Origin of the sequence: Sedimentibacter hydroxybenzoicus DSM 7310, assembly GCF_013403245.1 — a bacterium.
Taxonomy (GTDB): domain Bacteria; phylum Bacillota; class Clostridia; order Tissierellales; family Sedimentibacteraceae; genus Sedimentibacter; species Sedimentibacter hydroxybenzoicus.
Genome location: NZ_JACBNQ010000001.1, coordinates 115,343 through 230,685, shown reverse-complemented (window position 1 = coordinate 230,685; position 115,343 = coordinate 115,343). Strand labels below are relative to the sequence as shown.

The following is a 115,343-nucleotide window of genomic DNA, read 5'->3' as shown; positions in this document are numbered from 1 at the left end:
ATCGCAACGCTTACTGACATATTGGAATGCTTAGGCACCGATTTAGGAAGCTTCTTCAATGAGGCTGTTGACATCAAGATAGTGTTTAAGGAAGAAGATGTGTTTGTAAAGGAATCTGACGACAATTATAAGATAAATTGGATTGTCCCCAATGCACAGAAAAACAAGATGGAGCCCATATTGGTTGAGCTTGGAGCCAACAGCAAAACGAAAGAAGATGAGCCCCACGAGGGTGAGGAATTTGGCTATGTGCTTTCAGGAACCATCATGTTAAATTACGGCAATCAGATTTACAAAGTAAAAAAAGGAGAATCCTTTTATATTAAAGCAAACAAAACTCATTTTATAGAAAATACGAGTAAAAACCCTGCGCGTGTAATATGGGTCTCTACTCCGCCAAATTTTTAAAGAGGAGTAAAAAATGGACAATGCAATAATCCAGTTAAATAATATAACTAAAAAATTTGATGGTGAAATAGTTCTTGATGACATTAATTTATCTGTAAAAAAGAACGAATTTGTCACGCTTTTAGGTCCCAGCGGCTGTGGTAAAACAACGACACTGAGAATAATAGGCGGATTTGAAACTCCCGACGAGGGTGAAGTATATTTTGACGGAAATTTAATCAACGATGTGCCTCCTTTCAAAAGACAATTAAATACTGTGTTTCAAAAATATGCTCTTTTTCCTCATATGAACGTTTTTGAAAACATTGCTTTCGGGCTGAGAATAAATAAAATGGATGAAAAGCTTATAACAAATAAGGTTGAAAAAATGCTTGAGCTTTTTAATCTGAAAAATTACGGTAAGAGAAGAATCGATCAGCTTTCGGGCGGTCAGCAGCAGCGTATTGCAATCGCAAGGGCATTGGTAAATGAGCCGAAGGTTCTTTTGCTGGATGAACCTTTGGGAGCGCTTGATTTAAAGCTGAGAAAAGAAATGCAGCATGAGCTGAAGGCAATGCAGAAGCAAATAGGAATCACATTCATATACGTTACTCACGACCAGGAAGAGGCTTTGACAATGTCGGACACAATCGTCGTTATGAATGACGGAATCATACAACAGATGGGAACACCCATAGATATCTACAATGAGCCTGAAAATGCATTTGTTGCTGACTTCATAGGAGAAAGCAACATATTGAATGGTGTTATGCACGATGATTACCTTGTAGAGTTTTTGGGCAAAAAATTTGACTGCGTTGACATAGGCTTTGGCAGAGGCGAAGAGGTTGATGTTGTAATACGACCTGAGGATCTGGACCTGACTCCAAAAGGAGAGGGTAAGCTTGAGGGAGTTGTAAAATCTGTTACATTCAAGGGTGTTCATTACGAAATGGACATAATGGTGAATGATTATGAGTTTCTGGTTCATTCGACGGATATGGCTCCTGTAGGTGAAACCGTGGGCCTGACTCTTACTCCCGACGATATACACATAATGGAAAAGGGGGATTAACTTGAAAGACAGAACAAAGTATTTTGCTTATCCCTATGTATTGTGGATAATAATATTTATTGTTTTTCCGTCATTCTTAGTTCTTTTATACAGTATGACAACAAAGGAATCCAACGGACTTACAACAATACAATTTACGTTGGAAAATTTTAAAAAATTTTTTAACCCCCTGTATATAAACATATTGTGGGATTCAATATATTTGGCAGCAATTTCGACCGTTATATGTCTTTTATTAGGATATCCTGCGGCTTACATTATATCAAAGGCTCATTTGTCTAAAAGGAATACATTATTGTTTTTATGTATACTGCCTATGTGGATGAACATGCTTTTAAGAACCTATGCGTGGATGACAATACTTGGAAATAACGGTATTATAAATAATCTGTTAAGCTTTCTGGGTCTTCCCACATTTAATATGCTTTACACCAGAGGAGCTACGGTAATGGGTATGGTTTATAACTTTTTACCGTTCATGATACTTCCTGTTTATACTGCCTTAAGCAAAATGGATATCGGCATATTGGAGGCGGCAGATGATTTAGGTGCAAATAAATATGTTAAATTCAGAAAAATAATATTACCTCTCAGCATGCCCGGAGTTATATCCGGAATAATTATGGTTTTCATGCCTGCCGTAAGCACATTTATTATACCGCAGCTTTTAGGTGGCAATAAAAATATGATGATTGGTAATTTAATAGAAAAGCTGTTTATATTGAACGGTGATTGGAACTTTGGCTCTTCTATTTCAATAATAATGATGATTATTATTTTGATTGCGATGTCAATAATGAACAAGTTTGACGTCGACAAGGAAGGAGGAGCAAGATTATGGTAAAGAAGTATCTTACTAAAATTTATATGGGATTAATCTTTATTTTCCTGTATGCTCCCATAATAGTCCTTGCTGTTTTTTCCTTTAACGAATCAAAGTCAAGAGGAAACTGGACAGGATTTTCATTGAAATGGTATATCGAACTGTTTCAAGATGTGGATATAAGAAATGCATTTTATTATACGATAACTATAGCGATAGTATCAGCCATAATTGCAACTATTCTGGGAACTGTTGCCGCAATCGGTATAAACAGCATGAAGGGAAAAATTAAATCAATTATATTGAATATAAATTATCTTCCTGTCGTTAATCCTGATATAGTAACAGGTATTTCATTAATGATATTGTATATATCATTTAGCATCAGCTTTGGTTTTAACACTATGCTTATTTCCCACATAGTGTTTAATACTCCTTATGTAATACTTTCAATACTGCCGAAACTGAGACAGCTTGATGTCCACATGACGGAGGCGGCTATGGACTTGGGTGCAACACCCATGTATGCTTTGAGAAAGGTTATAATTCCTGAGATTAAGCCGGGAATCATCACCGGATTTTTAATGGCATTCACATTATCTATAGACGATTTTATCATAAGCTATTTCACTAAGGGCGAAGGCGTTACAAATCTTTCCATAGTTATTTACTCAATGGCAAGAAGAGGTGTGCGTCCGACAATCAATGCGTTATCAACAATAATGCTTGTAGTAGTTTTATTGTTAATGATATTAATAAATAAAAGATCTAACGGGGTCGAAAGCCGAAAGAAAATTAACAAGAGCGAGGTATTTAAATGAAAAGAAAATTAATATTGATTGCAGCCGTGCTTTGCATTGTATTAATTGCATTAACCGGATGCAGCAAGGATCAAACTCAGACATTAAGCATTTTAAATTATGACATTTATATGGACAAAAGCTTGCTTAACGAATTTGAATTAAAATATGGTGTTAAAATTAAGTACGACACATATTCAACACCTGAAGAAATGTATATCAAAGCAAAAGCGGGAGCTTCAAATTATGATTTGATAATTTCAAGCGAGTATATGATTGAACGTATGATTAACGAAGGAATGATCAATAAATTAAACTTTGATAACATACCTAATTATAAATATATTGATGAAACCTTTAAGAATCAACCTTATGATCCGAATAACGAATATGCGGTGCCATATTTCTGGGGAACATTAGGAATTTTATACAACAAGAACAATGTTGATGCATCATCTGACAGTTGGGCAATGCTTTGGGATGAAAATCACAGCCAAAGGATTATAATGATGGATTCCCAAAGAGATTCATTCGGAGCGGCTCTTAAATTATTAGGTTATTCTATGAATACGGTGGATGAAAAAGAATTAGATGAAGCTAAAGAATTATTAATTAAACAAAGACCCCTGATTATGACTTATATCACTGATGGAGCACCGGATATCATGGTAAACGAAGAAGCTGACATGGCATTGGTATGGTCCGGTGAAGCAGTTTCTGCAATGGCTGAAAACGAAAATTTAGATTTTGTTATCCCTAAGGAAGGAAGCAATATCTGGATTGATGCAATGTTTATTCCGGCTACAACCAAAAATCAGGAATTAGCTGAAAAATTCATTGATTTCCTTTGCACAACAGAAGCAACCCTGAGAAATATCGATGAAGTATGGTACTCAACAGTCCATACAGAAGCAATCAACGAGGTTGATGAAGAGCTTCTGAACAATCCTGCTTTTAACATTCCTGAAGAAGATATCGAAAAGATGGAAATGTTCAGAGATCCAAAAGAATTTATAGATTTATACACTGAAAGATGGACTGAAATGACAGCAGAATAAGTAAATAAGACAGTATCCGAAAACAAATTCCGGATACTGTTTATTTATTTATGCAGCTAATAATTGCAATAATATCATTAATACTGCAATGTTCAAATCCTTTATATAAAATCTTATTTAATATTCCTTCGCATGGCGCCAAAATATCTGTAGTTATTTTAAAGGTTTCTATCTGTACCAAGGGTTCATCCTTTTTGACATAGTCTCCTTCTTTTTTATACCATTCAACCACTATGGCATTTTCCGCTCTCTGACCTTTTAAAAGTTGTAAATCTACCTTCATATTCATTATTATACCAACCTTTCTCTAACCTTCATTTATCATTTTTGCTTTAATCTGCCTATATATCATGCACGTAACTGCACCTATCAGGAAAATAAGTCCAATGAATGCAAAGGTTATTCTCTTATCAAAAGCATAGATGAAGCCTATAATCATTGAGCCTACGAACATACCTAAGGATCTGATTGCATTGAATGTTCCGCTGATGGTTCCCGTATTTGATTTATCATTGCTTTCAGTTGCCATAACCTGTAAAATAGGAAGATATATAGCATTAACAGTAAAATGAATTAAAGTAACGGCTATAAATATAGGTATATCTTGTATAAAACACAAAGCTCCTGCTGATATTCCGCATAAAACCAATATATATACGATAGATGTACGTATGTTGGTTTTTTCAGCAATAAATACATTTATTGTTATATTTGATACTAATCCGATAATTCCGACTGCAGCCTTTATATATCCGTTGTAAGAAGAAGGAAAATTAAATTCATCCTTTATGAAATAATTCAATACGTTATCAAATGAAATAGTTGCAAAGGTTGTCAGGAATACAGCTATAAGAAACACTATAAAGGTTTTAGTGGCCACCTCTCTTATACCTATGAGAGCAACGAAGGGATTTATGGATTTGACAGTATTTACATGACTGCATTTAGTTTCAGGCTCTCCCACAAAGAAATAAAGATACAGGCAGCACAGAATCAATACAACGATCTGGAAAGCAAACACAAGTGCAATTGAATAGCTGCCCATAACTCCTCCTATGAAGTATCCCAAAGAGTTGGACAGAGACAGAATTGCGGCATAATAGGACATATGCTTCGTTCTCAAAGTCCCTCCTGCACTTGAATTAGTTACATATGCTAAAAATGCAACCATTATTCCTCCGGCAAAGGATCCTCCTAAAAATCTTGCCACCAGTGTTGTAAATGTACCTCTTGCGTAAAAAAGCATCAACTGGGCTGCAGCATAACCTAAGGAAGTAATGATTAGAGTGTTTGTATGTCCCAGCTTGTCTCCGACTCTTCCCCAAAATGGAGAAAACAAAAACATTCCTGCCGCCACAAATCCAAATGCAATACCGAACATATAGTCCGGAAGATTTAAATTTTTATAAATGGTTGGCAGTATGGGCAGTATAACGCAGTTCATTGCATTTATCAGCAATATCATAATATAAAATCTTAAAACGGATACCTTTTTCATAATAACCTTTCTTGTCACGTTGACAATCCTTTAATTATTCTATTGTTGCAATATCAGCATGTATATTTACGTGTGAATACTCTTCACATAAAATGCATAATATCCCCTCGCAAGGGGCCTTTACATCTGTAAAAACCTTACTTGTTTCTACCGTTGCTATAGGTTCACCCTTTTTTACATATTCGCCTTCCCGTTTCAGCCATTTTACCATGTACGCTTCTTCTACTACGGGAGCTGACAGATGCTTTAGTTTTACATTCATTTTTACCTCCAAAAGCTGAAAGCACCGCCTGTTTAAACGATGCTTTCAGCTTATATGAGAATTTACTTCTAAGCTAAGCTCTCTGCCTCTTTTTGTCCCAAAGCTTCCAATTTTTCGACATACTCTGCCGGGAAATTAAACTCTTTAGCACCTTCCACCATGTGTGATAAATATTCTTTACTTGGCAGAGAAATACCCGTAGGATTTTTTATAGAATGTGATACTGTGGCATATGCCACACCATCATTGCCCTTAACCGCTCTATATTCTCTGGTATATTTTCCTTCATTAATTTTAACTAATTTATCAAGGCTTAAAAGTGCCTCTTCCGATACCTCCCAAACAACTCCATATAAAGTTTCTCCCTGAGCATCTGTTAAGCAGCAGCCTCCTTCAAATTCTTCACCTTTATCATCCTTATATGAAACGAAGCTGACTTTATGATCAGGACATACAGCTGTTGTAACAAGCTTCGCATCAGGAATCCATTTTTTTACTAATGATGAATCCAACCATTCACAATAAATGTATAAATAATTTAACCTAGCCATTCTAATACCTCCTCTTATCTTTCCGCAGCAGATTTACCGGGTCTTCCCGGATTTGGATTAGGACGATCCACCCTTGGACAATCACCGGCAACATTGTAAACACCCATAACCTGTTTAATATATTCGAACGGAAATCCTTGTATATTTAATCCCGTAACAACGTTGTCCCAATAGAAATAAGGGGCTTTCATTGAATTACCAGGGTCAGACAAAGTATATGTCCAGCAATTATAAATATTGCCATCATCTCCATGAGCAGTGAACGACATTCTGACAAAATCATCGAAATCTTCATCATATAGTTCTGCAGGAATTTCAACTATTATACCTAAGCATCTTTTCCCCCATGAGTTTGAAGTGTTATCTAAATGACACCATCCTCTATCCCCTCTTTTACTCGCATCTCTCCATTCCATAGCGAAGTTGTCCACATAACCGGTAGTAATTATTTTTGCTTCAGGCCAATAACGATGTAATTCATCCGGATTCATCCAGGTACACCAACCGAAGTAATAAACCTTAGACATATTGTCTACCTCCTATTATTATATTTAAGCTAAGCTTACTATATCATTTGCATGTGACCATCCAAAATCTAACATTTGTCCAATCTGTGAAAGTTTTATGAATTTACTGTCAAAAGTAAATTTAAACTTTATATTCAAAATATATGTCTCCGGATAGAGTAAATCGTATCCGAAGACATTGGAGGGATATAATGATTTTGTAAAATAATTAATACCGTGTATCAAATTTTATTTATATAAGATGCACGAAACAAAATGATTTGCATTTACTTCTTTCAAGCTTCTATCAGGTGATACGCATTCCGATTTTGCATATTTACACCTTGATGCAAATCTGCAGCCTGGTTTGGGATTTATAGGACTTGTAACCTCACCCTTAATAACTGTCCTCTTTTTATTCCTGTATTTTAAGCTGGGAATGGGGATGGCATCCAATAGGGCTTGCGTATACGGATGTAACGGGTTACTGAACAATTCTTTTGTCGATGCCACTTCTACACACTGTCCTAAGTACATAACAGCAATTTCTGTACTAATATGCTTCACCACGCTAAGGTCATGTGTAATGAACATGTAAGAAAATCCATGTTCATCCTGAAGATCCATCATAAGGTTTAAGATTTGTGCTTGTATCGACACATCCAGAGCCGAAACAGGTTCATCACATACAATAAACTCCGGCTCAAGCGCTAACGCTCTGGCTACGCCTATACGCTGCCTTCTGCCTCCGTCAAGTTCGTGGGGATACGTGTTTACAAATCTATTGGCCAATCCTACTGTATTCATTAATTCATTTACTTTGTCATCCAGCTCTTTCTTATCAGTAATCGTCTTACATACCCTCATAGGCTCGGCAATAATTTCACTTACAGTCATTCTCGGATTTAAAGATGCATAAGGATCCTGGAATATTATCTGCATATTCTTTCTCATTTCATGCATTTTAAGCTTATCATACTTCAATATATCTTCACCTTTATATAATACTTGACCACTTGTAGGTTCCAGAAGTCTTAATATAGACCTTCCCAATGTTGACTTACCGCAGCCTGACTCTCCTACAACGCCTAATGTTTTACCTCTCTCCACCGTAAGATTTACATCATCAACTGCATGGAGGTCTCCTTTTGGCGTTTTGAAATATTTTTTTAAACCGACTGTCTGAATTAATGGTGTGCTCACAATATTCCTCCTTAACTCATTGTCTTTGATTCATTTTTTCTATCAAATAAATGACATTTAATCATGTGTGTGTCTAAATAAGCTTCTTCGGGATTTTCTGCTTTACATATTTCCATGCAGCTTGCGCACCTTTCCTTAAACGAACATCCTACGGGAAGCTCTGAAGGATCAGGCATCATACCTGCAATAGGCTTTAGTCTTTTTGATTCTTCATTCATGTTTGGTATGGAGCCAAAAAGTCCGATTGTATAAGGATGGTGATGTTCTCCCTCAAATATATCTTCTATATTGCCTATTTCGATAATCTGGCCTGCGTACATGATTGCTACTCTGTCGCATATCTGAGCAACTACACCTAGGTCATGTGTTATTAAAATCATGGATGTATTCAATTTATCTTTAAGCTCCTGCATCATTTCCAAAACCTGTGCCTGAATTGTAACATCAAGTGCCGTTGTAGGCTCATCAGCTAACAACAAATCCGGCTCACATGCCAAACCAATTGCTATGATAACTCTTTGCTTCATACCGCCTGAAAACTGATGAGGATAATCATTCTTTCTATCTTTACTGATACCAACTAAATTTAATATTTCGTCCACACGTTCTTCTATTTGTTGTTTTGACATATCTTTTTTGTGTATCTGAAGAACTTCCGCAATCTGCTCACCTATCCTGAGAATCGGATTAAGGCTTGTCATAGGGTCCTGAAAAATCATGGAAACCATATCTCCTCTGATGAGTCTCATATCTGCGTCCGTTGCGTTTATAATATCTATATCTCCTAATTTAACAGAACCTTCCGTTATAAAACCAATTTTTTTAGGCAACAGTTTCAAAATACTTAATGCCGCAGTAGTTTTTCCTGCGCCTGTTTCTCCGACAAGTCCCAGGGTTTCGCCTTTATTTAAACATAGATTTAATCCGTTAACTGCATATATATCTGATTCATCTGTTTTATACTTAACATGCAGATTTTCAATTTCTAGTATTTTTTCACCCATGTTGATTCCTCCCTAATTTTTCAACTTTGGATCTAACGCATCCCTAAGTCCGTCTCCAATTAGATTCATAGCTATAACAGATATTAGAATCGCAATACCGGGGATAGTTGTCAAATAAGGGTAGTATCTCATCTGAGCCTTGTTATCCGAAAGAATTGTGCCCCATTCCGGTTGTGGAGTAGGTACTCCAAGACCTATAAAGCTTAGTGATGAAATTGTTAAAACTGTTAATGCCATAGTAATGGTCGCCTGAACAATAATCGGTCCGATTACATTTGGAAGTACATGCTTGTATATTATCCTGAAATCACCTGTACCGCACGCTCTGGCAGCTTCTATATATTCTTCACCTTTGAGAGAAATTACTGACGAACGAACTATTCTTACAAACTTGGGTACCGTTGAAGCACTCATTGCAACAAGCAGATTGAAAACACCCTGTCCAAGTGCAGCCACTATACAAATAGCCATCAATGTTTGCGGTATCGCAAGCAAGACATCCATAAGACGCATTATTGTACTATCTATCCTTCCGCCGTAATAACCTGAGACAGCTCCTACAAGAGCACCAAAAATCAGTGATATTATAATTGAACCTACTCCCAATGAAAGAGAATATCTTGCTCCCCAGATAATTCTTGCAAACATGTCTCTTCCATATTCGTCTGTCCCGAACCAATACTCTGAACTTGGTTTTATAAATCTATGTTTCATGCTTTGCTCCACAACCTTTTCATAAGGAACTATGAGAGGTGCGGAAACCGCAATTATAAACAGGATAATTAATAGTATTAATCCAGCTACCGCCATTTTATTTTTTTTATATCGAAACCAAACTGATTTTAATTGACTTCTCTTTTTAATTTCCACTTTGTTAACTTTGCTGTTTGCAATATCAGTCATTAATTTGATTCCTCCCTCTTCCTGTCAGATCTGTAGCTTTTTAGAACTTTTAATCTTTATTTTTACATATTCCGACCTCAATCTCGGGTCAATATATACGTATAGAACATCTACAAAAAGATTAACTACACCAATACATGTGGCAACAAACAATATAGAACCCATAACAAGGGGGACATCCCTGCTTGTAACAGCATTAACCAATAAATATCCTACTCCGTAAATACCGAATACCTTCTCGGTAACAAGAGCACCTCCCATTAATAATCCAAAGTTAAGACCAACTAATGTAACTACAGGTAACAAGGCATTTCTAAGCGCATGTCTCGTAATAACGCTTCTTTCTGTGGCTCCTTTTGCTTGTGCCGTCCTGATATAATCCGAACGAATAACTTCTAACATAGTGGAACGTGTTGTTCTGACCAGTGCTGCCATCATACTTGCCATACATGTTACTGTAGGCAGAATCCAATGCTTTATTGTACCCAATCCTTCCGTCGGAAAGGCAGCAGGAAACCATTTAATATTAACGGCAAATTGCAGCATGAGCATAAGTCCCAGCCAGAATAAAGGCATTGATGTTAACACAAGCATAGCTGCCATACTTAAATTATCCCATATGCTGTACTGCTTAACCGCAGAAATTATACCTATAGGCATTCCAATAAGAAGCATTAATCCTACAGATGTGATTGCCAATATTAACGTCTTTGGAATAGTCCTTCCGAGCTCACCCGAAACCTTTGTATCATAGTTCCATGATTTACCCAGATCACCTTTAAATACATTCTTCATGTAATTAATGTATCGTACTAAGAACGGATCATTCAAGCCCAATTCTTCTCTTTTGGCCTCGTATGTTGCCTCATCCGCTCCGTTTCCTACGATGTTCATAACCGGATCTCCCGGTGTAAAAGATAAAATTGCAAATACTATGAATGATATTCCAATTACTATCGGTATAAGAATTAACAGCCTTCGAACTATATAACGTAACATTCTTACCTCCTGTGTTTCTTAACTAAGGGGCTATACCATGACAGCCCCGGGTAATTCTGCTTTTGAACCGGTTAATTTATTACTCCCAAGTCCAGTCCTTGATATCCCAAGCAAATACAGGGCTTGCTACTACATTCTTAACATTCTTGTTAGCTGCTATAATAGAAACATAATTACATAACGGAATCATAAATAAATCATCATGGAAAATCTGTTGTGCCTGTGCATACAGTTCAGTTCTGACAGCTACGTCTGTTTCTCCTCGCGCTTCATCAAGCATCCTGTCCAATTCAGGATTTCTGACATTTACGTAATTTCTTTTCTGCCCTGAATAATACAGAGGATACAATGCTTGGTCAGCATCAGGAACATAAATACAAAGATTCATAACTCCCAGATTGAAATCATGTGCTGCAACGTCTGACCAAAAGGTATCAACGATTACTACCTTAATATCAATACCTATTTTAGCCAATTGAGCCTGGATAATTTCACTTGGTTTTTTGTATGTGTTAGAATTATATGTTTTCATTTCAATAGTAAATCCGTTAGGATAACCTGCTTCAGCAAGCAGTTGCTTTGCTTTTTCTAAATCTTGCTCATAATCCGAAACTGCGTCTGAATAGCCTGTAGCTGCAGTCGGTATCGGAGAGTGTAACACACCGCCAACTCCGTCAGTTGTACCTATAGCTATTTCTTCCTTATCAAGTGCATATGCTATAGCCTGACGAACCTTATCATTTTTAAGGTATTCGTTGTCTTTGTTAAGCATCAGCCAGATCAGCATAGGAGTATCTGAATTCTGATACCATACAAGATCCGGATTTGATTCTATAGCCATTTTATCGCTTGCAGGTGCATGTGATAAAGCATCTATTTCGCCTGATTCAAGGGCCATTAATGCCGCGTTTGCATCAGTCATGATTTTAACTGTAACCTTTTTAAATGCAGGTGCGCCTTCAAAATATTGTTCATTTGCTTCCATTGTGTAGCTTTCACCGCTGACCTTGCTCGCAAATTTGTATGGACCTGTTCCCATAGGATCGATTTCGCCGTATACGCCTCTGCTCTGTGCATTTTCGGATGAATCCCAGTTGGTTCCCATTTTTTCCAAAGTATATTCCTTGTTCATAATTCCAACCAAATTCATCGAAAGACCTTCCAATGCTGCAGCATATATTTTGTCATAATGCAATGCTACGGTGTATTCGTCTATTACCTCTGCATTGTTGAAGAAAACCAAGTAGTCTTTAGTGTATGTTTCATACTTATGCCATTCATTCAGTGACCACGCAACGTCTTCGGCAGTCATCTTCACACCGTTGTGGAAATATACATCGTCTCTTAATTCAAATGTATATGTCAGGTTATCTTCTGAAATATTCCAGCTTTTTGCAAGCTCAGGTTCAATTTCGCCTGTTTCAAAATTCTTTCTTACAAGATTATTCCAGAACTGGTTGTTCATGATTACTGTACCCTGATCATTTTCTCCACCGGGCCATATACTTGATATACCTCTTGTCAATCCCATGATTATTTCAGTTTTTGCAGAAGCAGAAGGTGCCTTTTCATCACCTGCAGATCTTTCATCCTGTTTTTCCGGTTGTTCAGGGCCTGAAGACTGACTTGCAGGCGCACAAGCTGTTAACACTATCATTGAGCAAGCCATAATAAGTGAAAATATTGATAATAATTTCTTTTTCATTTTAACTCTCCTCTCTTTTGCATAATTATATATTTATTTGCCATAAGCAAATTATGCATAAAGCTAAACTTTGTATAACTTAAACAGATAAAATATTAACAAAAACAATTCAATAAAAAAATAATAATATTCTGTTATCAGACCAAAATATTCATATATCCCTATAATTAACAATGACGATACAACCTGTAAAACTGCGTATTGACCGACTATTACAGCATATATGCGTCTTGCTTTTTTGTAGGGATACTTACTATGCTGAAGCAAATAATACATAGACACCAAATAAATAATCACAAAAGAAACAAACGTAAATATATAAGTAATTATGAAATATTTATTTGTAACATCAAAAATATAAAATGCTGTCAGGCTTAAAACAGAAATATAGCAAAAGAAAATTAAACTGACAATTTTCATGTTCCTGTTAAATAACATACAATTTCTCCATACATAAAACTTTTGTACATAAGTAAAAATGCTTATAAATATCTTTAACGTTTTCATTTATTATAAATATAATAAAACATTAAATTAAAATAATCGTATTCCTGTCAAATACACAAAACACATGACACATAATGACTTGGAGCCACCTCTTTTAAAGGAATCAGACTGCCTAAGCATTCCTTTTTAGATAAAGGGCATCTTGCATAAAATCTGCATCCTTGTATCGGATTTATAGGGCTCGTAACTTCACCTTCTATTAACTTCTTTTCCTTTCCCAACAGGCTTAAATTTGGAACGGGAATTGCATCTAATAATGCCTGAGTATAAGGATGAAGAGGATTCATAAACAGTTCATCCGCCTTTGCTATTTCTACGCATTGACCCAAGTACATTACGGCTATTTGATCGCTGATATGCTTAACAACACTTAAGTCATGTGTAATAAACATATATGTAAACCCTTCCTTTTCTTGTAAATCCATCAATAGGTTAAGAATTTGCGCCTGTATAGAAACATCTAGAGCAGATACAGGTTCGTCACATACGATAAATTCAGGTCCTAAAGCTAAAGCTCTGGCTATACCTATACGCTGTCTTCTGCCTCCGTCCAGCTCATGGGGATACGTATTGACAAATCGTTCAGCTAATCCGACAATCTCCATTAATTCGCTAACCTTATCACTTATGCTTTTTTTATCGCTTAAAGTTTTATTTACTCTTATTGGGTCTGTTATAATTTCACTCACTGTCATGCGAGGATTTAAGGATGCATAAGGATCCTGAAAAATTATCTGCATTCTTTTTCTTATTTCAAATAATCTGTTCTTATCGTATTTCAAAATATTCTCGCCATTATATAGAACCTCCCCTGAGGTCGCCTCTATCAGCCGTAATATTGTTCTTCCCAAGGTAGATTTACCGCAGCCTGACTCTCCTACTACGCCGAGAGTCTCTCCTTTATTTATTGAAATATTTACATCATCAACCGCATGGAGCATCCCTATGGGTGTTTGGAAGTATTTTTTAAGATTATTTGTCTGAATTAAAGTTTTGCTCATTTACTATTCATCCTTTCCTACAATATAATCTTTTCCTCTTTCATTGTATAAATCCTTATATAAATGGCATTTTATCATATGTGTATCCTTATAACACGGATTCGGTTCACACATTTTACATACATCCATGCGATCTGTACAACGTGGCCAGAAATGACATCCGTCAGGAAGGTTCGTAGGATCCGGCATCATTCCGTCTATAGGTGCCAACCTTCTTGTTTTTTTAGACATATCCGGGATTGAGCCAAACAGTCCCAGAGTATAGGGATGATGATGCTTTGCGGTAAATATATCCCTTATATTCCCTTCTTCTATTATCTGACCTGCATACATAATAGCTACTCTATCACAATTGTTCGCGACCACACCGAGGTCATGAGTAATCAATATCATTGATGTATCAAGTTTTTCCTTTAACTTGTGCATCATGCTCAGAACCTGAGCCTGAATCGTTACATCGAGTGCGGTCGTAGGCTCATCTGCCAGCAATAGTTTTGGTTCACACGCAAGTGCTAACGCAATAACAACTCTTTGCTTCATACCACCTGACAGCTGATGCGGAAAATCATTCTTCTTTTCCTTAGTCAGCCCTACAAGCCTTAAAATTTCATCAACGCGATCGGATATTTGTTTTTTTGTCATGTCTTTTTTATGCAGCAATAAATTTTCCGCTATTTGCTCTCCGACTCTGATGGTAGGATTTAGGCTTGTCATAGGGTCCTGAAATATCATTGAAATTTGTTCTCCCCTTACACGACGCATTTCTTTTTCTGAAGTTTTTGTTATATCAACACTTTCAAACCAAATTCTACCGTTCGAAATAAAGCCTATTTTTTCAGGCAATAACTTTAAAATACTCAATGCTACCGTCGTCTTACCTGAACCGGTCTCCCCGACCAAACCCAGTGTTTCACCCTTTCGAACGGATAGGTTCAATCCGTTTACGGCATATACCACATCATCTGCAGTTTTATAGTTAACGTGCAGATTATTTATTTCAAGTAATTTATCATACATTTGTCTGCCTCCCTGTCTAATTTTTAAGTTTGGGATCCAAGGCATCACGCAGCCCGTCACCGATTAGGTTCATTGCTATAACAGAAAGTAATATAGCAAAACCGGGTATTGTGCAAAGATACGAATAATCACGCATATTTACTTTGTTCTCAGAAAGAATGGTTCCCCATTCTGGTGTGGGTGCCGGAACACCTAACCCTATAAAGCTCAACGAAGAAATCGTAAGAACAGCCTGTGCCATTGAGAGACTTGCTTGGACTATCAACGGTCCCAATGAATTAGGCCAGATATGTCTCATAATAATCGTTCTGTCCTTACATCCATAAGAGCGGGCTGCCTCTATATATTCCTCCTCCCTTATGCTTAGTATAATTGAACGCACAACACGGGAAAAAGTAGGAATCAGCGATATACTCATAGCTATTAAAAGCTTGACTGTTCCTGCACCTAAGGCTGCTACTATTGTAATTGCCATTAATGTACCCGGTATGGCCATAATAACGTCTATGATACGCATAATTAACGAGTCTATCCTGCCTCCGTAATATCCTGCAACAGACCCTATAACTGCTCCTATTGACATAGATATGAATACCGCACCTATACCAAGAGATAACGAATATCTTGCTCCCCAAATAATTCTGGCAAACATATCTCTTCCTAGCGCATCAGTACCGAACCAATAATCCCTTCCGGGAGGTAAAAATCTGATTTTTAAATTTTGCTTTATTACATGTTCGTATTTAACAATAAGCGGTGCACATATTGCAACAGTTAATAAAATACTTAACAGTATTAACCCTGCCACAGCCATTTTATTTCTTTTGAATCGAAGCCATATCGAATATATCTGGCTTCTTTTTTTATATTTCTTTTTTATTTGATTTGATTTTTCGATTATCACGACTCCTCCTTTGCCGCATTATTCCTTACGTACATTGATTTTAATCTTGGGTTTATAAATACGTACAAAAGATCAACGAGTAAATTTACAATACCTATAACGGTTGCGATAAAAATAATACATCCCATTGCCATCGGAGCGTCTTTAGTTCTGACCGAGCTAATAAGCAGATTACCTACTCCGCTTATGTTAAATACTTGTTCAGTAATTACAGCTCCACCCATAAGTACATTAAAATTAATTCCTACAATTGTTACAACCGGCATTAACGCATTTCTTAAGGCATGATACATTATTACTCTGAATTGTCCGGCACCTTTTGATTTTGCTGTTCTTATATAATCAGATCTGATAACCTCCAACATATTTGATCGGGTTGTACGAACCGTTGAAGCCGTAAGGTTTGCAGAACACATAAAGGTAGGCAGTACCCAGTGCTTCCAGGTTATTGCAGCACTTGTAGGCATTGTAGCAGGTAAAATACCCAATTCAAGAGAAAACTTAAGCATCATCATAAGAGCTAACCAAAATGTAGGTATTGAGGTCATAAGTAAAGCGATAAATAATGTTGTATGATCCAAGAGGCTGTATTGACGTACCGCAGATATAATACCCATAGGAATACCTAAAATGAGCATTACCGTAACTGCATATGCTGCCAGTCCCAATGTATTCGGTATTCTGTTCATTAACTCTGCAGCTACAGGTGTATTGTGACGCCAACTAATTCCAAGGTCTCCCTTCAGTAAGCCCACAAGATATCTCACATAGCGTACCATAAATGGATCGTCCAGCTTCAGCTTTGCCCTTAGTGCGTCGAGGGATGCTTCGGTTGCATCAAAACCTAAGATCAGGGTCGCGGCGTCACCGGGCGTATAGTTTAAAATAGCGAATACTATTAAGGTAATGCCAACGATAATAGGAATCATAATTATTAGTCTTTTTAAAATATATCGTACCAAATTTAACCCTCCCTAAGAAGATAACCCAAATTCTTAATTTGGAGCCAGTCTTTTATACTGTAAGTGAAATAATCGAGTTATTCCTAAAAATCAGGAATAACTCTTTGAAATTTTACATTTCATTTTGTAGTTATGTATATTCCAATTTACCATGACCAGTCGCTTATTTTCCAGTCAACGTATGGTGATGCATTTACATTTTGCAAATTGGCATTTCCGGCTCCGGTTACAACAAATTGGTATAAAGGAACTACCAAGCAATTGTCCTTAAGTATTACTTCTACAGCTTTTGCATAAGCTTCCTCTCTCTTTGATTTGTCAAGCTCGCTGCGTGCTTTGTCAAGTAAATCATCCAGTTCTTTAATGCTATGATTTGTATATCTTAAGGTTGCATCTGTATAATAATGCTGCATAAGCGGAATATCCGCGTCAGGAGTTGTTGCCGTATAGTTTCCGATTGCTATATCATAATCATAATTTGTCATAATTGATGTCCAGTATGCTCCGCTTTCCAGGACCTCTAATGTTGCGTTTATACCTATTTCCGCTAACTGACCTATCAAAGTTTCGGCCGGTTTATAGTATGTAGGTGTTGTTATACATCTCAAATTAACCGAAAAACCATTCGGATAACCTGCATCTATCAGCAACTCCTCCGCTTTATTCAAATCTCTCGTATAATAGTCCGGCACATCCGTATAGCCGGCAAAAGTATTGGGTATGGGAGAATTTATTATCTTTCCGTAGCCATCTGTTGATGCAATATTTATATCTTCTTTATCTACAGCATATGCCACAGCTTGACGCAAACGTACATCTGAAAAGTATTTGCTGCCTACCTTGTCCGTATTAATTCCGGTATTAAATATAACCCACCCCTGACCGGGAGAGTCTGTCATAAACCATTTCAAGTTGCTGTCACTGTCAATAGTATTCTTGTAGCTTGTAGCAATATTTGTAACAAAGTCTAGTTCACCTGTTTGAAGAGCTATAACGGCAGCATCTGTATCAAGCCTGATGCTGAATGTTAAATCCTTTATACTCGGTATTCCGTCAAAATAATCTTCGTTTGCCTGCATTTTGATAGTTTCACCCGGCACCTTGCTGATAAATTTATAAGGTCCCGTTCCTATGGGATGCTTTTCAAATTCGTCTTGTCCTGTTGATAAAAAAGCGTCTTCAGGCAATATTCCCAAAATAATATCCGAAAGGCATGACAGCGTAGGACCATAGACTTTTGAATAATGAATTTTAACAGTGTACTCATCAATTATCTCAGTTTCTTCATAGAAGTTTAAAAAGGATCTGGCCTGTGTTCCACTTGGATAATCCGCAAGCTTTCCTGCGTGATAATCAAATGAAAATGCAACATCCTTCGATGTCATTTTACTTCCATCATGGAACAAAACATCATCTCTGAGATAAAATGTATATGTCAGGTTATCATCCGATACCTCCCAGTTTTTTGCTAACTCAGGAGAATAAGATCCATCCGGATTCGTGCGTAGAAGATTGTTATAAAGCTGAGTTTGCATAATGTTAGGTATCTGCCCGTTTGATCTTCCTGCAGTTAAAAATTGCGGGTCCTGTGGTATTCCGAATACCAAATCAGTTCTTTTCACAGTTTCTTCCTTACTGTCATTATTATTTGTTTCCTGTCCTTGCTCATTGCTGCTGCCATCCTGCGGCGGCGCAGCGGTTTGATTGCTTGAACAAGCCGTAACAAACATCATCAATATAATCAAAGATAATGAAATAATGCTTAACGTTTTCCTGCTCATTAAACTTCCTCCTTAAATTATTTATTTTTTTCATTATATATTACAGTAGTAACAATCCGATGATATTTTTGTGTCCGAAATGTGAAATTTGTACAATGCATTGTACACTGATGTATTTGAGTGAAACACATTGTCAGCACACCTGATATGGAATTGAAAATGTTTTTTGGAGATATTGATTCTTTTTTATATTTATGCTAAAATAACATTAGAATTGTTAACATCTTATTAAAAGAGGTAATCCCATGATAACGATTTTAGTAGTTGATGATGATAAAGAAATACAAAAAGAGATAAAAGATCATGCAGATCTTGAAGGGTATCATACAATACAAGTAACCAACGGTATCGATGCAATTAAAACCTGCAAAGATAAAAAAGTTGATATTATTGTTATGGACGCAGTTCTTCCCGGTATGGACGGATTCTCAACATGTAAAGAAATTTGTAAAATGAAAAATATTCCGGTTATAATAACCTCTACTAACGGTGATAAAATTTATAAGCTTTTGGCTTTTGAACTCGGAATTAATGATTATCTTGTTAAGCCGTTTTTTATAGAAGAACTCTTTGCAAAAATAAAGGTGATTTTACGAAGGGAATATAATATTCAAAATGTAGGTTATGTGAATTATTTGGATAACAATAAATTTAAATATAAAGGAATTGAAGTTTATATGTCCAGCCGAACCGTTTATGTAGATAAGGTTAAGGTAAGCCTTACGCCTAAGGAATATGACTTACTTTTATATTTCATCAGAAACAAAAATATCGCTTTGTCAAGGGAGCAAATATTAACCGATGTATGGGGCTTTGACTTTTATGGAAATAACAGGACTGTTGATACACATATAAAAAGACTCAGAAACAACTTAGGTGAGTATAAGAATTTAATTGTTACAATACAAAGAGTCGGATACAAATTGGAAGTTGAGTAGAAATAATTAAAATGGGTGTTTAAGCGATTTTAAGTTTAGACACCCATAATTGTAAGCGAGCTTAATTATCATATATCATATAGTGTTATGTTTAAATTTATTGAAATTTACACCTTTATCTTTATTATAATTTTTTATGCAAATTTATTTATGAATCAAATTTAAAAATATTATTGTTGCAGAACTCAAAATATATGTTATAATAATTTAAACTATATTTCGATATACTTAAACGCATCAAAATATTAGCGGAGGCAGCACAGTGTTAAAAAAAATTCCCGGTTCATATGTTTTATTGTTTTACATAATAGTTGTTTTAGGAATTGCTTCATATTTTATTCCTGCCGGAACCTATGACAGAGAAATTGATACCACTAAAGGAATAAGCTATGTGGTACCCCACAGTTACAAATCAGTAGAAAATACACCGGTCTCTATTTTTGATATTTTTAAATCCATCCCTGAGGGAATGATGGAAGCGAGCGATATAATTATTTTTGTGCTTATTATAGGAGGCGCATTCGGTGTAATTCAAGCAACCGGAACAACTGACGCATTAATTGGAAACTTAGTACGAAAATCCTCAGGCAATGAGAAAACGATTGTAGCAATAATTATGACTCTTTTCTCACTGTCAGGAGCTTTATTCGGGACAGCGGAAGAAGCACTTCCTTTTTATCCTTTAATAATTTGCTTTTCTTTAGCGATGGGTTATGATAAAATTACAGGTGTAGCCATGGTGCTGTTGGGAACCGGGACCGGTTTTGCCGCAGGATTTCTTAATCCTTTTACAACGGGAATAGCCCAGAATGTTTCGGAACTCCCTCTGTACTCGGGAATTGTTTTAAGAGTAATAACCAATGTTATATTTTTAGGAACATCAATAGTATTTGTAATAAGGCATGTTAATAATATAAAAAATGACCTTACTCCAAGCAGCAAAGCTTTTGAGGATTTCCAAGCTATGAAGACGGAGCACTACCGGGTTATGACAGTACTTGTGCTGTCATTTATATTCATGATTGCAGGAATTTTGAAATTCAGTTTTTATATTTTGGAAATATCCACAGTATTTTTCATAATGGCCATAGCGAGCGGACTCGCAGGAGGGTTAACTCCAGGCAGAATATCAGCAGAATTTGTTAAGGGTGCATCCGCCATGACTTACGGAGCACTTATTATCGGAATTGCAAAAGCTGTGTCCGTAATTATGATATATGGAAATATTATGGATTCGATTATTCATGCCCTTGCAGAACTTATTGAAGGCTTCAGCCCTGTCGCGAGCGCCGTGGGAATGTCATTTGTGCATGGTGTACTGAATATATTTATTTCTTCCGGAAGCGGACAAGCAGCCGCATCCATGCCCATAATGAAAACATTGGCTGATATGTCGGGTATCACAAGGCAAACCGCCGTTTTGGCCTTCCAGTTCGGGGACGGTCTTACAAACCTAATAAGTCCTACCTCAGGCTATTTCATAGCTGCTTTGGCTCTTGGAGATATCGAGTGGAAGGATTGGTTAAAATGGTTTATGCCTTTGTTTATTGCATTATGTGCAGAAGCCCTTATTATTCTTATAATATCAACTGTTATCAACTATGGTCCGTTTTAAATAGCAAAAGATGGTGGGTGGGAGTATGTCCGGAATTAATCAAAATGATATGGATATAGAAATAATAAAAGCATTAGGTGATGAAGCCAGAATAGATATTCTTAATATCATCGGGAAAAAGGAACTGAACGCAAGTGATATTGCTGCAAAGTGCACCTTATCCCGTCCTACGGTATCACATCATCTGCAAATCCTGAAAAGAGCAAGAATCCTTGAAGCAAGAAAAGAAGGAAAAGAAATATATTATTCTGTGAATATGCACACGCTGAAAAGTTTATCGCAAACTTTGCTTAAATTTATCGGCATGGGCTTTTTCTAAATTTTTTTGAGTTATATGTCGATATGTTTAAACATATAATTATTATTGAAGGGAGGTTTAGTTTAAGCAACATCTATTTTTTTAATTCTTTATGTTGAAATGTTTAAACATATTAACTCAATAACTTAAAGCCGAATTTTTTGGCTATCTATTGAATAGGAAGGAGATATTTTTTTGGAGATTACAAGATTCATAAGCGAAAATGAAATTATTGACATTGTTACAAAGCTGGTATCAATTGAAAGCCACAAAAATGTTGATCAAAAAGAATCGGAGGTCGCAGCCTGCATAAGTAATATCTTTAAGAATAATGACATTTATGTAGAATGTGCAGAGATTGAAAAAAACAGACCTAATGTTACGGGAAAAATATTCGGCAAAAATGAATCCGTGCATTTAATGTTTAACGGCCACATCGATACAGTTCCCGGATTTACGATGAAGTACAAGCCATTTGTGCCGTTTATAAGGGACGGCATCATATACGGAAGAGGCACTGCGGATATGAAGGGTGGTTTAACTGCCATGATAGCCGCAATGATTGCCATAAAAAGACAGGGGCTCGATTTGGAGAAAACAGTTGCATTTACTGGAGTAATTGATGAGGAGGAAAGGTCAAAGGGTACTGAATATCTCATCAAAAAAAATATTGTCTCTGATTATGTTGTAATCGGCGAACCTACCAACCTCAGAGTGTGCACCGCACACAAGGGCATGGAATGGATTGAGGTTACGTTCAGAGGTGAAGCAACTCATGGAAGCCGTCCAAAAGAAGGAAAAAACGCGATTTATATGGCTTCGGAATTTTGCAGAATGATTTACAGTGAGCTGGAGCTCATAATTGAAAAACGTAAACACGAACTTCTTGGATGCGGGAGCATTAATGTGGGACGTATCGAGGGAGGAGATGACCCTAATATTGTTCCTGACACTTGCAGCGTTCAAATTGACCGGAGATGGCTGCCCGGAGAAACCTTGGAGTTCATTCATAATGAAATTGAAAGCTACGCTGCAAAAGCAGCCGAAAAATTCAAAGGACAATATGAGCTTAAAGCAATGCGTGAATTTACCGCATCAATGATAAATGCACCCTACAGTATTGACCCAAATCATGAGCTTGTAAAAAAAGCACTTAATATTACATCGGATGTTACAGGTCAAAACCTTCCTGCAAAAGACTTTCCTGCATGGAGTGATGCCGGATTACTGTCCAATCACACAAATGCTAAATGCATAATACTCGGTCCCGGCAGCATAACTCAAGCTCATGCAAATGATGAATTTTGTTCAATAGATGAAATATTGAAAGCTTCAGAAATTTATTACAAATTAATAAAAATTTTATGTTTATAAGGAGATTATTATGGAAAAAAGTATTGAAAAAAAGAAAAGGTTTAGAATTCCACACACATATGCACTACTATTCTTTGTAATAGTACTAGTCGCTGTCCTTACATACGTAATTCCGGCCGGTGAATTTGACCGTGCAGTAGATCCTGAAACAGACAGGATATTTGTAGTTCCTGACACTTATCATAGTGTTGAAAGCAATCCTCTGTCATTCTTTGATGTCTTTAAAGCTATCCCAAAAGGCATGGAAAACTCCGGATATATAATTTTCTTTGTTCTCATGATAGGAGGATCCTTCGGAATACTCCAGTCCACCGGCGCCATAGATTCCGGAATTGTAGAAGTGGTAAAACGAATGAAGGGTAAGGAAAAAGCGGTTATCCCTATCGTAATGTTTATTTTTTCTTTGGCAGGAGCAATTCTTGGTTCAGCAGAAGAAATGCTTCCGTTCTATCCAATAGTTATTTCTTTAGCCTTGGCTTTAGGATTTGACACTCTCACAGGTACAGCAATGGTATTACTGGGAGCAGGTGCCGGTTTTGCAGGCGCCTTCCTTAATCCATTCACTGTGGGCATAGCTCAGGGAATTGCCGGTCTTCCGATGTTTTCCGGTATTGGCTTCCGCCTTATAGCATACGTATTAATCTTAAGTATAACTATTATATATGTATATAGATACGCAAGCAAAATTCAGAAAAACCCAGAATTAAGCGTTACATATGAAGAGGATAAGATAAGACATAAAGAATTTGAATTCAATGATAATATTGAATTTACAACAAGACACAAAATTGTAATGCTTATATTAATTTCCGGACTGTGTATATTGGGATACGGTGTTGTTGAGTTAAACTTTTACATTACCGAATTAACGGCAATTTTCCTGATTATAGGAATTTTATCCGGTGTAGCAGGAGGCTTATCAATAGATAAAATTGCACAAGAATTCATAAACGGAGCAAAGGAATTAGTCTACGGTGCTCTTGTAATAGGATTGGCAACCTCAATAATGGTTGTTATGCAAGAAGGAAAAATAATGGACACTATAATATACAGTCTGGCAGGTCTGGTTCAGGGGTTACCTCCTTCATTAAGCGGTGTTGCAATGTTTATTGTTCAAAGCTTTATCAATTTTATAATACCTTCGGGAAGCGGTCAGGCAGCAGCTTCAATGCCCATAATGGCTCCTATGGCAGATTTGGTTGGCATCTCCAGGCAGTCTGCAGTTCTGGCATTTCAGTTTGGTGACGGATTCTCAAATGTTATAAACCCTACTTCAGGTTATTTTATGGCTGCAATTGCAATAGGCGGTATAAGATGGGAAAAATGGGCAAAATGGATGCTTCCTCTATTACTGATATGGAGTTTAATAGGTGCTATACTTGTGGCTGTTTCTGTAATGATAGGATACGGACCATTCTAAATAATTTCCATCTCGTTAACACAATTTAAAAAACGAGAAAGTGTTTATCCGACACTTTCTCATTTTTTAATTATTCATTATTCCCGTTATTTGCTTCTGCTTCTTTTATATTTATCAAATGAATTGCAGCTATTACAGTTATAGTTATTAAGCTTGCTAATATTAAAAATGACATATGTATTCCTCCCTTTATATATATTCCCTTTCCCCTTTTTTATATTTTATAATATAAACCTTATGGTTTTCTTAATACTGTTTATATACCCAATTTATGTGTTTTAAAACGGGTGTCGGAAGACACCCTTATATTTATACTTACGGTATAAGCGACTGACACCAAATCATTGATTTGGCTCATCTGCTTAAAGCAGGTCGCAATACTTGCAGCCCTTACACATTTCAATTTTACCTTCAAAAATCTTTTTTATAATTTCTATTGTATTTACAGCTTCTTTATTTCCCTTATCTAATTTTTGTTCATGAAGTATTATTTTCTTAGGTGATACATTTAATAATATATTGATTACTGATTCATCATATGCCACCTTATTTACCAAATCACTTGATAATTCCATATTACTTATATAAGTCAACTTTTTCATATTTTTATCGTACACCTGAATCTTATTATTTGTGTACATAACATTTACTAAATCATATTCTGCTTCTTCCTTCTCAGAAATCAATTTAATAATGCTTATAAAATCCATATATTCCTTTTTCATAAGATAGCTGTCAATGCACCTTTCAACCACTTGTGCAGCATAAAGCTTTATAAATTTTAATCTGAAGTTTATGAAGCCGTTTAAGTTTATCAAAGTCGAGCGCTCTAATATTTCTTTGAATTTATTTTTAATAATAAGCTTAATTTTTACATCATTATCTATCTCATTTTCAATATCAGAAATAATATTGCCAACTTCATCCTCATCAAAATAAAAATAGCTTTCTTTTAATATGTTAATGCTTTCTAACTTTGTATATTCAATTAACAACTTAGTTACTTTTCCTATTATATTTTCAATGTATTCCCTTTTATTTATTCTGTTGTCTGTAAAATACCTTAATCTTATGTTTCCTTCGTCAGTTGACGATATTTCTATATTTATATCACTTTCATCTAAATTGGTTATTATTTTAATATTATTAAATACTTCATGATTTTCATTTTCATTTAACTCTAATGATAAAAGCTCCATCAAGTCACTCCTCTCTTTAAGGGAGGTCAATCGGCATCGGAAATGCCATATATTATTTGCACATTTGAAGCTTCATCATAAATATACCCTGTAGATCGGATAAATGCTATTAATGTGTATAAAATATTCTTATCAAGGAATTTTCTTCGATAAGAATAAAGAATATTTTTTTCATTAATTAAATCTGTACATCCGCCAATAAATCCATGACTGAAAAATTTATCAAAACAACTCCGGATTTATATACAAACAAGTTATATTATATGATGTTTCATATATCAATATACATGAACTAATTCAATATCTGCTTCTTCCAAATAATATTTTAAAACCTGGTCTGTATGCTGCAGTCTATGTACAGCATATCTCCCTATTCTTGCTTACATTATATGCTATATCCTCGGGATAGTTTCTACTTAGAGTTTTTCCACCTTTAATAAGTTTTATTCCAGAGAACATTAAAACATTTCTGTAATAATCATGAAATGTGTAGTATAATACATATATCATAATATGAACCTAATATATGGTTAAGTAACATTTTTATAGGAGCAATAATGGACAATTATATTAAATACCTCATTGATATTATTGTACTGATTATAATATATTCTGTTTTATTTTTTAAGAAGTGGAAATCCAAAGGGAAAGACATACTGTTTGTAAATACACTTTTGTATATCTATATAGCTTTGGTTTTCTATGTGACCTTAATGCCTGTGATTGTTTCACTTCCGTTTGTTTTTGACCATGCTTATATACCAATGAATATGCGGGCTTTTGACGATTATTTTTCAGGCAGAGCATATGCGGGACAACAAATTTTGCTAAATATAATTTTAATGATACCATTCGGCTTTTTAATTCCTATCTTAAAGAAGCAGAATATATTTTCCTGCGCATTACAAACATTTTTGTTCAGCTTGAGTATTGAAATGTTTCAACCTTTGATTAATGGTTTTAGATCCTCTGATGTAACAGATCTAATTACAAATACGGTTGGCGGAATCATCGGGTATTTATTATATTTAATTTTTAAGCCATTGATAAATACTATATTAACTTCCCTTAAGACGAATTAATGCATTTTCGACTTTTCCGAAATTTCCTATTTACAAATTCGATACGCTGTGGTATTATATATTCATAATTAATTATGAGGTAAATATAATGACTTTTGGACAAAAGTTAAAATTAGCAAGAAAAAATAAAAATTATACTCAAAAGAATTTAGCAGATGCAATTGGAGCAAAGCATAATTCTGTCAGTGATTGGGAAAATGATAAGAACAGGCCTGACCCCGACACTATAGAATTGATATGTAATGTTCTTGATGTTTCAGCAAATTATTTATTGGGGACGAAAGACCCAAAAGATTTTCTATCTCCTGAAGCTATTAATATAGCTCAGGCATATGACAAGGCAGATTTCAATAAACAAAACATAGTGCGTTTAACCTTGGGCTTTAATTTAAAACTTATTGAAAATGTTGCTGAAAATCCGACAGAATACAATGAATCCGACAGAACTATTATTAAATAAGGAGATGTAAACAAATGGACAACAGCAAACAAATACTTCAGTCAATAACCGAAATGAATGAAAAAATGCAGAATGGTTTCGTAACGGTACATTCTGAAATTAAAGAAATTAAGTCTGATATGAATGACATAAGCAGTAAAATGCAAAATGGTTTTGATGAAGTACATTCCGAAATCAAAGTAATTAAATCAGATATGAATGACATAAGCGGTAAAATGCAGAATGGTTTTGATGAAGTACATTCCGAAATCAAAGTAATTAAATCAGATATGAATGACATAAGCGGTAAAATGCAAAATGGTTTTGATGAAGTACATTCCGAAATCACGATTATGAAATCTGATATTAAGGACGTTAAAATGACTCTGGAAAATGAGACGAATAAAAATATCAGAATAATAGCCGAGGGACATCGTGATTTAAATAATAAACTGGACAATGCATTAAAAATTGAAAATGAAAAAGAATTATTACTTATAAGGTTAACAATCCTTGAAAACGAAGTTAATCGTATCAAAGCACGTCTTGATGAAATAGCATGATAAACGTGTGACTTAAACAATCGGTATAATTGTGCCTAAGTCTGTTATTTGCTCATTTGACGCTTCATTATATGTATAACCTGCAGACATGATAAATTCTTTTATTGTGTCTGCAATATTTTTATCGCATATTTTTCCTGTTGATAAGAATGTTTTATCGTTAATCAAACCGGTACATCCGCCGATAAATCCATGATTGTAACCGTTTAATAAGACAACCTCCGGATTTATATACAAGCAATTTATGTTGCATGATGTAAGTTTTTCATATATGGATGTATCTGATGTTAAGGCTGTATTGCCGTTTAGAGCTGTTGTTGAGCATTTTGAATAACCCTGTCGAACATGGATAAATTCGATACCTGATTTTTCTAAATAATGCTTCAATACCTCATCGGTGTGGTGCAAATTATGTATGGCATATCTACCTACTCTCGCTACATTGTACGATATATCTCCGGGATAATTTATGCTTAGAGTTGTGCTGCCTTTAATTAGTCTAACTCCGGCACTTTTTAAAGCAATTCTGTAGTAGTCATATACATTTGGCGCAACTACAAAATTTTCATAATCTATGGGGTGTATGACCATATCGGGGTGTCCGTTTACGGGCTCCTGCAATTCATTACATTTAATTGTCTTGATAGGAATTATGTTTAATTTTTTTAAATAATTTATTATTTCATCACTTGCCCTGTAATCAATAATTACAAAGCGAGGTGAGCATGGTAAAATGTACGGGTTCATAAAAACTCCTTTTTATGATTTGTCAGTTTTCGCCTCCGGCTCAGAATAACAATTTTATTATATCATTTTCCCGAAATTTTTGGTATTATATATTTGATTGGAGGATGATTATGGATAACTTACATTATATATTACAAATACGGTTAGCTAAGGAAGAAATATTTTTCGGACCGGGAGTCAGAACCTTGCTTAAATTGACAAATGAATATGACTCGTTGAATGCTGCCTGCAAGCAAATGAATTTATCATATACAAAGGCGTTGAGAATGATAAAGGGATCAGAAAAAAACCTCGGCTTTAAGCTTTTGGAAAGAAAAATCGGCGGCTTGGGCGGAGGCGGTTCGAGCTTAACTCAAAAATGTATTGAATTTTTAGAGAAATATGAAGCATATGAAAATGAATTGAAAAATAAAGCCACCGAAATATTCGATGAATATTTCAATGAATACCTTTAATGATTATGTCAGCATAAATATCGATTCCTCAGGAATTTTTAAAAAAAGCTTATTTTTATTTGTTGTGCTGTCCCACTCATTCTTTTTTATTTTATAAATTAATTTTTTACTGTTTTCCGAAGCTCTATTTTTAAAAACTATGCTGTATTCAAACAGTTCATCTGTTATATTAACAATTTCGCAATCCATAATATTTGGTTCGTGATTATTATTTACAATTTTAAAGCTATGAGCTCTGATACCTATGTACGTTATATTTTCAGGTATCTTTTTTTCTGTTTGCAGTACAATATCCCAATCATTAACGAAAATTTGTCCCGAAGAAATAATTCGGCATGGGGAAATATTATTACAGCCGATTATTTTAGCCGCTTCAACCGTTCTTGGTTCATTAAATATAACCTTGGTATCTCCGTATATAATTAATTTACCTTTATTTAAAATTGCAAGATTTTTGCAGAATTTATAAACTTCATCTCTTTGATGTGTAACCATCAGCACTTGCCCTTCGTATAGCTTTAAAAACTCAAAAACCTCCGCTTGGAGCTCTTCCTTCAGGTGCGAGTCCAATGCGGAAAACGGCTCATCAAGCAATAATGCTTCCGGTTCATAAGCAAAAATACGGGCTAAGGCAACCCTTTGCTGCTGTCCCCCCGATAGTTGCCACGGATATTTCTTTTCTAATCCTTCAAGATGGAACAACTCGATCATTTTACCTGTTTTTATTTTCCTATCTTCTTTAGAGCATTTTAAACCGCAGCCTATATTTTGTTCAGCAGTCATATTTGGAAACAATGCATAGCTCTGAAACAGATAACCTATTTTTCTGTCCTGAGGCTTTACATTAATATTTTGCTGTGAATCAAACAGAACTCTGTCATTGAACACAATACGGCCTTCATCGGGAGTTTCCAAGCCGGCTATACATTTTAAAGTCATGCTTTTACCGCTGCCCGAAGGACCTAATACACCAAAATAATCACCGTCGTTTTCAAAATTCACATCTAAATTAAAATCCTTGAACTTTTTCTTTATTGAAACTGATAAACTCATCTATACACCTTTATTTGAATATTTATTTTGCTTCATAATAAAATAATTCATCAAAGACAGCACAACAAAGGACACTATGATAACCACCAATACATACGAGTAAGCACCCTCCATGTTACCGGAGGCAACCTCGGAATATATGGCAAGGGGCAACGTCCTGGTTTTATCTGCAATATTTCCGGCTATCATGGCTGTTGCTCCAAATTCACCGAGACCTCTTGCAAATGCCAAAATGCCGCCGGACGCCACACCCGGCAGAGCATTTGGCATTATAACTCTCCAAAATATTTTTCTTTCAGACATCCCCAGAGTTCTCCCTGCCAATATTAAATCCTTATCCACCTGTTCAAAGGCTCCCCGTGCAGAACGGTACATCAACGGAAAGGAAACGATAACAGCAGCAATAACTGTTGAGGTCCATGAAAACACTATTTTAATACTTAAAAATTCCAATAAAAACATCCCTATAGGTCTTTTGACGCCAAAAATAAACAGCAGGAAAAATCCGACAACTGTCGGAGGCAAAACCAACGGTAATGTAAGAATTCCGTCTATTAAAATTTTTAATTTTCCGTACTTCATATCAGCAATTGATCTTGCAATGAAAATTCCAAGAAAAAATGTCACAATTATTGATACGGAAGCTGTTTTTATTGAGATTAATATTGGAGATAAATTCATATAAATTCCTTAATTCGGCTTAAAGCCATATTTTGCAAAGATTTCTTTTGCATCGTCAGTTTGTAAAAATTCAACGAAAGATTTCGAGGGGTCCAATTTAGTCGTTGCTTTTATGATACCTACAGGATAAATTACTTTTGATACGCTACCTTCAGGTGCTGCCGAAACCACCTCAACCTTATCATTAGAAGCTGCATCGGTTGCATATACAATTCCTGTATCAGCACTTCCTTCTGCTACCCAGTTCAAAACCTCCGTAACATTGGTTCCTAAGCTTGATTTGCCTGATACCTCATCCCATAAGTCTAAATTTTCTAATAACTCCTTGGCATATTGTCCTGCAGGAACACTTTCAGGATCGCCCACAGCAATAATTTCTGCATTCAGCATATCATCGAAATCTTTTATATTGTTTTCATTTCCCTTAGGCACTATAAGTACCAACTCGTTTTCCAACAAAGGTACAATGGAGTTCTCAACGATCAAACCTTTTTCATTTAATGCATTCATTTGTTTTTCGGCAGCAGACATAAATACATCCACATCTGCTCCTTCTTCGATTTGTGCTTGAAGCTTGCCTGAACTGTCATATGTAGCATTAATTTTTATATTGGGATTCTTTTGTTCAAACATGGGAATCAAATCATTTTCCATGCAATTTTTCAAGCTTGCAGCAGCTGAAACAAGGATCGTAGTATCCGATTGCACTTTTTGTGTGTCACTACAGCTAATTAAAAAAAGTGTTGAAATAATAACTAAAAATAAACATAAATTTTTTTTCATTTTACATCTCCTCGTAATATTTTTTTATTTTAACGTTATACTTACTAAAGTATAACGTTGGTAAACGAAACTCAACTCATGTTAAGTGGAGTTATTCTGATATTTAGCAGCCTTTGCCAAATCCACAGTTAGGAAATGTGCAAATGCTGCAATTTAAACACGAATCACCCGGACTAAGCTTACTTATATCAGATAAAATTAAAACCTCATCTGCCATTATTTCGATTCATTGTCTTTTTAAAAATATAACGCTGTCTGAAAGAATCCGGCAGCTCATTTTTTTAATCCAAATTTTCTTTTATATTATTATACAATGTTTACCTCTTTTGTGCAATCATTAACATATATCCAATTTTAGATTTTATCAGCAGGTCTTTCATTTTTCTGTCAATACAAAGGTTGGTTGTGCTGCATCCATTAAAAATAATATCCGCTACAAGCTGTATAATCATATTATCATGTCTTTCCTCGAGTAAAACATTAAACCCGCTGTTTGAAAGAAATTCCTTTAGTATGATTAAGTCAAGAGGGTTTTTTAAACATGTATTTAGTTCAAATTTTTTAAGTTCTTCTAAGTATTCTGTTTTTTTTGCATAAACGTCAGTAATTATAAAGTAACCATTATTTTTTAATACCCTGTTAACTTCTTTAAACACTTCTTGAATACCTTCCATCAATGATAATGTGCATTCTGCTATCACACCATGAAAAAATTCATTTTCATACAATATATTATCAGCAGATGATAATATAATTTCATTGTCCTTATTAATACTTCTTGCATAAGAAATTAACTTCTCCGAAATATCTAACCCGCAAATTTTATAGTCATAATTGCTATTAATATAATTTATTGTAGCTCCTCTTCCGCATCCTAAATCCAGCAACATATCTCCTGACTGAAATTTACAGAAATCCAACGCTCTGTCAGTAAGTTGAAATCCTCCCGGTCTCAATGCATCTCCAATTGCATTTTTCAAAGTATCACTTTCATATAAATTCATAATACCTCCTAGCATCCGTCAGGAAAGTTAAATAATTTTTGATTCTTATGATATGTATATTCTGCACAAAAAGGTATCAGCTTTCCATTATCGTAAACATGCAGCGAACATCTTTTTAATCTGTTTAAATCTATGTTGTATTCATCTTGGAAAGCTTTTGAACTGATTGTAAAACTTTTATTTTTCATATAGCTCAAGAAACCTTCCATAGACGTTTTATCTTCTGAACATTCACATTTATCTGGACGAGTCCATTTTTGATTTAAAAAGTTTTGGTTTTTTCTTACTGCGTTACTTGGTACATCATCTGTTGAACAACAGCTTCCTGATTGTTTTTTACCCGATTGCTTTTTAAGCAGTGGCATCAGTCTTTCATTATCATAAACAAACTCGGCATGAAAGCTGCACATAGGATGATAACAGCTTGAAGGGGTAAACTGTTCTGTTTTTATCATTCCTTCTGTTTGCTTTTCTATTGCTCTTAAAACCTCCGGAATTGTAATTCGATTACAATTTTCGGGATCTTCCGGATATTTACCGACATAAGTTACCGGCTGAAAATGAATACCTCTGACTGCAGGAATATAGCCTATACCAAACTTTATTATATCACCGATGTTATCAGTATTTACACCAGGTATCAGCGTAGGTACCAGTACGACGCCAAGATATGCTTTATCACAATTCTCTATAGCCTTAATCTTTTCAGCTAATAATGGAACTCCTCTGATAGTCTTATTAATGTCATCATCTGTTGAGTCGAATTGAAGAAATACAGCACTTATGCCTGCATCAGCCAGCTCCTTAGCATATGATTCATCGCGTGCTATTCTTAATCCGTTAGTATTAAGCTGTATATACTTAAATCCTTTACTTACTGCATATTTAGCCAATTCAGGTATATCATTTCGGGTTGTAGGCTCTCCCCCGCTAAAATGAATATGTGTAATTTTTTTGTCAGCCATATCATCTAAGCATTTTTTTATGTAATCATAAGATGGCTCCCTCTGAGTTAATTCACCTGCAAAACAAAAATTGCATTTAAGATTGCATTTGTCAGTTACATTAAGTATTGTGCAACAGGTTTTATTTCCATGGTATTCGCACAATCCACACATATCAGGACAATTATTATTATTATTTTCTATTTCCGGTGAATTTTTAACCCACTTATCTAACGAAGGATACCCCCTCCATACGGGAGTAAAAAAATCCCCATGTTCTTTACAATTTTTACAAAGAAATATAGTGTCATTTTTATTTATGTATGTTGCCTCTATGCGTTTTAAACATATCGGGCAAAGGCTAATAGTTTTGTCAGTCATTACTTTTCCTCCATACTTGTTTCTATTGCACATATATTATTTTCTTCCTGCTTATATATCATGCTATAACATTTCATTGCCTGTTCTTTTCTTTCTTTTATGATTTTAAGCACATTAAGATCATAAGCATATAGTTGCTCTTTTGCTGCGAATTTTTGCTCAATAGTTACTAACCTATCACCTGCGACCAGCTTATCTGCTAAATACACAACTTCCTTTTCAGTTATTTCATCGTTATAATCACGGAGGTGCATATGCTCTTCTATAATATCTGAAACTTCCTTATAGCCCATTTCTCTTATCCATTGTGCTGCTACAATATTATGTTTTTTCTCGCCCTTGGCAATATCATGAAGCATACTTGCCGCAACAATAAGATCCTTATTTAAAATTATTCCGCACTTATACATCATATTATAAATAGATAATGCAACTTCAGTTACTTTTTCAGAGTGTAATTTTATTTCTTTACTTATATTAAAGTTATCATATATCTGTCTGCAAATATCCATTGATGGGTACTTGCTGTTTTCTTTATACGACAGTAATTTTTGAAATTCCGATGGATTATCTGCATCCAATAAAATACCTGGATCAACAAAAGACATGTTTTTGTAGTTTTCTGAAATTTTATTAACGGCACCCTTCAACCCCATTGCACCATCATGTTCTAAAATTATTCCTGCACATTTATTGCTTACTAAGAGAGGATGTCCGCTTTTTCCTAAATAGTACGGCCTTATATAATAAAGTTCATTATTATCCATTTCTTCCATCATTTTCTTGAGTGTATACGTTTGGACAAAAGGGCAATCTGCCGGTGTTATAAATATCATATCTGCATTGTCTGCAAATTCTTTTAGCCCAATGCACACGGAATCAAACATCTGTGTTTTCGAATAATCTTTATTATGAACAAATTTAACATCATAACCGGTCAATTTTTCTTTAATGTCATTCTCGCGAAAGCCTGTAACTATTATTATTTCATCTATTCCGCTCTTTTTATAATTAATCACCGCGTTTTCTATCATTGAATATTTGCCGATTTTCATTAATGGCTTAAAGTCCTTCATACGTGAAGACATACCGGCTGCAACTATAACCGCACCTGTTTTATTAATCTTCTCTGTAACCAAATTCATAATCGTTTTCATTTAATATATCAACAACCTTTTCATAGCTTTTAACTAATATGTTCCCACACTTAAGCATATAACTATTGTTGTTTTCTTCAAAGCTGTTAACTCCTATAATATCAATGCATTCTAAGCTGCAAAATTCATCTTCAAACCAATCAATGAATTCATTTACCATACTGCCGTAATTGTTATGACTATATTCGCCATCACTTCCCTTTCCTGCATAAAGGCTGAGTATCATGATGCCTCCGGAAAGAACTCCGCATATTCCCTGTCTTCCTCCTAATCCTTTACAAAATCCATTTGCACTTTTAATTAAGTCTTGATTTCCCTTGTTTTCTTCATCAAGCGCTAATTTTAACATAATTTGTGTGCAGCAGTAGCCTTGCGTAGAAAGTTTGTAAATTTTCATTGCTAAATCATTAAACATGCATTATCCCTCCTCGTTATTACCTTTATAAAAATCATTAAGCCATCAAAAATGTTCTGTGACAATACATCTATTGAAAAACTACAGTATTTTTAATGTTACCATCCTCTGGAAAGTATATTGAATGCAAAATTTTGATTTCAATTTTTAGGCCATTTTTTATTGCATTATCTATAGTATCGATTTGCTTTAATTTATTTAATATGGTATTTATATCAACTTCATCCTCCGGAAAAATTTTTACTTCAATAACTAACTCCGAATTTCTTACCGTACATTCATAATCAACAATATTATCTTCATAAAATACAGCATTACCTATTTCAGAAAGATGTAGTTCTCCTCCATCAAACAATTTAATTATATTTCTTTTTCTGCCGTATACCCTTTCAATACGCTTTAACTTACTGCCGCATGGACATTCGGTTTCTGTAAATTTACCTACATCACCTGTTTTATAACGAATTAAAGGCATTCCCTCACGATTTAAAGTTGTAAATACTATTTCACCTATACCATTCTCATCTTCGTTTATTATTTCAAAGTACAAATCCAAGTCACGGGTGTGGTAACCTGAAAATCCTTCACATTCCACTCCCCCTGCAATACCAAATTCAGTCATGCCATAATGATTGAATACTTTACAATCCCACAGGCTGCTGATACGTTTCCTCAGGGACTCCGGAATATCATCCGCACTCAATAAGACACTGTTAATGTATTTCGCTTCAGGGTTATCAAATTTCTGGCCATACTTGCTTAATGCTCTTATCTGGTGAGGGATTCCAACAATGATATTAGGCTTAAAGCTTATCAAATTTTCATAAGCGTCACGCACATTAACTATTGAGCCGTATACATTTGTTTTTATACCTGACTTGTCCAATGCGTATTCGACGGATCTTCCTATGCTTCCTTCTGTTCCTCCTGACATCATAACCAGCATAGCATCGTTAGGCCTAATCATTGTGCTGAATCCTACACGCATAAATTCAATAGTGCTGAGCTGATCCCTTTCAGAAAAATATATTCGTTTTTGTCTCCCTGTTGTTCCGGTAGTATGAACAGTTACCACTCTATTAATTTCTCTTTGACTTACACATAAAAACTCTTTTTCATTTCCCATGAAGTCTTGTTCACAAGTTAATGGCATGTTTTGAATATCTTTTTTTGTTTTAATATCTTCAGGCTCAATGTTACTAAAAAGTTTTTTATAGTATTTACTTTCCCTTTTAACATATTTTACTGTTTCCCTGAAAGCATCTAATTGTATATTAAACAATTTATCCTGTGTAAGGTTCTTTATTTCAATTCCAAGTCTATTAGCAATCCAATAATCTACCGGAGATTGTTTTATAATATCTTTCATATAATATCATTTATCCTCTAATTGCATTTCAACTTCTGAAATACGTCCCTTAACTAATTCCTCAGAAATAAATACTTCTCCGCAGTCAGGACAACTTAAAATATCAGTAAAAAAACTATGCTCAAGATAATTGAAATATGTTTTTTTAGGCACTAATTCCTTATTGCATTTAAAACATATTATTTTTTTTTCAGTCATATTAACTCTCCTCTATACTCATTCTGTGAGCATATGCGTTATAAAGCGTATAGCAGTGGTCTCCGCATACATCATACTCAACCCAATATGTCATAGTACCAATTTTGAGATGACCGATAAAATGGCCGCTTCCACCATCCAACACTTTTTTTCCTTCTCTTTCGCAATGCTCGATAACTTCTTCAATTTCTGTTTCAAGTATCATTTCACTGCTTAGTTTCTCTTTTAATTCTTCTTCTATAATAAGCTTTGTTTTACTATCTTTTTGTTCCATAATTTCCTCATTAAATATATCTTTTATGATTTTTTGCTTTAACAGTACCCGGTTTTTTCTTCTTTCCGTAAATGTGGGTGGCTTTCTGTTGCTGTCATTTAAGTTAAAAACTATATCAAGAATATGATAAACATTTTTGCCGGTTAAAGCGAATATATCTCTGCAATTACTGCAATATGCTATATAAGGGTTGATACTTTGTGACAATCTGGCTTTAACTACTTCTTTTGAATACGAAGGATTTGCAACCGAAACCTGACCTCCCCAGCTGCAGCACTTTGCATATTTCCCTTCATGTGAAAGAGGTTCAAGTTCAAAGCCACCTTTAGAACTCAATGCCCTTACGGAATTTTGAAGTGCCGGCTCATCACGGCTTGTACAGGGATCAAACACTGAAGCTTTTTCATTCGCATTTGCACAATCGATATTAATATTTCCTTTTTCCATTAATTCATAAAGAAAAATGCCGCTTATTTCAGGTAAATATTTATTAAACATTTTTCTGCAGGTTGTACAAGCAAATATTACGGTAGGTTTTCCCGTGCTTAACCAGCAGTTTCTGATTGTTTCTATCACACCTCTATGAATCGGTTCATCCCCTGCCCATTCTGCCGGAGCACCACAGCAATTCAGCATAATAGCAGTATCAGGGTTTTGTTTTAACAAATATTCATAGCTTTTTATTACGTATCTATAGTCTGAAGCACCCAGCTGACACCCTGGGAAAAATGCATACTTACTTTTATCAAAGCCTTTTGGGATTTTACAAAGAGCTGTCTTTTCTCCATTAGCAAACTCCATATCTCTGAGCCAGAAATCATGAAATGCCCATGGCATTGCTCCCTTTTCCCTCATCTCTCTGTGGCTTTGTAAAAGATACTCGCCTGTATCTATTCGTTCAGGACAAACATCCTTACAAAGTCCGCACTGATTGCATGTGGAAATAAGGCGGGTTGCCACAGTGCCATTACCGTCAAGCGTTCCGGGATGGACTGTAATATGAACCTCTTCGCCGATTCTTTTAGGATATTTTCCATAATACTTCATCAAATCACAATGCCTTATACATGCATCACAGGAGCACCTCAAACAGCGTTTAGCTTCTTCAACCGCATTTTCGCTTGTATACGTTCCGTCATCGGAAGGCATGACAGGCTCTACCTCTGTGATAAAATCTGCGTTTATTTTTATCTTTGTATCGTTTTTCTCCTCTTCCTGGTTCATATTGCCGGTTTTAATATATCTTTCAATAGCATTTACAGCATAAATCCCATCTGCAATTGACTCCACTATGTTTTTGCCGCACAGCATGCCACCCATAAAAATTCCGGGTGTGTTGCTTGCAAAGGCTCCATTGAAATTTCTTTTTAATCCAAAATTACTGCCATCTTTGCCTGTGGCGACATAAACAGCATCATACTTTTCTTTTAATTCTTCTAAGTTTATAACTTCTTTATTTAAACACAATGTGTATTTTTCGTTTTTAAACTGCCTCTCTATATCATTTAAAAATATTTCGGGTTCTGATAAATCCCAAAGGTGTCCGCCAATGCGTCCGGATTTCTCAAAAACAGTAACATCATACTTTTTTGAAGCCAGACGTAAAGCGCAGCTTAAACCACTTATTCCTGCACCTACTATTGCAACTTTTTTATTTTTTGGCGGCATATTATAGCTGTTTGGCTCTAAATTTCTTGCAAATTTTATACTTGCTTTTTCCAACAGCTTCATATTTATTGCTTCATCTTTCGAACTTCTCGGACATACCTTTTTGCATGGTTCATGGCATAATTCTGATACTATGTTTGGAAAAACAACAGCATTCAGATAAGTTCTGTATGCCGCGTTAAATCTTCCACGCTGCATTTTAGGAATAAAGTCATGAATATCAAGATGAAATGGACAGACTGCTGTACAAAAAGACGGTTCGTTCTGCAAACAAGTTTTAATCTTTTCATTAAAATCTTCTTTTTTTATATCCATACATGTCTCTCCTATTAAGCAGATGACCAAAATCTCTGATTTGGTGTCAATCGCTTATACTGTAAGTGAAATTTTGTTCCCGAGCTAATATGCCCGGGAACTTAAAATTAAATAATATTTTTAGAAAAATCTTTCCGCATTTGCATCATTACCTAATGGAATGAAGAAATCGTCTCCTCCAAATTTTACAGGATTTGCTTTAATATTCTCAAGTTCATCATATAAATCAGAACCTAGGAAATATTTTTTCGGTGGCTCAACTTTCCCACCTGCAGCAATTATATCAAGACCTGCCTTAACTTTTTCTTTTGTTGCAGGCATTTCATAAATACGTACTCCGCATGCATTGCTTATAGCATTAAGCACAGCCACATGTCCTGCTGACTGGAATGCTTCAGAAGCTCCGGATGAACCGAATGGTCCTATTTCATCAGGTCTTTCATAATGTATAACATTTATTACATCAGGTACATCTTTTATGTATGGAACGCCTGCTCCTAACATATTTGAATGTTTAACAACATCATCATAATTTTCGCTTAAAGCAAAACCTATGCTGTGAGAAATCCCTCCATATGCCTGACCGTTTACTGCCGCTATATTTCCAACCTTACCAACATCATCTACACAAGTGAAGCGAATTACTGTTGTTTTTCCTGTAGCTGTGTCAACTTCAACTTCAGCTAAATTTAAACAATATGTAAATGCCGGAGTCGGATCGCCTATTCCTGTGTTAGGGTCTAAACGACAAAGTCCTTCTACCGAAGTATTTTGATACTTACCAAAATGCTTAGTTTCAATTCCTTCAGCAACCATCTCGTCGTATGTACGATAAGTGCCGTCTTCTTTTCTCATTGCATTCATTAGTTTTTCAGCAGCTATTATAGTTGCTTTACCACTCATATAGTGAGTCCTGCTTGCACCGGACATTCCGCTGTCCGGACAAAGTTTAGTATCGTTTTGTACAAGTTTGATTTGTTCAGGTGTTACTTTTAGTGGCTTCAAAGCTTCAAGAGTAAGCATTAATGAACCGATATCACCGCCCTGACCTAATTCCTGATATGTGTCATATTTTGTAAATGTATTGTCACTATTGAGTTCAATTGCTACAGATGCACTGTCAGTTCCGCCTTCAGTAACGTTAAAGCCTCCCCATGAAAGACCAACACCTCTGCGTTTTTCAGGAGTATCATATTTTTTAGCTTCTTCAACCGCCTTTTCATAAATAGGTTTCATGATATTCATCATTTCTTCCATTGGGTATTGACGGAATGGATAGCTGTTAATATTTGTTTCCCCTTCTCTTGCGATATTTCTATATCTGAATTCAAATGGGTCGATACCTGCTTTTTCTGCAAGCATATCCATCAATGCCTCTGACAATGTATATGCTTGTGGTGAACCGTAGCTTCTGTAGGCAGTTCCGAAATTGTGATTTGTATTTGCTATTCTGACTAATCCGGCAACATTAGGAATATTGTACGGGAAGAATGCAAAACGTGCAGGCTTAGTCATTATGTCATCGCCTCCCCACGAATATGCACCGTGATCCATCCCGAATTCAAATTCTGCTGCTGTAATTTTTCCGTTTTCATCACAAGCCACGCGTCCGTTAGAATGGCATGGACATCTCTTCCCTGAGAAATGCTGATGCTCTTCATAAGTCAATGATAAAGCAACAGGCATTTTTGTAACAACCGCTGCCGCCGCTGCAAGACAAACATCTCCGGCATTTGTAGACCATCCAAAGCTTGCACCCGTTGGATTCATTATTATACGTATTTTATCTTTAGGTACACCTACAGAATTTCCTATACGACCAATGGTTGAATATACCCCCTGTGACTTACATTGAATAGCTAAGTTATCTTCTTCGTCAAAATATGCCTGTACAGTTGTTCCTTCAATAGACAGGTGAGGCTGGCGAGAAGAATAAAAACTACCGGAAGTACTATAAGCCGAATTATCAATAACATCATTCACATTTAGTGCTTCTTCCAATCCAACACCTTTCAATACCGGCTGCATCGAGAAAATATTTGGAGTATCCTCATGGACTCTGATTGAATCCGGCATTACCGCATCAAGATAATTTAAATATTCCGGAAGCTTTTCAATTTCAACTTTTACTTCGGCTGCTGCTGCACGTGCTTGTTCTTTCGTTTTTGCAACTGCAAGAGCCACAACGTCGCCATAACGATAAATTTTTTCATCACATAATATTTTACGGCTCGGAACCATAACAGTAGTTCTTTCATGGAACTGTGCTTCAGCCATAATATTTGTTCCACCGGCTTCTAACAGCTCTTTAGAAGTAATAATCTTAACTACTCCGGGCATTTTTTCAGCTGCGGAAGTGTCTATTTTTAATATTTTAGCATGGTGAGCAACTTTAGGTTGTACAATAGCTACATGAAGAGATTCTTCCGGCATTTTAAGTTCCTGATCATCGCCATAATCTGCAACACCACAAACCTTTGACAAAGAGGTAGGACGAACAAGAGGTTTCCCGTAATATTCATTGTCCTTAGGCATCGGAACCGTTATATCTTCAATAGATGCTTCTCCCCTCAATACTTTTGCAGCATCCATTACCGCATTAACTATTTGTACATATCCGGTACAACGACATACATTTCTATGTTTCTGGAACCAGTCACGAACTTCTTCACGTGTTGGATTGTTGTTCTCTAATAATAATGCGTATGAAGAAACAATGAAACCGGGAGTACAAAAGCCGCACTGTACAGCACCGCAATTCATAAAGGCAACCTGTATGGGGTGAAGATTATTTGGAGTTCCAATTCCTTCAATAGTAATAACCTTGCTGTATTCTTTTACAGTCTTCATTTTTTTAGTACATGAACGTATTAATTTCCCATCCAAAACAATTGAACAAGACCCGCACACTCCTGTACCACATCCTACTTTTGTGCCTGTGAGCCCCATTCTTCTTAAAACTGTAGATAATGAATCTTTTTCAGGATTGCAAATAAACATCCTGTTTGCACCATTGACGTTTAACCACATTTTTCTTAGTTTCATACGAACCCCCATATTTTTTTAGATTTGTTAAAATAAAACGCCTATTCTCATAATAAGAAAACGTAAACATTTATACATAATTATATATAAATAAAAAAAACATTTCAACTTTTATTAGTTTTTATTGTTTAACATAGTTTTCTATTCGTCTTATTTCCGCTGATATTTTTTCTAAATGTCAATTCGTTCCAATTTTACCTATACATTTGTAAGTAGGATAACTATAAAATATGGGCTTTCAACTTTATTATTTTTTACATATCCGCTCATTTCGTTGTATTTTTATAAATATAACGAAATGACCGACACCTAATCTTACGATTTGGTGCCGGTCGCTTATACTGTTTTCATTAACCCCCTGCCAACAGGTGAATCATCTTAACGTCATCTCCGTCATTAACAACGGTCACAGCATAATCTTCTTGCTCTATATGCTTGTCATTAACCTTAACGATGATTCTTGAGTATGAAAATTTCTTTATTTTCATGATATCTTCAACAGTCATTCCTTGTTCCCACTGAAAATCTCTGTTGTTTAACTTAATGATACAAATCACTCCCTTTGAGATCCTTCCCTATCGCTCAGGATGACAACTACTTACTGCAAATCTTTAATAACTTCTATCAATTCAGGTAATTCCATATCCAGATATTTTAAATGTTCTAATTTAGGTACGGCATTGGAATTCCATCCTCTTCTTTTGTAAACGGCATCCATCAGCAATTCATATTGATTTTCTCTGTACTTTCTAAGAACGGCTATTTTTTCTTCGGTTGATTTGCCTTCCGGATCATATACTACTTTTTCTTTTAATTGGCTGTCATATCGTTCCTGTCTTGATTCATATTCTTCCTTTGTAACCGGACCCATTGAGCGGTACGGTGTTCTGTCATTGGCTCTTAAGCCCTTACCCATTCTGATACAGAATATTTTCTGGAAGTTATATACTCTTTCGGATTCCTTAATCATATCGGAAACACTCAATTTTTTACCCGTAACACCGTATACAACGTCTAAATAGTTTTGAACATGTTCCGGAACTTTTGCAGGCTCCGAAGTATATTTATTGTCAGCCGGAACAATGTCATTCCAAGGCAGCTTACATAATCCATACAGCCCGAACCATGTTCTGAACATGGGGAAGTAATGAAGTGCTTCTGCCTTATCTTCAAAGGTAGGAATCTGGTTGTTAACCATATCCATGAATATCAGCCACGCTTCATCGTGCTGGGGACCTTTGTTTGTCAGACCGTAGCCTCCTTGCTGTGCCAATGATTCTTTCGAACCGTATTCTGAATATTCCAAACCTTTTTGTTCCATACCTATGTCAAATAAGAAATCAGGATCCGCACCGTATTTTTCAGCGAACAGTTTTTTCATTCTATTAATTCCCTGCCCTACCGTAACACCGAAACCTTCTCCTCTCGACATCTGATGTAACAATTCTGCCGCAGCTTCAAAGTTTCCGAAGTTTAGTTCCATGCCGCCTGTTATTTCCTTGTTGATAATACCTCTTTCGTAGCATTCCATTGCAAATGCCGTTGCCGTACCAAATGAAATAGTATCAATTGCATATGTGTCACAATAAAAGTTAAGCTCTAAAATTCCTTCAGGATCAAATATTGCACAATTTGAGCCGAGTCCCGCTGCATTTTCATACTCCGGTCCGTCAACAGTTACCTTTTGACCCTTATATGGACCTGTCTTTAATTCAAAGTTATCAGCTGCCTTCGCACATGCCATTGAGCATCCATACCAGCATCCGTCCTGAACACCTTGAGTAATATATTTTTCTATAAACACAGTTGATTTTATATTTTGAGTATCAGGGTGCATACCATACTGATAGTTCATGACAGGAAGCAAATCATACGCATCCATTACTTCTATTATGTTTGCTGTCCCTATTTTTCTCATGTTATTTTGCTTGCTGTCAAGGTCATGTATTTCCTTATGATACTTGATACCTGTCTTGTTTATTATGGCTTGATCAAAAGGATTGTTTAAATCGCCTTTTACATTGCTGAATTTAACAATCAACGCCTTTATTTTTTTATCTCTGAAAACTGTTCCTATCCCGCCCCTTCCTGCTTGCTTTAATCTCGTAACTTTTCTTCGGGGGTCATAAAATGTAAAGTTTAACAGTCCGAAGCGGGAATGCTCCGCACCTGTACCTGCCGTAACAACCGCAACGTTTCTTTTATCCGCCTCATTATCGGCATACATTTCCGTCAGCTGTTCACCTAATACGTGTCCGTCAACAGCCTCAAGAGGGGCTTCTTCTATTGTAACAACGCCTGTATTTCCATCTATATAAACTATTACATCCTTTTCTGCCTTACCTTGTATTTCTAAAGCATCAAAGCCTGAGAATTTCAGTAAAGGACCAAAAAATCCGCCTACGTTTGAATCTATGGGGATATCCGTCAAAGGAGATAAGCTGCATACCAGAGATTTGCCTGTACCGGCATACTGCGTAATACCACAAACAGGACCTCCTGCTATTACTATTTCATTTTCAGGATCGTTCCACTTAGTTTCAGATGTTACCGCATTCCACAGATACCATAATCCAAAGCCCTTACCGCCTACAAATTTATCCTTCATCATTTGTGTAACAGGCTTTTCCATAATGTTGTTATCAGAAACATTTACATACAATGTTCTGTTTGCATAACCCTTATCTATTTTACCCAGTTCATATTTATATTCTTTTAACAGTTTATGATTATTTTTTAAAGTTATTATATCCATAGCGTCCTCCTACTTATTAAAAATCTTTTCTAACGGCATTTCTAAAGCTTCCGAATCATCTCTTTCAGATATATAGATTGCGCCGGTAGGACAGACCTTGGAACACATATCACAAGCGATACATTTAAAAGGTTCGATATGGTCGTCATGCTGTCTCATTGACAGCTTAGAACAAAAACCGACACACATGAAGCATCCGACACATATTTTTTTATTTATTCTTACAATTCCTTTTTTATCTCTCGTTATAGCCATTACAGGACATATGTCTATACATTCGCCGCACTGGTCGCAAACGTTTATTTCAGGCATACCATCCTTCTCATTAATTTGAATGCACGACTTGTTTCTATCATTTACCTTGAAGTAGGTTGTAGAACATATTTCTTCGCAAGCTTTGCATTGAATACACTTCGAATCTTCTTTTGCCAAATATCTCATATAACGTCCTCCCATAATATATTTTCAATTGTAAATATTAACTTATTGTTGAAAAAATAATAGTATTAATATTATTCAATAAGGGCTTTGCCCGTCATTCAATGTTTTAAGCGGGGAGTTGAACACTCGCTTAATTAATTATAATTAATTTTATGGTATATATCAATTCCGTTTAGTAATATATGAAGTGTTAGAAGATTCTATTAGTCGTATTTTGGGCGTGACCAATTTAAGCTCATATTATTGTATACGCAAAAAATATATGTTACAATTGTGTCAATGATATATTAAAGATGGAGGTAATTGTGAAATATACTATAAGTAGTTTTGCTAAAATGCAAGGGCTGACTGTAGACACAGTACGACAGTATGAGAAAAAGAAAATTATTAATCCATATAAAGATAAAGCCAATAATTATCGATATTACTCAAACTATGACGTAAGAAAGGTTTCAACCTGTAAATTTTACAGCAGTCTTGGATTTTCACTTTCTCAAGCTTCAAAAATGGTTAGTGATATCTCATCTCATGAGCTTTCTTCCTTATTTGATAAACAAGCCTATGATATTGAACAAAAGCTTAAATTTGAATCTGCAAAGTTAAATATGTTAAACAAATATAAGGAGTATTTTAGTTTTATTCCGGATAAAATAAACAAGAACTATATCTATTAATCCGTCAGATTACATATTCACAGTAATAATAAAACCTGATATTGAACCTATCGGTCATGTTCATTTTAAAGATGCTATGGAATATTTTAAAAAAAACAAACTTATTTTATCGGGTGATAGCTTTTTAATTTATTTGGCTTCAGATATTATAGATGGTGAAAAATATAACTACCATGGAGTGTTTTTACCATTCACAAACGAATAATTGCTTTTTAAGCATTGACATTAGTGCTGGACTAAGGTTTATAATTAGTTTGTTAATAAACAAACTAATTATAATTTTAGGAGGAGAAATAAATGTTAAAAAGAATTATTAGTTTAAGTTTATGCATTTTGATGATATTCAGTCTTTCATCATGTGCAACAAATACCGTTGGATCAGATCCATCTGCACCTTTGGATTCAGCAATTTATAAGGCAGGAGAATATACTGCTTCCGCAAAGGGAAATTTCGGTGATATTCCTGTAACGGTAACTTTCAGCGATACAGAAATACTATCTATTATAGTTGGAGAAAACCAGGAAACTCCTGATATAGCAAAACCTGTTTTTGAAAAATTACCAAAACAGATTATAGATGGTCAAACACTTAAAGTTGATATGATTGCAGGAGCAACAAATTCATGCAAAGGTCTTTTAGATGCTGTTGAGGACTGTATTAAAATAGCACCAAAAAAAAATTAGAGCTATTGGATTTTTTCCATTAGCTCTATATTTTATTGTTCTATATATTTTAATATATTATTTAATTTGTCGCCATTAAATAAATATTTTTCATTGCAGAAGTGGCAAACAGTTTCTATTTGCTCATCTTCTTCTATTATTTCTTTTAATTCCTTCTTACCTAAAGAAATTAATCCTCTTTCCATTCTTTCTTCAGAACAGTCGCATTTAAACCCAACGGGTATTTTCTCCATTATTTCAATGTCAAAATCAACAAATAATTTTTTTGCTATTACTTCAACATCATCATCGTTATCAAAATAATCAGAAACAGATTTCAGATTATTTAGTACATTCTCTAACTTTTCAAGGTCTTCATCTTCTACAAACGGTAATGTCTGAACTATAAAGCCACCTGCGGACTTAATGCTGTAATCTCTGTCAACCAAGACACCTAATGCAACAGCAGAATTTTGTTGTTCGGAAAGCCAATAATACATTGCGATATCTTCACCGATTTCGCCGGTTACGATATCCGTGCTTCCAACATACGGTTCCTTTAAACCAATATCCATCATCACTGTAATCTTGCCGTTTATACCAACTGCTCCTCCAACATCTAATTTGCCGTTTGGCTTTAAGGGCAAATCTACATTCGAATTTTCAACATATCCTTTTATTTCACCATTGTTATTGACTACAGCTAAAATTGTTCCGATTGGGCCGCCTCCGTTGATGTTGATGGTGAGCTTATCCTTTTCATTTTTCATCATATATCCCATCATCAAGCCTGCGGTCAATGTTCTTCCTAAAGCCGCTGAAACTGTGGGAGTTGTATTGTGTCTGCATCTTGCTTCTTCCACAGCATTTGTGGATTTTACCATAAATAATCTGAATGTTTTTTTCTTATCTATTGCTCTTATCATGTAATCCATTGCTAGTTTCCTTTCTCACATACAAAGACGGCTCTCAAGGAATTATCCCTGCATGATTCGTCATTGTAATCATCATATATTTTTATATTTTTAAAACCGATTTCATTTAATAATGATACTACTTCTTCAATCTTATGTATATATTGTGTCTGTATCTCACTGATTCTATTATATTTATCCGATTCATCCTTTATAAAAAAGTTTATTTCAATATTAACTGCATCATTTGATTCATCAGCACCATTCTCCCACACATAAAAAATTTCACCGTCATCATATACATAGGTGTCATTAAACATAGTTTCATATTTGTATTGTGTACTCAAATCAAAGATAAAGCCGGAATTTTCATTTAAATGATTATATACATTATTGAAAAAATCCTTAATTTCATTTTTATTTATGTAATTGACACCGTCACAGCAGCAAACAGCAGCGTCAAATCTATCATCTATTTTAAACGACCTTATATCCATGTTTAGTAGTTTAACCCTTGGATTCCGCCCAAGCTTTTCATAAGCTCTCATAAGCATGTCCTGCGAAAGGTCAAAAGCAGTAATCTTAAAGTTTTTATCTGCCAATAAACGTGTTATGTTTCCTGTTCCGCAGGCTGCTTCTAAAACCTTGCTGCCGTCAATTTTTTCGGCTATGAAGGATGTCCATTTTTCATAGTCTGTATCATTCATCAGAATATCATAAATCTGAGAAAATTCTTTATAGCTTCTGTTAAGCATTTTATTTCTTCCTTTTCTTCTTTTTAGCGGTCATTAATCCGCCTATTCTACCTGTTTCCTTAGCGGTAAGACCTCCCCATCCAAGCTCCTCAACCTTATCCATCAGACCAATTTCTTTTGCTATTTCCAATTTCATTATATCGTCAGGGGTAAGCTCTTTTTTCTTTTTTATCTTCTTTTTATCGTTCTTTTCAACCATAATATCCTCCTTATTAATAAGTTTATTATGGTTTAAAAGCATACAAATTATACTTATTTTTCTTTTTTTATAAGCATTACCGCCTTAATCTCTTTTAATATCAAAAGTATTTTATTAAGGGTGTACTGTATACTGACTAATATTATAAAAAACATTACAACCATTATTATTTTAATTTGTAATTCCATAATTTACTCCCGATTTTTCTTGTTTTAGATTTATTATTGAAATAAAAGCACTTATAAAAAATACTACGGCTGTTGCCAGAAACGGTAATGTACTTCCCAATTCATATATAAAACCCGAAAATAACGATCCAAAGATCATTCCGCCTGCTCTTACTGAATTAAATATTCCTGAAATTATACCGCTCGTTTTAGAGTTCTGACCTCTTGTGACAATATCTTGCTGTATGGGGAGGTAAATTGCATTAAACATAAAAAATATTATATTTGCAATAAAGAACGGATATAAATATGGAATAAATGTAACTGACAATGATGATATACCGCATAATAACAATACGATTATCATAGACATTCTCGGATTAAAGTGCTTTTCAATATATATATTGACGGTAAAGTTTACAATCAATGTTACAATACCGATTATTGCTTTGATTATACCATTATATGACGAAGAAAGATTCAGTGCATCCTTTAAATAATAATTAAAAGCATTGTCATATGCAGTTGAAGCAAAGCTGGTAAGAAATACGGCTATTAAAAATGTTATAAGAATTTTAGGCATCTCACCTATAAGGTTGCTGTAGGACTTAAAAGGGTTTAAAGACATACCTGCGGTAAACCTATCATCTGATTTAACTTCTTCAATTAGTAAATATGTTAAAACACCGTATAGGAATATTAAGGATGCCTGCAATACAAATACAACGCGTATAGAAAAATTACCAACTACTCCTCCGACAAAATATCCAAATGCGGCTAATACTGAAGTCAGTGCAACATAATAGGATATATGCCGTCCTCTGTTATCCTGATCCGTAACATTAACCAGGTATGCAAGGCTGCAGACGTATATACCCGCACTAAAAAAGCCACCCACTAATCTTGCTGCAATCGTCATAAATACGGTATCTGTCATTCCAAAAATCAGCTGCGTTACCCCATACACCGGACCTGTAAATGCCATTACCTTTATATGCCCATAATTATCTCCTACAGTACCCCAAATCAGGGAGCCGAAAAAGTAACACAAGGACATTGCGGCAAATGACAAACCAAATACATAATCCGCAAACCCTTTTTCAATAAACATAGTCGGTGTCACCGGATGACCCATACTGCTGCATAATGCGAATAACCCAAAGCATAAGTACAATCTTCCTATCGAAGCTTTTTTCAATTTTATTACCGTCCCCGATTTATATATATAAAATCATATATTATGGACAACAAAAAAGCAATCTTAAAATAACCGTATAAACTCAAATGTGGAGCATACAATTGTTTGGACAAACCAATTTAAAAAAGACATAGTTTTCTCTTAACGGAAACTATGTCTTTTCAGTGCGGATAACAGGACTTGAACCTGCATGAAATTGCTCTCACACGGACCTGAACCGTGCGCGTCTGCCAATTCCGCCATATCCGCTTGCTTATCACTAAAATATATTAGCACAATATTTAATGTTTTGCAATAATTTTTTAATGAAAGTTATAACGAAAGTTATAATATCTCAACCTTATATTTTTTACTTAACTCCGATTTTTTATCATTGTATACCTTTTCTTGTTTTTCCATGAAACAACTGTCTTTAACCTCTTGTACTACCTCTTCGAATGATGAATTTCTTTCGGGAATGCGTTCAGTCAGCTTAATGAGATGATAGCCAAACTGTGTTTTAACAGGACCACTTATTTCTCCTGCCTGCATTGCAAATACCGCATCTTCAAATTCAGGCACCATCTGACCCTTACCAAATTGCCCGAGTGCTCCTCCGGCTTCTTTTGAAGGACAGCTTGAAAATTCTTTGGCCGCATCTTCAAAGGATAACCCATCTGTTATATCTTCTAAAATCTCAGTGGCTTTTTCTTCGCTGTCAACAAGTATATGACTTGCTTTCACCATTTCCTGCGTTACATAAGTATCTTTATGTTTTTCATAGTACCCTTTTAATTCTTCATCAGAAAGAATTATCTGATTAAACATTTTCCTGAGGTTATATTGTTGAAGCATTGATTTTTTCATGTTTTCCATTACTTCAATAAATTCTTCATCATTTTCCAAGCCTTTTTCCAATGCATCCGAATACATTAATTCATGCATCACCAATTCATCAACTAATTTTTTTCTTCCTTCGGCACCTTGAAAATATGCAGCGTTTTGTCCCAGGTTTTTCATTAAAGCTTGTAAGTCTGATTCCTTGATTTCATTGCCGTTTACTATGGCGATTGTTTTATTTTCCATCTTGTCTCCTATGTATTAATTTAGTTATAGCTGTGACAGAATAATTCTTACTGTCGCAAAAAATGAAAAATGGGATAGGTCATACCCCACTGTCTCATTTTTATTCTTCTTCTTCCATACATTCCAACAAATTAGCTAATTCAGTAATGCATTTGTCTTCGTCCGAGCCTTTTGTTATAATTATAAGCTCATCACCCTTCATAGCCCCTAATGCCATAATGCTGATTATGCTTTTTCCGTTAGCTTCCTGGATGTCTTTTTTGATAATAATTTCACTGTCAAAGTTTCTTGCTTTCTTTACAAATATTGCTGCCGGTCTCGCATGGAGTCCTATTTTATTTTTTAATACTACTTTTTGTGATCTCATTTTACACCTCTTTTTTCATGCTCTAAATCATTTGCAATTTCTTCAATCTTTCTTAATCTATGATTCACACCTGATTTTCCAAGGGGTGGATTTAACATTTCACCCAATTCCTTTAAGCTTGCGTTCGTATGCTTTAATCTCAAATATGCCAGCTCCTTTAAATGGTCAGGGAGTTTATCAATAGCTTTATGTTTCTTTAAAATTTTGATATTGTTAATCTGTCTCATTGATGTATCAACTATTTTGTCAAGGTTTGCAGTTTCACAGTTAATTACTCTGTTTATCTGATTTCTTGTTTCTTTAACGGCTCTTACGTTTTCAAATTCCAATACTGCGTTATTCGCTCCAAGCAGTGCAAGCAAGTCAGAAATTTGTTCGCTTTCCTTAATATACGTTACGTAATTGTTTTTTCTTAACAACGTCTTTGCTGTTATACCGTATTCTTTAAGCAACGAGCTTATACCCTTGCTGTGATTTTCCCTGCTGCTTACAAACTCCGCATGGTATGATTTTTCCGGATCGCTTACTGAGCCGCAGCCCATAAACGTACCCCTCAAATATGCTCTTTTACATTCATTGTTGATGACTAAATCATCGGGAACTCCATAATCAAATTCCACAAAGTTAAAATTATTATTGCCGGCTATCTTCGTTTCGATTAAAAAATTCTTGGCATACTTGTCTTCGATGTTAATAATATAATTATTGCGTTTCTTTAACCGGTTTGTTTTTTCAACGCTTACCTGAGTTGAAATTTCAAATGCCACCTTTAATAATCTAAAAATTCGCCTGGCTACTGCCGCATTTTCTGTAGAAAACTCAATTTCAAATTTATTAAAACCTTTCAGACTAATATAACCCATTGTTCTGATTAATGCTGCAAGCTCAGCTTTGGTGCTTGCTAAATCGGTTATTTCTGTTCTTGATAACTCATCCTTTATTTTTGAAGAAAAGGTCATATAATCACCTTACTTGTAACTATGAAATTTAATGTCTTCAACAGCTTTTCTAATAATTTTTCTTTCATCATCATAACGAGCAATTATCAAAGTTCTTTCAAACGGAAGAAATTTAGCTTCTACAAAGCCTTCATTTTTTTGTGCAGTGCAATTCATGTTGTGTGCCATCATCAAATACCAGTGGACTTCTTTATTGATATGAATTCTATCCATATAACAGGTACGGTTAAATTCATAATTTATTTTGCCAAGGTATTTAATTGTAGTAACCTTTGCCTTGGTTTCTTCATAAACCTCACGCAAAGCAGTTTCTTCCAATGATTCGTTTTCCTCAATTCTCCCTTTTGGAAGAACCCAATCTCCGTTAAACTTTTTTAACATCAATATGCTGTTTTTGAAAAAAACAATTCCGCCTGCACTCACTTCCTGAATCATGTTTGACCCGCCATTCCAATATTGTATTTTATATAATAACACAATATCAAAAAAAATCAAACATATATTTATAGTGTACACTAAAAATGATTACAATTCAACAGATTTATTATTCTTTTGACGGTCTCTCTCCATAATATTGATAATAATCAACCCTTACATCACCGTTGAATAGCTTTCTTTTTCTGTCCGCCTTTCTGCCAAAGTCCTTCTCAAAGGTTTCAACAGATGTGATTACGTAGCAGGACCATGTTCTATCTTTGCCGAATACTCTTCCTAATTTTTTATGAATTTTTTGAATTTCTTCAACCTCACCTATTCTGTCGCCGTATGGGGGATTGGTAATTAATATGCCGTATGGACACATAGGCTCAATAATCTTATTAACATCCTTAACAAAAAATTCTATGCAATCATCCACACCTGCTTCTATGGCATTTTCCTGCGCTATTTTAATTGCCTTCGGATTTATATCCGATGCATATATTTTTATATCAGCGTCAAAATCAATATTTTTTCTTGCTTCAATCTTAGCGTTTTTCCAATACTCATCTTTTACAGCTTTCCAACCCATTGATGCAAATGTGCGATTAAGTCCGGGTGCGATATTCCTGCCTATCAATGCAGCTTCAATAGCAATTGTGCCGGAGCCGCATAGGGGATCATACAATATTCTGTCCTTATTCCAATAGCTTAACTTAACCAATGCCGCAGCCATAGTTTCTTTCAACGGCGCTTCTGTTGACTTCTCTCTGTAGCCTCTTTTAAACAGTCCTTCTCTTGCACCTGTCGTATCTATTGACACTGTGGCAACATCCTTGTGAATAGATATGAGTATTGTGTATTCTGCCCCTGTTTCAGGCATCCATTCAACATCATAATGTTCACATAACTTTTTAGATACTGCTTTTTTTACAATAGCCTGACAATCAGGCGTGCTGTAAAGCTTTGATTTTATACTTTTTCCCTTTACGGTAAATTTACCGTCCTTGTCAATCCAATTTTCCCAGTTTAATTCATATGTTTTATCAAAAAGTTCTTCAAAGCTGTAGGCTTCAAACTGTCCCATTATGAGCATAACTCTGTCTGCACATCTTAAATTTATATTTGCTTTCGGGATATCCTGTATTCCTGCATCAAAGTACATCCAACCGTTATCAGCAGTAACATCCTGGAATCCTATGTCGTTTAATTCTCTTTTAACTATTGCCTCCAAACCAAAAGCAGATATGGCAGCTAATTTAATTTTATCATTCGGTACTATATTGTTTTCCAATTGTTCTCCCATCGTTCTCCTACTGTTCTCCCATTGTTATATTGTATTTGTCTATTTTATAATACAAGGTCGCACGAGGAATTTTCAAGCGCTTGGCCGCTTCTGATTTGTTGAAGTTTAATTCTCTCAGCGTGTTTTGTATTATTCTTTTCTCAATTTTTTCAATATATTCTTCTAAACCGGTTTCATGATGCTTTATCTGGCTTACATTTATAACTTTATTTATTTCATCTACTTCAATTTTTTGCATGTATGCAGGAAGAAATTCCTTTTCTATCTTATCCTTTCCATTTTGATGCGCATAAATTACAGATCTTTGAATTACATTTCTTAATTCTCTTACATTACCTTCCCAATTGTATTCGGAAAATATACTTAATATATCATCAGGTATTTCAATTATACCTATACCCTGCTCCATGCAAAATTCCTGCAGGAATTTATTTGCCAACAGAACTATATCTCCCTTTCTATCTCTTAAAGGAGGAATGTTCACCTGAAAAACATCCAATCTGTAATAAAGGTCATTTCTAAATTGATTCTCTTTAATAAGCGTCCTGATGTCTTTATTTGTAGCCGAAATAATTCTTACATCTATTTTTCTTTGCTTATTGCCGCCTATTCTTGTTACAACACCTTCTTCTAATACACGCAGAAGCTTTGGCTGCATCTCAAGAGGCATATCTGCAATTTCATCCAAAAAAAGTGTTCCTCCCTCGGCTTCTTCAAATTTGCCCTTTTTACCCTCATTTCTCGCTCCCGTAAAGGCTCCCGGTTCATAACCAAACAATTCGCTTTCAAAAAGTTCTTTCGGTATAGCGCTGCAGTTAATGGGAATAAACTTCCCCTTCCTTTCACTTTCATAATGGATTGCCTTTGCAAACAGCTCTTTACCTGTTCCGCTTTCACCCTTTAGCAATATGTTTAAAGGTGACTTGGATATATTTTTACACAAATTGATTATTTGTATGAAATTAGCGTTATTACTTATTATTTTTGAAAAATATGCTTCACCGGAGGTTGATATTTTTGTGTATTCCTTTTCAAGCTTAAGCAGGTTATGCTGAGTTTTGTTTAAGAGCTCACTGAGCTTTACAATTTCTGTTATATCGCGATCCCTTGCAAGTCCGCCAATCATGTTACCCTGCTTATCATGAAGAGGTACTGCGCTGGAAACGACAAAGCTGTTTTCTCTGGGATTATTGTATATATTATGATAGGAAATCTTCTTTTCGAGGACCTTTAATAATAAAGCATTCGGAAAAAATTCCTTTATATCACTGTCTATGATGTCTTTCTTTGAAACACTAAAATATTCCTCTGCAGTAGAATTAAAAAAAATGACCTTACCTTCCATATCTACTACAGTTATGGAATCAGGTATATTGTCTAATATATATTCAAAAATTCCTCTTTCTCTTTCTTTAAAATAGCTTTCGGAATTCATCACAACCCCCTGTAACAATGAACATTGAACAGTGAAAAATGAACAATGAACAGTTAGTTATTGTTTATAGTAGTAATTTTCTATGAATAAATCTTCTAAGTGCCAGAATTTCTTAAAATTATTGTAATCCTGCTCTGCATTCTTATTTTCCTTACCTGTCTTTACGGCTCTGATAAGAATATTTTTTGGAGTATGCTCCATAGCTATAAATTCCATCAATTGGACCTTGTAGCCCTTTGTTTCCATGAACAATCCTCTCAATGAATCCGTAACCAGAGATGATACTCTTTCTTTTATTAAACCGTGCTTAAGCATCGGCTCTAACTCAGTATTTTTTATTTTATCATAAAACTCATGCTGGCAACATGGAACGGACAATATTATATCTGCATTCCACTTGATTGCTTTAACCAAGCTTGCATCTGTTGCAGTATCGCACGCATGAAGTGTAACTATCATATCTATTTTGTTTTCGTAATCGAAGCTGCGTATATCTCCGTAGACAAATTTCAAATTATCATAATTCAGCTTATTTGAAATTTCATTGCAATAATTTATTACTTCTTCCTTTAAATCCAGACCTATTATTTTAACCTTTACTTGTCTTAAATGATAAAAATAATAATATAAAGCAAAGGTTAAATATGCTTTTCCGCACCCGAAATCTATTATCATAAAATCATCCCTAAGCTCTCTACCCTTTAAGGAATCATCCACTATTTCCAGAAACTTATTTATTTGCTTAAACTTATCGTATTTTTTTGAATACACCATTCCTTGCTTGTTCATTACTCCAAGGAGCTCTAAAAAGTCGCATGGCTCATTTTCATTGATTATATACTGTTTTTTCTTGTTATGCTCTTCCGTGGTTTGCTTTTTAGAAGGCTGTTTTTCAGTAACCTTAACACTGCCTTTTTTACTTACAATTATTTGATAATCTGCTTCTGAAGTATATAAATTTATATTTTTATAACCATCAATTATTAAATTAATTATTTCTTCATTTGCCTCTTCATATGAATAGTTTTCATGAAAAGCTTGTTTATCTGTAAATTTTTCAAATTGAATAATGCTTTTATTCTTAGCATTGATCGGTCTTGCTGTGATTTTTTTATAGGGATTATCAGATTTATTCTTGGGTGTTGTAAAAACACCGTATATAAATTTGTTTTCTTCAATACTTCTATTAACTATTTCTTGTATGTTCAAGTTACCACCCCTTGCGGAAAATAAAATTTTCCTGATTTGCAACAGATTAGCTGTAGGTTTAGCGATAGAGAAGCAATTGTAAAAATCACTTTATCTATCGTCTATCTATTCCTAATCGGGGACACTATCGTGTCCCCGCACCTTTAAAACTGCTCTTCAATTGTACAATTCGGTTAAATACCAAATGTTCTTCTGTTGTATCCTGATCGATTATAAAAAATCCATGTCTTAAAAATTGGAATCTGTCACCTATTTTGTTTTCCTTCAATGTAGGCTCCATCTTACAATTCTTTAAAACTATTTTAGAATTAGGATTTAATTTTTCCAGAAAGTTTGATTTATCAAAATCCTCATCGTCCATCATATAATCATATAATCTTACTTCCGCATCGACATAATGTTTCGCAGATACCCAATGTATTGTACCCTTAACCTTTCTGCCGGTAAAGCCGGACCCGCTTTTAGTTTCAGGATCATAGGTACAATGCACTTCCACAACCTTTCCGTCTTCATCCTTAACAAAGCTCTCACATTTGACGAAATATGCATTTCTGAGTCGAACTTCATTGCCCGGGAAAAGTCGATAATATTTTTTAGGCGGCTCTTCCATAAAATCATCTCTTTCAATATAAAGCTCTCTGCCAAAAGGAACCATGCGACTGCCCATTTCGGGATTGTCAGGATTATTTTCCGCTTCCATATATTCTATCTTATCTTCAGGATAATTTGTAATAACCAATTTTATAGGATCTAATACAGCCATTGTTCTCGGGGCTTTTAAGCTTAGATCATCTCTTATTGCGAATTCAAGCATTGCAATATCTACGACACTTTGCGCCTTTGATACTCCTATTGCTTCACAAAAGCTTTGTATAGATTCAGGAGTATATCCTCTTCTCCTTAGTGCTGCCACTGTTGGCATACGAGGGTCATCCCAGCCGTCAACATATCCTTCTTCGACCATTTTCTTCAGATATCTTTTTCCCATCATTGTTTTAGACAAAAATAACTTAGCAAACTCGATTTGCTTGGTAGGAGCCGCCTTAAAATCATCTGTATTGCTTAAAACCCAATCATAAAATGGTCTGTGGTCTTCAAATTCCAATGTACACACTGAATGAGTTATTCCTTCGATCGCATCCTCCAAGGGATGAGCATAGTCATACATAGGATAAATGCACCACTTATCTCCTGTATTGTGATGAGATTCATGTAAAATTCTATAGATTACGGGATCTCTCATATTGATATTAGGACTTGCCATATCTATTTTAGCCCTTAATACTTTTTCACCGTTTGCAAATTCACCGTTCTTCATTTTTGAAAACAATTCCAAATTTTCCTCAACGGTTCTGTTTCTGAAAGGACTTTCTTTTCCCGGTTCAGTCAATGTTCCCCTGTATTCCTTTATTTCTTCAGCCGATAAATCATCAACGAAGGCAATACCCTTTTTAATTAATTCTACGGCATAATCATACATTTGATCAAAATAGTCGGAAGCATAAAATATTCTTTCCTCCCAATCGGGGCACAGCCATTTAACATCCTTTATAATAGATTCCACAAATGATATATCTTCTTTTGTAGGATTGGTATCATCAAATCTCAAATTAAAAATCCCATTGTTTTTCTTAGCTAAGCTGTAATTTAAGCAAATTGATTTTGCATGACCTACATGAAGATAGCCATTTGGCTCCGGAGGAAATCTTGTGTGCACCCTGTTTCCGTATGTACCACTTTCAAGGTCTTCATTAATTATTTTCTGAATAAAATTAACCGATTCCCTGTTTTCGATTTCGCTCATAATTTTCCTCCTAAGTTTTTGTATTTATTTCATTTCATTATATATAATGGAATTACTATTTTCAAGCTAAATATTCCAATATCCATATTATCTCCCAAAGCAACGGAATGTATCAAAAAAATGCCATCCAAAATGGATGACATTTTACAGATTGACGATATTCAATTGGGGACATTCCTATAAAGCTTTTCTCCATAGGCTTTCCCTTCTTTAGAGGTGTGTCCCCTTTCATCTATAGTCATAGAATCCCTTGCCCGTTTTTCTGCCAAGCAAGTTTGCTCTTACCATTTTACGAAGAAGTGGATGAGGTCTGTATTTCGTATCACCGAATTCATTATATAGAACCTCCATAATAGCAAGGCATACGTCGAGACCTACCAAATCACCCAATTCTAACGGTCCCATCGGATGGTTTGCACCTAATTTCATAGCAGTGTCTATTTCTTCTCTTGACGCAACTCCGTCAGCCAATATACCAATGCCTTCATTTATTAAAGGAATCAATATTCTGTTAACAACAAATCCCGGAGCTTCATCAACACTTACAGGAGTTTTTCCTATTTTCTGAGATAATGCAAATATTTCATCATGAACTTCCTGAGAAGTCATCTTTCCCTTAATGATTTCAATTAATTTCATTACCGGTACAGGATTAAAGAAATGCATACCTATTACATTTTCAGGCTTTTTCATTTTAGCAGCTATTTCTGTAATTGATAGGGAAGATGTGTTGGTAGTTAAAATTGCATCTTCTTTAGCAACAGCCTCAATTTCACCAAATATAACATGTTTTGTTGCCATGTCTTCTGCTATTGCTTCAATGAATAAATCTGCTTCCGAGCATTCTTCATATGTAGTAACCTTTGTTATATTTGCAAGAGTTTGATCCATAGCTGCCTGCTCAATTTTTCCCTTAGCAACCAATTTAGCAAGACCTTTGCCTATTGTATCCTGCAACGTATCATAAGTTTTTCCCGGTCTTCCCTTAACTATAACAGGATATCCTGCCTGCGCAAAGGTTTGAATAATTCCTTTTGACATTGTACCTGTTCCAATAACACAAATTTTCTTAATTTCCATTTAATCCTCCTATAATATTAGGACTTTTGTCCCTTTTTTGCCTAACATAATTATATCACTGTAAATAAGTTTTATCAATACAGATATATTTGACAAATATTTAACAATTGAAATAATTGTTGAGTATTTGCAAATAATATTTAATAAGAGTGATCCTTTACTTCCCTCTGGACAACAAATGGATGGTGTGTAATGCTTAAAAAGTTTTTCGTATTTATTGTTAAGCTGCTTTCTAAAATGAAGGAAGACAATATATTCGAGTTAAGTGCCCAATTCTCTTATTATATAATATTGGGTATTTTTCCGTTTTTGATTTTATCAATCTCAATATTGTGTAATTACAGCAACTTCATATATGAAATATTACATTCCATAGAATCAATTATACCTGAGGATGTTTATAAAATAGTGTACAGCATCGTCACCAAATCAGTAAATAGCTGCGCCAAGCCATACATATCTTCAAGCTTAATTATTTTGTTATGGTCTGCGACAGCAGGGAGTGCCACAATTATTGCAGGGATAAACAGAGCTTACGGCTTCACGGTTAATCGCAATTATTTTTTTATGAGATTAGAGGGAATCATATTTTCATTCGCTATTATGGTAACTTTGCAAATTATTTTTGCACTGATTGTTTTAGGGAATGAAATTATTAACTTAATGCAAAATACATCCTTATTATCAGATGTACTTTATTCAATAATTCATATTTTCAGGTACGTACTGCCATTTTTACTGATGTTTTTAATTTTTTCTGCTGCATATAAATATCTGACCTACGAAAAGGTTAAATTTTCATTTGTGTTTCCCGGTGCGGCGTTTGCAACCATAGGCATAATTACCGGCTCCACCGCCTATTCATATTACATAGGAACCAAGGCGATTTACTATAATACCATTTACGGTAATTTGTCCGGCGTAATAATCTTTTTATTGTGGATTTTTATTATGTCCATAATCTTCCTGACCGGTGCGGAAATTAACTATTTTGTAGGGAAAAGCCGACAGAAAAAGGTACAGAAATAATTTTATACTTTTACCTATTTATTTCCGGAACCATGATATAATTTGAATCAACATAAAATATTTTAAAACTCTGTAACGAAATGCCGGTTTTTCGGATATATGTTTTGAGGAGGTGAATTATTTGCAGGATATGGAAAAGATTTATAGCGAGCATGCTAAGACTGTTTATAAATTTCTTTATACCAAGACACAGGATTCGTATTGGGCTGAGGAATTAACACAGGAAACATTTTATAGAGCAATTAAATCTATAAAATCATATGACGGAAGCTGTAAAATTTCTACATGGCTCTGTCAAATTGCAAAGCATGTCTTGTTACAGGAACTTGAAAAGAAATCGAAATATAAAACAGAAAGTATTTCAGATGATATAGTCTCTTCCGAATACAGTGTAGAAGATAAATTGGTACAAGTTGTGATGAATGCAAGCAAGTATATCAGCAAATGAATGCTCCCCTAGAAGCTGAACAAGCGCAGAGTCAGGAAAATGAAATTGATTATCTGAAAAAGGTAAAAACGAAAGCAATTAGAACTAATATAATTGTATTTACAACACTCATAATTGTTGTCGGACTATTATCCTTGGTGTTCTTAATAGGCATAAGAGTAAAATCAGATGATGTTAATATTGTAACCAATGTTTATGATGAAAATGAAGGTTCCTTTAAAATTGTCTTATCAAACGGAAAAAGATTAAATGTAACAACAAGACCGATAACAGACATGGATGATAATGGTGATAGTATTACAGCAGGGTATGTACTTACTCCATATTCTGTGCTGACATTACCCGGAAAAGATTGTAATAACTACACGATAGGGTATCCGCTAACCCGCGATTTTAATATAACGATAAGATTCAGAGACAAGGATGTTGTATATGTAGTGAGGAATAATCAGTTACTTGAGTTAAAAGAGCCTCTTTCCGAGGAAAAATAAATAATTCTTCCCTGTGTTCATCAATTAACTTTTGGAGTTCGCATATCTCTTTATTAGAAAAAGTAATAGGATACGGTTCGAAGCCTCTTATATTTTTTCATATCAAAAATCTTCAAGTAAGAAATCAAGTATTTTTATAATTTTAATTCCATCTATTGTTTGTGTAAAATCACAATCAAGAGCAAGTACTATTTTTTCATAATTATCTTGTATAGACAATAATGGTGCCAGTTCACGCTTACGAGTTTCATTAGAATTCATACTTTCCGTAACCTGAATGTATTTCTTTTCATCTGTACTTGTAACAACAAAATCAACTTCCTTATTTCCTAACTTGCCTATTGCAACATTATACCCACGTCTCAGCAATTCAAAATATATAATATTTTCAAGTATATGACCTCTATCACCTTCACGAAAGCCAAGCAAATAATTACGCAAACCAATATCTACAATGTAGTATTTGCCTAATGTACGTAAATATTCTTTACCTTTAATATCAAATCTTTTAATCTCATAAAAAATATATGATTCAGTTAATGCTTCTATATATGCTTGAATCGTTTGTGTAGCGGGTTTTACTTTACGAAATCCTTCATTAAGTAAACCTTCGTTTACTAATATATTTCCAATTGATGTAGCTGATGTATTATTACCTATATTATCTGCAAGAAACATAATTAGTTTTCGAAGAAGGATAGGGTCCGTAATAGCCCTTTGTTCTTTACGTCGTCCTCTTTCCAAGATATCCCGAATAACCACGGCAGAATACAAACCATCTAATGTGGCGGTAACCTTATCCTGCTGCATACCTGCATCTGTAACTGAAGGCATTCCGCCATATTTTAAATACGCATCGAATAGTTCTTTTATTTCATACATTTCACCATTTATATCAATTACCCTTCTGAGTGTCTCCCCGGTCAGTGCAGCGTAATCCTGCAATTCAAAACCATTAAAATCAATAAATTCGCGAAAAGAAAGCGGCAGCATTTTGATTTCAACATATCTTCCCGAAAGATAGGTCGATAACTCTGATGAAAGTAAAAAAGCATTTGAGCCGGTAATATATATATCACAATCAAAATCTACTCTGAATGAATTGACCGCCGTTTGCCATGCAGGTATCATTTGAACTTCATCGAAGAACAAATACATTTTTTCATTTTTCAAAACTCTCTCTTTAACATAGGAATAAAATTGTTTGTTGTCCATATCATAAAAAATCATAGATTCAAAATTAAGCGCAATTATTTGTGTATCCTTTATTCCTGTTTTTCTTAAATACTCTGCCATAAGCTTAAGTAAGCTTGATTTTCCACATCGCCTAATCCCTGTTATTACTTTAATCATTTCCGTATCTTTAAAAGATATCAAGCGATTTAGATATAAATCCCTATTTTTAAGTTTAAAATCTTTTACAACCATATTATCACTCCTCAATACCATTTTATCACATTTTAAAAAAATGTCAAGTTTGTAGTATTGATATTACAAACTTGACATTTTTTTAAATTTATATTATTGATGTTATGTTTTTTATTTACTTATTCTTATTTCTATCATTATTTTATAATATATATAATATTTTTAAGTCTTGAAACTTCGGTTTACGAATATATGTTTTGAGGAGGTGAATTAATTGCGGGATGTGGAAAAATGTATCATCTTTCGGCGCGGAATATGAAGTAGCCTGATTTTTTATTGACTGTTTCGCAATTATTGAACAAGCTTTCTATTTTCGTCTTGGTACTTGGGGCGCCCTGCTTTTTTTGTATAACAACGTATAGTTTGCCTCCCTCGTTCAAGTGTTCGTATGCTCCTTCATAAAAAGAAAATATGGTATCCTTGCCTGCCCTTATGGGGGGATTGGTTACTATGATGTCATATTTATCGTTTATATTTTCAAAGCCGGATGACTTAATAATTTCTGTTCTGCCATCCACTTTGTTTTCTTTTGCATTCATAGAGCAAAGTTCCAGACTTCTTTCATTGACATCCGACATTGTAACGTTAGTTTTATTTAAAAGCTTCGCAATAATTATACCTATGGGACCGTAGCCGCATCCTAAGTCCAGTACACTCCCAGAAAATCCTTCATTTTCATTTAGAACCGTTTCAACTAAAAGCATTGAGCCGAAGTCCATACCGGTTTTTGAAAAAACACTGTTGCTCGTATAAAAATAAAATCTGTCCTGTCCTATGTTCCAGTCGAATTTATATATTTCCTTTTCTGTTGTGGGGTTTTGATTAAAATAATGCTCCATTTGTGTCTCCTGTGTCCTAAATTAAGAATCCAACATCTTTTCATATATTAATCCATTAATACGTCACCCTTATTTTTAATATTATAGTTGTTCTTATATATGTTTGCTGCATAGTAATCACCATTCTTCTTTTCCATACAGTTCACCAAAGTCGATATCAATTTTCGGATTTAATTTTTCTCCTGCTGACTTTTCCGCAAGAAGCTCAAATTTAGTTTTTTCTTGTTTCTTTTTTAATATAAGTTTATTATCTTCTACATTTGTATTAAAGTTTATATTATCTTTAATCATCATAGTGTCCTTTACATTGTATTATCTCTATTCTTCCGTTCGATACCTTATAGACAAGCCTGTTTACTTCATCGATTCGTCTGCTCCAACTGCCTTCAAAGTTTTTTAGTAATTCGGGCTTGCCTAATCCATCAAAGTTGTTACGGTCAATATCTTTCAAAAGGGCATTAATTCGTTTTAAGGTTTTTTTATCTTGTGTTTGCCAATACAAATATTCTTCCCATGCTCGTTCAGTAAAAATCAACTTACTCATTCGCCATTTCCTCAAGTTCTTCCATAGTCTTCACTACAGTCTTGCCTTGTCTTAATTGCTCTATGCTCTCGTCAATAGCACGCATATTTCTTTCAGAGTAAAAGGGATCATAGGAAACTTCAAATGGAATTCTTTTTTCTCTGGTCATTTTCTTTGCAAAAATTATAAATGCTGTTGTCATATTTAATCCCAATTCTTGGCAAGTCTTCTCCATATTCTTTTTGAGTTCCTCATCCATACGAATATTTACCATTGTTTGTGCCACATTCATCACCTCTTTCCATGTTTACTATTATATCATACATTTCATACAATGTCAATACCACGTATGTACACAGTATAAAATTACTTCATGCTTAATTTATATTTTCTCCAAATATAAATAATAAATTATATTAATTAAAAAAGAGATTCTTCTTGCACTCGGACCATCATTCTGAATGCAATATGAAGAATCTCTATTCTTTATTTATTTTGCATTTACGCAATTAGCTCTCAGGTTAGCCAAATATGCTCTTTCAACCGTATCAAAGATTTTATATTCCTTTTCCTTGTTGTCAAAGGTTGGAACATAAAGCTCTGTTTCATATACCTTTTTGCATTTTTCAGCCGGCTCAGCATTTAATAATTCAGCGATTGTTTTAAACATCTCAGCATTTGACATTCCTGTCAACGGCTTGAATGCTTCAACAACATTTTTAACTGTACCGTCTGCACTGACTACTGTTCCCTCAGATTCAGCCAAGCTGTTTAAAGGAAGTACATATTCTGCAGCTGCAGTCGTTTCATTTTCCATAATATCGAATGCGGCAAAGAATTTAAGATTATTTACAGCTTCTTTTAATTCCTTGTCATTTGATAATATATCCTCACCTATAACAACCAAGCCTTTTACATTGCCGTCAATAATTGCCTCTCTGATTTCTTCGCCCGGCGTCTTGAATCCGATATCCCAAGCTCCCTGGCTGTTGGATTTAGCCTTAAGAACTATAAATCCTCTATGCGGCTTATTGTCGTTTCCTAACAATAATGTTATATTAGCCAATACCTTTAACGCTTTATTATCAACAGTATTTGAGTCTGCAATTATAATAGGCTTTTTAGCCTTCTTGATGCCTTCTGCAACCATATCGGCAGATTGTGATACTTCAATATCCTTAACAGCATTTAATAATGTATCACCGTTTGGATATTTATTTAATAGTTCGGCTTTGATAGCACCTTTTTCAATCAGCGCCTTCAACACCCCTGCAAAGAATACTTCATAATTATTTACTGTTGCTTTAGCTGCCCATTTATCTGTCTTTGTAGATTCTGTTGAACAGGATACAATACTTCTGCTGTCTGATAATCTTCTCAGCTTCATACCCATTGATGGATGATGCTCATACAATTGTCCGACGGAAACTATCAAATCAGCGGCATCTAATTGTTCAAAATCTATGGTTGATTGATTTTTCCCTAAAACTCTCTCGATGCCCGGCTCTTCATCTATTGTGAATGAACCCTTGTAGTGGCTGTCTAATTCTTTGACTATTGATTTTACAGTAAGCAATTCTTCATTTGTTAACTTCGGTGATACAACAAACGCAACCCTATCTTCACCGTACATATTTTGTATGCTTCTCAGGCGTTTAGCTGTTTCAAACAATGCAACGTTCAGTGCTGTTTCTTCCTGTCTTCCTTTTATCATTGCTTTAGCACTTAACAGCCTGTTGTCATTATTTATATGCTCAATACCAAACTTGCCCTTTCCGCACAACGGAATTTCATTTTCTTTAGGACTGCTTGCCTGGTAGATTATATTGTCCTTATGCTCGTAAACTATATCACATCCAACCGAGCAGTAGCTGCACACTGACTTGGTTTGAACCAAGTTAAGCGGAATTTCCTTAATGTTTCCTCTTCTGTCAAGCCATGCTCCTGTCGGGCACACATCTATACATTGACCGCATGAAATACATTCGGTTAATTTTAATTCCTGTTCAAATGCAGGTGCCACAAATGTTGCATTTCCTCTTTCAACGAAGCCTAAAGCATTGGCTCCCACAACCTCGTTGCACGTTCTTACACAAAGTCCGCAAAGTACGCACTTATCAACATTCTGTGATATGAAAGGATGATCCGTTTCTTTTTGTCTCTTTTCATCTTCGGCATGATATTTTACGGTATCTATTTCATATTTTTTGATGTAGTCAACCAATTCACACTCAAAATAATCCTTACATCCGCACTCGAGACATCTCTGACCTTCTCTTACCGCTTCTTCTTCAGTCATAGTCGGGAGAATAGGCTGGAAGTTTACTTTTCTGAGTTCCGCCTCAACAGTTCTGTGCTGAACTCTCGGTACTGTTTCTCTGTCCTTATAATCCTCTTTAGTAACTTCGGTATATACTAAAGGTAATTTATTATAAGGAATAATTTCGCCGTTTAAATAGCCGTTTATTGCTTCACAAGCATGCAATGCCTGAGCAATTGCTTCAATAGCAATCTTAGGGCCCGTTGCAGCATCACCGCCTGCAAACACTCCTCTAAGATTTGTTTCGAATGTTTCTTCATTAATCTGAATGTTTTTCTTTTTACCCTGTGCCACATTTATATTTCCGCAATCAACTTCCTGACCGATTGCCGCTATGATTGTATCTGCTTCAAAGGTTACAAATTCTCCTGTAGGTTCAGGTTTTTGTCTGCCGGATGCATCCTTTTCTCCGAGAACCATCTTTTCACATCTTAAGCCGGTAACTTTGTCGCCTCCTTCTACTGATACAGGCGCTGAAAGGAATGAGAATATAACTCCTTCTTCCTTTGCTTCCTTAATTTCTATTTTTTCGGCAGGCATTTCGCTTTCGGTTCTTCTATAAACTACTCTCACTTCTTCTGCTCCCAGACGAATGCTCGTTCTTGCAACGTCCATCGCAGTGTTTCCGCCGCCTACTACTATAACCTTTTTGCCTATTTTTACGGGTTTATTTTCAGCTACGTTGATTAAGAAATCAATACCGCCCAATACTCCGTCGATGTTTTCTCCCTCGCATCTCATAGGTGAGCTTTTCCATGCTCCTATACCTAAAAATACGGCATCAAAATTATTTTGTAAATATTCTAAAGACATATCGTCTCCGATTTTTACTCCGTAATTAATTTTTGCTCCCATTTCTTCAATGATGGCAACCTCTGCATCAACCACATCTTTAGGGAGACGGTATTCGGGTATGCCGTATCTCAGCATTCCGCCCGGCTTAGGCATCGCTTCGAATATTTCTACCCCATGACCTTCTCTGAGCAGAAAATACGCAGCCGACAAGCCGGCAGGACCTGCTCCTACCACTGCAACCTTCTTTCCCGTAGACGGTTTTAGACTTGGTATATATTGTTTTTCAGAATTCAAATCATAATCTGCCGCATACGTCTTAATACATGCAATGGATACGGATTCTTCAACGTGCTGTCTCCTGCATGCTTTTTCACAAGGATGAGGACATACTCTTCCTATACAAGCCGGCAAAGGCAATCTCTGTTTTATTAATTTTAATGATTCTAAGGGCTGCTTGTTTGCAACCAATCCAACATATCCCTGGACGTCGGTTTCTGCCGGACAATTCAAGGTACACGGTGGTTTACAGTCACCTATATGCTGGGATACAAGTAAATTCAAAGCTGTATTTCTTGCTTCCACAACTTTTGGGGTGTCTGATCTTACTACCAATCCATCGGCTACAGGTGTAGCACATGCTCTTGCGGTCTTTGGCTGTCCTTCTATTTCAATCAGGCACAATCCGCAGCCTGCGTATACTTCTAATCTTTCATCAAAACATAAATGCGGAATTTCAATATTATTTTCTAAAGCTGCCTGTAATACTGTTTTTCCTTGTTCTGCTGAAATTTCTATACCGTTTATATTAAGCTTAACTAATGACATGTTATCCTCCTTTAGTTCTTTTGTACTGCGTCAAATCTACATACGCTGTAGCAATTACCACATTTAATGCACGCTTCCTGATTGATGACATGAGGATTCTTAACAGTGCCATCTATACATTTTACAGGACATTTTCTTGCGCATAGGGTACATCCTGTACATTTGTCTTTATCTATTTCATATGTTAATAATGCTTTACAATGTTTAGAAGGGCATTTCTTATCAACAACATGAGCAATGTATTCGTCTCTGAAATATCTTAATGTTGATAATACAGGGTTTGGAGCTGTTTGTCCCAGACCGCAAAGAGATGAATCCTTAACACTTATCGCTAAGCTTTCAAGCTCGTCCAAATCCTCCATCGTACCCTTGCCTTCAGTAATTTTTTCTAAAATTGACAGCATTCTCTTAGTACCTACTCTGCATGGAGTACATTTGCCGCAGGATTCATCAACCGTAAATTCTAAGAAGAACCTTGCGATGTCAACCATACAATTATCCTCATCCATTACGATCATACCGCCGGAACCCATCATTGAACCCACAGCCATCAGGGTTTCATATTCGATAGGTGTATCAAGATGGTCTTTTGTTAAGCATCCGCCTGAGGGACCTCCGGTCTGAACCGCCTTAAACTCTTTTCCGTCAGGACATCCGCCGCCTATATCGTAGATAACTTCTCTTAAGGTTGTTCCCATTGGCACTTCAACAAGTCCTGTATTAACAACCTTACCGCCTAAAGCAAACACCTTTGTTCCCGGTGATTTTTCTGTACCGAAGCTTCTGAACCATTTCGGTCCTCCATTTATAATCTGAGGTATATTTGCCAATGTTTCAACATTGTTAATACATGATGGTTTACCCCAAAGACCCTTAACTGCCGGGAACGGAGGCTTAACTCTTGACATACCTCTTTTACCTTCGATGGATTGCATTAAAGCAGTTTCTTCTCCGCATACGAATGCTCCTGCCCCTAATCTTGTTTCTATTTCAAAATCAAAGCCGGAATTAAATATATTTTTACCTAAAAGCCCGAGTTCCGTCGCTTGCTTAATTGCTATTTCCAATCTCTTAACAGCTACGGGATATTCGGCTCTGACATAAATGTATCCCTTTGTTGCACCGATTGCGTATCCCGCTATTGCCATTGCTTCTAAAACAGCATGAGGGTCTCCTTCAAGGACGCTTCTGTCCATGAATGCACCCGGGTCTCCTTCGTCAGCATTACATATAATGTATTTTTGATCCGCTTTGTTAGGTGCGGTAAATCCCCATTTAACTCCCGTAGGGAATCCTGCTCCTCCTCTTCCCCTCAGACCCGAATCCTTCATATGCTTAATAACTTCGTCAGGGGTCATTTCGGTAAGCGCTTTACCTAAAGCGGCATAACCATCTCTTGCAATATATTCGTTAATATTTTCAGGGTCTATAAAGCCGCAGTTTCTTAGAGCAATTCTTTTTTGTTTTTTATAGAAATCTCCATCCATCAGAGACGTACTTTCTACAGGTTCTTCAGTCTTTTGTGCAAATTCGTCAATTATTTTTTTAGCTTTTTCCGTATCTACGTGAGTATAAGTTACTTTCTCCTTGTTTGGTTCATAAACCTCGACTATAGGCTCATATACACACATTCCTATACATCCAGTCTGAACCACCTTTATGTTGCTTAAATTTTTAAGCTTCGCTTCTTCAATAAGTGTATCGAGCACAGGTCTTGCTCCGGCTGATATACCACACGTTGCCATACCTACAACGATTCTTACTTCATCTTCTTTTTTATCACTATCTAAGCTTTTAGCGAACTCGTCTCTCATATTTTTCAATTCATTTAATGTCTTCAAGTTTGCACCTCCTAATTTCTATATTTAGCTATAATTTCAGGTACTTTCTTGGAATCAACTTTGCCATAAACATCTTCGTCTACAACCATTACAGGTGCTAACCCGCAGCATCCCAAACATCTTGTTGCTTCAAGAGTAAACAATTTATCTTCCGTAGTTTGTCCGACCTTAACATCTAACTCATCAGCTATCTTATCGATTATTTCCTGAGAACCCTTTACATAACAAGCAGTACCAAGACAGACTCCTATTGTATGCTTGCCCTTTTCTTCTATTGTAAATTGAGTATAGAATGTTACAACACCATAAATATCAGCTAAAGGAATATTTGTTTCATCCGAAATAAATTTTTGAACTTCTAAAGGTAAATAACCAAATATATCTTGAGCTTTTTGCAAGGTTTGCATTAAAATACCTTGTACATTTTTTACAGAATCAATATATTCCTTTAATTCTGCAAACTCTTTTTGCTTTAATTGCACGAAATCGTTTTGCAATTCAGGTCCCTCCTCTAAATTTTATGACACAACAATTATATATTCTGGTATATAAAAAGTCAATGAATAACAAATTAACAAGTTCCCGGTTAACGTATCCAAAATAAAAATGTCATTCTGAGGGCTTGTGCCCGAAGAATCTCATCTTTTGTGCACGTGAGATTCTTCGCTATCGCTCAGAATGACAAATATTCGTTTAATTATTTTTAAAAATTGTTATAAAATACTTTATATGCTTTATATGTCATATAAAGGTCTGTTTTTGAAATTATTTCGTATGGTGCGTGCATACTGAGAACAGGAACGCCAAGGTCAACAACATCCATATTATAGTTTGCCATGATGTATGCGATTGTTCCTCCACCGCCCTGGTCTACCTTTCCAAGCTCAGCCGGCTGCCATACTACATTGTTTTCATTGAATAATTTTCTCAGCTTTCCTATATATTCCGCATTTGCATCGTTGGCTCCAGATTTACCCCTGCTGCCTGTGTATTTTACCATTGCAACACCCTTGCCCATTATAGGTGAATTTTGTATTTCAGAAACCTGAGGATATGTAGGGTCAACACCTGCTGCCACATCTGACGAAAGCATACTGCTGTTTGACAGGGATCTTTTTAAAGATAATTCACTGTAAACACCGTTATTTTGCAAAGCAATTAATTCGGCGACCATATTGTTAAAGAACATGGATTGCATACCTGTATTTCCCACGCTTCCGATTTCTTCTTTATCAACAAACAAGGCAACCGCAGTTTTATCTGTATTTTTAACCTCTAAAATTGCTTTTAATGATGTATATGCACATACTCTGTCATCGTGACCGTAAGCAGCAATCATGCCTCTGTCTATTCCTACGTCTCTTGATTTTCCTGCCGGTACTATTTCAAGCTCGGCAGTCTGGAAATCTTCCTCAATCATTCCATATTTCTCTTTGAGAATTTTCAAAACATTGTATTTAAATTTCTTATCCTTGCCGTCCTCATCGTCATTTCCTGTACAATCAGCAGGCAGTGAACCGATTATAACGTTCAAACCTTCTCCTTCGATTGCTTCCGAAAGCTTTTTTTCATTTTGGTCTTTAGCCAGATGCGGCAGTAAATCCGTTATGTAAAATATCGGATCTTTTTCATCATCTCCGATTGATATATCTACAATTTCTCCGTTAGCCTTAACAACCGTACCATACATAGCAAGAGGAATCGTAACCCATTGGTATTTTCTGATGCCGCCGTAGTAATGAGTTTTTAGTAAAGAAAGACCATGTTCCTCATATAACGGATTTTGTTTTATGTCTATACGAGGCGCATCAACGTGACTTCCCACTATATTCATCCCATTTTCAATTTTTTCTTTTCCTACTACAACAAGCACCGCATTTTTTTCTTTATTAATATAATATAGTCTATCTCCGGGTTTTACTTCTTTTATACTTTCAAAATTAACAAAACCCTTTGCTTCAGCCCTTTTTATAATTTCTTTTATGGACAATCTTTCAGTCTTTGATGCATCAATGAATTTCCTATAATCATCACTTATGTCAAAAACCTCTGTTCTTTCATTGCTGTTCAATTTTTCCCAAATAAAATTCTTCTTGTAAAAAAGTTTGTTCTCCATATATGCTCCTATTCTTAATCCTGTATTATTAAAGAAGCAAGATACATTTGTTTATCTTCTTCAATACACTTTATATCATAATTTCTAACCATGTTAAATTCGCCGTCATAGCCGCTCATCTGCCAATTTAAATCCACATTTATATTTATTCCCTCTTCCGTGCGTTTTAAACTGTGAATTTTATCAACCTTTACACTCATGGCAAGTTCAAAGTCGGTCGGATTATCCGCAATCTTTTGCAGTATATCAGTATCATTGTCAAACAATTTATCTCTTTCAATATTCATTAATTTTTCCTTTAATGAATCCATATCCTTATATCCATAAAGAAATTCATTCATTATTTCAATGCGCTGATTTAACAGATATTCGATACTTGTTATTTCCTGGTGGTATTCAAGACCGCCTATTGAAATATAACTGAAAAACATTGTAAAAATCATCAGGTAAATAAATCTTTTTTTCATTGGTAATCCCCCTACAATATAAATTAATACTATATATTATAGAGGGATTATATGGCTTATGTTAGCGCTATTTGTCAATGTACTTTATCAATTTTTTTATTAATTTCAACAAATAATGTCAATAGGAAGAGGGACACACCTCTAAGGAGGGGCACTCTTTGGGGATAATCCTTAGAGGAATGTCCCTGTTAAAAGCGGAAAGGGGACACACCCTTAAGGATGGAAAATCATTGGGGATAGTCCTTAAAGGAATGTCCCCGTCAAAGATGGTGCACTTTTTACACTAAGGATTTAACGCTTTTCCTCTTTTCAAGAGTAAACGGCAGTTCCATCAAACCTTGTTGAGTTTTGTCGCCTTTTATCATTTTAATAAGCATTCTCATTCCTACTGCACCAACATCATAATACGGCTCACCTATAGTTGTTAATTCAGGTCTTACAAATTTGCCTTCTCTTATATTTCCGAAACCTACAATTGAAACATCATCAGGAACCTTTATACCTTTATCAATAAAGCTGTCCATGATTCCAATTGCAATTTCATCGTTGCTGCAAACAACCGCAGTAAAATCTTTTGCATCCTTTACAAGAGATTTTCCAAGCTCATATGCTTTTCCATGCTTGTTTCCTCCAACAGTGTATATGTTGGAATATCCTAAATCACTTTCTTCAACTGCTCTTAAATATCCTGAAATTTTATCGTTTTCTACTGTCGACCTGTCTTTGAAGTCAGAAACATAAACAATTTTTTTATGTCCTTCTTTAATTAAGTAATTGGTCATTTCAAAAATTGCTGCATTGCAGTCAATGGAAATATGATTCATATCTTCACGAACATTTCTCGTAAAATAAATGCACGGTTTATTAAATCCTTTTGCGATATCAATAATTTCATCATCAAATTTATTTCCTACAAGGAATAACCCTTCTGCCTGCTTTCTGTCTAAAAGCTGCAAGTATTTTTCCTGAGTTTCCTTACTTGAATAACTGCTGCATAGAAGAATGTCATAGCCATACATTTTCCCTATTTCTTCAATTCCTCTTACTATATCAGCAACGTAGCTTTGTGCAAGATTGTTTATGATAACACCTATTAAGTAGGATCTTCTTGTAACCAAGCTTCTTGCCACATCATTTGGCTTATATCCTGTTTCTTCAATTACCTTTAATACTTTTCTTCTTACTTCGGGACTTACAGGCTTAGAATCATTTATAACTCTTGAAACAGTTGAAATCGATACTTCCGCAAGTCGAGCAACATCCTTTATCGTAACCATTTTTGCCTCCTTCTGACGGGGACATTCCTCCTATCCCACAGTGACTAACCCTGTGAAAAAGAGGTGTGTCGCCCTTCCTCTTATATTTATTCCTTCGTTTTCCTGTTTATATTAACATTATATATGTAATTCGTATAATAATCAATCGTTTTTTCCTGATTTTCCTAAAATAAAAAAATACCCGCATGAGCCGCAAGCCTTTAATTCACACCCGCATCTAAGCAGGTGGGATTTCTGTTAATTGGTTCTGATTTCCCGTCAAGGCGGGCATGTCATCTGCACTTAAACACGAATTCCCTTTTACAATATGTCGGTTGAATTAATAAGCTTCCGCACTCCGCAGGCCTTTTATTAATATTATTATAGCACTAATTATGGATTTTTTCAACTGTATTTTATTTGTGATAAATATTCTCCCCCATTATTCAGGATAATATTACATTTAATTCTTCTTCATAAACAACTTCTTTTTCCATTAAAAGCTTTGCTATTTTTTCTATCTTTTCTTTATTGCTTTCAATTATTTTTATAACATCCTTATAAATTTCAGCAACTAAATCTTTGACTGATTTTTCTACAGAACTTAGCGGAATATTAAGCTTCTCAGCTAAAACACCTAAATTCACAAATGAGTTACCGTCATCCATTCCATATCGTGCAATGTAGTCAACTGCTAATGAAGTTGCTTTTTCAATGTCATTTTGCGCCCCAACAGTAATATTTTCTTTTCCAAAAAATACTTCTTCTGCAACACGGCCTGCCATTAATACTGCAAGCTGATTTTTTATACGCTTTTTAGTTATGACCTCCGCTCCGTCAGGAGTGCTCAATGTATAACCGCCTGCACCCTTGCTGGTCGGGATTACGGATACCCTTACAATCTTGCTGTCAGGTATCAAATGCTTTGATACAAAAGCATGTCCCGCTTCATGGTAAGAGGTTACAATTTTTTGTTTGCTGTTTTCAGCTAAGTTCTTTTTTTCTGTTCCGGCTATTATTTCAAGATAAGCTTTATTTATATGTTCTTCTGTTATTTCATCGGCATTTTCCCTTATTGCTGTTAAGGCAGCCTCATTAACTAAATTCTCTATCATCGCACCGCTGAAATATACTGTTAAATCAGCAATTTCTTCTATATCTATATCAGATTTTGCTTTTTTTCTTGATAAATATAATCTCAATATATCTTTTCTTGCATTTCTGTCAGGGAGCATTATTTCTATTTGTCTGTCAAATCTTCCCGGTCTTAAAAGAGCTGAATCCAATGTATCAATTCTGTTAGTGGCAGCTATAACAACGGTTCCGGAATCATCACTGAAACCTGACATTTCTGTCAGAAGCGCATTAAGAGTCCTGTCCCCTTCATCGCTGCCTCTCATGTTGCCATTCATTCTTTTCTTACCTATGGCATCAATCTCATCAATGAATACTACACTTTTTCCTGATTTTTTTGCTTTTTTGAACAGATTTCTGATTCTTCCCGCTCCTAATCCGGCATAAACCTGTACAAAATCCGAACCGGATACCGCATAAAATGGTACTCCTGCTTCTCCGGCCAATGCCTTTGCCATCAATGTTTTTCCCGTACCCGGAGAGCCGTATAAAAGAACACCTTTGGGCATTCTTGCATTGAATCTGCTATATTTTTCAGGATTTTTAATAAAATCAACTATTTCCTGAAGGCTGTCCTTTGCTTCATAGTTTCCTGCCACATCATCAAATTTCATATTTGATGAGCTTACGTACTCTATTTCATTTAATTTATTTATTTCTTTTTGTGCTGTTTTTTTATTTCTCAGTAACAGTAGAATTACAAAGATCAGCACAATAATTATTCCTGCTATCTGAAATTTATCCATCCATATACCCCCAGAGCATTCATTGTTCATTAATATTAGTTCTTTTAGTTAATTAATTGTACCATTTGGATATATGTTTGGATATACTTAATATATAGATAGATTTCAATGTTTTTCCTTATTTTCCAATAAACAAACAGCCTGTGCCGCTATGCCTTCTCCTCTGCCCTCAAATCCCAGCTTTTCTGTTGTGGTTGCCTTAATATTTATATTTGATACTTCTGTTTCCATATCACAAGCCAAATTCTTTCTCATCTCCTCTATGAAAAGGCTCATTTTGGGTTTCTGCGCTATTATCACCGCATCTAAATTGCATAGCTTGAAGCCACTATTTTTCATGTACTTTACAATTTGTCTTAAAAGCTCTCTGCTATCGGCATCCTTGTATTTGTCATCTGTATCAGGAAACATCTTACCGATATCTCCCTGGCCCATGGCACCTAACAGGCTGTCCATAACAGCATGAACCAATACGTCCGCATCCGAATGACCGTAAAGTCCCATCTCGTATGGTATTTGCACTCCGCCGATTATTAATTTTCTGTTTGATGCTAATGCATGTACATCGTAACCTATCCCGATTTTCATATGCGCTCCTTAATATAAGCTTGCAAAGATTTCAGCTATTCTTAAATCCTGAGGTGTGGTAATTTTTATATTTCTCGTTAAACCTTCAATAACTTTCACTCGATAACCGTAATATTCGACAATGGATGAATCATCAGTAAAAGCTGCATCCTCTGTAACCGCATTATAGTAGCAATTCATTATGAGCTCATATTCAAAGGCCTGAGGAGTTTGAACAGCTTTTATACTTGTTCTGTCAAAGGTTCTGTTAACAAAGCTATCCTCGGCTATTTCTTTGACAGTATCCATAACATCAACAGCCGGAATGCAGGCTTTGTAATTATACGCACCTTCAACACAGTTCAATATTAAATTATATGAAATAAAGGGTCTGACACCGTCATGAATGAGAACAATCCCACAATCCCCGCTTACTGCTTTAATGCCCTCATATACAGATTCGGTACGGGTTGACCCTCCTGCTTTTACACATGTAATTTTTTTATAGTCGTCAGCCATTTCGCTTCTGACGTAATCTAAATCTTCTTTGTTTACAATCAGTATTATTTCATCAATTTCGTTGCTTTTTTCGAATTTGTACAAGGTAGTATCCAATATAGTCTTGCCACCGATGGATATATATTGTTTCGGTATCTCAGAGCCCATTCTTGTACCCTTTCCCGCAGCAACTACAATCGCAGAAACAAATTTGTCTTTATACATAATTTTATAGTCCCCTTAGTATTGGTCAAACATGAGATTCTTCGGGCTTTCGCCCTCTGAATGACAAAGTCTTTTGTTATCCTGAACGCAGTGAAGGATCTCATCTCTTTTACAATATTTTTTTAATATTCAAATCTTCCAGCATCACTTCCGGTAAGCCTATTTTTCTGCTTGGAATAAACAGACCGTGGCAGTCGGAGCCTCCGGATATCATCAGATTGTTCTTTTTGCAAAAATCAATATAGTATTGCTCCTGACCCTTATTGTAAGGCGAAAAGCATTCTATGCCGTCTATTCCCGCTTCAAGCCAGAATTCCAATTCTTCTATGGGCATCCGGCTATTTTTGTAATGATATGACGGATGAGCCAGAAATACGTAGCCTCCGCTTTTATGACCGGTTTTTATAACTTCTTCAGGACCTTTAAGCTCAGCTTTAAGACCTGAATTTATTACATCCGTTAAGTGAGTCGGCACATCCTTGTGTATACCCCTGTCTACCATGTAGTTTGCAGATTTCCAGCCGCCTCTTTTTCTGTCGTATTCATATTTTTCATAATCTTCAAAGCTTATGATGTCATATTTTTCAGAAACATATTTTATATAATCCTTATTTGAGCTTAATTTACTTTCATTTGTCCAATTTATCATATCCAGAAGCTGTTTGTTCTGTATATCAAAATTATACAGTGTCAAATGATATTCTCTGCCTTGATATTCACAAGTAAGCTCTGTGCCCGGGATAAAAATTAAATTATCGCTTGGCCTTAATATATCCTGCATGTTTTTAATATTTTCAATCGAATCATGGTCCGTTATTGAAAATACATTTATTTTATTTTTAATCAATTCTTCTTTCAATTCTGATACATCCCACGTCCCATCGGAAGCATAGGTATGCATGTGCATGTCAATTTTCTTCATAGTACCTCTTTAATATAATAAGTCTTCGTTTACTTTGGTATAAAACATTTCCTTTATTTCATCAAAATTCTTTGTTTGAGCCATTATCCACATAAGCTTTGTAATTGCGGCCTCTATGGTCATATCATATGCCTGAAGAACCTTGAATTTTTTTAAGGCCTTTATTCCTACTTCATATATACCCATATCACTGCCTTCAAACATAACCTGTGTGGCAATTACTATAATTTTCCCTTCATCAGTCAAATATCCCAGCTTCTCTAAAAAGTTTCTTTTATCCAGGAACGGAAGTCCTCCGACTCCATAGCTTTCAATTACAACACCTTCGTATTTTTCACCTATATAATCTAAAACATCCGGTTCCATTCCCGGTGCCAGCTTAAGCAAAAATATTGAAGGGTAAATATCCTTATAAAATTTAACGCTCTCTGTAAATCTTTCATTTCTGATATATTTGGTAATTCTATTATCATCTATTATTGCTGCAACAGGAAAATTAATTGATTCAAATGCGCTGTAGCTCTTTGACTTTATTTTTCTTGCCCTCGTTCCGACTATAGCTTTCCCGTCAAATACTAAATATACTCCGCTTACATCTTTTTCTGCAGCGAACCTGAAGCTGTCAAGAAGGTTTTTCTTAGCATCGGTTATATCGGCGTTTATAGGCTTTTGTGAACCTGTAATGATGACCGGTTTATCTAAATTTTGAATTAAATATGATAAAGCGGCGGAGGTATAAGACATAGTATCGGTTCCATGGGATATAACGAATCCGTCATACTTATGATAATTTTTCTCTATTGCCTCCGTCATCAACACCCAATATTCAGGTTGAATATTTGTACTGTCAATGTTTAAAAGCTGAATTGTTTCTACGTTACAATACTCCTTAATTTCAGGAACATAACCAAGGAGTTCTTGGGAGGTTATCTGAGGAGCTAAACCATCCTCTGTATTTTTCGAGGCAATAGTACCGCCTGTAGCGATAAGCAATATATTTTTCTTCATAACTTTGTTACCCCCTTTATTTGTCATCCTGAGCACAGCGAAGGATCTCATCTTTTTTTATTATTTTTTCCATATCCTCCGGCAGAGGGCATTTTATAACTATTTCCTCAGCCGTAGACGGTTGCAAAAATTTCATTTCATAGCAATGCAGTGCCTGTCTCTTAATTAAATCACTTTCACTTCCGTATAGAGAATCCCCTAATACTATATGCCCTATATGCTTCATATGTACTCTTATCTGATGAGTACGTCCCGTTTCAAGCTTTAATTTAACCAATGTAAGATTATTAAAACGCTTTTCCACACTGTAGTGTGTAATACAATCCTTGCCTGAAGGGTGGACAATCCTCATGATATCATCTGCATTTAGCCTTGCAATTGGTTCATTAATCGTTCCACAGCCGTTTTCTATAATCCCTTCTACTATTGCATAATAGTATTTATCCACCTTATTACCCTTCATTTGCTTTGATAGCTCATTATGTGCATATGGGTTTTTAGCTATTATAACAATTCCCGAGGTGTTCATATCGAGGCGGTTAACCAGCCTGACTTTTCTCTTGAGACCCTTTTCTCTGAAGTAATATGCAACACCATTGGCAATTGTATTATTTTGGTGAGACTTTGTCGGATGGACCACAATATATGGCGGTTTATTTACAACAAGTAAATCGTCATCCTCATAAACTATGTTTATGGGAATGTCTATGGCTGTATATTCATCTTCATCCTCATCAAACTTCAAGGATAAAACATCACCTATGCAAACTCTTTTGTTTAATCTGATCACCTTATCATTTAAAAAAATCTTATCGTTAATCTCCAATTTCTTTGATAAACGTCTGGAAAAATTTAAGTTTTCGGACAATATGTCCTTTACAGTTTTGCCGTTTTCTTGTATTGTATAATTAAGAATATTGTTATTCATTAAAAACTCCCGTAATTTCGTCAATATAAATATAATATAAAAAGTATTTTATGTAAAGGGGATAACATGAAAGAAAAATTAATAAATATATCTGCGAATCACGACGAATACACTCTGCAAATAAAAGACAGGTTAATAGAGCTGTTAAATAAAAACGGTTTTAAGCATAATGATGGATTTTCCAAGGGAGCAGAGCTAAATGTAACCATAGGCGGAGATGGGTCTTTCTTAAAAGGTGTCAGGGACAGTAATTTTTCTAAAACTCCCTTTGTTGGTATCAACACAGGAACCTTGGGATTTTATCCTGAAATATCGCCTGAAAAATTAGAAACTTTTGTATCAGATTACATATCCGGCAATTTTACCATCAACAGCGTTAGTTTAGTAGAATGTGAAATCAAAGCAGGAGGACGCAGCGAAATTTTATATGCAGTTAATGATATCGTTCTTAAAAGAAAGGATATGAAGACAATACATCTGGATGTATATATTGCTTCGAATCATTTAGAAAAAATAAGCGGGGACGGTCTTATAATTTCTTCACCCTTAGGAAGCTCTGCATATAATAAATCAGCCGGTGGAAGCTTAGTTTATCCTTCACTTAAAACTTTACAGATTACACCTCTTTCACCTATAATTTCAAACGCCTACAGGTGCTTAGAATGCAGCATAATCGTTCCGCCGGAATTTGAAATATCAATTTTCCCCGAAAGAGAAGTTGATTACTATGTTGCAATAATGGCAGACGGATTTACATTTGAATATGAACAATTGGAAAGCATACAATTCAGAACTTCAAAAAAGGTAATTAACAGATTAACCACAGGTAAATTTAATTATTGGAACGTAATTAAAGACAAATTTTTGTAGAATGTGGTAATTTATTCCTCTTGATTTTATATATAATCTGCCGATTTATTATGTGGATAGAAAATTGACAATTTATAGACAGAGGATAATGGTATGAAAAAATTTAAGGGTTTAAAGGGTTTTAAAGGTTTAAAGGGTTTTAAATTCTCTAAAGTTAAAAAGAATGTAGAACAAGACACAGATAAAAAAAAGCTTAACCAATTTAACTTGAGAAATTATTTTCAAAATTCAAAAATATCTAAAAGACTTGTTACAGGATTTTTGATTGTTTCAATTATTACCGCAATAGTCGGTATTGTAGGTATAATCGGCATGAAGCAAATAAGTGATGCCGATAAAAGGCTATATGAACAGGAAACCGAGCCGATAGTACATTTATCGTATATGTTGAACAGCTTAAATGATATGCAAAAGCATTTAAAAGACGCAATAATAAGTTCGGGTAAATTAGAAGTAATCGATACATTTGAAAAAGCGTTCTATGAACAGCATGAAAGTTTTAAAGCTTCATTAGAAGCATATAAAGTAGGACTTGACTCAGAAGGGCTAAGTATATTAGCAAATGTGGAATCCATAATAAATAATTTTTATCTTACAAATTCTGAAAAAAGCTTCAGTCTTGCTAAAAGCGGCGATTTAACAGGTGCCTACATAGCTTCGCAATCTATATCAAGCTCGGTGGATTTTATTTTTACTTATCTTAATGATAGTATGAATGACAAGGTACATCAGGTTGAACTGACAAGCAAATCAAATACCAATCTGTCAATACTGCTATCAATAGTATTAATAGCAGTTGTAGCGGCAGGTGTGATAATATCCATACTAATTGGTATCTTCATATCAAAAACGATATCCACTCCGATTAATTCTATGGTAAACGCAGCCAATAAGCTTGCTACAGGTGATACGGAAATAGACATCGAAATTAATTCAGATGATGAAATAGGCACGCTTGCCGTTGCGTTTAATGAGGTTGTGGAAGGAATAAAAAATCAAGTGGATTATGTATATAAAATAGCTGAAGGAGATTTATCCTTTACAATAATCCCAAGGTCTGACAAAGATATAATGGAAGTTTCTCTTGAAAAAACTATAGAGAAATTAAATAAGATTCTATCTGACATAAATGCGGCATCAATGCAAGTACTGGCAGGATCAAATGAATTATCTAACGGTGCTCAGGAATTATCGCAAGGAGCTACCGAGCAAGCGAGTACGATAGAGGAGCTTTCTGCTTCCATAAATGAAATTTCAACACAAATTCTTTCCAATGATGAAAACGTAAAATTGGCTGAAAAACATGTTAAGTCAGCGGAAGATACAGTTACAAAAAGCAATGAGCAAATGCAAAGTATGCTTTATTCAATGTCAGAAATAAATAAATCATCTAATGAAATCGCAAAAATAATCAAAGTTATAGATGATATTGCTTTCCAAACCAACATACTGGCTTTAAATGCAGCAGTAGAGGCCGCAAGAGCAGGTGCTGCCGGAAAGGGATTTGCGGTAGTTGCGGATGAGGTAAGAAATTTAGCTTCAAAAAGTGCTGATGCAGCAAAACAAACTACCGATTTAATCGAGAATTCAATTAAAGCAGTTAAAGATGGAACAAGCATAGCCGAAAGCACAGCCACACACCTTAAAAATATAGTGGATAGTACTAATCTTGTAGTAGAATCCATAAATAAAATATCGGAAGCTTCACAAGAGCAAGCTAATTCCATCAAGCAAATCAACGTTGGATTAGAACAGATTTCTGCAGTTGTACAAACAAATTCAGCATCTGCCGAAGAGAGTGCGGCGGCATGTGAAGAATTATCCGGACAAGCAGATATGTTGAAAGAACAAATTTCTGTATTTAAGCTAAGGGTTCCTGCCGAGAATATATAAGAACATTAAAAATGAGATTCTTCTTTATCACCCAGGATGACAGCATTGTCATTCTGAGACTGGGAATCTCATTTTTTATTACATCTTTAACGTAAACTTACTTCCTTCATTTACGGTACTTTCTACTGTCAATGAGAACCTGTGAACATCCGCTATCCACTTTGCTATACTTAGACCAAGACCTGTACCGCCTTCACGGTGCCGAGCTTTATCTGCCCTGTAGAAGCGGTCAAATATCCTGCATAAATCCTTTTTAGCTATTCCTATACCCGTATCCTCAACCGTAAATATCTTTTTATTTTTTTCAGTATATAAGCTTACCGTTATCTTTCCCTCTTCGGTATATTTTACGGCATTATCCACTAATATTACTACTAATCTCCTTATTTTATCATAGTCTGCTTTTATTTTTATATCTTCTGCTACATTAACTATAAAATCCAGACCCTTCTTCTTGGCCAATACTTCCATGCTTTGGCACACATTTTCTACAACTTCGGATAATAAAAATTCGGAAACAGCTAATTTCTCTTCATTAACATCGGCCTTTGCCAATATTAAAAGTTGGTCAATCAATTTTGCCATTACTCTCGTCTCAGAGTACGCATTATCCAGCCAAACTTCATTTTCCTCCACAGTTCCTTCATCATCGCTTAATACAACATCAAGATTCGTCTGAATAACTGTAAGAGGCGTTCTGAGCTCATGAGAAGCATCCGCTACAAATTCCTTTTGCCGGATCCACGTATCTCTTATAGGTTTTATTGCCTGACCGGTAAAAATAAAGCTGATAAATAACAATACCGCAGTTCCGGTTAATCCGGTTACATACAGTACGGTCTTTAAAAATGACCACAGTATATCCTCATTTATTGTATTTTGATAAACCTGCACTACACTGCTACCGTTAATATCATCAAAGTAACGTGTATAAATTCTATAATTAAATCGACCTACCCTGCGTGAAGTATATGAATCCTTTTGATCCGCAAAAGATTTTGCCGCAAGGTGCTTAATTTCATCTGCAATTGTAATTTCATTTTCATTTGCCAGTATTCTATCCAGATTTTCATTATACATAATATAACAGGCATCAAGCTTTTGAGGTCCGATAAAGGTTATGCTCGGTCCGATTCTATCGACTCCGAATCTTCCTGTTATACTGAAATTCATATACGAAGAATTCCTATAGACATATACTCTAAGTGCTTCCGAACGCATTAATTCCTTATTTCCGTCTTCGAAAACCATACGGGTAAAGTTGTATATGCCTGCCGCTATAAAAATCATGAATGCGACCAATACTAAGCCCATATAAGCAGTTAATTTAAAATGCAACCTTCTAAACATATTATTTCTCCTTGAGCATATACCCCACACCGCGCACAGTCTCTATTTTTGCATTTGTATCGTCCAATCTTTTTCTCAAATGATGGACATAAATCTCTATATTGCTCTCCAATATATCTGCCTCAAGTCCCCATATCCTGTCTATGATTTGTTCTCGTGTAAAAACCTGTCTCGGTTTTTTTATGAACATTTCCATAAGCATTGCTTCTTTTAACGGCAGCTTAAACTCTTCATCACTAATATATAAGAGATAATTTTTCACATCGTATTTTATACCTTCAAACTCATAAATTTCACCCACATAGTCATTGCTCTTTCTTCTGGCCAAAGCCTTTACTCTGGCTATAAGCTCTTTTGTTGCAAATGGCTTAACCAAGTAATCATCTGCGCCGGTTTCGAGTCCATACACCCTGTCATCAACCGTATCCTTTGCCGTAAGCATAATTACCGGAGTTTGAATACCGTTTTTTCTTATTGATTTCAATATTTCGATTCCGTCTGTTCCGGGAAGCATTATATCAAGAACAATTACATCATATATATCCTTTTCGGACAAAATAAGACCCTCATCACCGTCATTGGCAATATCAACATCAATTTTCTGCTTTGCAAACAAGTAACTGAGTGCCTGCGTAATTTTTATTTCATCCTCAACGATTAATATTCTCATACATACCTCCTATAAGGTTCTGATATATCTATAATAATTCCCAAATCTTAATTTTACATTAATATTATGTGAATAAAGGGCATTTTGTCAAGCAAAATAAAAGACTCCTGCCTGATAGGCAGGGGTCTCTCGTTATACTGAATAGTATTTGTATTACTTTATAGACGCTCTTTCTTTTGTCACTATCGAACCAACAATTAATACCAATGTAGAAGCAATAATGCCGAGGAATACAGGATCTCCTAAAAACACATCGTATCCAACAGTTAAGTACAGAACAGCCGGCACAAAGGTTCCTGTGATAACACTTGCAACTACTGCTTTACTTGTAGCTTTTTCTTTATAATATAATGCTGCAATTATTGATGGAACTAAAGCAGAACCTATTATTGAGAATACCATATATAAATAAGTAAACAGTGATTGAATAAACAAAGCTATAAGCAATCCTAATACACCAATTACTATTGTAACCTTAGGGAGCATTTTACTCATTTTTTCTTCACTGATTTCTTTATTTAAAGAACTGCCGACATCATATACCAAGTGTGTTGTTGCCAATATCAGGAATGAGTCAAAGGATGACATAATGGCGGCAACTATTCCTGAAATTGCAAGGCCTCTGATAACCGGCGGATAATAATTCAGTATAAATACCGGAAGTGCCGCTTCAGGATTTTCCAATCCGGGCATTAATACAAATGCCGCACCACCGATAACCAAAAGTGAAGCACCAAGAATCAGACCCATAACACCGGAAATATAGAAAGCCTTTTTAGCTGACTTGTCATCCTTTGATGCAAGTGCCCTTTGAGGCATTGTCGGATCTCCGGGTACAGTAAGAAAATAAGCAAGAAAATAACCCAGTGCGCCGGCGCTGAACCCATTTATCAGAGGATTGGTCATAGAAGAACCAGCACTTGTATACGCTGTACTTACGGCTTCAAATCCTCCGGCATTAGAAAGTCCTATAATCGGACCAAGTATAATGATGCCGACTATCATAACGGCAAATTGAACGACATCAGTCCATGCAACAGCATAGAATCCTCCGATAGAAGTATAAAGTATACATACTGCAGCCGCTATGGCCGTTGCCATCGATAATGATAATGCCATATGTTCTCCGAAAACATATAGTATTACATTTCTTAAACCGGCAATATTGATGGCAACAATAGATACAGCATATAAAATTATAACTATTGAAGAAATCAACCTTGCGTTATTTCCGAATCTAAAGGAAATTATTTCAGCAATAGTTCTCTTTCCTGTTTCCCTGATTTTAACACTAATGTAACCGAAATAGAACAAACCAATACTAAAGCCTACATACATCCAAAAAACATTACCTCCGATGCCATTTTTATATGCATCGCCAACAGCACCCATAGTCATTCCGGAACCAACCATTGTTGCCATAATAGTACCGACTAATGCGATTAAGTTAAATCTTCTTCCGCCAAGTATAAAGTCATCCATAGTTTGAATTTTTCCTTGTGCAATAAACCCTATAACTACCATTCCTACCATGTATACTGCAAAAACAATTAAATCAGCTGTACCCATAACATCCTCCTTGAAAAATTTTATATTTAATACAATTTGGGAATTAGTTTAATGTGATTTTTAAAACTTAGTTTTTATGATGTCTTGAAAAGCTTTAGCGACTGAATTTACTGACATAGTAATCGAATTATTGTTTGCTTTACCGGTGTAAAAACCAATGTGAGGCGTTGCTATAACATTTGACAAATCAGATAATCTGTAATCCTTGGGAGGCTCACAATCATATACATCTACCGCAGCTCCTGAAATTTTGCCATCCTTCAAAAGCTCATACAATGCCTCATTATCTACCAGCTCTGCTCTTGCCACATTAATAAAATATGAATTTTCCTTCATGAGGGATAATAGAGTTCTGTTTATAATCCCTTCATTTTCTTTAGTTGCCTTCATATGTAAAGATATAATATCTGATTTTGAAAAAATTTCTTCAAGCGGTACATATCTGACATTGTACTTAGTTTTAAGCTCTTCCGATTCATATATGTCACACGCTAAAACATCTGCCCCTAAAAGCGATGCTTTTTTTGCAACTATGGAACCAATGTTTCCCGTTCCTATAACACCAAGTACAGATTCTTCAATCTCCATGCCTTCCATATTCTCTTGTGTCCATTTTCTTTCCTTAAGATTTTTATCGGCAGCGGTTATTTTTCTCGCTAAAGAAAATGCACAGCTCAATGCAAATTCAGCTACCGCATTGTTACCATATCCTTCGATATTCAATACTTCAATACCCTTTTGAGTTGCATATTCAACATCAACAAAGTTCCACATACCGGTACCGATAAACTGCAAAACTTTTAAATCAGGTAACTTATCAAGCATTTCATTGGTAAACTGCATAAGTGCAAACATTATAATATCGGCATCGTGAGCTCTTAATAAAACTTCTTCAACACTTTCGGGGATTCCATCAAATACAGCTACTTCGCCAATTTGGTATAATGGTTCAATTAAATGTTCATCTGAAATAAAGCATTTTGCATCAATAATACAAATTTTCATCATATCTCCTTTCAACTAAAAATACTCATACGATTAATGCGGTCAAATGCTTCTTTTATTTTATCCACACTGACTGTACATGCAATTCTTATATATCCTTCCCCGCTCTTTCCAAATCCATTACCCGGTATCACCAAGACATGTGCCTCCTCGAAAAGTTTTTTTGCAACTTCCTCCGAAGATAATCCTGTTCCCTTTATATTAGGGAAAAGATAGAATGTCCCGCGAGGGGGCAGTACACTCATATTTTTCGTTTTACATATTCTTTCATAGGAGTAAAATACTCTTTCTTTAAAAGCTTCATATAATTTCGGCTGAATAAGCTTTCTATTCCTTATAGCATGAAGCATGCCCCTTTGTGAAATTGATGGAGCCGTAAATACATTGTTTTCGTTTATTTTTTCCATCGCATCAATAAGGTAACTGGGAGCTATAATATAACCAACACGCCAGCCCGTCATGGCAAAGTCCTTAGACGCACTGCAAACAGTTATCGTTCTTTCTCTCATACCTTTGATATTCATAAATGGCATATTTTTTTCTTCACTGTCAAATGTGTACAATCCGTAAATATCATCTGCAATAACTAATATGTCATATTTTTCGGCTATTTCCGCTATTTTATATAAGGTTTCATCGCTGAATCTGGCACCTGAAGGATTATTTGGAGTGTTTATAACAATAGCCTTAGTTCTGTTCGTTATAAGATTTTCCAATCTCTCAACATTAATCTGGAAACCCTCTTCTTCATACGTGTCAAGATAAACCGGAATACCTCTTGTCAGTTTAATCTGATCAGGATATGGGGTGAAAAAGGGTTCATGTATTATTATTTCATCTCCGTCATCTGTGATTGTTTCAAGAACCAACCAAAGCCCTTGGCATGCACTGGTTGAAATAAATGTTTCATCCACTGAAATATCAATATTATAATCTTCCTTATAATACTTGCATACTTCTCTTCTCAATTCTTCGTCACCATAAAAATTTGTATAATGAGTATGACCTTTTTTTGCATCTTCGAAAGCAGCGTTAATTATAATTTCATCTGTTGTAAAATCAGGATCACCAAACGTTAAATCTATGATGTCATTATATTTACCCATCATTGTTCCGACTTCACCCATAGCCGATGCAACTGTATTCCAGTATCTTTTTGCAATATACTTATGTTTCATAACTTTTACCTCCCCTAAGTTCATTAATCTAAAACCTTAAAGACAAGCAGCTTAATCCTCCGTCGAGCTTCTTATATTCGGATGTATCTAAAACTATTACTTTGTATCCTGCATCTCTTACCCCTTTTTCTACCGTAGGGTAACCTTCGGGAACTATAACTATATCATTTACCCATATGCAATTAGCTCCATACGCTTCATTTTCCGGAACAATTATTTTATTGAATGATTTAAAATCTTCCTTTTCGATAAATTCACCCGACACAAGCATATTATTATTTTCAATGTAATTTACGCCGGTTTTTAAGTGTAAAACCTCTTCAAGGGAAACAACAGAGCACGTATGTCCGTATTTTTCAAGAGCTTCTTTAAACTGTCTGCAGCCTTCTTCATTTGTGCGGGCAGACAAACCAATATAGAAATGATTTCCTACCATCATTACATCTCCGCCTTCCATGGTCCCGGGTGAAGTAATGTATTCAATTTGATCATCACTATAAAATTTTTTAATGGTATCAATCATAAGAACTGACTCTCCCCTTCTGGTAGAAGCTCCGGGATTTGAAATAATTGCGCATCTCTTTGTTAATACTGCGGTATCCTCCACAAAACATGAGTCCGGATATTCTTCCAATGCTTCCAATACTGTTACTTTAACCCCACATTCTTCTAAAGCTTTAATGTAAGCATCATGCTGCCTTAAAGCTAACTCGTAATCCGGCTTACCTAACTCCGGCGCTGATGTAATTCCTTCTGCTAATGACCTTCCCGGTCTTCTGACTATGACATTTTTAAACATTTTAATCCTCCTTAAAATTTATGCTGATTTTTATTTATTATTTAATATCAAGCAAACCGCGTGATTTAATATTCTCGGCGTGCGTATATATAAATCTTCATTAAAAACCCTTTCCGTTAACTTATGAAAATCCTTGCCCCATGGTCCAATGTTAATACATGGCATTGATATTTTTTCGATTGTATCAACAGGGATGTCGTACAGCTTGCCATATAACGGCATTGACAACCGCAATGCACTTATTATTTCTTGGCCGTTAACAATACCGGTGTAACTTAAATCAGAAATTCCTGTATAGAAATATTCCTTTGTATATGTTTGGTCAAACTGTTCCTTTGTAAATTTATTCAACTCTTCGCTAATGTTTTTTATTTCAGTATCTAATGAATCAAAATTAATATTAGAAGTGTTGGGATAATATGGAGGTATCAGGCCATATATGATCCTTGGTGATACATCATCTATATATTCATATATCAATTCAATCAAATCAAAGTTTGCTTCTATCATGGATATTTCGTTGTATTTAAATTTATGACTTAATTCATCCATTTTATTGCTATATTTTTCTGTGAATTTTTTACCGTATTTCTCTTTTGCTTCCTGATATAATTCAGAAAAATTTGCTACCTTTGTTTCCCACGGAAGCTTTTTATATGGTATTTTAGTAATCCCTGTAAATTCAACATGACTTTTATTCATGTCTTTAATTACTTCATCAAATGCTTCTGCGCATATATACTTTACTTCCTCCAAAATGCTTTGAGGAGTTTGATGTAATGTTAGAATGCTGAAGCAGCCCTTAACGCTCAAAGGCATTGATACATCATATTTATTCTTACCATCTCTCAGATAAAGCCATGTCGGAGGCGGTGATGTCTCACCCTTCACAATATCACTAAACCGCATATTAAGCTCAGTCTTTCTGACTATGCAGCTCATTATATTCAGTGGATTCAATCCTTCAAAAACCTTGCCTGCATGTGCTAAAGCACCTCTTACATACACAAAAGGCATTAATTTCCCCACAGAGCCTTCCGAAAAAATACCCTGAGAAAAATCCTTTCTTTGATGCGGCTCCGAGTTAATCATAATCCTGTAATTCAATTGGTGTTTTTCTTTTAATTCATATAACAGCTTTACGGCAGATCTCATGCCTGCAGACAGATTTTCTTCATCGGGTACGGCTATTAAAACAATATTTCCTTTGAAATTCTTTAATTCACTGTATCTCTTCAGCAAAGCTATCTGAATGGAACCTCCGCCTTTCATATCACAAACACCTCGTCCGAACAGAAACGTATCGTCTGTTAAATCCTTCTGAGCGTTTTCGCCCAAGGTGTCTTTTATTTTCAACAGCTCTTCTTTTAATTCATCCGGCGAAAAAGCAAAATCCTTCAACAGCTTAAAATCCTCTACGCTGACAACATCATTGTGATGAACAAATACAACCGTATCTTTTCCCTCTCCTTTTAAAAATGCATAGCTTACAGACCTGTCAAACACATCGTTATCTATTGGATATGCTCCAAATGAATCAGGAGTATTTTTAAAATATGGAATCTTTGAAAAATAGTCTAAAAAGAATTTTTCAGCTTCTTTTTCTTTAGCTGTATTAGTGAAGCTTTCAGCTTTTAAATAAGCAAATAAAATTTCTTTTATATCATTTTCAATACCATCTATAATTGCATCATTAATTGTCATTTTATTTCTCCAATTACAATCTGGTTATCGGGTGAGTCAGGCATGTCGGTCCGCCTGTTCCCCGGTAAGACATCTCATGACCTTCATATGCATATACCGTACATCCTTCTTCAATTAATTTTTGTTTTACCTCAGGATTTCCTTCTAAAACAATGCATACTCTGGGTGCCAAGGCCAATACATTTGAACCTAAATAATCGTATTCTTTGTCATTAACTTCAATCAACTTCATTCCTCTTTCAACTAACAGCTCCCTGAAAAATACCGGCATATATTTCGAATATACAACTGCTAAATCCTTATCAACCATGCTTATTACGCTCATAAGATGCAGGCAGGCATCCGTTCCTTCGCCATGGGGCATAGAAACAACAATTACCTCATCCACTATATCTTTTACTAACTCCTTAAATTGCCGTATTCCTTCATCGTTAGTGCGATATCCTCTTCCGATTGCAACTGTTCTTTCATCAAGCCACACTACATCGCCGCCCTCCATTTTTCCGGGAGATTTAATGTATCCCAATGTAGGCACACCAATACTTTTTAAATATTCCTCTGTTACGAGATATTCCTTGCTCCTTAACTCCTTACCCATCGGAAAATAAATAGCACCCTTTGACGTAACCTTCAGTGGGTCATGAGTATAAATAGAATCCAGTCCGGCCCTTTCGTCCTGCGGTAAGTAGAAAACATTTTCCACATAGTCAATAATAATTTTTTCGAAATCTTCATATTCCTTAACTGCTTTTTCATAGTCAGGACATCCAAAATAACAAAATTTTTCATAATTGCTGTTTAAATGATCTTGACTCACAAATGCTTCAGATGGTCTTTTTAATAAGACGGATTTAATTTTGCCTACCATAGATTGACAACCATATTCCATAATGCCTCCATATTTAAATAATAGTTGTGAAATATTTTGTATTAAATATTTTGTATACAATATATATTATATATTAATAGAAAATAAATGCAAGAAATATTTTGTATATTTTGTATTATATTGTATATAATGATGCTATTAGAACAAAAAATATTATATACAATATATTGTTGAAATATGTTTTAATTTGTGTTATTATTTTAAATAAATGTTTTAAACTAACCGGGAGATAATTTATGTTAACACATTATATGTCACTAAAGGATCACGTTTATAATTATATATCTGAAAAAATTAATGATGGCTCATTAAAGCCCGATGATAAAATTAATGAACAGCAAATTTCAGATGCATTAAACATTAGCAGAACTCCTATAAGAGAAGCCCTAATTCAATTAGCATCCGATGGATTTTTAGAAAACACACCACGGAGAGGTTTTCGTGTAAAATTTTTAGATATAAAAAGAGCCCAGGAATTATATGAAATCATAGGAATTCTGGATGGAAGAATTGCTTACAACACTGTTGATTTAATTAAAGAAGATGATTTGAGAAATATGAAATTTTTAGCTGACTCAATGGACGTAGCAATTGAACAGGGTATGAGTGCTAAATATTATGAACTGCAAATTCAGTTTCATGATATATATCTTAACCTATATGATAACTCCGAATTAATTTCTCTTCTTAACAAATTAAAAGATAATTTTTTAAGAAAGTATTATATTTTTGATGATAAAGACAACGAAATGCAAATCTTAAGAAAAACAAACCTTCAGCATCATGAAATTATACAGTTGTTTAAAGAAAAGAAAAAGGATGAGCTTGAACGATATATCAGGGATGTGCATTGGAACAAAGAATCAGCCATGTTTGATTCTCTGTAATATTAAACCACCGCCTTTAGAGGCGGTGGCATCTTAACTTAGTTATATTTCTCTATTATTTTATTGCCTTTATATGTTCGGCAACCTTCTTATCTTCTGACTTATTTATTTGTTTAATCAATTGCATCATCAATGTTATAAACTTCTACTTCTCTAAGTTTTACATCCTCAACAAAACCTTTTAATTCTTGAGCAAGGCTGCTTAACTCTTCACAGGCAGCGGCATTATCTTCCGAATTTTTTGAATTTGTTTGTATGACTGATGATATCTGTTCAACACCGATTAATACCTGTGAAGCACCAAGAGCTTGTTGAGCAGAGGCTTTGGATATTTGTTCCACAAGTTCCACAGTTATTTTAACCTTATCTACTATTCCATTTAACGATTCTTCCGTTTTGTATGCTATATCAGCTCCCTTCTCAACCGCAAACAGAGATCTTTCTATAAGTTCGGTAGTATTTTTAGCAGCTTCAGCACTTTTAGAAGCTAAATTTCTCACTTCCTCCGCTACTACAGCAAAGCCCTTTCCTGCAGAACCGGCTCTGGCTGCCTCAACTGCTGCATTTAATGCAAGTATATTTGTTTGAAAAGCAATATCATCAATTGTTTTGATTATTTTAGAAATTTCTATAGATGCATTTTTAATTTCATTCATAGCATGAACCATATTGTCCATGTGCTCTTTTCCGCCTTCGACCTCTATAGATGTTTCTAAAGAACTATTTCTTGCTGTTTCTGCATTCTTTGCATTCTGATTTATTTGTTCGGATAATTCATTAATGGTTGCTGCTAGTTCTTCAATTGAGCTGGCTTGCTCCGTAGCTCCCTGAGATAAGTCCTGTGTGTTTTCAGCAACTTGGTCTGCTCCGGTGGCTACTTGTTTTGCGCTGTTAAAAAATCTTCCAATCAATCTGTTTAATCGTAGATTTATCCTTTGTATTCTTATTCCGATTTTCTCAAAATCTCCCGGATATCCTCGTTCTGTATATCTTGTGAAATCTCCATCGTCAACTCCACTTAAATTATATAACATATCATTGACCATTGAGTTTAATTCCTGAACAATATTATTTACTGCTTTACTTAATAGTCCTATTTCATCTTCTTTATCGATTATCTCAACATCAGTACGCATGTCCCCTTTTGCCAAATCATCCAACCTTTTTGTAAACTTATTTAATGGACTTATTATACGACTACATAAGCTATGTACCAATACATAAGAAAATATAATCAAAATAACCGCAATTGAAACAGCCGCCATAATTTCAACTGTATTTAATGTATTATTTGCATACCTGAAGCCAATATATGCAGATAATGCAGACACTAATATTATTGTAAAAATTACAAAAGAAATAATATCAATATGCAACTTTTTTTTAATACTCTTAGACATTTTATTTATTCCCAAATCCTTCATATACTTTTCTCCTATAATTTAATGTTTAGGGGGCATTCCCCTTTATCATCATAGACTTTCCCTATGTTAGGGAGGGTCCCTTTTCCTCTACACATATTCCGATGTGGGCAGTTTATATTTTTTTCTGCCATTACATATAAGCGCATTGAATTCTGATATGGGGATTGGTTTTTCGAAAATAAATCCCTGAGCCATATCACAACCTATATCTCTTAAAAAATCAACCTGCATATCGGTTTCTACACCTTCCGATATAACATTCAGATTTAAATTTTTTGCCATATTAACAATATTGTTAACGATGATTTGTGAACTGTAATCTTCGATATGTTCTAAAAATATCTTATCCAGCTTAAGAGTATCAATAGGCATATCCTTTAATAACCCCAGGCATGAATAGCCCGAACCGAAATCATCCATTGATATATCAAAACCATCATTTCTGAATTTTCTCATTACAGTAAAAACTTCGTCCTCTTTTTCATTGCTGAATACCACCGATTCAGTAATTTCAATTTCAATTAAATTGTCAGGTATATTATAATTTTCCTTTATTTTATTGTAATCATGTACAAAATTTGCGTTTAAAAAATGTATCCTTGAAACATTTACCGAAACAGGTACCACATAATATCCTAAATTGAGCCAATTTCTTAAATAAAGACATACCTGTTCAAAAACAAATTTATCAAGCTTTGTAATAAATCCATTCTTTTCAAAAATCGGGATAAATCTGATTGGATTTAATAACCCTAACTCCGGATGATTCCATCTGACCAACGCCTCGGCACCGGATATTTCACCTGTCTTTAAATCTACCTTCGGCTGCATGTAAACTTCAAATTCATTTCTCTCTAAAGCTCCATACATACCGTCCTCTAATTTTTTAACTTCGATTAAATTATTTCCGATGCTGTCATTATAAATTGCATAGCTGCTTTTGTACTCGCTTTTCAAGTCACCTTTTGCAAAAATTGCCTTATCTATCGCTGAGCGTACATCGACATTTTCATTATCTATAAAGCATATGCCTGCCATGATTGCCGGCTTTATATTGACTTCGTTCCAAATATCCAGACCCTCAATTTTTTCAGTTATATTTTTAATTCTGCTAACTAACTCATCCTGCTCAGAATATTCAAATAAAACAAAAAAATTATCTCCTTCAGCCTTGCCGAAAACCTCATTTACAAAATTATCATTCAAAATCATGCCTATCTGCATAAGTATTTCGTCGCCTATTTTATAACCGACACTGTTATTTATTATCGAAAATTTATTTATATCATAATGAGCAAGCGCATATCTTTTTTCAATATTATTATTTATATGCTCCTCAGCATCAACAATAAATTTAAATTTGTTTCTTACATTGTACAATATATCCGATTGTTCCAAGTTTTTTAATTTGTTGTATATATTTTTCTTAAACGATCTATATACTTTTATTATGAAAAAGCATAACCCAATTATCATTGCAATAAAAATAAAATTAAAAAGAGTAAGCATCCATTCACTATATGTAATTTCACGCCCTCCTATTATACGTATTATAGAAAATATAATTATTAATGTACCTATTAAAACAATTGTAATAAATCTTTTTATCAGGGGAGTAAACTTTAAAATCTTATCGTTGTTAATCTTATTCATCTCAGTACTCCATCAGTTTATTCACAAATATACGAACCATCATCCCTTTATTGTCATTCTGAGAGCTTGCCCGAAGAATCTCTTCTCCGTCATCCTGAGCGAAGGATCTCAGCTCTTCTCTGTCATCCTGAACGTCAGTGAAATTTGCCCTAACCCCATTTATCAGAGTCTTTTTTCTGAGAAATGGAAGGTAGGTCATTCGCAACGAATTCCCAATGCTTGCGACCAAAGAGAGCTAAGTCATTGGTGAATGAGACTGGGAATCTCATCAATTCACTCATTATACAATATCGGCATTATATTCATAAAATTTATATCATAATAATAAAAACATAAAAATAAGGGGTTCTCACCCCTTATTAAGTTTTTAATTACTGTAATAACTGTAATACACCTTGTGGCTGCATGTTTGCCTGAGCAAGCATAGCCTGAGCAGCTTGAGTAAGAATGTTGTTCTTAGTGTACTGCATCATTTCTTTAGCCATATCAACGTCTCTTATACGAGATTCAGCAGCTGTTAAGTTTTCTGAAGTTACTCCTAAGTTGTTAACAGTGTGCTCTAATCTGTTTTGTAAAGCACCAAGACCAGCTCTTTGTTCTGAAACAGCTTTAATAGCAGCATCTAATGTAACTAACGCAGCCTGAGCACCAGTTTGTGATGATAAATCAATAAGACCAGTACCACCAGTACCAATTAATCCTAACCCTGTTTGACCCATATCATTGATTGCCAATGACACTCTTTCATATTGATCGGCAGCATGAGCTGTACCACTAAGAACAGTGTTTGCACCAATTTGTAATGTTAATACACCATTTCCACCACTTCCAGTTGTTCTCATATTACCATTAAGCAAATCAATACCATTGAACTTAGTTGAATCAGATATTCTGTCTATTTCTGTCAATAATGCGTCCACTTCTGCATCAATACTGTCAAGATCTTCACCTTTGTTTGTTCCGTTTGCTGCCTGAACTGCCAATTCTCTCATTCTTTGAAGAATAGCATGAGTTTCATTCAATCCGCCTTCTGCAGTCTGAATTAATGAAATACCATCTTGAGCATTTTTAGAAGCCATTTCCAAGCCTTTGATCTGAGCTCTCATTTTTTCTGATATAGCCAAACCCGCAGCATCATCACCTGCTCTGTTGATTTTGAAGCCTGATGAAAGTTTTTCTAAATTTTTACCTGTGTTATTATTGTTAATTCCAAGCTGTCTTAAAGAATTCATTGCGTTAAGATTGTGTTGTATTCTCATAATTACCTCCGTGTAATTTTATCGGGATCCTTCCCTTTTATTATAATTTTATTTTTGAGTAAATTATTTTCAACACCGGGCCCTTGGTGCTAAAAATAATTTACTGTTACAAAACATATATCGTAATTATATTAAATTAGTTTAGCTTTTTTTATAATTTTTTTTATTTCAACTTTAATTAGTTATGTACCAATTTTTAACCGCATCATAAAATTCAATGCTTTCTTTAAATATATTTGAATTTACTCTTTTGTAATCATTCCTTATCTTTTCCAAATTAATTATTGTATTTTCTATTTCTTCTCTTAAAAGGCTTTTAAAGCCATACTTGTTCACTTCTATAACTCTATCATTTAAATCAATTTCCCGGTATAAATCAAGTATTTTTTTATAGCTGCATAAACCTATAGTAGGAATATTTTGTGCAACGGCACATACATTGCTATGAAATCTCATCCCCATAATAAAATCACATTCTTTATATAAGCCAAAAATATATTCTTCAGACCCTTTTCCTGTAAGGCACGGTGATACAACAACACGGGTTCTTCTATATTTATCCTCTATTTTTTCCAACAAGTCATAAATAGCACTCAAGTCACTATATATATGGGGGAATAAAAGTATTTGATAGTTTTCATGTTTTTTTAATAATTCATTTAATTCTTCAGCAAAGCCATTAATAAAATTCTCGTATGAAATGAAGCCCTTTACTTCGCTGTTAAATCGAATTTCTTTCATATCGGCAACAACATTTATACCAATAGACTTATAATCATTCTTAATCTCCGGAAAATCATATTTTTTAGAATCCATAAAAAAAGCTCCGTCCGGTACTCTATAAAATTTATTATCGAACAAATTACCATATAACTTCTGTATTGTCTCATAAGAGCCGTCATTCCTGACGCTAACCAATATATTTTTATCACCTGTAATACGTTCCATAAACAATCTGAATTTCTCTATTGAATTTTGGCTCGCACCTTTGGCAATATCACAACCTACTCCATGAAATAATATCGGCGTTTTTATTAAGTTAAGTGTTTCTTCCTTAATATTTATTGTCGTTCCTGTATGTGAATAATCCCATTTTAATTCAAAAAAATTTCCGCCACCAATAACTACTAAGTCATGATTATTGCATAAATCAATGAAATCGTCACTATTAAAATCTCTAAGATTCCATGATTTATAAAATTCTCTCATCTCAATATTAGTAAAATCAATTTCTCTGCCTAATGTCTCGATTAATCTTTTTCTGAATCCGTTATGATTTGCATTATCCCCTATATTTCCGTTGAAACTTGCAACATGCAATGCCTTAATCTTCTCCAAAGTAAATACCTCCTTTTGCTAATTATGTCCCAATCAGCTTTCATTATTGAATTCTACCATAAGCATCTTCATATCTTATAATATCATCTTCGCCAAAGTAGTCCCCAAGCTGCACTTCTGCAATCATAAGAGATTTTATTTCAGATAAATTTACAATCCTATGCTTACACCCTTTCGGTATATAAATAAAACTACCGGATTCCACTTTTTTAACCGATTCACCAATTGTAACTTCTCCTGTTCCATTAATGACCACCCAATATTCTTCTCGTCGTTTATGTTCTTGTAAACTTAAAATTCCTTTAGGATTAACTTTTATAATTTTTGATTGAGAGTACTCATTAATAAAAGTTGTCTTGTAAATACCCCACGGTCTGTTATAAATCTCATGCTCAAGTAAAGAGTCATCCAATTTAGTAAAATCATAATCTAAATCAAATTGAATATCTTTTAACAGCAAGACATGCATATTTGTTTTTGTAATTACATTGAAAAGTCTGCCACATTCATCTATGATCGGGAGAAATTTTATTTTTGACTTCTTAAATAAATCAACTATTTTATTGAATTCATCATTTCTAAATGTCTTTTCTGATTCTTTATTATATACTTTTTCTATTTTTTCATTTATATTCATACCTTTAATGAACCCTCTTCTTATGTCACCATCTGTAATCGTTCCTAAGAAGTATTTCTCATCATCAACAACTATCAAAAACCCTTTGTTGTTATTATCAATTTTAGTTAAAGCATCCAAAATTGATTCCGATGGTTTAATTAAATAATTGGTTAAATCCATATTATCACCTTTTTTTTACATTTAAAATAATCTCGACAATCTCTCTGACAGCACCTTCTCCGCCCTTAGCTTTAGTTATTATTTTTGCTGCATCCTTTACACAATCCATACCGTCATAAACTGTACATCCAAGCCCTACAGTTCGAATAACATCTAAATCATTAATGTCGTCTCCAATATAAGCAATTTCTTCATACTTCAAGTTATACTTTGAGCAGATATCATTTAGTATCTCCATCTTATTATGGACACCTAAATGCACCTCATCTACTTTCATCTTCTCAGCTCTTCGCCTTACTAATTCAATGTTTTCACCTGTAATAATTCCGGTTATAATTCCGGCTTCTTTAAGTAATTTAAAACCCATTCCATCTTTGGTATTAAATTTCTTGAGTTCATCTCCGTTTTCTGAATAATACATGCCACCATCTGTCAATACTCCGTCACTATCTGTAAGAAAGCATTTTATTCTTCCTATATCTGCATCACAAGTATTATTACTTATATTTTTCTTTAATAATTCTTCTACAATTGCCCAATCGGATGGTTCGTCTATTTCGTAATACGTATCTTCAGACATCTCTATTGCTGTTATATTTCCTGAGATTCTACATTGGCTGGATAAAAGATTTTTCTTTGAAGTAATATAAAAAGCTCCGTTTTCCACTAAAAATCCGTCAAACTCTTGCCTTCTTGGACGTTTTGAGGGAATATAGTTAATTGCAACGGCAGAACTTGATTTTTCTTCCCATATGAATCTTTTTTGTCTGACCACTGATAGTGCACTATCAATTCCGTTTTCAAAATATTTATTTATGCCTTTTGTAATATCTTTGCTTTTTAAAAGCGGTGAGGTGGCTTGTACTAATACAATGTTTTCAAAATCATAATTTCGAGCAAATTCAATCATAACTGATTCTGTCGTTGCCGTATCTGTAGATACTTCTTCAGATCTATCTATTACCTTAACTTTGTCTGAACTATACTTTTCAACTGTTCTTTTAATTTCTTTACTATCTGTTGAAACTACTACTGAATCAATTTCATCACAATTAACGGTTGCATCTAAAGTCCAATAAATTAACGGGCGATTGTTAATCAATTTTATGTTTTTTAAAGGTATTGATTTACTACCACCCCTTACCGGAATAAATGCCACTGTTTTTCCAATAAAATTTTTCAAAATTATCTCTCCCTGTATTTCAACTTTTCTCGTTGAACCTTTTCGATATCTAAAATCTCTTCTTTTTTATAGCTTAATGCTTTGTTTGTTGCAACCAAATCATTTTTTAATCTTCTGATTCCATTTGGTTCAAGAGAAGCCGCATGGTCTGTTCCTTTCCACGTTCTGTCAAGTGTATAATGTCTTTCAATTGTGGTTGCTCCTAAAGTATAAGCTGCTATATCTACAGCAACACCTAAATGATGCCCTGAGAATCCAACTTCTTTTACCCGCGCTCCGAACTTATCTTTTAATCGAACTATTTCTAACAGTGCGATATCTTCGTACGGAACAGGATAACCTGATGTACAGCTATAGATGACTAAATCCTTATTTCTCCCTTTATCTTCGAATAACCTAACAATTTTGTCTTCTTCCTCATGCATTGTCATTCCAAAGGATAGATGTATTTCACCCTCGTAATTATCACATAACCACTCCAACATTTCGTAATGATTGTTACATGCCGATGGAATTTTTATAAGTTCCGGTTTTAACGATGCTATCTCTTTTGCAGATGTAAGGTCCCATACTGATGTACTATATGTAATTCCAAATTCTTCACACCATTCTTTTAATTGTCTATGCTGTTCAACATCAAATTCCAAGAACTCTCTATGAGCTCCATAAGTATCTCCATAGGAATTTGCCGGATTTGGATGAGGTGCATTGTATTGCTCTTTTGTCAATAATTCTTTGTTGTTTCTTTTTTGAAATTTTATTACGTCTGCTTTACAGAATATTGAAGCTATTTTAATTAATTCTTTTGCTATTTCCAGTTCTCCTTTATGGTTACATCCTGCCTCTGCTATTAATCTTGGTTTTTTGTAAATCATATTTTACTCCTCCTCACTATTTTTCTCAACATATTCATTAATACTTTCTTTCATATCATCATAAATTGGTTTTATCATTTCTATATCATTGATACATATATCTATAAAATTGCCGAAGCTTTTTATAATTCTCTTGCCTTGTTCTTGTGGATCTTTTTCTGCATTCAAGCTTTCTATACTGTCTGCCAGTATCTTATATTGAACTCTGTTCATAGGAAGTATGAATGTTTTATAAAAATCATTGTTCTCTATTTTTTTCAATTCTTTATCCAGTTTTACATATAAATTTTTAGCCTGAGTATAGTTTCTGTTGTTTATAACCTTTTCAATTTTATTTAATATTGCTCGATATTCCTTGTTTATCTTTAAAGCACTCCCATATGCTTTATCCATATTTTTTGACTGTGATGCCATATATTCTTTATCATAACGTGTTTTATTTTTTTCTAATTCATCAAGACCCTCTTCATCTACCATTTTTCGCCTTAGGTCACTTTCAATTATATCCCTTAATTCTATAAACTCTGCACCCTCGATTCTAGCTCCGCCTTTAGTAGTATTTATAACGTTTATATTAGGAAGTTGTTTAATATATCTTTCAATTTGATTTCTCATAGAATTAAATCCGTTTGTAGTCATTATCTCATTTCCATAAACATCTTGTACCCAAATGCCTTTTTTTAATTCCTCATCCGTTAATTCAGCTTTGTGATACGTTATTCCTTCAGAATACCTCTTTTTATCGCAATAACCCAAATTTTGCCCAACCAATATTATTTTTTCAAATCCTAATATATACAACAACTGAAGCGTTGCCGCTGCCACAGTTGGAGCATCAGAAACTATGTTTACTGTACTCCCATCATCATTTCTCATATAATATAACGCTATTGCATCCTGACTTGTTATCATATGATATTTATTTCCCGGATAATCTTCTAATGTCTTATATCCGGCTGATGATCCAAAAATTATAGGAATTTCAGTTATCTTTTTTTCCTTTATCGTTTCAAAAACTACTTGATTTTTAACACTTGGATCAATTGCAGATGTTGCATGAGGATATATGTTATTATAAATAAGTGTATTAACAGCCGACCCAACACTAAATATGTATGCTAATCCATTATCCTTAATATATCTAAGGTTTTCAATTTCTTCATTCAAGGATGGACCTGCTGCAACTAATATAGCTGTTTTATTTTTAAAAGTACCCATCTTTTCCGATATAATGCTCGGAGTGGATAATACTTTTTCCATATTTCTCATGCTATTTGTTATCCAATCTTTTTGATGAGCATAATTCGTATGCAAATTAATTCTTTTACCAATTATTAATTCCTTAAATTTACTAAAAAAGACATTGTATTGCTCTTCGAATACATTCTCATAAATTGGTAAAGTTGATATTATAATTTTTTTATTTATTTTATTAAGCAAAGTATTAAGAAAAGCATTCCCATACTCTGGTTCAAACTCACATTGCATGATTTCCAGATTGCCACCAGCTAACTTTTTTAAGTTTATATTATCTAAAAGAATTTGAAACACTTCAATTGATGGTTCATAAAGTGAAAATGATGTATTAGGATGTCTCTTTGTAAATACATCTACGTGATAACCAAGACCTACTCCATAAAAAATCACGTGTGAATTTTCGTCAATCTTTTCTTTTTCTTCAAGTTTATTTATAATTGATTCAGCTTCTCGTAAAGGATCGTACTTGCTGTGAAGATAGAAGATTTTTTCTTCTTTATTAACTATAATGGTTTTCTGGTTATTCCTAGTATTTTCTATAGAGATATTGCTTTGCTGATTTCTTGTGCTTTCATTTTCTAATTCTTCATACAATTTAGGATAATTGTTTTTTAAAAATACAATATTATCAGTTAACATATATCCACCTCGGATATTAATGAATTTAATTTTTCAACCATAACCTCAAATATAGGTACTATTTCATATAGCAGCACGTCCCCTATTAATATATTATCTTTATTAAGAACTGCATTTTCCAATTCAAAAACTATATCATTAAATTTTGATATCTCTTGCACATATTCATCCCATACTTCATAATCTACGATTATTTCATCAGAACTTTCAATCGAGTTTATTTCTGTAAGTGATTGTATAATCCATTGAATTCCTTCAAACAAATCTGTAAGATGAGACCATGTATTTTCATCAGGTTTTTGATAGAATTCTTCTGCTAATTTATTAATTATAGGAATTGCATTTTTCGAATATTGTTCAGCTGACTTAAGTGATTCATCAACTATTTCCGAAAGCGATAAGGCAATAACTTCTATTTTCTTAATATCTTTAATCTTTTCAATAATGTAACCATCAAAATTATCGTATATTTCTTCGCCATCAATAATAAGATGAGAAAATTGCAAATCTTCCTTATGCAAATACTCATTAATGCCATTAAATATATCTTCTATAAATTCAGGATCATTCTTACACTCCAATACCTTGTCTTTTATATGTATATTCATATATTGCCTTCTTTCTATAAAGTTTTCTGTTTCTTAATAATTTTGCTAATCTTTCTGTCAATAAGGTTCTTTTATTATTATCGTCATAAAAATACAAATATTAAGAGTATTTATGTTGAAAAATGCTTATTTTTATTGCAATTATACCATTATAATAATATATCCGCAATTGATTTATGCTAATATTGACTTATTTTAGTAAAAATTGTTTATTTATATCAAAATATGCCGATATATATGTATAAGGAGGTGGTAATTATGATTAATGAAATCAATTCCGTTAATCCATCGATAGCGCCTAATAATAAAACTGTAGATAATTCTAAGACTAAAGACATAAAAAAAGAAGTTAATTCAGTAAAAAACAATAGAAAATATGACAGCATAGAAATTAACAAGCTAATTACTGATAATGAAAAAAGGATAGATGACTTTAAAGAAATGATCCGCAAAATGATTGCGAAGCAGGGCGAAAAATCCAATCTTACATTGTTTGGAAAGAATTTAAATGTGACCGTTGAAGATTCGCAAAAAGCTGCCGAAGCAATCGCAGAAGGCGGTGAATATTCTGTAGATGCAGTAGCTACAAGAATTATGGATATGGCTAAATCATTGGCAGGTGGAGACAAATCAAAGATTTCTTTATTAAGAGATGCGGTTAAGAAAGGCTTTGAAGCGGCAGGTTTGGAATTTAACGGTGGTGAAGGGCTTCCCGATATATGCAATCAAACATATGACGAAATTATGAAGCGTTTTGATGAATGGGAGAACGAATAAAAGAGTTGGTTTTAAACCAGCTCTTTTTATTTTAACTTTTCAAGAAAATCTTCCAATGATATTCCTGCAAGCTCAAGAATACTCTTCAATGTCCCTTTTGCAACTTCATCGTGCATAGGTATTATTGTTATTTTGTTTCCGTTAGTATATTTTACATGGCTTCCTTTTTGACTTTTATATTCAAATCCAAATTTTTTTAAACAATCAATTACTTCATTTGGCTTTAAAACAGGATATTTGGAACCCATTATATCGCTACCTCCATAGTGGTAACAAACACAGGCAGCGATATGCTTTCAACATCGTTGTCCTCGTAATATAATGATATCGCCTCAGATAAATTAGCCATTGATTCTTCAATAGTCTTGCCCTGAGATGCTACATTATTTTCTAAACATCTTGAAACATACCAGTCTTCTTCTTTTTGAATAACTACTGTGAATTTGACACTCATTGTATCATTCCTTTCCATAATTATTTATTATGATAATAATAAATTCTTTTATATATTATATCACAAAAATAAAATAAATTGCAATTTAAATAGTGTTTCAAAGTTCATTCAAAGTTCATTATTCAAATATTTACCCTATTTTAACAGCGCAAGTACCGATTCGGACATGGTTCTTATTTGCGGCATAATGCTTTGATTAGCTTGCATAAGAATTTGTTCCTTAACGTATGCTGCCATCTCCTTAGCCATATTAGTATCTCTTATTATACTTTCCGAGTCAACAGTATTTATATGTGAATTGTCAACATTAGATTTTGCATGCTCCATTCTGTTCTGAAGAGCACCAAATATGCCTCTTTGTTCGGAAATAATTTGTGAAGCTTTATCTATTAACGAAATAGCATTATTTGCATCCTCACGTGTAAGAACAGAAATATCATTTATTCCAACCTTTGTATTTGTCAATGCAGTATAATCTATGGAAATTGTTTCTTCCTCATTTGCACCGGCTTGTATTTCTAAATTAATTTCCTCTTTTTTCTCGTATATGGGAGCTCCGTCTATCTGACCAATACCCCATGGTTCTTCATACCAATTTGCACGAGTATAGCTTTTAGATGATAATTCATTCGTAGCTTCATTTCCTGCATATATATCAAGTCCTTTTATATTTGCCAGTTTTTCATTTATTGTTTCCACAGTGTCCGAACCACTAACACGAATACTCATAGTTATACTTCCTACATTACTGTACGATGTTGAATCTCCGGTGTTAACCTTGTAACTTGATTCTGCAGTTAAATTAAAGCTTACTTGGATATAACCGCCTGTTCCGTTGGTATCCTTAAGTAGACTCAGACCTCTATCATTATTGAGAGCATCTATCACAGAATCTAAATTGGCTCCATCAGTATCAGGATAACGGGGTATTGAAGGTCTACCTATTATATTTCCATTAATATCTTTATCTTCATACCACCACTTCTTATCCGGATCTTTCCAATCACATATGTAGTATGTATAAGTAGATTCAGCTTTAACTGTACCTATATTTGGCATTTCAAATTCGAACTGCCATTTCAAAGATGGATCAGATTCCGTTGGGTTCTGAATTAAATTATTTGTATTTTTAATTTTATTTACAGAGCTTTCGATAAAATCTGTATCGTATTTTTCAAAATCTTTTTCTGATGCCAGCATTGCAGGATAATTAATTGAAGCAGAAAAAGAAATACCGTTAATTGGTTTTTCATCATGACTAAACAATTTTGTATAGAAGCTGCTACCTGTATAGCTGTGAATTTTTGCACCGTCTATTGAAGCAATTACATCCTTGAGTTCGGCATATTTACTTACATTGTATGAGTAGGTAAAATCAATTCCTTTCAATTCGGGATTGCTTATTAAATCTAAATGGTCTGAAAGCTTGAAGCTGTGATTTCCTGTTATATCTGCAGGCCATGATATGGTGTTTGATTCATATTCATTTCCGTTGTATGCCTTCCAACTCACAACTATCCCGTTTTCGTCCGCTTTCAATAAATATTTATCATTGTCGGGTGAATATATACCGTTGTTAACAGGTATAGAATGTTTATTGTTCTCGTCAAGTGTACAGTTAGGACTCGATACATTTACCCTAATAGCATCTATCTTTTCGTGCCCTACTACGACATTCGTGTCCTGAACCCATATTTTTATATTGTTAAATTCAGTTTTATTAAATATCTGGCTAACTTCCTGCTTAAGCTGCTTAATTTCTTCTTCTATGGCTTGCCTGTCCCCACCCTGATATGTATCGTTAGATGCCTGTACAGATAACTCCCTTATCCTTAAAAATATATTCTGAACCTCCTGAAGAGCCCCGTCGGCAACCTGGACATAATTTATTCCATCGGAAATATTATCAGAAGCTTGAGATAGTCCATTGATTTGTGCCCTCATCTTTTCTGATATAGCGAGGCCGGCCGCATCATCAGCTGAACGGTTTATTCTATATCCCGAAGCAAGCTTTTCACAGTTCTTTTGCAGCCTATTATTTGCTTTTTTCATGTTACCATAAGTATTAATCATAGAAACATTATTCGCAATTCTCACAGTATCTCCTCCAAGCAGCTATCACGCTCTGTTTTCTTTCCTTTATCATATTGTTAAATGCTATAATATATATCGGATTAATCGTAAATTTTTTCACATCTCCAATGTTACGCTTTCTTAACATATGATAAAAAAAGAATTGGTTTTTGAAAACCAACTCTTTTGATTTTGTTGAGACTCCCAATCATTCAGAACAATAAAGCTGAGATTCTTCGCTACGCTCAGAATGACATAATAGTACGATATTCGGTATATTCATAGGAATGACACAAGCATACGATATACCGTTTATTCATAGCAATGACAAAACCTGAGATCCTTCACTTCGTTCAGGATGACAGAAGCGAGAACCTCAGGATGACAATGTTATAATTTCCTTGCGTATTCGCCTATTTTTTTATCCGCGTTGGAGATATGCTTTGTCAGCCAGTCTAGTATGAACTGGTTTGCGTTGATTATAACGCTTATGTTTGCTCCTGCGTCTACATATTGTTTTCTTAATTCTGCCAGCTTTTTAATAAATCCTTCGTGCATTTGCTTTTGTGAATCAAATTCAGGATAATTGATGCTTTGCATATATTCTTCTTCATCTCTGAAATGTGTCTTTGTATATTCATCCAGGAAATCAAACATTTGAATTATATATTCTCTTGATTTTCCGCTTTTGCCGGCCTCAAAAAGCTGACCTGCCTTATCAAACCAATTTTTATGCTGCGAGTCGATAAGTTCAACTCCAACCTCTAAGTTTTTTGTCCATAATAGTGCCATATGCTCCTCCTTTTTAGTTACCTCAAACGACTGTTCTGATTTTACAGTGTCTTTTAATTTTATACCATCTATCATATCCCTTAATACTTGGGCCTGACTGCTTAATTCTTCACTGGCTGCCGCGCTTTCCTCTGATGTCGCTGAATTCGTCTGAACTATAGACGATATTTGTTCAACTCCTGCCAAAATCTGCGTTACTGCATCGGCTTGCTGTGATGATGCAATTGATATTTTTTCTATCATACTTGCTGTTTCATTTGCTTTTTCAACAGCTAAATCCAGCGCTTTTTCAGTTTCCCTGGAAATTTTAGTTCCTGTATTTACGGCCTCAATAGAATTTTCAATAAGCTCCGTTGTATTTTTCGCTGCTTCTGCACTTTTGATTGCAAGATTTCTTACTTCATCGGCAACAACCGCAAATCCCTTGCCTGCTGCACCTGCTCTTGCTGCTTCTACCGCTGCATTTAAAGCAAGAATATTTGTCTGGAATGCAATACTGTCTATAACTTTAATTATTTTTGCTATTTCAGCTGAAGAATTGTTTATATTCAGCATTGCTTCATTCATTTCTTTTACATATTCATTTCCGGTTACGACCTGCCTTGATGACTCTATGGATGCCTCGTTTGCCATATTTGCAAAGGATGCATTGTCATTTATCTGATCTGATATTTCTCCTAAGGTAGCTGACAGTTCTTCAACCGAACTCGCCTGCTCTGTGGCTCCTTGAGAAAGGGCCTGTGCACTGCCCGCAAGCTGCTCTGCACCGCCGGAAACCTGTTCGGCACTTTCATTAACCTGTTTAACCATGATGTTTAAAAATTCACTGATTTTTTTCATGGATATTGCTATGGCGTTAAGATCTCCGCCGTACTCGATATCCATATTTTTTGAGAAATCTCCTTCTGCAATTGCACCCATGTGGTAAGACATATCACTCACAATTCTGTTCATACCCTTTACGGTCCTGTTCATAGATTTAAGAAGGAATCCTATTTCGTCTTCTCTGTTTGTTCTTTCAATTTCCGTATGCAAATCACCGTCAGATAATTTTCTTAATCTTTCCGCACAAAGAATTATTGGGTTCGCTATCTTTACTGCCATATTTCTCCCTGCAAAATATGCTGCAATAATTGATACTATAGATATCAATAAAATAGTAGCCAAGCTTATGTATGTTGAGCTTAAATATTCCGATTGAGGGGCACTGACAAAAAATCCCCATCCGTTGCTTCCTTCAATAGGAGCATAGGATATCAGATGCTTCTGATTATTTAAACTATACTCTCCAAAAGTAATTTCTCCGTTTAATAATTTTTTTTCCGTAACCGCCATAGATTGATTGCTGCCGTTTGCTTCGTATGCGGCAATAATGTTTTCTCCAGACAGTATCTTTTCGTAGTCAGGATGCCCAATGGTCATGCCTTCTTTGTTTAATATGAATCCATAGCCCTTTTCACCAATTTTTACTGATGAGGCTATGTCTGATAAAACCTGTCCGTCCAATACTATTACAGCCACTCCGTTTACATCTGTTCCGTATAAACCGTCCTTCCATACGGGAGCTGCTATCGTAAATGTATATTTGTTTAATTTGGTATTCATTGCCGGCTCAGATACAAATATTTCTCCCCCCATAGCGGCAAGAAAATAATCAGTATTGCTTACCAGATATATTTCGCCGGTTACAGGTGATTCTCCCGTTCCAACAGAAGAAACATTATATGCATCTATCAGTCCGTACATATTTACCATTTGCTTAACTACTTTTTCTTTTTCATTTTTTCCTATTCTTACATCTGACAGTACCGGATTCAAACCAAGGTCTGCGGCTACAGATTTATATACCTCCAGCTTGCTGGCAATAACAGTCGAAGACACTTCGGCTAGATTTACCATGGTATTTTCCAATGTATCAAATGTAGTTTTATAATTCTGGAATGCTGATAACCCACCCAAAATTAAAACCACAGTAATTATCAAGGATAAATAGCTTATAAATATCTGAGTCTTTATGCTTTTTTTACCTGAGCTTTTTTTAATAGACTTGTCTTTTTCTCCCCTTTTTTTCAACATACTGCCTCCAAATAAAGTATTATATATTTACTATCGGCATATTTAAATAAAAATTTATACTATTTATAAATAATCATAGGCTGTTGAAAAAGTTCATCCTGCAAGGCGCCGGAATCCGGGCAACCGCAGCGTATTAAACATACGTGAGGATTGACCGGATGAACGGCAACGAAGCAGGTTGGCTTTTTCAGCAGCCTAAGGGGCTTTCGCCCCTGATTTTAAACTACTTCTTCAGTATTAAATTTAAATTTGCTTATTAAATCGTTTAAAACCTGTGATTGTCCTGAAAGCTCTTCGCTGTTTGCGGCACTTGCCTCTGCCGTTGCAGCATTTTGTTGAACTACAGATGATATTTGTTCAATACCGCTTCTTATCTGATTTACCGAAACAGTTTGTTGTGCCGACGCATTTACTATTTCACTTATTAATTCATTAGTTTTGTTTGTAATCTCAACTATGCCTGACAGAGATTTACCTGCTTTATCCGCCAGCATGGTTCCTTTTGAAATAGAGCTTATTGAATTTTCAATCAATGCTGTTGTTTGCTTCGCAGCTTCTGCAGATTTTCCTGCCAGATTTCTTACTTCGTCGGCAACTACCGCAAATCCCTTGCCTGCAGAGCCTGCTCTTGCTGCTTCAACGGCTGCATTAAGAGCTAAAATATTTGTCTGGAAAGCTATATCATCAATTACTTTTATAATCTTGCCTATTTCATTTGAAGATTCGCTTATTTCGTCCATTGCAGAAAGCATGTCCCTCATGTGTATGTTTCCTTGTTCAACTTCCTTCGAAGCTTCCAGTGCTTTTCTTCCCGCATTTTCGGCATGCTCTGCATTATTTGCAATCGTATGGTAAATTTCATTTACTTCAGCCGATAATTCCTCTATTGCGCTTGCTTGTTCTGTCGTGCCTTGAGCAAGTGTCTGCGCTCCGTTGGAAACATTAGCAGCATTCATGCTGATAAATTCTGATGAATCCTTTATTTTTCCGATTGTATCCATTAAGGTTCCAGATACATGGAGTAAGCTTTGTTTCAATTTAGCAAATTCACCATCATAATCATACTGCAAATCCATCACTAAATCGCCTTCTGCTAAATCATTCAACACATTAACACTTTCATTTATATAATTAATATATGATTTTAACCGTACGGTTAAGCTCTCAATAGATTCTGCAAGAACGCCTATCTCGTCCTTACTCTTTACATCAATGGTTACATCCAATTCGCCCTGAGCTAACTTATTGGTAATATCGGTTATAGTTTTTACCGGTTTAGTCATTCTCTTTATAGCTATGGTTAGAACAACCAACAACGCAATTAATACAGCTAAGAATACAAACACTATAGTAAGTATAAGCTGTCTTGTGTCAGACATAAATTCGTCTTTAGGGAGAGATGATAAAACTTTCCACCCGGTATTGCCTATCTGCACACTTTTTCCCAATATCTTCTGATTGTTGATAGCATATTCCACAACGTTATTGTCATTGTTATTAATTGACTGAATCAGATTACTGCTTATGCCGATTTCATCTATATTCTTTAAAATTAATTCTTCATTTTTATGAGCTGCTATAGTATTGTCTTTTGTTAACAGTGAAAAATATCCAGTCTCACCCAATTTATGATTACTTACCATTGCAGTCAGCTTATCTATTGCTATATCAACTGCAGCAAGACCCACAATCTTTCCGTTAGCTCTGACCGGTGCGGATATGGTTATGACTACTCCTCCTGTGATTGCATCAATATATGGCTCCGTAATACATACCCTGTCCTCAGAAACTGCTTTGTAATATTCCTTTGAGGTTACATCATACATTGAAGTTGAAAAAACAGTCGGAGATGCAAGATAGTAATCGGTTTGTGCTATATACGCTGTTAAAATTACATCCGGATCTGACTTCTGAGTATCCTCGGTAGTCTTAGAAGCAATCATGAAACCTTCTGTTTGCTTCAGAGTATTCCACCCCTTTGCATTAACCATGAAATTCTGCAAGTTCTTATCCTGTGCCATTTGTTGTACTATCGCTATATATCTTTCAAAAAATGCTTCTGATTTATTTCCTATACTTTCAGATGTTTCATTCAGTACGGTTTTTTTAGTTTCCGTAAACCGATTATTGATTGTAGTTCCTATAACTAATCCGGTTAATAATAACGCCACAAAGCATACTACAAAAATTGAAAACGTTATTTTAAATGTTATACTTTTGGTTGACAAGCTTTTCTTTGCCATTTATTCTCCTCCATTTGTATTGATTATTAACTATATATCGGATAAATTTTATAAATATTTATATCGTTGTAAAATTAACGAGCAGGCAACGCCTGCTCGTTATGCTTGAATATTTATTGTCTCAGATTTATCAGGCTGATTTAAATTCTTTTTTACATCCTTTAATTCTGCATTTATATTCTTTCGAATTTGATTGTCCATGTCTGAAATTTCCTTAAAAGCTTCTCTTATTTCTTTTTTTATTTCTTTAGCTTCATCTGTTTCGTCAGTACCGCAATCATTTAATTTTTCATTAATAGAATTTATTTTTTCAATAAACAGCTTTCGCTGTTCAAGCATAGAGTTTACTTTATCGTATTCGGTTTTTAATGATAGGCTTACTATTTTTTCGGTAAATTCTTTCAACTCTTTAGCAGCTTCTAATTTATTTTTTAATAGCTTTTCCATATATCACCGTTAACTCTTAGATAACTTTGCTATTTTATCAGCCTCTGCCCATGTGTTTCGCAAATCTTTTATCATAGGCATTATTTCATTTATATACTTAGGATCATTATAGCCGGCTGCCTTAATCAGTTCTCTATTGAAAAACATATATAATTCTGTCAGATTCGGAGTTATTTCATATTGCTCGTCCAATGTAACTATCAGATGATTAATTATTTTTCTGCTTTTATCCAATTGTATTTTTGATTGTTCAAAATCCTTGTTTTCTATTAATACTATGCTGCGATTAAGCTTTTTAATCAATTCATCAAATATCATTATAAGCAATTCGCCCTTTGTCATAGTATTTATAGAATTTATTTTATATTGTTCATATGGATTCAACATTTATTTCACATCCTTATCCCATCATATCCGTTAACCATGAGCTTTGAGCATTGAGATTACTCAGTGCCTTCTCCAATGCAGTAAATTGATTCCAATATCTTTGTCTTTCAACTTCAAGTGCCTTTTTCAGTGCTTCCATTCTTTTGTCATAATCCTTTATTTTCTCGGAAATATTGTTCTGATCCGATGTTCGACCGCTGTCTAATCCTGCTTCTTCAATAAGGATACCGGATGTACCAAATGCTCCTATATTTTTCGTCAGTACTTCTTTCAACTGTACCGCCAGCCCCGGCGTTCCACCTTCTTTAGTTCCCGTAAAGAGACCGGCTATTTCATCCGGGTTTTCCATTAACGCTTCTTTGAATTTCTCCTCATCCAAGACTAGCTTTCCGCTTGTATCCATAAATGCGGGAGATATACCGATGTTTGCCAGAACAAAATCACTAACATCCGTCTTACCCATCATGCTCATTCTGAAATCAGAAAGAACAGACGTCATTTTACTGTCCCCAAACAAAACACCTTTTTGGGCTTCTTTGTTCCAATTTTCAATTTCCTTTTCCGTCATTTCATCCTGCTGCTCAGGTGTTAACGGCGGATATTTGCTGTTTGGTTTTTCTTTTGTCTTAGTTCCTATTAAGGTAATAATTTCATTGTAATCATCAATAAATTTCTTTACCTTCTCAACAACTTCGTCAACATTGTTGGTAACGTCAAAGGTTATATCATTAAGACCTTCCGCGTTTTTATTTAACTCAATGTTTATTCCGTCAATTGAAATGTTAGCTGTACTTCGGGTAAAATCTTTAATTTCTTTGCCATTTAATGTATATGAAATAACCGTATCAGTACCTTCTGTAGAAGTCCATTTTGATGATTCGCCAAACAATGCTCTTGATAAACTTCCTGCTCCGTCATCTTTTATGTCAATACCTATGTGTGAACCGGTTTCATCTGCCTTTATAGAAAATGAATCAGAGATAGAAGAATAGCTGATATTTATTTTCATATCCGCATTGCTGTTGATTGCTTTTATTACATCATTTAATGTTTTATCTTTTTCGAACGATAACGTTGTATTATTGATTGTTATTGAATATTTACCGTCTGCATCCTGTGTTAAACCTGCAATTCCTGAGTTTTCCAAGGTTGCATTCATATTCAGCCTGTTGGAGTTACCGCTTTTTAAGCCTGTTAACTGACTTAAATCAGAACTGATACTGTTTATACTCAACAAATTTGTTTCGCCTTCTACGGTAAATGTAAGCTTTCCATCGTTTTCATCGACAGTTATCTTGTTATCTCCATACAACTTATTGAGCTCATCTTGCAAGTATGCAGCCAATTCTGAAGGATCTGTTATTTCACCGTCAAGGTTAATTTGCTTTTTTACTCCGTTATAGTCGAATGTTATATAAGAATTAGCATCTGAAAGAATCGATTCTGCTGATTTTGTTAACTCTGATCTCACTATATATTCTGTAGATGATCCTCCCTCTTCACTTCCAACCTTGAAATTTAATACATCTAAAAAATCTTTGCTTGCTGACGAAATATATGCACCATCTGTCAACATAATCTTTGCTTGATTTCCTTTTTCAGGATTCCTTTCAAAAGAAAATTTAAGTTCACTCGGTATATCATCAATTTTAGCAAGCTGCTTATTGAGCTGATTAACAACCTTTGCAAATGTATCACCCTCAAAATCTGCATCTATTTTTAAATTATAAGTTTTATCATTATATCTTACACTGAAAGTTTCACCTGCTAAAGGCGAAATATATTCACCTATTGAATCTGACTCAATTACATTGCTTGAAACCCTATGCGAAGATACCAATGTTGCCGCGGACGCAACGCTCGTTATGCTGTCAATGGAAAAATTCTTAATATTCTCTGCGTTTCCCGTTACATTAACATAATTTGAAGACGGCTTGAAGGTGTGTGCCTCAAAAAAGCTCGCACTCAAAATATTAGTTTTTGAACCTGTTGAGTATGAAAAATATTTATCGCTGAAAGCTAACAATTTTGAGCTGACTTCTCTGTATGCTTCCTGCCTGTACAATAA

111 protein-coding genes, 1 tRNA gene and 1 other RNA gene (2 of these 113 running past the window's edge) are annotated in these 115,343 nt (G+C 34.8%); 23 read left to right on the top strand and 90 right to left on the bottom strand.

Going from position 1 to position 115,343, the window contains the following annotated elements:
* The 5 genes in view from HZF24_RS01120 to HZF24_RS01100 are tightly spaced (at most 13 nt apart) and all read left to right on the top strand, a layout consistent with a single transcriptional unit that may run on beyond the window.
* Positions 1 to 408 carry the 3' portion of a helix-turn-helix domain-containing protein gene (locus tag HZF24_RS01120; RefSeq protein WP_179236415.1) on the top strand. The gene continues 129 nt to the left of window position 1, outside the view, so 408 of the gene's 537 nt are visible here — the last part of the coding sequence; the start codon falls outside the window, past its left edge; the stop codon is at positions 406 to 408.
* A 13-nt stretch (positions 409 to 421) separates the two neighbouring features.
* A complete protein-coding gene (gene potA / locus HZF24_RS01115) occupies positions 422 to 1,462 on the top strand; it encodes a spermidine/putrescine ABC transporter ATP-binding protein (protein ID WP_179236414.1) in 1,041 nt (346 codons plus the stop codon).
* A 1-nt stretch (position 1,463) separates the two neighbouring features.
* Positions 1,464 to 2,306, top strand: coding sequence for an ABC transporter permease (locus tag HZF24_RS01110; protein WP_179236413.1), 843 nt, complete (start codon positions 1,464 to 1,466; stop codon positions 2,304 to 2,306).
* Positions 2,300 to 3,106 (top strand): ABC transporter permease, encoded by an 807-nt coding sequence (locus HZF24_RS01105; RefSeq protein ID WP_179236412.1) that lies wholly within the window; start codon positions 2,300 to 2,302, stop codon positions 3,104 to 3,106. The genes HZF24_RS01110 and HZF24_RS01105 overlap by 7 nt, the downstream gene beginning before the upstream one ends.
* Entirely contained in the window at positions 3,103 to 4,143 is a 1,041-nt protein-coding gene (locus tag HZF24_RS01100; RefSeq protein WP_179236411.1) for an ABC transporter substrate-binding protein, read from the top strand. Before HZF24_RS01105 ends, HZF24_RS01100 begins: the two co-directional genes overlap by 4 nt.
* Before the next feature lie 40 nt (positions 4,144 to 4,183).
* On the opposite strand, the gene HZF24_RS01095 is transcribed toward HZF24_RS01100, so the two are convergent.
* The 15 genes from HZF24_RS01095 to HZF24_RS01025 form a co-directional block, all read right to left on the bottom strand.
* Positions 4,184 to 4,426 (bottom strand): biotin/lipoyl-containing protein, encoded by a 243-nt coding sequence (locus HZF24_RS01095; protein ID WP_179236410.1) that lies wholly within the window; start codon positions 4,424 to 4,426, stop codon positions 4,184 to 4,186.
* Between the two features lie 24 nt (positions 4,427 to 4,450).
* On the bottom strand, positions 4,451 to 5,641 hold the full coding sequence (locus HZF24_RS01090) for an MFS transporter (RefSeq protein ID WP_179236409.1): 1,191 nt from the start codon (positions 5,639 to 5,641) through the stop codon (positions 4,451 to 4,453).
* Positions 5,642 to 5,675: 34 nt separating this feature from the next.
* Entirely contained in the window at positions 5,676 to 5,903 is a 228-nt protein-coding gene (locus HZF24_RS01085) for a lipoyl domain-containing protein (protein WP_179236408.1), read from the bottom strand.
* 68 nt (positions 5,904 to 5,971) lie between these two features.
* Positions 5,972 to 6,454 carry a gamma-glutamylcyclotransferase gene (locus tag HZF24_RS01080; RefSeq protein WP_179236407.1) on the bottom strand — a complete coding sequence of 161 codons (483 nt, stop codon included), beginning with the start codon at positions 6,452 to 6,454 and terminating at the stop codon, positions 5,972 to 5,974.
* 14 nt (positions 6,455 to 6,468) lie between these two features.
* Positions 6,469 to 6,981, bottom strand: coding sequence for a gamma-glutamylcyclotransferase (locus HZF24_RS01075; protein WP_179236406.1), 513 nt, complete (start codon positions 6,979 to 6,981; stop codon positions 6,469 to 6,471).
* 228 nt (positions 6,982 to 7,209) lie between these two features.
* Positions 7,210 to 8,163 (bottom strand): ABC transporter ATP-binding protein, encoded by a 954-nt coding sequence (locus HZF24_RS01070; protein ID WP_179236405.1) that lies wholly within the window; start codon positions 8,161 to 8,163, stop codon positions 7,210 to 7,212.
* An 11-nt stretch (positions 8,164 to 8,174) separates the two neighbouring features.
* Complete coding sequence (locus HZF24_RS01065; protein ID WP_179236404.1) at positions 8,175 to 9,167, bottom strand: ABC transporter ATP-binding protein; 993 nt, start codon at positions 9,165 to 9,167, stop codon at positions 8,175 to 8,177.
* Between the two features lie 12 nt (positions 9,168 to 9,179).
* Positions 9,180 to 10,070, bottom strand: a complete 891-nt coding sequence (locus HZF24_RS01060) for an ABC transporter permease (protein ID WP_179236403.1) — start codon at positions 10,068 to 10,070, stop codon at positions 9,180 to 9,182.
* Positions 10,071 to 10,094: 24 nt separating this feature from the next.
* Positions 10,095 to 11,069, bottom strand: a complete 975-nt coding sequence (locus HZF24_RS01055; RefSeq protein ID WP_179236402.1) for an ABC transporter permease — start codon at positions 11,067 to 11,069, stop codon at positions 10,095 to 10,097.
* 79 nt (positions 11,070 to 11,148) lie between these two features.
* Positions 11,149 to 12,774, bottom strand: coding sequence for an ABC transporter substrate-binding protein (locus HZF24_RS01050; protein ID WP_179236401.1), 1,626 nt, complete (start codon positions 12,772 to 12,774; stop codon positions 11,149 to 11,151).
* Between the two features lie 554 nt (positions 12,775 to 13,328).
* Entirely contained in the window at positions 13,329 to 14,282 is a 954-nt protein-coding gene (locus HZF24_RS01045) for an ABC transporter ATP-binding protein (RefSeq protein WP_179236400.1), read from the bottom strand.
* Between the two features lie 3 nt (positions 14,283 to 14,285).
* Complete coding sequence (locus HZF24_RS01040) at positions 14,286 to 15,299, bottom strand: ABC transporter ATP-binding protein (protein WP_179236399.1); 1,014 nt, start codon at positions 15,297 to 15,299, stop codon at positions 14,286 to 14,288.
* Positions 15,300 to 15,315: 16 nt separating this feature from the next.
* Positions 15,316 to 16,203, bottom strand: coding sequence for an ABC transporter permease (locus HZF24_RS01035; protein ID WP_179236398.1), 888 nt, complete (start codon positions 16,201 to 16,203; stop codon positions 15,316 to 15,318).
* Complete coding sequence (locus tag HZF24_RS01030) at positions 16,200 to 17,165, bottom strand: ABC transporter permease (RefSeq protein ID WP_179236397.1); 966 nt, start codon at positions 17,163 to 17,165, stop codon at positions 16,200 to 16,202. The genes HZF24_RS01035 and HZF24_RS01030 overlap by 4 nt, the downstream gene beginning before the upstream one ends.
* A 146-nt stretch (positions 17,166 to 17,311) precedes the next feature.
* Positions 17,312 to 18,946, bottom strand: a complete 1,635-nt coding sequence (locus HZF24_RS01025; RefSeq protein WP_179236396.1) for an ABC transporter substrate-binding protein — start codon at positions 18,944 to 18,946, stop codon at positions 17,312 to 17,314.
* 245 nt (positions 18,947 to 19,191) lie between these two features.
* On the opposite strand from HZF24_RS01025, the gene HZF24_RS01020 reads away from it, so the two are divergent.
* From HZF24_RS01020 to HZF24_RS01000, 5 genes are all read left to right on the top strand, one after another.
* On the top strand, positions 19,192 to 19,884 hold the full coding sequence (locus tag HZF24_RS01020; RefSeq protein WP_179236395.1) for a response regulator transcription factor: 693 nt from the start codon (positions 19,192 to 19,194) through the stop codon (positions 19,882 to 19,884).
* A gap of 262 nt (positions 19,885 to 20,146) precedes the next feature.
* Positions 20,147 to 21,499 (top strand): YfcC family protein, encoded by a 1,353-nt coding sequence (locus HZF24_RS01015; RefSeq protein ID WP_179236394.1) that lies wholly within the window; start codon positions 20,147 to 20,149, stop codon positions 21,497 to 21,499.
* Positions 21,500 to 21,524: 25 nt separating this feature from the next.
* The gene (locus HZF24_RS01010; protein ID WP_179236393.1) at positions 21,525 to 21,818 is read left to right on the top strand and encodes an ArsR/SmtB family transcription factor; all 294 of its coding nucleotides are present in this window, start codon (positions 21,525 to 21,527) and stop codon (positions 21,816 to 21,818) included.
* 174 nt (positions 21,819 to 21,992) lie between these two features.
* Positions 21,993 to 23,171: a M20 family metallopeptidase gene (locus tag HZF24_RS01005; protein ID WP_179236392.1), complete on the top strand. Its 1,179-nt coding sequence runs from the start codon at positions 21,993 to 21,995 to the stop codon at positions 23,169 to 23,171.
* A 10-nt stretch (positions 23,172 to 23,181) separates the two neighbouring features.
* Positions 23,182 to 24,591 carry a YfcC family protein gene (locus HZF24_RS01000; protein ID WP_179236391.1) on the top strand — a complete coding sequence of 470 codons (1,410 nt, stop codon included), beginning with the start codon at positions 23,182 to 23,184 and terminating at the stop codon, positions 24,589 to 24,591.
* 362 nt (positions 24,592 to 24,953) lie between these two features.
* Here HZF24_RS01000 and ytxC read toward each other — a convergent pair whose 3' ends face one another.
* Positions 24,954 to 25,790, bottom strand: a complete 837-nt coding sequence (gene ytxC / locus HZF24_RS00995; RefSeq protein ID WP_179236390.1) for a sporulation protein YtxC — start codon at positions 25,788 to 25,790, stop codon at positions 24,954 to 24,956.
* A 557-nt stretch (positions 25,791 to 26,347) separates the two neighbouring features.
* Between ytxC and HZF24_RS00990 the strand changes: the two genes are divergently transcribed.
* The 3 genes from HZF24_RS00990 (at position 26,348) to HZF24_RS00980 (ending at position 27,874) form a co-directional block, all read left to right on the top strand.
* Positions 26,348 to 26,872 (top strand): VanZ family protein, encoded by a 525-nt coding sequence (locus tag HZF24_RS00990; protein WP_179236389.1) that lies wholly within the window; start codon positions 26,348 to 26,350, stop codon positions 26,870 to 26,872.
* Between the two features lie 88 nt (positions 26,873 to 26,960).
* Positions 26,961 to 27,332 (top strand): helix-turn-helix domain-containing protein, encoded by a 372-nt coding sequence (locus HZF24_RS00985; protein WP_179236388.1) that lies wholly within the window; start codon positions 26,961 to 26,963, stop codon positions 27,330 to 27,332.
* A 14-nt stretch (positions 27,333 to 27,346) separates the two neighbouring features.
* Positions 27,347 to 27,874 (top strand): hypothetical protein, encoded by a 528-nt coding sequence (locus HZF24_RS00980; RefSeq protein WP_246345901.1) that lies wholly within the window; start codon positions 27,347 to 27,349, stop codon positions 27,872 to 27,874.
* Positions 27,875 to 27,886: 12 nt separating this feature from the next.
* Here the strand turns inward: HZF24_RS00980 and HZF24_RS00975 are convergent, their stop codons facing one another.
* A complete protein-coding gene (locus HZF24_RS00975) occupies positions 27,887 to 28,621 on the bottom strand; it encodes a DUF6873 family GME fold protein (protein ID WP_179236387.1) in 735 nt (244 codons plus the stop codon).
* Positions 28,622 to 28,731: 110 nt separating this feature from the next.
* Here HZF24_RS00975 and HZF24_RS00970 point away from each other — a divergent pair, with 110 nt between their 5' ends.
* Complete coding sequence (locus tag HZF24_RS00970; RefSeq protein WP_179236386.1) at positions 28,732 to 29,076, top strand: winged helix-turn-helix domain-containing protein; 345 nt, start codon at positions 28,732 to 28,734, stop codon at positions 29,074 to 29,076.
* A 3-nt stretch (positions 29,077 to 29,079) separates the two neighbouring features.
* Here HZF24_RS00970 and HZF24_RS00965 read toward each other — a convergent pair whose 3' ends face one another.
* The 14 genes from HZF24_RS00965 to HZF24_RS00900 all read right to left on the bottom strand — a co-directional run bounded on the left by HZF24_RS00965 (position 29,080) and on the right by HZF24_RS00900 (position 45,559).
* Positions 29,080 to 30,129, bottom strand: coding sequence for a sulfate/molybdate ABC transporter ATP-binding protein (locus tag HZF24_RS00965; RefSeq protein WP_179236385.1), 1,050 nt, complete (start codon positions 30,127 to 30,129; stop codon positions 29,080 to 29,082).
* Positions 30,130 to 30,810, bottom strand: a complete 681-nt coding sequence (gene modB / locus HZF24_RS00960) for a molybdate ABC transporter permease subunit (RefSeq protein WP_179236384.1) — start codon at positions 30,808 to 30,810, stop codon at positions 30,130 to 30,132.
* Positions 30,811 to 30,819: 9 nt separating this feature from the next.
* On the bottom strand, positions 30,820 to 31,593 hold the full coding sequence (gene modA / locus HZF24_RS00955) for a molybdate ABC transporter substrate-binding protein (protein ID WP_179236383.1): 774 nt from the start codon (positions 31,591 to 31,593) through the stop codon (positions 30,820 to 30,822).
* A gap of 317 nt (positions 31,594 to 31,910) precedes the next feature.
* Entirely contained in the window at positions 31,911 to 32,597 is a 687-nt protein-coding gene (gene trsM, locus HZF24_RS00950) for a DVU_1556 family methyltransferase (protein ID WP_179236382.1), read from the bottom strand.
* A gap of 8 nt (positions 32,598 to 32,605) precedes the next feature.
* Positions 32,606 to 33,922, bottom strand: coding sequence for a radical SAM (seleno)protein TrsS (trsS, locus tag HZF24_RS00945; protein WP_179236381.1), 1,317 nt, complete (start codon positions 33,920 to 33,922; stop codon positions 32,606 to 32,608).
* The gene (locus tag HZF24_RS00940; protein WP_179236380.1) at positions 33,922 to 35,067 is read right to left on the bottom strand and encodes a DVU_1551 family NTP transferase; all 1,146 of its coding nucleotides are present in this window, start codon (positions 35,065 to 35,067) and stop codon (positions 33,922 to 33,924) included. Before HZF24_RS00940 ends, trsS begins: the two co-directional genes overlap by 1 nt.
* Positions 35,042 to 35,494 carry a DVU_1555 family C-GCAxxG-C-C protein gene (locus HZF24_RS00935; RefSeq protein WP_179236379.1) on the bottom strand — a complete coding sequence of 151 codons (453 nt, stop codon included), beginning with the start codon at positions 35,492 to 35,494 and terminating at the stop codon, positions 35,042 to 35,044. The genes HZF24_RS00940 and HZF24_RS00935 overlap by 26 nt, the downstream gene beginning before the upstream one ends.
* A 70-nt stretch (positions 35,495 to 35,564) precedes the next feature.
* Complete coding sequence (locus tag HZF24_RS00930; protein WP_179236378.1) at positions 35,565 to 36,863, bottom strand: DVU_1553 family AMP-dependent CoA ligase; 1,299 nt, start codon at positions 36,861 to 36,863, stop codon at positions 35,565 to 35,567.
* Positions 36,864 to 36,869: 6 nt separating this feature from the next.
* Positions 36,870 to 37,061, bottom strand: coding sequence for a DVU_1557 family redox protein (locus tag HZF24_RS00925; protein ID WP_179236377.1), 192 nt, complete (start codon positions 37,059 to 37,061; stop codon positions 36,870 to 36,872).
* 1 nt (position 37,062) lies between these two features.
* Complete coding sequence (locus HZF24_RS00920; protein ID WP_179236376.1) at positions 37,063 to 39,318, bottom strand: pyridine nucleotide-disulfide oxidoreductase/dicluster-binding protein; 2,256 nt, start codon at positions 39,316 to 39,318, stop codon at positions 37,063 to 37,065.
* A 120-nt stretch (positions 39,319 to 39,438) separates the two neighbouring features.
* Complete coding sequence (locus HZF24_RS00915) at positions 39,439 to 42,363, bottom strand: molybdopterin-dependent oxidoreductase (protein WP_179236375.1); 2,925 nt, start codon at positions 42,361 to 42,363, stop codon at positions 39,439 to 39,441.
* Positions 42,364 to 42,713: 350 nt separating this feature from the next.
* Positions 42,714 to 42,920 (bottom strand): sulfur carrier protein ThiS, encoded by a 207-nt coding sequence (thiS, locus tag HZF24_RS00910; protein ID WP_218835230.1) that lies wholly within the window; start codon positions 42,918 to 42,920, stop codon positions 42,714 to 42,716.
* A gap of 41 nt (positions 42,921 to 42,961) precedes the next feature.
* The gene (locus HZF24_RS00905; protein WP_179236374.1) at positions 42,962 to 45,118 is read right to left on the bottom strand and encodes an aldehyde ferredoxin oxidoreductase family protein; all 2,157 of its coding nucleotides are present in this window, start codon (positions 45,116 to 45,118) and stop codon (positions 42,962 to 42,964) included.
* Positions 45,119 to 45,127: 9 nt separating this feature from the next.
* Positions 45,128 to 45,559 carry a 4Fe-4S binding protein gene (locus tag HZF24_RS00900; RefSeq protein WP_179236373.1) on the bottom strand — a complete coding sequence of 144 codons (432 nt, stop codon included), beginning with the start codon at positions 45,557 to 45,559 and terminating at the stop codon, positions 45,128 to 45,130.
* Between the two features lie 305 nt (positions 45,560 to 45,864).
* On the opposite strand from HZF24_RS00900, the gene HZF24_RS00895 reads away from it, so the two are divergent.
* Positions 45,865 to 46,233 (top strand): MerR family transcriptional regulator, encoded by a 369-nt coding sequence (locus HZF24_RS00895; protein ID WP_179236372.1) that lies wholly within the window; start codon positions 45,865 to 45,867, stop codon positions 46,231 to 46,233.
* Positions 46,234 to 46,530: 297 nt separating this feature from the next.
* A complete protein-coding gene (locus tag HZF24_RS00890) occupies positions 46,531 to 46,917 on the top strand; it encodes an FMN-binding protein (RefSeq protein ID WP_179236371.1) in 387 nt (128 codons plus the stop codon).
* Between the two features lie 32 nt (positions 46,918 to 46,949).
* On the opposite strand, the gene hslO is transcribed toward HZF24_RS00890, so the two are convergent.
* The 15 genes from hslO to HZF24_RS00820 form a co-directional block, all read right to left on the bottom strand.
* Positions 46,950 to 47,831 carry an Hsp33 family molecular chaperone HslO gene (gene hslO, locus HZF24_RS00885; RefSeq protein ID WP_179236370.1) on the bottom strand — a complete coding sequence of 294 codons (882 nt, stop codon included), beginning with the start codon at positions 47,829 to 47,831 and terminating at the stop codon, positions 46,950 to 46,952.
* A gap of 2 nt (positions 47,832 to 47,833) precedes the next feature.
* A complete protein-coding gene (locus HZF24_RS00880) occupies positions 47,834 to 48,565 on the bottom strand; it encodes a class I SAM-dependent DNA methyltransferase (RefSeq protein ID WP_179236369.1) in 732 nt (243 codons plus the stop codon).
* Between the two features lies 1 nt (position 48,566).
* Positions 48,567 to 48,764, bottom strand: a complete 198-nt coding sequence (locus tag HZF24_RS00875; RefSeq protein ID WP_179236368.1) for a small, acid-soluble spore protein, alpha/beta type — start codon at positions 48,762 to 48,764, stop codon at positions 48,567 to 48,569.
* Positions 48,765 to 48,817: 53 nt separating this feature from the next.
* The gene (locus HZF24_RS19155; protein ID WP_281372231.1) at positions 48,818 to 48,952 is read right to left on the bottom strand and encodes a hypothetical protein; all 135 of its coding nucleotides are present in this window, start codon (positions 48,950 to 48,952) and stop codon (positions 48,818 to 48,820) included.
* Positions 48,936 to 50,129, bottom strand: coding sequence for an MFS transporter (locus HZF24_RS00870; RefSeq protein WP_179236367.1), 1,194 nt, complete (start codon positions 50,127 to 50,129; stop codon positions 48,936 to 48,938). The genes HZF24_RS19155 and HZF24_RS00870 overlap by 17 nt, the downstream gene beginning before the upstream one ends.
* A gap of 165 nt (positions 50,130 to 50,294) precedes the next feature.
* Positions 50,295 to 50,378, bottom strand: a tRNA-Leu gene (locus HZF24_RS00865).
* Positions 50,379 to 50,453: 75 nt separating this feature from the next.
* Positions 50,454 to 51,194 (bottom strand): peptidylprolyl isomerase, encoded by a 741-nt coding sequence (locus HZF24_RS00860; RefSeq protein WP_246345900.1) that lies wholly within the window; start codon positions 51,192 to 51,194, stop codon positions 50,454 to 50,456.
* A gap of 100 nt (positions 51,195 to 51,294) precedes the next feature.
* On the bottom strand, positions 51,295 to 51,561 hold the full coding sequence (locus HZF24_RS00855; RefSeq protein ID WP_179236366.1) for an HPr family phosphocarrier protein: 267 nt from the start codon (positions 51,559 to 51,561) through the stop codon (positions 51,295 to 51,297).
* Positions 51,558 to 52,520, bottom strand: coding sequence for a DNA-binding protein WhiA (gene whiA, locus HZF24_RS00850; protein WP_179236365.1), 963 nt, complete (start codon positions 52,518 to 52,520; stop codon positions 51,558 to 51,560). The genes HZF24_RS00855 and whiA overlap by 4 nt, the downstream gene beginning before the upstream one ends.
* 9 nt (positions 52,521 to 52,529) lie before the next feature.
* Complete coding sequence (locus HZF24_RS00845; protein WP_179236364.1) at positions 52,530 to 52,955, bottom strand: NUDIX hydrolase; 426 nt, start codon at positions 52,953 to 52,955, stop codon at positions 52,530 to 52,532.
* A 109-nt stretch (positions 52,956 to 53,064) separates the two neighbouring features.
* Positions 53,065 to 54,243: a THUMP domain-containing class I SAM-dependent RNA methyltransferase gene (locus HZF24_RS00840; RefSeq protein WP_179236363.1), complete on the bottom strand. Its 1,179-nt coding sequence runs from the start codon at positions 54,241 to 54,243 to the stop codon at positions 53,065 to 53,067.
* A 7-nt stretch (positions 54,244 to 54,250) separates the two neighbouring features.
* Positions 54,251 to 55,678 (bottom strand): sigma-54 interaction domain-containing protein, encoded by a 1,428-nt coding sequence (locus tag HZF24_RS00835; RefSeq protein WP_179236362.1) that lies wholly within the window; start codon positions 55,676 to 55,678, stop codon positions 54,251 to 54,253.
* Between the two features lie 57 nt (positions 55,679 to 55,735).
* Complete coding sequence (locus tag HZF24_RS00830) at positions 55,736 to 56,887, bottom strand: class I SAM-dependent methyltransferase (RefSeq protein WP_179236361.1); 1,152 nt, start codon at positions 56,885 to 56,887, stop codon at positions 55,736 to 55,738.
* Between the two features lie 124 nt (positions 56,888 to 57,011).
* Complete coding sequence (locus tag HZF24_RS00825; protein WP_179236682.1) at positions 57,012 to 58,682, bottom strand: glutamine--tRNA ligase/YqeY domain fusion protein; 1,671 nt, start codon at positions 58,680 to 58,682, stop codon at positions 57,012 to 57,014.
* 237 nt (positions 58,683 to 58,919) lie between these two features.
* A complete protein-coding gene (locus tag HZF24_RS00820) occupies positions 58,920 to 59,771 on the bottom strand; it encodes a 3-hydroxybutyryl-CoA dehydrogenase (protein WP_179236360.1) in 852 nt (283 codons plus the stop codon).
* 192 nt (positions 59,772 to 59,963) lie between these two features.
* On the opposite strand from HZF24_RS00820, the gene HZF24_RS00815 reads away from it, so the two are divergent.
* The 3 genes from HZF24_RS00815 to HZF24_RS00805 all read left to right on the top strand — a co-directional run bounded on the left by HZF24_RS00815 (position 59,964) and on the right by HZF24_RS00805 (position 61,739).
* Positions 59,964 to 60,800 carry a YihY/virulence factor BrkB family protein gene (locus tag HZF24_RS00815; protein WP_179236359.1) on the top strand — a complete coding sequence of 279 codons (837 nt, stop codon included), beginning with the start codon at positions 59,964 to 59,966 and terminating at the stop codon, positions 60,798 to 60,800.
* Between the two features lie 130 nt (positions 60,801 to 60,930).
* Positions 60,931 to 61,248 (top strand): RNA polymerase sigma factor, encoded by a 318-nt coding sequence (locus tag HZF24_RS00810; protein WP_179236358.1) that lies wholly within the window; start codon positions 60,931 to 60,933, stop codon positions 61,246 to 61,248.
* A complete protein-coding gene (locus tag HZF24_RS00805; protein WP_179236357.1) occupies positions 61,245 to 61,739 on the top strand; it encodes a hypothetical protein in 495 nt (164 codons plus the stop codon). Before HZF24_RS00810 ends, HZF24_RS00805 begins: the two co-directional genes overlap by 4 nt.
* Positions 61,740 to 61,841: 102 nt before the next feature.
* On the opposite strand, the gene HZF24_RS00800 is transcribed toward HZF24_RS00805, so the two are convergent.
* From HZF24_RS00800 to HZF24_RS00715, 18 genes are all read right to left on the bottom strand, one after another.
* Positions 61,842 to 63,167 carry an ATP-binding protein gene (locus HZF24_RS00800; RefSeq protein WP_179236356.1) on the bottom strand — a complete coding sequence of 442 codons (1,326 nt, stop codon included), beginning with the start codon at positions 63,165 to 63,167 and terminating at the stop codon, positions 61,842 to 61,844.
* A gap of 236 nt (positions 63,168 to 63,403) precedes the next feature.
* Positions 63,404 to 64,006 carry a class I SAM-dependent methyltransferase gene (locus HZF24_RS00795; protein ID WP_179236355.1) on the bottom strand — a complete coding sequence of 201 codons (603 nt, stop codon included), beginning with the start codon at positions 64,004 to 64,006 and terminating at the stop codon, positions 63,404 to 63,406.
* 117 nt (positions 64,007 to 64,123) lie between these two features.
* Positions 64,124 to 64,300, bottom strand: coding sequence for a hypothetical protein (locus tag HZF24_RS00790; protein WP_179236354.1), 177 nt, complete (start codon positions 64,298 to 64,300; stop codon positions 64,124 to 64,126).
* Positions 64,290 to 64,550 (bottom strand): Txe/YoeB family addiction module toxin, encoded by a 261-nt coding sequence (locus tag HZF24_RS00785; protein WP_179236353.1) that lies wholly within the window; start codon positions 64,548 to 64,550, stop codon positions 64,290 to 64,292. Before HZF24_RS00785 ends, HZF24_RS00790 begins: the two co-directional genes overlap by 11 nt.
* Positions 64,543 to 64,815: a type II toxin-antitoxin system RelB/DinJ family antitoxin gene (locus HZF24_RS00780; RefSeq protein WP_179236352.1), complete on the bottom strand. Its 273-nt coding sequence runs from the start codon at positions 64,813 to 64,815 to the stop codon at positions 64,543 to 64,545. Before HZF24_RS00780 ends, HZF24_RS00785 begins: the two co-directional genes overlap by 8 nt.
* A gap of 204 nt (positions 64,816 to 65,019) precedes the next feature.
* On the bottom strand, positions 65,020 to 68,469 hold the full coding sequence (locus tag HZF24_RS00775; RefSeq protein WP_179236351.1) for an FAD-dependent oxidoreductase: 3,450 nt from the start codon (positions 68,467 to 68,469) through the stop codon (positions 65,020 to 65,022).
* An 11-nt stretch (positions 68,470 to 68,480) separates the two neighbouring features.
* A complete protein-coding gene (gene nuoF, locus HZF24_RS00770; RefSeq protein WP_179236681.1) occupies positions 68,481 to 70,283 on the bottom strand; it encodes an NADH-quinone oxidoreductase subunit NuoF in 1,803 nt (600 codons plus the stop codon).
* Positions 70,284 to 70,321: 38 nt separating this feature from the next.
* A complete protein-coding gene (locus HZF24_RS00765; RefSeq protein WP_179236350.1) occupies positions 70,322 to 70,807 on the bottom strand; it encodes an NADH-quinone oxidoreductase subunit NuoE family protein in 486 nt (161 codons plus the stop codon).
* 206 nt (positions 70,808 to 71,013) lie between these two features.
* Entirely contained in the window at positions 71,014 to 72,426 is a 1,413-nt protein-coding gene (locus HZF24_RS00760; RefSeq protein ID WP_179236349.1) for an aminopeptidase, read from the bottom strand.
* Between the two features lie 14 nt (positions 72,427 to 72,440).
* On the bottom strand, positions 72,441 to 72,893 hold the full coding sequence (locus HZF24_RS00755; RefSeq protein ID WP_179236348.1) for a hypothetical protein: 453 nt from the start codon (positions 72,891 to 72,893) through the stop codon (positions 72,441 to 72,443).
* Between the two features lie 278 nt (positions 72,894 to 73,171).
* Entirely contained in the window at positions 73,172 to 74,170 is a 999-nt protein-coding gene (locus tag HZF24_RS00750; protein WP_179236347.1) for a LacI family DNA-binding transcriptional regulator, read from the bottom strand.
* Positions 74,171 to 74,344: 174 nt separating this feature from the next.
* Positions 74,345 to 74,519, bottom strand: a non-coding RNA gene (ssrS, locus tag HZF24_RS00745) — 6S RNA.
* A 76-nt stretch (positions 74,520 to 74,595) separates the two neighbouring features.
* Positions 74,596 to 76,029: an ATP-dependent metallopeptidase FtsH/Yme1/Tma family protein gene (locus tag HZF24_RS00740; RefSeq protein WP_179236346.1), complete on the bottom strand. Its 1,434-nt coding sequence runs from the start codon at positions 76,027 to 76,029 to the stop codon at positions 74,596 to 74,598.
* Between the two features lie 105 nt (positions 76,030 to 76,134).
* The gene (gene ispF / locus HZF24_RS00735; protein WP_179236345.1) at positions 76,135 to 76,617 is read right to left on the bottom strand and encodes a 2-C-methyl-D-erythritol 2,4-cyclodiphosphate synthase; all 483 of its coding nucleotides are present in this window, start codon (positions 76,615 to 76,617) and stop codon (positions 76,135 to 76,137) included.
* Positions 76,618 to 76,626: 9 nt separating this feature from the next.
* A complete protein-coding gene (ispD, locus tag HZF24_RS00730) occupies positions 76,627 to 77,319 on the bottom strand; it encodes a 2-C-methyl-D-erythritol 4-phosphate cytidylyltransferase (RefSeq protein WP_179236344.1) in 693 nt (230 codons plus the stop codon).
* A 109-nt stretch (positions 77,320 to 77,428) separates the two neighbouring features.
* A complete protein-coding gene (locus HZF24_RS00725) occupies positions 77,429 to 78,241 on the bottom strand; it encodes a PHP domain-containing protein (protein WP_179236343.1) in 813 nt (270 codons plus the stop codon).
* 9 nt (positions 78,242 to 78,250) lie between these two features.
* Positions 78,251 to 79,249 carry an asparaginase gene (locus HZF24_RS00720; protein WP_179236342.1) on the bottom strand — a complete coding sequence of 333 codons (999 nt, stop codon included), beginning with the start codon at positions 79,247 to 79,249 and terminating at the stop codon, positions 78,251 to 78,253.
* A gap of 16 nt (positions 79,250 to 79,265) precedes the next feature.
* Positions 79,266 to 80,177: an RluA family pseudouridine synthase gene (locus HZF24_RS00715; protein WP_179236341.1), complete on the bottom strand. Its 912-nt coding sequence runs from the start codon at positions 80,175 to 80,177 to the stop codon at positions 79,266 to 79,268.
* Positions 80,178 to 80,243: 66 nt separating this feature from the next.
* On the opposite strand from HZF24_RS00715, the gene HZF24_RS00710 reads away from it, so the two are divergent.
* Together HZF24_RS00710 and HZF24_RS00705 are read left to right on the top strand one after the other, a co-directional pair.
* Positions 80,244 to 81,047, top strand: coding sequence for an NAD(+)/NADH kinase (locus tag HZF24_RS00710; RefSeq protein ID WP_179236340.1), 804 nt, complete (start codon positions 80,244 to 80,246; stop codon positions 81,045 to 81,047).
* Positions 81,048 to 81,140: 93 nt separating this feature from the next.
* Complete coding sequence (locus HZF24_RS00705) at positions 81,141 to 82,940, top strand: methyl-accepting chemotaxis protein (protein ID WP_179236339.1); 1,800 nt, start codon at positions 81,141 to 81,143, stop codon at positions 82,938 to 82,940.
* Between the two features lie 78 nt (positions 82,941 to 83,018).
* On the opposite strand, the gene HZF24_RS00700 is transcribed toward HZF24_RS00705, so the two are convergent.
* The 8 genes from HZF24_RS00700 to HZF24_RS00665 all read right to left on the bottom strand — a co-directional run bounded on the left by HZF24_RS00700 (position 83,019) and on the right by HZF24_RS00665 (position 92,104).
* The gene (locus HZF24_RS00700; RefSeq protein WP_179236338.1) at positions 83,019 to 84,290 is read right to left on the bottom strand and encodes a sensor histidine kinase; all 1,272 of its coding nucleotides are present in this window, start codon (positions 84,288 to 84,290) and stop codon (positions 83,019 to 83,021) included.
* 1 nt (position 84,291) lies between these two features.
* Positions 84,292 to 84,960 carry a response regulator transcription factor gene (locus HZF24_RS00695; protein ID WP_179236337.1) on the bottom strand — a complete coding sequence of 223 codons (669 nt, stop codon included), beginning with the start codon at positions 84,958 to 84,960 and terminating at the stop codon, positions 84,292 to 84,294.
* Between the two features lie 153 nt (positions 84,961 to 85,113).
* Positions 85,114 to 86,529: a sodium:solute symporter family protein gene (locus HZF24_RS00690; RefSeq protein WP_179236336.1), complete on the bottom strand. Its 1,416-nt coding sequence runs from the start codon at positions 86,527 to 86,529 to the stop codon at positions 85,114 to 85,116.
* A 60-nt stretch (positions 86,530 to 86,589) separates the two neighbouring features.
* The gene (locus HZF24_RS00685) at positions 86,590 to 87,534 is read right to left on the bottom strand and encodes an NAD(P)-dependent oxidoreductase (RefSeq protein ID WP_179236335.1); all 945 of its coding nucleotides are present in this window, start codon (positions 87,532 to 87,534) and stop codon (positions 86,590 to 86,592) included.
* Between the two features lie 11 nt (positions 87,535 to 87,545).
* Complete coding sequence (locus HZF24_RS00680; RefSeq protein ID WP_179236334.1) at positions 87,546 to 88,712, bottom strand: pyridoxal phosphate-dependent aminotransferase; 1,167 nt, start codon at positions 88,710 to 88,712, stop codon at positions 87,546 to 87,548.
* 28 nt (positions 88,713 to 88,740) lie between these two features.
* Positions 88,741 to 89,511 (bottom strand): dimethylarginine dimethylaminohydrolase family protein, encoded by a 771-nt coding sequence (locus tag HZF24_RS00675; RefSeq protein WP_179236333.1) that lies wholly within the window; start codon positions 89,509 to 89,511, stop codon positions 88,741 to 88,743.
* Between the two features lie 30 nt (positions 89,512 to 89,541).
* A complete protein-coding gene (locus tag HZF24_RS00670) occupies positions 89,542 to 91,215 on the bottom strand; it encodes a M20/M25/M40 family metallo-hydrolase (protein ID WP_179236332.1) in 1,674 nt (557 codons plus the stop codon).
* Positions 91,216 to 91,228: 13 nt separating this feature from the next.
* On the bottom strand, positions 91,229 to 92,104 hold the full coding sequence (locus tag HZF24_RS00665) for a dimethylarginine dimethylaminohydrolase family protein (protein WP_179236331.1): 876 nt from the start codon (positions 92,102 to 92,104) through the stop codon (positions 91,229 to 91,231).
* A 236-nt stretch (positions 92,105 to 92,340) separates the two neighbouring features.
* Between HZF24_RS00665 and HZF24_RS00660 the strand changes: the two genes are divergently transcribed.
* Positions 92,341 to 92,991, top strand: coding sequence for a GntR family transcriptional regulator (locus tag HZF24_RS00660; RefSeq protein ID WP_179236330.1), 651 nt, complete (start codon positions 92,341 to 92,343; stop codon positions 92,989 to 92,991).
* Between the two features lie 113 nt (positions 92,992 to 93,104).
* Here the strand turns inward: HZF24_RS00660 and HZF24_RS00655 are convergent, their stop codons facing one another.
* The 10 genes from HZF24_RS00655 to HZF24_RS00610 form a co-directional block, all read right to left on the bottom strand.
* Positions 93,105 to 94,415: a methyl-accepting chemotaxis protein gene (locus HZF24_RS00655; RefSeq protein WP_179236329.1), complete on the bottom strand. Its 1,311-nt coding sequence runs from the start codon at positions 94,413 to 94,415 to the stop codon at positions 93,105 to 93,107.
* 87 nt (positions 94,416 to 94,502) lie between these two features.
* Entirely contained in the window at positions 94,503 to 96,068 is a 1,566-nt protein-coding gene (locus HZF24_RS00650; RefSeq protein ID WP_179236328.1) for a putative bifunctional diguanylate cyclase/phosphodiesterase, read from the bottom strand.
* A 1-nt stretch (position 96,069) separates the two neighbouring features.
* The gene (locus HZF24_RS00645; protein ID WP_179236327.1) at positions 96,070 to 96,267 is read right to left on the bottom strand and encodes a hypothetical protein; all 198 of its coding nucleotides are present in this window, start codon (positions 96,265 to 96,267) and stop codon (positions 96,070 to 96,072) included.
* Between the two features lie 172 nt (positions 96,268 to 96,439).
* Entirely contained in the window at positions 96,440 to 97,327 is an 888-nt protein-coding gene (gene hag / locus HZF24_RS00640; RefSeq protein WP_179236326.1) for a flagellin Hag, read from the bottom strand.
* A gap of 174 nt (positions 97,328 to 97,501) precedes the next feature.
* Positions 97,502 to 98,665 (bottom strand): polysaccharide pyruvyl transferase family protein, encoded by a 1,164-nt coding sequence (locus tag HZF24_RS00635; protein WP_179236325.1) that lies wholly within the window; start codon positions 98,663 to 98,665, stop codon positions 97,502 to 97,504.
* 43 nt (positions 98,666 to 98,708) lie between these two features.
* Positions 98,709 to 99,464, bottom strand: a complete 756-nt coding sequence (locus HZF24_RS00630; protein ID WP_179236324.1) for a cupin domain-containing protein — start codon at positions 99,462 to 99,464, stop codon at positions 98,709 to 98,711.
* Positions 99,465 to 99,468: 4 nt separating this feature from the next.
* On the bottom strand, positions 99,469 to 100,650 hold the full coding sequence (locus tag HZF24_RS00625) for a cytidylyltransferase domain-containing protein (protein WP_179236680.1): 1,182 nt from the start codon (positions 100,648 to 100,650) through the stop codon (positions 99,469 to 99,471).
* Entirely contained in the window at positions 100,650 to 101,519 is an 870-nt protein-coding gene (locus HZF24_RS00620) for an N-acetylneuraminate synthase family protein (RefSeq protein ID WP_179236679.1), read from the bottom strand. The genes HZF24_RS00625 and HZF24_RS00620 overlap by 1 nt, the downstream gene beginning before the upstream one ends.
* Positions 101,520 to 101,525: 6 nt before the next feature.
* Positions 101,526 to 103,418: a motility associated factor glycosyltransferase family protein gene (locus HZF24_RS00615; RefSeq protein ID WP_179236323.1), complete on the bottom strand. Its 1,893-nt coding sequence runs from the start codon at positions 103,416 to 103,418 to the stop codon at positions 101,526 to 101,528.
* Positions 103,412 to 104,026, bottom strand: coding sequence for a hypothetical protein (locus HZF24_RS00610; protein WP_179236322.1), 615 nt, complete (start codon positions 104,024 to 104,026; stop codon positions 103,412 to 103,414). Before HZF24_RS00610 ends, HZF24_RS00615 begins: the two co-directional genes overlap by 7 nt.
* Before the next feature lie 258 nt (positions 104,027 to 104,284).
* Here HZF24_RS00610 and HZF24_RS00605 point away from each other — a divergent pair, with 258 nt between their 5' ends.
* Positions 104,285 to 104,803: a hypothetical protein gene (locus HZF24_RS00605; RefSeq protein WP_179236321.1), complete on the top strand. Its 519-nt coding sequence runs from the start codon at positions 104,285 to 104,287 to the stop codon at positions 104,801 to 104,803.
* 26 nt (positions 104,804 to 104,829) lie between these two features.
* Here the strand turns inward: HZF24_RS00605 and HZF24_RS00600 are convergent, their stop codons facing one another.
* From HZF24_RS00600 to fliD, 8 genes are all read right to left on the bottom strand, one after another.
* Complete coding sequence (locus HZF24_RS00600; protein ID WP_179236320.1) at positions 104,830 to 105,051, bottom strand: type II toxin-antitoxin system HicA family toxin; 222 nt, start codon at positions 105,049 to 105,051, stop codon at positions 104,830 to 104,832.
* On the bottom strand, positions 105,051 to 105,257 hold the full coding sequence (locus HZF24_RS00595) for a type II toxin-antitoxin system HicB family antitoxin (protein ID WP_179236678.1): 207 nt from the start codon (positions 105,255 to 105,257) through the stop codon (positions 105,051 to 105,053). Before HZF24_RS00595 ends, HZF24_RS00600 begins: the two co-directional genes overlap by 1 nt.
* A gap of 135 nt (positions 105,258 to 105,392) precedes the next feature.
* Positions 105,393 to 107,354 carry a flagellin gene (locus HZF24_RS00590; protein WP_179236319.1) on the bottom strand — a complete coding sequence of 654 codons (1,962 nt, stop codon included), beginning with the start codon at positions 107,352 to 107,354 and terminating at the stop codon, positions 105,393 to 105,395.
* 366 nt (positions 107,355 to 107,720) lie between these two features.
* Positions 107,721 to 110,198, bottom strand: coding sequence for a bacteriohemerythrin (locus tag HZF24_RS00585; protein ID WP_179236318.1), 2,478 nt, complete (start codon positions 110,196 to 110,198; stop codon positions 107,721 to 107,723).
* A 218-nt stretch (positions 110,199 to 110,416) separates the two neighbouring features.
* On the bottom strand, positions 110,417 to 112,441 hold the full coding sequence (locus tag HZF24_RS00580; protein WP_179236317.1) for a methyl-accepting chemotaxis protein: 2,025 nt from the start codon (positions 112,439 to 112,441) through the stop codon (positions 110,417 to 110,419).
* A gap of 99 nt (positions 112,442 to 112,540) precedes the next feature.
* On the bottom strand, positions 112,541 to 112,888 hold the full coding sequence (locus HZF24_RS00575) for a flagellar protein FliT (RefSeq protein ID WP_179236316.1): 348 nt from the start codon (positions 112,886 to 112,888) through the stop codon (positions 112,541 to 112,543).
* A gap of 9 nt (positions 112,889 to 112,897) precedes the next feature.
* The gene (fliS, locus tag HZF24_RS00570; protein ID WP_179236315.1) at positions 112,898 to 113,275 is read right to left on the bottom strand and encodes a flagellar export chaperone FliS; all 378 of its coding nucleotides are present in this window, start codon (positions 113,273 to 113,275) and stop codon (positions 112,898 to 112,900) included.
* 13 nt (positions 113,276 to 113,288) lie between these two features.
* A protein-coding gene (fliD, locus tag HZF24_RS00565) for a flagellar filament capping protein FliD (RefSeq protein WP_179236314.1) crosses the window boundary here: on the bottom strand, positions 113,289 to 115,343 show its 3' portion. Its footprint extends 150 nt past the window's final position; 2,055 of the gene's 2,205 nt are visible here — the last part of the coding sequence; its start codon lies beyond the right edge, outside the window; it ends in the stop codon at positions 113,289 to 113,291.

What these genes read in the sequence shown, in the direction of transcription:
- potA (WP_179236414.1), top strand. Translation starts at nt 422, where the DNA reads ATGGACAATGCAATAATCCAGTTAAATAATATAACTAAAAAATTTGAT.
- HZF24_RS01105 (WP_179236412.1), top strand. Translation starts at nt 2,300, where the DNA reads ATGGTAAAGAAGTATCTTACTAAAATTTATATGGGATTAATCTTTATT.
- HZF24_RS01100 (WP_179236411.1), top strand. Translation starts at nt 3,103, where the DNA reads ATGAAAAGAAAATTAATATTGATTGCAGCCGTGCTTTGCATTGTATTA.
- HZF24_RS01095 (WP_179236410.1), bottom strand. Translation starts at nt 4,426, where the DNA reads ATGAAGGTAGATTTACAACTTTTAAAAGGTCAGAGAGCGGAAAATGCC.
- HZF24_RS01090 (WP_179236409.1), bottom strand. Translation starts at nt 5,641, where the DNA reads ATGAAAAAGGTATCCGTTTTAAGATTTTATATTATGATATTGCTGATA.
- HZF24_RS01085 (WP_179236408.1), bottom strand. Translation starts at nt 5,903, where the DNA reads ATGAATGTAAAACTAAAGCATCTGTCAGCTCCCGTAGTAGAAGAAGCG.
- HZF24_RS01080 (WP_179236407.1), bottom strand. Translation starts at nt 6,454, where the DNA reads ATGGCTAGGTTAAATTATTTATACATTTATTGTGAATGGTTGGATTCA.
- HZF24_RS01075 (WP_179236406.1), bottom strand. Translation starts at nt 6,981, where the DNA reads ATGTCTAAGGTTTATTACTTCGGTTGGTGTACCTGGATGAATCCGGAT.
- HZF24_RS01065 (WP_179236404.1), bottom strand. Translation starts at nt 9,167, where the DNA reads ATGGGTGAAAAAATACTAGAAATTGAAAATCTGCATGTTAAGTATAAA.
- HZF24_RS01060 (WP_179236403.1), bottom strand. Translation starts at nt 10,070, where the DNA reads ATGACTGATATTGCAAACAGCAAAGTTAACAAAGTGGAAATTAAAAAG.
- HZF24_RS01055 (WP_179236402.1), bottom strand. Translation starts at nt 11,069, where the DNA reads ATGTTACGTTATATAGTTCGAAGGCTGTTAATTCTTATACCGATAGTA.
- HZF24_RS01050 (WP_179236401.1), bottom strand. Translation starts at nt 12,774, where the DNA reads ATGAAAAAGAAATTATTATCAATATTTTCACTTATTATGGCTTGCTCA.
- HZF24_RS01045 (WP_179236400.1), bottom strand. Translation starts at nt 14,282, where the DNA reads ATGAGCAAAACTTTAATTCAGACAAATAATCTTAAAAAATACTTCCAA.
- HZF24_RS01040 (WP_179236399.1), bottom strand. Translation starts at nt 15,299, where the DNA reads ATGTATGATAAATTACTTGAAATAAATAATCTGCACGTTAACTATAAA.
- HZF24_RS01025 (WP_179236396.1), bottom strand. Translation starts at nt 18,946, where the DNA reads ATGAGCAGGAAAACGTTAAGCATTATTTCATTATCTTTGATTATATTG.
- HZF24_RS01020 (WP_179236395.1), top strand. Translation starts at nt 19,192, where the DNA reads ATGATAACGATTTTAGTAGTTGATGATGATAAAGAAATACAAAAAGAG.
- HZF24_RS01010 (WP_179236393.1), top strand. Translation starts at nt 21,525, where the DNA reads ATGTCCGGAATTAATCAAAATGATATGGATATAGAAATAATAAAAGCA.
- HZF24_RS01000 (WP_179236391.1), top strand. Translation starts at nt 23,182, where the DNA reads ATGGAAAAAAGTATTGAAAAAAAGAAAAGGTTTAGAATTCCACACACA.
- ytxC (WP_179236390.1), bottom strand. Translation starts at nt 25,790, where the DNA reads ATGGAGCTTTTATCATTAGAGTTAAATGAAAATGAAAATCATGAAGTA.
- HZF24_RS00990 (WP_179236389.1), top strand. Translation starts at nt 26,348, where the DNA reads ATGGACAATTATATTAAATACCTCATTGATATTATTGTACTGATTATA.
- HZF24_RS00985 (WP_179236388.1), top strand. Translation starts at nt 26,961, where the DNA reads ATGACTTTTGGACAAAAGTTAAAATTAGCAAGAAAAAATAAAAATTAT.
- HZF24_RS00980 (WP_246345901.1), top strand. Translation starts at nt 27,347, where the DNA reads ATGGACAACAGCAAACAAATACTTCAGTCAATAACCGAAATGAATGAA.
- HZF24_RS00975 (WP_179236387.1), bottom strand. Translation starts at nt 28,621, where the DNA reads ATGAACCCGTACATTTTACCATGCTCACCTCGCTTTGTAATTATTGAT.
- HZF24_RS00970 (WP_179236386.1), top strand. Translation starts at nt 28,732, where the DNA reads ATGGATAACTTACATTATATATTACAAATACGGTTAGCTAAGGAAGAA.
- HZF24_RS00965 (WP_179236385.1), bottom strand. Translation starts at nt 30,129, where the DNA reads ATGAGTTTATCAGTTTCAATAAAGAAAAAGTTCAAGGATTTTAATTTA.
- modB (WP_179236384.1), bottom strand. Translation starts at nt 30,810, where the DNA reads ATGAATTTATCTCCAATATTAATCTCAATAAAAACAGCTTCCGTATCA.
- modA (WP_179236383.1), bottom strand. Translation starts at nt 31,593, where the DNA reads ATGAAAAAAAATTTATGTTTATTTTTAGTTATTATTTCAACACTTTTT.
- trsM (WP_179236382.1), bottom strand. Translation starts at nt 32,597, where the DNA reads ATGAATTTATATGAAAGTGATACTTTGAAAAATGCAATTGGAGATGCA.
- trsS (WP_179236381.1), bottom strand. Translation starts at nt 33,922, where the DNA reads ATGACTGACAAAACTATTAGCCTTTGCCCGATATGTTTAAAACGCATA.
- HZF24_RS00940 (WP_179236380.1), bottom strand. Translation starts at nt 35,067, where the DNA reads ATGAATTTGGTTACAGAGAAGATTAATAAAACAGGTGCGGTTATAGTT.
- HZF24_RS00935 (WP_179236379.1), bottom strand. Translation starts at nt 35,494, where the DNA reads ATGTTTAATGATTTAGCAATGAAAATTTACAAACTTTCTACGCAAGGC.
- HZF24_RS00930 (WP_179236378.1), bottom strand. Translation starts at nt 36,863, where the DNA reads ATGAAAGATATTATAAAACAATCTCCGGTAGATTATTGGATTGCTAAT.
- HZF24_RS00925 (WP_179236377.1), bottom strand. Translation starts at nt 37,061, where the DNA reads ATGACTGAAAAAAAAATAATATGTTTTAAATGCAATAAGGAATTAGTG.
- HZF24_RS00920 (WP_179236376.1), bottom strand. Translation starts at nt 39,318, where the DNA reads ATGGATATAAAAAAAGAAGATTTTAATGAAAAGATTAAAACTTGTTTG.
- HZF24_RS00915 (WP_179236375.1), bottom strand. Translation starts at nt 42,363, where the DNA reads ATGAAACTAAGAAAAATGTGGTTAAACGTCAATGGTGCAAACAGGATG.
- HZF24_RS00905 (WP_179236374.1), bottom strand. Translation starts at nt 45,118, where the DNA reads ATGGATATAATAACTTTAAAAAATAATCATAAACTGTTAAAAGAATAT.
- HZF24_RS00900 (WP_179236373.1), bottom strand. Translation starts at nt 45,559, where the DNA reads ATGAGATATTTGGCAAAAGAAGATTCGAAGTGTATTCAATGCAAAGCT.
- HZF24_RS00890 (WP_179236371.1), top strand. Translation starts at nt 46,531, where the DNA reads ATGTTAAAAAGAATTATTAGTTTAAGTTTATGCATTTTGATGATATTC.
- hslO (WP_179236370.1), bottom strand. Translation starts at nt 47,831, where the DNA reads ATGGATTACATGATAAGAGCAATAGATAAGAAAAAAACATTCAGATTA.
- HZF24_RS00880 (WP_179236369.1), bottom strand. Translation starts at nt 48,565, where the DNA reads ATGCTTAACAGAAGCTATAAAGAATTTTCTCAGATTTATGATATTCTG.
- HZF24_RS00875 (WP_179236368.1), bottom strand. Translation starts at nt 48,764, where the DNA reads ATGGTTGAAAAGAACGATAAAAAGAAGATAAAAAAGAAAAAAGAGCTT.
- HZF24_RS19155 (WP_281372231.1), bottom strand. Translation starts at nt 48,952, where the DNA reads ATGGAATTACAAATTAAAATAATAATGGTTGTAATGTTTTTTATAATA.
- HZF24_RS00860 (WP_246345900.1), bottom strand. Translation starts at nt 51,194, where the DNA reads ATGGAAAATAAAACAATCGCCATAGTAAACGGCAATGAAATCAAGGAA.
- HZF24_RS00855 (WP_179236366.1), bottom strand. Translation starts at nt 51,561, where the DNA reads ATGAGATCACAAAAAGTAGTATTAAAAAATAAAATAGGACTCCATGCG.
- whiA (WP_179236365.1), bottom strand. Translation starts at nt 52,520, where the DNA reads ATGACCTTTTCTTCAAAAATAAAGGATGAGTTATCAAGAACAGAAATA.
- HZF24_RS00845 (WP_179236364.1), bottom strand. Translation starts at nt 52,955, where the DNA reads ATGATTCAGGAAGTGAGTGCAGGCGGAATTGTTTTTTTCAAAAACAGC.
- HZF24_RS00840 (WP_179236363.1), bottom strand. Translation starts at nt 54,243, where the DNA reads ATGGGAGAACAATTGGAAAACAATATAGTACCGAATGATAAAATTAAA.
- HZF24_RS00835 (WP_179236362.1), bottom strand. Translation starts at nt 55,678, where the DNA reads ATGAATTCCGAAAGCTATTTTAAAGAAAGAGAAAGAGGAATTTTTGAA.
- HZF24_RS00820 (WP_179236360.1), bottom strand. Translation starts at nt 59,771, where the DNA reads ATGGAAATTAAGAAAATTTGTGTTATTGGAACAGGTACAATGTCAAAA.
- HZF24_RS00815 (WP_179236359.1), top strand. Translation starts at nt 59,964, where the DNA reads ATGCTTAAAAAGTTTTTCGTATTTATTGTTAAGCTGCTTTCTAAAATG.
- HZF24_RS00810 (WP_179236358.1), top strand. Translation starts at nt 60,931, where the DNA reads ATGGAAAAGATTTATAGCGAGCATGCTAAGACTGTTTATAAATTTCTT.
- HZF24_RS00805 (WP_179236357.1), top strand. Translation starts at nt 61,245, where the DNA reads ATGAATGCTCCCCTAGAAGCTGAACAAGCGCAGAGTCAGGAAAATGAA.
- HZF24_RS00800 (WP_179236356.1), bottom strand. Translation starts at nt 63,167, where the DNA reads ATGGTTGTAAAAGATTTTAAACTTAAAAATAGGGATTTATATCTAAAT.
- HZF24_RS00795 (WP_179236355.1), bottom strand. Translation starts at nt 64,006, where the DNA reads ATGGAGCATTATTTTAATCAAAACCCCACAACAGAAAAGGAAATATAT.
- HZF24_RS00790 (WP_179236354.1), bottom strand. Translation starts at nt 64,300, where the DNA reads ATGATGATTAAAGATAATATAAACTTTAATACAAATGTAGAAGATAAT.
- HZF24_RS00785 (WP_179236353.1), bottom strand. Translation starts at nt 64,550, where the DNA reads ATGAGTAAGTTGATTTTTACTGAACGAGCATGGGAAGAATATTTGTAT.
- HZF24_RS00775 (WP_179236351.1), bottom strand. Translation starts at nt 68,469, where the DNA reads ATGTCATTAGTTAAGCTTAATATAAACGGTATAGAAATTTCAGCAGAA.
- nuoF (WP_179236681.1), bottom strand. Translation starts at nt 70,283, where the DNA reads ATGAGAGACGAGTTCGCTAAAAGCTTAGATAGTGATAAAAAAGAAGAT.
- HZF24_RS00760 (WP_179236349.1), bottom strand. Translation starts at nt 72,426, where the DNA reads ATGGAGAACAAACTTTTTTACAAGAAGAATTTTATTTGGGAAAAATTG.
- HZF24_RS00755 (WP_179236348.1), bottom strand. Translation starts at nt 72,893, where the DNA reads ATGAAAAAAAGATTTATTTACCTGATGATTTTTACAATGTTTTTCAGT.
- HZF24_RS00750 (WP_179236347.1), bottom strand. Translation starts at nt 74,170, where the DNA reads ATGGTTACGATAAAGGATGTTGCTCGACTTGCGGAAGTATCGATTTCA.
- HZF24_RS00740 (WP_179236346.1), bottom strand. Translation starts at nt 76,029, where the DNA reads ATGGATAAATTTCAGATAGCAGGAATAATTATTGTGCTGATCTTTGTA.
- ispF (WP_179236345.1), bottom strand. Translation starts at nt 76,617, where the DNA reads ATGAAAATCGGGATAGGTTACGATGTACATGCATTAGCATCAAACAGA.
- ispD (WP_179236344.1), bottom strand. Translation starts at nt 77,319, where the DNA reads ATGTATAAAGACAAATTTGTTTCTGCGATTGTAGTTGCTGCGGGAAAG.
- HZF24_RS00725 (WP_179236343.1), bottom strand. Translation starts at nt 78,241, where the DNA reads ATGAAGAAAATTGACATGCACATGCATACCTATGCTTCCGATGGGACG.
- HZF24_RS00720 (WP_179236342.1), bottom strand. Translation starts at nt 79,249, where the DNA reads ATGAAGAAAAATATATTGCTTATCGCTACAGGCGGTACTATTGCCTCG.
- HZF24_RS00715 (WP_179236341.1), bottom strand. Translation starts at nt 80,177, where the DNA reads ATGAATAACAATATTCTTAATTATACAATACAAGAAAACGGCAAAACT.
- HZF24_RS00710 (WP_179236340.1), top strand. Translation starts at nt 80,244, where the DNA reads ATGAAAGAAAAATTAATAAATATATCTGCGAATCACGACGAATACACT.
- HZF24_RS00705 (WP_179236339.1), top strand. Translation starts at nt 81,141, where the DNA reads ATGAAAAAATTTAAGGGTTTAAAGGGTTTTAAAGGTTTAAAGGGTTTT.
- HZF24_RS00700 (WP_179236338.1), bottom strand. Translation starts at nt 84,290, where the DNA reads ATGTTTAGAAGGTTGCATTTTAAATTAACTGCTTATATGGGCTTAGTA.
- HZF24_RS00695 (WP_179236337.1), bottom strand. Translation starts at nt 84,960, where the DNA reads ATGAGAATATTAATCGTTGAGGATGAAATAAAAATTACGCAGGCACTC.
- HZF24_RS00690 (WP_179236336.1), bottom strand. Translation starts at nt 86,529, where the DNA reads ATGGGTACAGCTGATTTAATTGTTTTTGCAGTATACATGGTAGGAATG.
- HZF24_RS00685 (WP_179236335.1), bottom strand. Translation starts at nt 87,534, where the DNA reads ATGAAAATTTGTATTATTGATGCAAAATGCTTTATTTCAGATGAACAT.
- HZF24_RS00680 (WP_179236334.1), bottom strand. Translation starts at nt 88,712, where the DNA reads ATGAAACATAAGTATATTGCAAAAAGATACTGGAATACAGTTGCATCG.
- HZF24_RS00675 (WP_179236333.1), bottom strand. Translation starts at nt 89,511, where the DNA reads ATGTTTAAAAATGTCATAGTCAGAAGACCGGGAAGGTCATTAGCAGAA.
- HZF24_RS00670 (WP_179236332.1), bottom strand. Translation starts at nt 91,215, where the DNA reads ATGACAATTAATGATGCAATTATAGATGGTATTGAAAATGATATAAAA.
- HZF24_RS00665 (WP_179236331.1), bottom strand. Translation starts at nt 92,104, where the DNA reads ATGGAATATGGTTGTCAATCTATGGTAGGCAAAATTAAATCCGTCTTA.
- HZF24_RS00660 (WP_179236330.1), top strand. Translation starts at nt 92,341, where the DNA reads ATGTTAACACATTATATGTCACTAAAGGATCACGTTTATAATTATATA.
- HZF24_RS00655 (WP_179236329.1), bottom strand. Translation starts at nt 94,415, where the DNA reads ATGAAGGATTTGGGAATAAATAAAATGTCTAAGAGTATTAAAAAAAAG.
- HZF24_RS00650 (WP_179236328.1), bottom strand. Translation starts at nt 96,068, where the DNA reads ATGAATAAGATTAACAACGATAAGATTTTAAAGTTTACTCCCCTGATA.
- HZF24_RS00645 (WP_179236327.1), bottom strand. Translation starts at nt 96,267, where the DNA reads ATGACCTACCTTCCATTTCTCAGAAAAAAGACTCTGATAAATGGGGTT.
- hag (WP_179236326.1), bottom strand. Translation starts at nt 97,327, where the DNA reads ATGAGAATACAACACAATCTTAACGCAATGAATTCTTTAAGACAGCTT.
- HZF24_RS00630 (WP_179236324.1), bottom strand. Translation starts at nt 99,464, where the DNA reads ATGGATTTAACCAATTATTTAATTAAACCATCGGAATCAATTTTGGAT.
- HZF24_RS00615 (WP_179236323.1), bottom strand. Translation starts at nt 103,418, where the DNA reads ATGTTAACTGATAATATTGTATTTTTAAAAAACAATTATCCTAAATTG.
- HZF24_RS00610 (WP_179236322.1), bottom strand. Translation starts at nt 104,026, where the DNA reads ATGAATATACATATAAAAGACAAGGTATTGGAGTGTAAGAATGATCCT.
- HZF24_RS00605 (WP_179236321.1), top strand. Translation starts at nt 104,285, where the DNA reads ATGATTAATGAAATCAATTCCGTTAATCCATCGATAGCGCCTAATAAT.
- HZF24_RS00600 (WP_179236320.1), bottom strand. Translation starts at nt 105,051, where the DNA reads ATGGGTTCCAAATATCCTGTTTTAAAGCCAAATGAAGTAATTGATTGT.
- HZF24_RS00595 (WP_179236678.1), bottom strand. Translation starts at nt 105,257, where the DNA reads ATGAGTGTCAAATTCACAGTAGTTATTCAAAAAGAAGAAGACTGGTAT.
- HZF24_RS00585 (WP_179236318.1), bottom strand. Translation starts at nt 110,198, where the DNA reads ATGTTGAAAAAAAGGGGAGAAAAAGACAAGTCTATTAAAAAAAGCTCA.
- HZF24_RS00580 (WP_179236317.1), bottom strand. Translation starts at nt 112,441, where the DNA reads ATGGCAAAGAAAAGCTTGTCAACCAAAAGTATAACATTTAAAATAACG.
- HZF24_RS00575 (WP_179236316.1), bottom strand. Translation starts at nt 112,888, where the DNA reads ATGGAAAAGCTATTAAAAAATAAATTAGAAGCTGCTAAAGAGTTGAAA.
- fliS (WP_179236315.1), bottom strand. Translation starts at nt 113,275, where the DNA reads ATGTTGAATCCATATGAACAATATAAAATAAATTCTATAAATACTATG.